Origin of the sequence: Alicyclobacillus sp. SO9 (genome assembly GCF_016406125.1) — a bacterium.
In the GTDB taxonomy this organism is placed as follows: Bacteria; Bacillota; Bacilli; order Alicyclobacillales; family Alicyclobacillaceae; genus SO9.
Genome location: NZ_CP066339.1, coordinates 4,728,828 through 4,844,170 on the forward strand (window position 1 = coordinate 4,728,828; position 115,343 = coordinate 4,844,170).

Consider the following 115,343-nt stretch of genomic DNA (forward strand, 5'->3'; position numbering starts at 1 on the left):
GGATTCACCGCGGCATGCTGATCCGCGATTACTAGCAATTCCGGCTTCATGCAGGCGGGTTGCAGCCTGCAATCCGAACTACGAACGGTTTTCTGGGTTTTGCTCCACCTCGCGGTCTCGCTTCCCTTTGTTCCGCCCATTGTAGCACGTGTGTTGCCCAGGACATAAAGGGCATGATGATTTGACGTCATCCCCACCTTCCTCCGACTTGCGTCGGCTGTCACCTGTGAGTCCCCATCTTTACATGCTGGTAACACAGATTAAGGGTTGCGCTCGTTGCGGGACTTAACCCAACATCTCACGACACGAGCTGACGACAACCATGCACCACCTGTCTCCCCTGCCCCGAAGGGAAGGTGTATCTCTACACCGGTCAGGGGGATGTCAAGCCCTGGTAAGGTTCTTCGCGTTGCTTCGAATTAAACCACATGCTCCACTGCTTGTGCGGGCCCCCGTCAATTCCTTTGAGTTTCAGTCTTGCGACCGTACTCCCCAGGCGGAGTGCTTATTGGGTTTCCTTCGGCACTGAGGGCGGTAACCCCCAACACCTAGCACTCATCGTTTACGGCGTGGACTACCAGGGTATCTAATCCTGTTCGCTCCCCACGCTTTCGTGCCTCAGCGTCAGTCACTGTCCAGCAAGGCGCCTTCGCCACTGGTATTCCTCCACATCTCTACGCATTTCACCGCTACACGTGGAATTCCCCTTGCCTCTCCAGTACTCAAGCCTCACAGTTTCCAAGGCATTCTCAGGGTTGAGCCCTGAGTTTTCACCCCAGACTTACAAGGCCGCCTACGCACGCTTTACGCCCAGTGATTCCGGACAACGCTTGCCCCCTACGTATTACCGCGGCTGCTGGCACGTAGTTAGCCGGGGCTTCCTCTTCCGGTACCGTCTCGACAGGAGCATTCCCTCTCCTGTCCGCTCTTCCCGATTGACTGAGCTTTACAACCCGAAGGCCTTCTTCGCTCACGCGGCGTTGCTCCGTCAGGCTTTCGCCCATTGCGGAAGATTCCCTACTGCTGCCTCCCGTAGGAGTCTGGGCCGTGTCTCAGTCCCAGTGTGGCCGGTCACCCTCTCAGGTCGGCTACGCATCGTTGCCTTGGTAGGCCGTTACCCCACCAACTAGCTAATGCGCCGCGGGCTCCTCTGTCAGTACTGCCGTAGCAGCTTTCAAAGCAGGAAGATGCCTTCCCGCTGTCTATCCGGCATTAGCACCCGTTTCCGGATGTTATTCCAGTCTGACAGGCAGATTGCCCACGTGTTACTCACCCGTCCGCCGCTAACCTCTGGGAGCAAGCTCCCAGAGGTCCGCTCGACTTGCATGTATTAGGCACGCCGCCAGCGTTCGTCCTGAGCCAGGATCAAACTCTCAAATTTGGTCTTACATATATCCTGTACTGCTCTTCTCTCAAAGAACAGACGAAGCTCATTTCTTACACAAGCGTCTCTTTCGTGTGTTTAGTTTTCAAGGAACCCTTTGCTTCAAATCCCGATGAACCATTCTGCTGTCAATCCACTGGGTTGGCGGTCTGCATTTCTCCGCTCATCCACTTGTCAATCTCGGCTGAATCATCCCGCCTGAAGTCTTTCATGATGTCTGAAAAATGCTGTTATGGCGCGGGTTTTAAAGGCTTTGTTGTCCGGCCCGCTCTCGCGGCGACATCGACTAATATACCACGCCCAGAAGTCTTCGTCAAATGTTTTTATACACTTTTTTCAGTTCCAAATTCTGAGCCTTATTCAGGTGTGCATCAGACGTCTGGCAAGAAAGGTAAAATGGGTTGTCTCTAGTTACCTGATGGTCGGAAGGTCAGTGCTTATTGCAGGGCCGTCACCGGCTTGGCCGAGCCGGGCGGCTCCATCTCCATCTCCATCTCCATCTCCATCTCCATCTCCATCTCCATCTCCATCTCCATCTCCATCTCCATCTCCATCTCCATCTCCATCTCCATCTCCCTGTCTTTTCACGAGCAATTTGATTGAGAATTAACTAGTGCTCTGATAGTGTTAGGTGGTATCGTTTTCACTTCCTATCAAGCAGCAGACTCGCAATTTTCGCCTTTGTGTTCACCTAACTACATAATTGGAACAAAACGAGTCTCTTGTTCGAAGGCAGACCTCAAGCGTGGAGTCTAAATGTGTTAGGCACGGACTGCGAGCTTGAACCAGAGAGCTTGAACCAGAGAGCTTGAACCAGAGAGCTTGAACCAGAGAGCATGACCGGGCAACGTGACCTGTTTGAGCGCCACGATTGAACTGGAACAGGTGAACTACGACCGATGAGACGCAGCGGCGGGAGCGCACGCGAGCGAGGCGCACGCCCAAAAGGCGAGACTTGGGATCACGAACTTGCACATCGCACGACGCATGACCCAATCGACCGTCAAAGAGCGATGGTCCGCCACAGTCTGAGTGCAGCATGATTTGTCGACAAAGAAGGGAGACAGGACAATGGGATTAAACCAAACATGGAATATGGATTTGATTTTTGCAGGCGGAAGTCATTCTGAGTCGTATGAAAAGTTCCTCAAGGAATTGGAGTCCAATCTGGGAGGTTTTCAAGCGGAGATTGAAAAACTGGGGTCCGACGCAACGGCCCTCCCGCAATGGAACAGTGTGCTTCAGCAATTCAATAGTATAGACGCACGCTTTGGAGAGGCGTTTGCGTTTGTCGAATGTCTTACTGCGCAAGATGTCCGTGATACAAAGGCAAGTGCCCTTGAAGACCGAATGATGCAATCACGAGCGGTCTATGAAAATGCATTAAATAGCCTGGACGCAAAGTTGCTCGAGTTAAAAGGCGACGTCTGGGATGAATTGCTACAGCAGCCGGCGGTTAGTCCCATTCAAGAGGCAATCGTAGAACGGCGAACATTAGCTGCTGAGAAACTGGATGTCGGACGCGAGAGCCTTATTTCCGACTTGAGTGTAGACGGGTACCACGCCTGGGGCAGCATGTACAGTACATTGGTTGGCAAACTGAAAATTCCGGTGACAAAGGACGGAGAGACTGTTCAAATGTCTGCTGGACAGGCAGCCAATCAACTAACCGATAAAAACCGTGACTTCCGCGAAGAGGTTTTTGCCAACTGGGAGGAAGCTTGGGGCAATCAAGAAGACTTGTTTGCAAGGACTTTGAATCATTTGGCGGGATCACGTTTAGCCGTCTACAAACAACGCAACTGGCCCTCGGTCTTGCAGGAACCGCTCGAAGTGAACCGGATGTCTGAGCAGACCTTGAACACCATGTGGAAGGTAATTTCAGAAAACAAGGCACCTTTTGCAGAATTTCTGAAACGCAAGGCGCAACTGTACGGCGTTGAGAAGCCCACCTGGAGCGATGTGGAAGCTCCGGTCGGAGATATTGACAAAAGCTTCACCTACGATGAAGCTCGAGACTTCATTGTAGAGCACTTCAGCAAATTTAACCCGGACTTGGCAGAATTTGCAAACGTCGCCTTTGAAAATCGCTGGATTGAGGCGGAAGACCGAGACTTCAAGCGCCCTGGAGGCTTCTGCACCAGCTTTCCGCTGTCCGAACAATCAAGAATTTTCCTTACTTTTTCAGGAACGCTGTCTAATGTTGCCACCATTGCTCATGAGTTGGGACACGCCTACCACCAATATGTGATGAAGGGTATGCCGCAATTAGTGACGCATTATGCAATGAACGTGGCAGAAACAGCATCTACATTTGCGGAAATGATTGTGGCGGATGCAGCTTTGAAGGCAGCAGATAGTGATGAGGAGCGGATCCACCTGCTGGCAGACAAGTTAGAGCGAAGTGTTGCCTTCTACATGAACATTCACAGCCGTTTCTTATTTGAGACCCGTTTCTATGAAGCAAGAAAGCAGGGTTTTGTGGATGCTGCAGCGCTGAACAAGCTGATGGTGGATGCACAAAAAGAAGCTTTTGCAGATGTACTGGGTGAATACCACCCTCATTTTTGGGCGGCAAAACTGCATTTTCACATCACTGACGTACCGTTCTATAATTTCCCTTATACGTTCGGTTACATGTTCAGTACGGGTATCTACGCGCGGGCGCTTGCAGAAGGCCCCTCGTTTGCAGACAAATATGTAGCCCTGTTGCGGGATACTGGTCGGATGCAGGTCGAAGACTTGGCTCAGAAACACCTTGGCGTCGATTTGACAAAACCCGACTTCTGGAAGCAAGCCATCGATTTGGGCATTCAGGACGTCAATGAGTTTCTGCGTCTCACAGACCCCTCATCTCACTGAACTGCCGCCAAACAATTCTCAATTGAGCAGGCTGGCCGACTGGAAAATTCAACATCCGGCCAGCTTAATCAAACTTCAGGTCCGGCCAGCTAGATTTAACTTCAGGTCCAGCCAGAAGGAGCCCTCACGAGTCCAATCAACACTGGCTGGACTTTGACATTGATTCACGCTTGTGACACTCCAAGTGAACAAATCCGCAGCTATAGCGGATCGGAAGGGGAAGTCTCCAAGTCGTAAAGGAGGCCGCGTAGGTGTAGGAGGCGGCGAATTACGGGATCGGAAGACAGGTCATTAATTTGCGACTGAACACAGATACCCCAAATAGATTCTGTCTCCAAGAGTGTCTGGCGGCGTGCAGACGCTGACTCTGCCTGGACACTAGCCCTTGGTCTCTTATGACTACTACAGGCCTGTGCATATTGTGCAGTGGACTCTGCCAACTCATCGAACACCGCAGCCAGTTGTTCCCCTTCTTGCAACAACCCATTGCTCCATTGTCTATCTCTCAAATGTTCATCGCGAAGGGCAGCCGCGACAGATCGTACACTGGTTGCCAGCGCAGCATACAACGCCAGTCTGTGCCGTACCCGCGGACTGTAGCCCCAAATGACCGGTCGCGTCAGCGGTTTTGCAACAAGTGCAAGTTGCCGCAAATGATTGTCAAGCGCGAGGGACTGGGCATCAAGATTCACGCCTGAGTCTCCATTCGAGTCTCCATTCGAGTCTCCATTCGAGTCTCCATTCGAGTCTCCATTCGAGTCTTTGGTTAATACAGTGCTGGCACGCAGTTTAGCGGCTGCGGCTTGGAGAAACACACTGAGATCACGCAAAAAGTTGTTTCGGGCGGCTCTGACGGTATCCCGAGTAGACAGAGGCACGACGGCAACAGCCACAATGAACCCCATTAGTGCGCCAATTGCTGTCTCCTCCAGTCTGAGAACGAGAAGACCGGTGGAGAACTCATGAAGAATTGTATAGAGCTGACCGATGACGATGGTGATAAAGAATATCATGTAGGCATAGGACACGCGAATCAGGTAGAGCCCAAGAAAAATCGAAGTGACAACCACAACCAGGACTAACAGAGTGTGACCAGCTGTTACCTCTGCAATCGCGATGGAGGCAAACAGACCTACGAGGGTACCGATAACCCTGTTGAGCCCCTTAATAAAACTTTCGGTGCGAGTTGCGGTCCCTGTAAACATAATGAAAGCCGCTATGACTGCCCAATAGTACCTGACAGGTGACAGCTCTCGCCCTGCCAGAATGGCGAGTCCCCCTGCAATGGCAACCTGAACCGCCTGCCGTAAAGTCAAATCCAGGCGTGCCAGCGGATTCCAACGTCTCCCGACAGCGGGAACGTTTTGGGCTAGTGCGGGCGATCCGGGCAGATTCCCCATAAACAGCCCGACCACTGGCTTAAACTCGTCGACACGGACTACCACCCCGTTGTTTTCCTGATTCGCATCTGAGCTTTCATATACTTTCTCCAACCCAATTTCAGCAAGTTCCAACGCCGCTTGGGCAAATCCCTCTGCTGAATACTGCTCCTGCAATTCAACCTCACCGTTCACAATAACTTGCTCTAATTGTCGGGCTGTCTTGACTGCTGCCTCATCGTTTCGATTTGCCAAGTGTCCCGCCGTTGTTGCTGCCAATCGCTTTACTTCCAAACTGCCGTCTACCAATGCTTCCGCAGAAACCGCCAACCTATCCAATACCTGTTGCGCATCCAACACTCGCCGGCGCAATGCGGGAGCCGAATAGTCAACCGGGAGTGCTCCAGGCTCAGCCGACCATCCTTCTATCATCAATGCGGCCTCAGAAAGTTGAACTTGACGGGCACGGAGTCGCTTCAGAAGCTTTTGTCGCTGGTGCATTTTGTCCTGGTCTGGAACATGAAGCAAGAGGTTCTCTGATGCTTTGGCTACTGCACGCGCCCTGGAATCAAACGCCTTTCGAGTTCTGAGCAAAGCTCGCGATGGGTTTGCCCGGAGTACTGTTGCAGATAACAGCAGAATCCAGATAGTTGCTACAATCAGAGTAATAAACAGACCCGGCAAGGCCGACAAGCTGGCCTTCATAAACGAAGCAAAGAAGTAGCCCATCCAACCCATAAATCCGTAGAAAAAGAAGGGAACGCCAAATCGACGAACTGCAACAGCTGCAAACATGACAATCACAAAGATTATCAACATCAGGTCTGTATTATGGTTGACAAGCGTTCCAGCAGACAAACCGATGCCAATAGCAACCGGAAAAAACGCGGAAATACGAACCTTGCCCCAGGTGCTGTCGTTACCGGCTAGCGCCATCATCCCCATCATGGCCAATACGGCTCCAAACAGCATTGAAACGACTGTCCCCTTGGGTCCAGCGTGGACGAGTTTGGCAAACCCGTATTCCACACCGAGGGTACTGGCGACACCGATGGCCGCTGAGGCCGCCGTGTGGAGGCGAGTCAAGCCGGGATCGGATGCGAACACCCTTTCCCACATCTCTCTGAACAGTCGGAGCGGGGATGAATTGTAAGGTTTCGTCATCGTTGCTTGAGATCGGCCAACGAAGCCATCCGTTCATGGACAGTTGAAGCATCTGCTTTCCGTGAAATAACAAGGGGTTTGGTTACAATTGAATCGTCTATCACCAGAAGGGCTGCCTTTTGTAAATTCATGCTAATTCCGCCTTTCTATCATTTGTACAAGCGTCTGCACTTTTGCTCACACCTGCCAACGGGCAAGTTGAGAATCTATCCATCTGATTATCGTATCAGATTCTCTAGTTAGACAAAAAAGTGAACGCGCATCCCTTAGACTCGATACTCCGTTTAGTCAGCCATCAGAAAGTGGATTAGCCATAGAAAATATATCCTTTTTCAGCATACTTAACACATCAAAATACACTTGCCTCCCCCGTTGGGGGAGACTTTAGCCTTTAGGTGAAGGTGATGCAAATACTGTGGGACATTATGGTTCGCTTAAATCCTGAGAAAATGGACGGCCCATCCCAGGCTCAGCACTTAATGATTGAAGGCTTGCGCTGGCGTCTTCGTCAACCTAAATAGAAGATCGTTACAATTTGTAAGAAAACCGCCGTTCATTGCGTCTGTATTTATGAGAGGGGGAAACCGGATGTCCGTCGATGTATCCAGCCTCGAATCCTGGTATCGCAATTACGCTGACGACGTGTACACGTTCTTGGCGTACTTCCTCACCAATCACGATGTCGACGACCTCGTCCAGGAAACATTTGCCCGAGGCCTCCGAGGCATTCGGACCTATGACGGAGCCGCTTCCCCCAAAACTTGGCTGATGCGAATTGCCCATAACGTAGCCATCGATCACGTTCGTCGACACCACCCCGCCCTCCTCTCCGACGACCTCATTGAATCCATGGCAGGAACTGAACCCGACGTGTCAGAGACAGTCATTGGGAGAGATGAGGCTGAGCAGATGCTGACGTATCTAGCGTCCATCAAACGGGCGTACCGCCAAGTGGTTGTGCTGCGCACAATTCTTGACTACTCGATTCGAGATACAGCTGCTGTGCTTGGATGGTCTGAGAGCAAGGTGAGTGTCACCTACCACAGAGCACTGAAAGCCCTGCGCCATCGACTCCAGCGAACGGAGGTAAGATACGGCGATGAAGAAGATGAAGAAAAGGTTTACTGAACGCGATGCGGAAGCACATCTGCGCAGAATTCCGAGACTCCGGCTGGATAGGAAGCGCAAGAACGAAATTATGCAGCGCACACTGTATCAGGTGCACAACGATTCCTTCTCGAACCAGAGCAACGGTTCACACCAACACCAACACCAACGCCAGGACCAGGACCGCCCCCAAAACCAGCCCAGCAAAAAGAGGCCATGGGGGCCCATTTCAGCTACGGTCGCCGCATTCTTGTTGCTTGGTGCAGGCCTTCTGTATGCCAATGCCAAGTTAGGCGGTGGTTCGACTGCACACCGTCATGTCCAAACAAGTACCCCCAGTGAAAACAAACCAAACGACTGGATGACCAACGTACAAAAACGGCGTCTCGTTGCCCAAGCAGTAGCCAACATGTACCATGGGAAGCCACCCAAGTCAGCCTCCGGCGACCTCGGGATGCAAAGTGTTCCCATCGTCTCTATGTCTCCCGCCAAAGACGGCTCGGGGCAGAATGCGTACCAAGTCAAGCTAAAGGGAACCTTTACGCACAATCAGCTTGCGGCTCCATACCTATCATTCATGACGACCGCAGGCGGGAGCAAAGTCTGGGACATCAAAGCGATGGCAAGTTCTTCACAGCCGCAGTGGACACTGACGAAAACGCTGCAGTCCAAGTTCAGGCAGTTCGTGTACTCCGGGGGAAACAAAAACTGGACGGGTCTGTACAGACAGGCAAGCGTCAATCTCTCGTTGGAGAATTCAGCTACAGAAGAGACACAACTTGGGTCCAGCCATCGGAGTAAGGGGATGATTTGGTACACCGGCTCTGGCCCCGTTCCAAAGGTCAGTGCTTACAGCGTGAAAGGAGACTCGGGTTCAATAAGTGCACGGGGCAAAGGTGAAGGGTCCATACTTCAGCCCACGCCGGAGATCTCATTATCACTATCAGGGCTCGGCATGGACCTTCCTTCCAACAGTGTTCACGTTTCTATCACAGCAAATGGTCACAAGGAGACATTCCTGCTCCGCGATGTGACACAGAAAGACGCCAAACCTATTCCAATGATGAAGGTCGTCAGCATCAAGCCGCAAAAAGGGGGCCTCCTGATTCGTGTACAGCGTAAGACACACCCTGTCAAGGTCGCCATTGACTCTAAGGAGACCCAGGATGGAAACGGATCGAACGGCCCAGAGGCCTCGTTCATTATCCGCGATGCGAAGGCGGCTAACAGCTCTGTCCTCAATTTCGCAACATTCAACCGCCAAAGCGGCCAATTCATCCGTTCTATTTCAGTGAAACCCCAGGGCCGCAATCTTCTGGTTCAACTAAAATTGAAAAGCCCTGTGAACACGCTGAACACTGGTGCAACAGGACAGTACCTGGGAGTTGCACTGCAAAACCAGCCCGCCTCAATTGCTACAGTCTTTCACGGTAACCCTCCCTCCGTCGGCAAGTTGCCTGGGTGGTTTGTCACGGATATGCTCTTCGCGGGCTACTATGAGGGCACGCCGATGAAACCTGTCACCTACAGCCAGATGTTGCCGCGAAAATCCGAGGGCAAGTTCTTATTATCCTCACCGTTGGATCCGAAAGCCAATCCAGGTGAATCCGTCACATATACTTCCTATTATGGGGCAGTTCCTCTTTTTGGCACCATCAAGAAATTCACAGCCAAGGGAGCCTCTGTACCCGCTTCGAAAGTTCACACCGGATATGTAAAAGAGGTCAAAAACGGGAAAACAGTGAAGGTGAAAGCAACGCTGTTTGACATGACACCCAACTGGGGATTCGGGTTTGCCAACAAACAGGTCATCGTCTACAGCCAACACAGGGGTTTTTACACCTACACGGTGTATCCCGTGCCAACGATGTTTGCCCACTAGTTTGGCCACTAATGGGGATGGATTCGAAATCTTCAATTTGATAGTCTGTAACTCCTTGAATTTCCGGCTCGGATTTACTATTATTATGTGCACAGTTCGTGTCGTAACTACTTCGCACCCTCCCTCGACACAAGTACATTCTGCTATCTTTATGTGTTTAATAGCCAACTGCATAGAGCGTGATAGAAGTAATGATCAGTACTTTTGGGGTGGAGGCATGATATTTGGACAGAGTCTTACGCGGCATCAGTATTAACCGAGATTTCAAGGTGGAAAACGGCGCTCACATATTGTATCTGTTTCAGCAGCAAACATCCTACCTGGAAAATTTGGTGTCATATGTTACAGACGGGCTCGCATTGGGACATATTGTTGTCGTCGTGGATAGTACTAAAGCCTACAATCAATTGGTGAAACGTCTGTCGATTCAGTTTTCAGAAGAAAACCTACAGTACGTCTTCTTCGAAAACAATGAACAGTTTTACAATACTCACGAGGACTTTCACGCAGAGTCCATTGTCAAACACTTCGGTCAGTTTATGGCTTCTTTACCGGAATCAAGCCATGCTGTTCTAACGTGGGCTCACGTTATTTGGAGAAAGCAACCAGACATTTTGACGAAAATAGATGAGTTCGAGCAAATTGCGGATAAGAGTGTGAAGGGTCAGCGTTTGGTGTCTGTCTGCGCATATGACGGAGGAGAAATGGACGCTAATTTACTCGTAAAGCTGCAACGGAGTCACGATTATTTCATGACGGATAAAGAGTTGATTCGCTCGCCGCTTTACGCCTCAAGTAGAGCTAAATTCCCCTCACTGTCCGTACAGTCTAAGATTGAATCCGAACTAGACCTGTATAAATCGAAACTCGACTTTGCACATGTGGTCTCCCACGAAGTCCGCAATCCTTTAACTATCATAGATGGGTACGCAAAAATGATTCGAACAGACGAGCACAACCTCAGTCCGGACAGCATCAACAAACTTGATGCCATAGGATACTACGTTGACGTTATTGACCAGGAACTGACTAACATTATTGAAACAGAACGAGTCCTGTCTGAAGAACTGTATATGAAGCTGGAGCCGATTGAGCCATTGGGAACGGTTCATCACGTTATTGAGCTTATGAAGGTGAAAAGCATTGTCCAAAATATAGATTTCCACTGGACCGTAGATGCCCATGAACAACATCTGATGCTGGCTAACCCCATGGGGCTTCGTCTAATATTGTCGAATGTAATCAGCAATGCAATTAAATACACGGAAACAGGAGGACGTGTGGAGTTTGACACAAGCATTAACAACAATCAAATTCGATTTACCGTTCGTGACAATGGGGTAGGCATGTCTGTCCAGCAATTAAATCGCTTGTATCAAAAGTACGCAAAGCTCAATGACAGTGAAAGCGGCCAGGGAATAGGACTTTACGTGGTAAAGAATCTGACCAATCGCTTTAACGGACAAATTATTTTCACGAGTGAAGTGGGTCTTGGTACGACTGTAACGATTGATTTCCCTCTCCTGCACCGCAAGGACTCCTCGTAAAATGCACTTTGTACCCACTGCTTACCTGCAGCAATTGAAATCCAAATAACTCTGCCGCTCTGCGGCCATGAGTAGCAAGTCAGACTAAAGTCTGATGGGCATTCAGGACTTGGGCTGAGGCCTTTTCATGGAACTCCCTCCATAATGAGAATCATCTGAAGACTCTTGGGGGTGACTGCCTTGCGCTCTGTCCAATGGTCAGCACTGTTTCTTGGCCGTTTTGGGTCAATGTTGGGTAATTGGATTCTAAATGCCAGTGGATCAGTTATTATCTACGAATGGACCCATAATGTGGTATACATTGCCCTTTACAACATCTGCAATCAACTGCCAAGTCTGATCATTGGGTCTTGGATTGGATTTTGGGTACAAAAGATAAAACCGCAATTTTTGATGGTTGGAGCGGATATCCTTAGAGCAGTCTTACTTATCCTACCTATTGTTTTCAAAACGGGGTGGGTATTTTTACTGTGTGTCTTTCTTATTACCGCGGTGGGGTATCTGTTTCTCACTGGACAATCTGAACTGTTCTCAAGCATTGCCGGCGACAGACGGGATGAGCTCTGGTCAGGGTTTTCCCTCTTACATAGTATTTCTGTTATCGTCGGCCCAATTATTGCACTGCTCGCCCTAAAATCACCCTCGACCGCGCTGCCATTGTGGCTCGATGCAGTGTCATTTCTCGTTTCTGCTGCGGCAGTCTTGTCGGTGTGGAACATTCCATATTCGTCTCCAAAAAGTCCTTCTCACCCCGCGCTCAAATCTAACGTGTTCAAGGAAATGACGATTAGCATACAGCAACTGAAGGACTATCCAGACAAGTGGAATGTTGTTATCCTGAGCCTGTTCATTGGTATATTTCTAGGGGTCCTGCCTGTGATTACAATCCCCTTCATGACTCAGCAGCAAATCCGTGTTTCATCTTATCCACTACTTGCGGCTATGCAAGGCGCTGCGGGAATTATCGCATCTTTTGCTTCCTTCAGCAGACTCCGTCATAACGACGCTCTCCTGTACTCTTTCGCAGCCCTTATCGCAGTTCTCGGGAGTGGATTCTTCTTGGCAAAATCACTCTTGCTGCTAATGACCTTCTATTTCTTCTTGTATCTGTCCATCTCGTTTATTGATGTAGTTCTGGAACAACGCCTGAATCAAGCAGAGCGACATCGAGGAGCAATTGTCACCACCGTTGCGGCTCTTGACAATGCTGTCAGTCTCACCTTAATGTTGTTGACTGCCATTTTACTTCACGTTTGGGGTGATGCTGACGTCCTGCACGTTGCATTGCCCGTTTTGGGCGGTATTACACTCATAGCGATTCTCATTATGTGGCGTCGAGCATCCTTTTCATCGCATTCTGATTCTTCCGCTCACCCTTTCTCACACCGCTGACAGTGGGAGCCCTCGCAACCGGAAATCTCACGCACAGCAACCGTCCTGTCAGTCGCGGGCTCTACGCTTACTTCCTGCCAGCTCACTGACAATCATGCCAAGTAAAATAAGCACGACACCGAACCAGCGCAGCGGCGTCACGTGTTCCCCGAGCAACAAGTAGGCTGCTACTACTGCAACAGGGAGTTCCATACTGCCTAAGACCCCTGCCATGCGTCCGCCGATTTTGGGAATTGCCACGAGCATCAACAGCAAGGGAAACACTTGGCTTGACAAAGCCACCAGCAGTCCCCAGAACCACAAGCCGTGCCACAAGGTCCCTGACCACAAATACGTGGGCCGAAACGGAATAGCTATGAATAGCATGGCGGCAAAAACCGTTACTCCGGATCGAAAAATAGGCGATCCCGTTTCTTCCACATAGCTTGATGCATACAACACCGTTGCGTACCCTAATCCTCCCAGCAATCCCATCACAATGGCCCACACTGGCATTTGGTTTGAACGCAGACCGTAGACGCCAACCGCCAAGACTGTGCCAACCAGAATAGCAGCCAGTCCAATCCACTTTTCCCAAGTAGGCAGCTTCCGAGTCACAATGATGTCAATCAGCAGGACCATCCACGTGAATTGAAACAGGAGCACAATGCCAAGCGAAGCCGGCAAGACTGTCAGTGCCTGATAGTACCCATAGCTTGTCAGTGCACTCCCAAACCCGACGAAGGCTAGGAGCAGCCACTGCTTTGCAGACATTCGTACTGGAGGCTTCTTACCAAGGGCAAGCCGAACCAGCCAGATGACTAGAAGGACGACCAGTGCAATACTGTACTGTGCATTAGTGACATCCTGTACATCAAATCCTGCTCTATACGAAAACTTCATAATAGGTGATGTCAATCCGAAGCAAGTGGCGGCCAAAAGCATAAAGAATGCGTAAAGAACAGTTCGCTGCACGAGTATTTCTCCTTAAGAAAATAGATTTATGAAAGCACGATTTTAGGAACTTCCTAACGTTTCCTGTCGAGATAACAAGTATTCAAGTTTCGACCTTTTCTGTGAAAAAGTCAAAATAAAAAAGAGCCGAGCAGGTCTCGACCCTTGTCAGACTTGAATTTCACACGTTGCAACAACCAGTCTTTGCTTGGAACTTAGATCTGTACCCGTTCCATTGCAACGCTACTTCTCTCCAATGTCAGACCGCATCTGCATACCCTCAAAGGATATACAATCAACTGCATCATACGCAATTCTTCTGGCTGTGTCCAGATTTTCACCGCGTGCACAGACGGTCAGAACCCGTCCTCCTGCTGTCATAAGCGTGGTGCCGTCCAGTTTGGTGCCTGCATGGAAACACACCGTGTGTTGCGGAAGTTCTTTACTAAAATGAATCTCTTGGCCTGTCTTCGCAGATTTCGGATAGCCAGGAGTGGCCATTACAACGCAGACAGCCGACTCATCATGCCACTCCAACACGGTGTCGCTGAGACTGTCGTGTGCCGCGGCCCAAAGAATGTCCAGTACATCGGATTGCAGCAGGGGGAGGACCACTTCGGCTTCGGGATCGCCGAAACGGACATTGAATTCTATTACCTGAGGTCCGGACTCGGTCAACATTAGACCTACATACAGGACGCCGCGAAAGGGGATTTCATGCTCCTGCAGCCAGTTCATCACAGGCTGAACAATAGTCTCGCTCACCTGCTGCTGCAAACCGGTTGTATCGACGCCTGGGATGGGAGCAAAAGCACCCATTCCACCTGTGTTGGGGCCTGTGTCTCCCTCTCCCAACCGCTTGTGATCCTGCGCTGGCAGCATCGGCACAAAGGTATTCTTGTCCACGAAATACATCAGCGACGCTTCGCTTCCAGTCAATGCTGCTTCCACCACGACCCGGGCCCCGGCCTCTCCAAACTGATGGTGCGTCATGATATTGTCGATGGCACCCTCGGCCTCAGCCTCTGTCTGCGCCACCACTACACCTTTACCAGCGGCCAATCCGTCCGCTTTGATAACGATGGGAGCTCCTTGTGCCCGAACATAGTCCTTCGCATCCTCGGCACGTTCGAACACCTTGTATGCTGCCGTGGGAACACCTGCTTCCGCCATGACTTGCTTAGCGAACGCCTTGGAGGTTTCCAACTGTGCTCCATTCTGACTTGGGCCAAAGACAGGAATTCCGGCTGCAAGCAGTTCATCTGCCAGACCTTGTGCCAGAGGTGCCTCCGGACCCACAACAACCAAGTGGACAGCCTGAGACTTCGCAAAGCCAATCAGCCCCGAAATGTCGTTGGCTTGGATGTCGACGCACTCTGCGACATCACGGATGCCAGGGTTGCCTGGTGCCGCAAACAACACTGGCTTATGACGGCTCTGCGCGAGTTTCCATGCGAGTGCATGTTCCCGTGCACCGCCGCCCACCACCAACACCTTTGGGTTCTGCGGCAAATCTGCTTTACTGGTACTGGTCATTCTCTTGCCTCCAGTCATGTGTTTAGAGCTTCTCCTAAGAGCCGGACTGCTTCTTGCTTTCAGCCGGCCCTGGCTAGGGTCTGACGTCTCGACGCCAAAGTCTAAAGTCTAGTGCAAAAAGTGCCTTGTACCCGTCAGCACCATGGCAATGTTGTGTTTGTTTGCCGCGTCAATGCTGTCCTGGTCGCGTTTCGATCCGCCCGGTTGCACAATGGCTGTGATTCCTGCCGCTGCTGCCGTCTCGACTGTATCCGGCATGGGGAAAAATGCGTCGGAGGCCATGACGCTGCCTTTCGCCTTCGATCCCGCTTGTTCAATGGCAATTTTCGCCGCCCCGACACGGTTCATCTGTCCCGCGCCAACACCGACGGTCATACTGCTGTTCGCAAGCAAAATCGCGTTGGATTTCACAAACCGGACTAACCTCCAAGCAAACCGCAGTGCCTTCAGTTCTGCTTCAGACGGCGCACGGTCTGTAGCGGTTGTCCACTCTGAAGGCTGCAGACTGTCCACGGATTGTACCAACAGACCACCTGAAACACGCCGAAGCACAGTGTCGCCAGACTGCCAGGCGGGTGTTGCCATATCTACCGTCAAGAGGCGCAGATTCTTTTTCGTTTGGAACAATTGTCGTGCTTCATCTGTATAGGAAGGAGCGATGATAATCTCCAGGAACATACCTGTCAGGCGCTCTGCCAACGCCTTCGTCACAGGGCGGTTGAGGGCGATGATGCCGCCGAAGATAGAGACACTGTCGGCTTCAAAAGCGCGTTCAAACGCCTGCTCGATATCTTCACCAAGACCGACTCCGCAAGGATTCATGTGCTTTACGGCAACTGCGGCCGGTTGCGCCATATCATCCAGGGAGCGGAGAATATTCAAAGCTGCGTCAGCGTCTTGGATGTTGTTGTAAGAAAGTTCTTTTCCCTGCAGTTGTACTGCGCCTGCAATCGTAGACGGCTTTGCTGCCGGTTCTGCATAAAAGTGCGCCTGCTGGTGCGGGTTTTCACCGTAACGAAGGGCCTGCTTATGGACAAAGGAGACCGTGTAAAGGCTCGGCCAGGCAGGTGTCACAATCTCAGAAGAATTGACCTGAGAGGCTCCGTCAATCGCGGCATCTGCCGTGGCGCTGACTGCCGCGTTGTTATCTGACACTGCTTTGTCAGCCTTGTCAGCCGCCTGTGTCAAATAGCTGGAAATAAGCCCGTCATATTGAGAGGTTTCTGCGAACACCTTTGCTGCTAAGCGCATGCGCTCAGATGCAGAAACAGCCTCTCCTGATGCAAGGCGCGACGCAATCCATTCGTAATCCGCTGGATCCAGCACAGGCAGACAAAAACGGTGGTTTTTGGCTGCTGACCGGAGCATGGAAGGACCGCCGATATCAATCATTTCAATGGCTTCTGCAAAAGTGGTTTGCGGATTTTCTATCGTCTTGGCGAAGGGATAGAGGTTGACGACAACGAGATCGATGCTGTCGATGCCGTGCTCTTCCATACTTTCTACGTGTTGCTCATTGTCACGCAGTCCTAAGAGTCCGCCGTGAATCTTTGGGTGCAATGTCTTGACGCGGCCGTCCATCATTTCCGGGAATCCGGTATAATCCTCTACTTGCGTTACGTCAATTCCGTTTTCCTGAAGGTGACGGGCGGTCCCTCCGGTAGACAAGATGCCGTATCCTGCTGCCGCCAGTTGCTTGCAAAATTCTGCCACACCCTGCTTGTCGAACACACTGACTAAAGCCCATTTACGCAACTCTGATTCCTCCAGTTCTCCAATTGTCTTCCCGCCTTACAACGCACATCTGTCGTGTTGATACTCACATCTCCATCATCAAATCGCCGCCAAATCTGCGGCAAACCCATGCCAAACCTAGGCCTGTGCGACCACTTGTCCCAACACGTCTCCGTAAAACTGATGCTCCACTTCATGAATGCGCGTATACAATTCGTCGAGACTGTCAATTCCGGCAACAGCCACAGGCTGCTGCGCAATGACTTGCCCCGTGTCAATCCCCTCATCCACATAATGGACCGTCACACCCGTTACGCTGGCTCCATCATCCCAGGCATCCTGTACCGCCTGCTTGCCTGGATACGCAGGGAGAAGAGACGGGTGGATATTGATAATCCGCTTCGGATATGCGTTCAATAAAACGGCACCAATCAGCTTCATATATCCGGCCAAAGCAATATAGTCAACATTTTGCTCTTTAAGAAAGGACAAAATGTTGTTTTCATAGTCTTCCTTCGAAGCAAACTCCTTCGGACTGTGTGCAAACAAAGGAATCCCTGCTTCCCCTGCAAACTGCGCACCCAGACAGTCGGGCTTATTGGAAACGACCGCAGTCACTGCAACAGGCCAGGTGCTGTCATCGTACTGCCGCTTGTACAAAGCGCGCAGATTGCTTCCTGTCCCTGATACAAACACGGCTAGGTTCGCCTTTTTTGCAACGTGATTCACTACTTTAGCCTCCCAGCCGGAGAATTGTCATCTTCGTCCAAAATCTCATTCCGAGAAGGTTACACCGTCTCCTGCTGTAACTCTGCCAATGATCTGTGCCTGTTCACCTTGTTGAGCCAGAATCTCCGCAGCTTTTGCTGCAACCTCTTGTCGGACAATCACAATGTAGCCGATACCTTGATTCCAGACACGGGCTGCTTCAGTGAAACCCATTCCCGCTTTATCCTGGAGCCATGAAAACACAGCAGGAACCTGCCAGCTTTTGCGGGAAAGGTCTACGCCAAGTCCTTCAGGCAACACGCGCGGGATGTTTTCAATGAGTCCCCCGCCTGTGATATGAGCCATACCCTGGACTTCAACATCTTGAAGCAGCTTCAGGACTGGCTGAACATAAATTCTTGTGGGCCGCAGCAACACCTCTCCGAGTTTCACCACCGCGTTCCCAGTGTCGGCATTCCCGCTGCCTGCGTTCGTATCGGCAGGGCCCTCGTGAGATTCGGCCTGTTCGTCCATTTGCAGCGGGGCTGCTGCTTTGACCCGCACGTCATCAGCGAAGGGCGCCGGGTCCTCAAAACCAAGGCCTGCTTCCTCTACAACTTTTCGAACCAATGAGTACCCGTTAGAGTGAACACCGTTGCTGGCAAGGCCGATGACCGCGTCACCCGCTTGGATGCTGCTGCCGTCAACAACACGACTCTTGTTGGCAACCCCTACTGTGAAGCCCGCTAAATCATACTCTCCCGGTGCGTACATGCCTGGCATTTCTGCCGTTTCACCGCCCACAAGTGCACACCCAGCCTGCTCACAGCCTGTCGCGACACCCGCGACCACCGCTTCAGCCACATTGACGTCCAGACTGCCTGTGGACAAATAGTCCAGGAATAACAGTGGTTCTGCGCCAGATGTCAGAACGTCGTTGACGCACATCGCCACGCAGTCGATGCCAATGGTGTTGTGAACCTGCATAGCAAAAGCAATTTTCAGCTTTGTCCCAACACCGTCCGTACCTGTGAACAACACAGGCTCTGGATACCGTGTCAGGTCCAATTGGAAGCCCCCGGCAAAGCCCCCGAGAGCGCCAAGGACACCTTCTTTCATGGTGGAGGCGGCTAGTTTCGCATACCGCTTTGCAGCTTCATTGCCTGCTTCGATATCGACGCCGGCCTCTTTATACATATCCTGTTTGGGGCTGTTTTGCTTGCGGAACTCCTGTGTCACTGTGTTACCCCCTGCTTGCGCGATTCATTCTGCAGTTTGTCTGTTTCATAAACCTCTGTCGGGTAGTCTCCGGTGAAGCAAGCGTTGCAGAATGGGTAGCGCGTGTTCGGTTCAAATCCGAAGGCTGTCATCAATTCGCTGACACTGAGGAATGACAGTGTATCCGCGCCAATCTCATCCCGCATTTCCTCAAGACTGTGCGTGGCTGCAATCAGCTGTTTCTTGGCCGAGGTATCAATGCCGTAGTGACAAGGGTTCTTATACGGCGGGCTGGAGATACGCACATGCACTTCTGTGGCGCCGGCATCCCGTAACAGCGAAACGATGCGGCGGCTCGTGGTCCCCCGAACAATCGAGTCATCAATGAGAATCACGCGCTTTCCTTCCACCACACTGCGTACCGCATTCAGCTTCATGCGTACGCCTGCGTCCCGCATTTCCGGCGACGGTTGGATGAAGGTTCTGGCAATGTATTTGTTTTTCACAAGTCCCATTTCAAATGGAATGTGGCTCTCTTCCGCATAGCCTGCTGCCGCAGAAATGCTGGAGTCCGGTACACCAATCACAATGTCCGCCTCGACACCGTGCTCCCGTGCCAGAATTCGACCCAGGTCCTTGCGCACACTGTGGACGTTCCAGCCGTCAATATCGCTGTCCGGACGAGCAAAGTAGATGTGTTCAAAGGTACACATGGCTCGCTGTGTCCTGGTTGTGCCCGGATAGGAAGTAAGCCCGTCTTTGTCAATGACCACCGTCTCGCCCGGCTCCACATCGCGCACGAACTCTGCGTTGATGGTTTCGAATGCGCAGGACTCAGAAGCGACCACATAAGCATCCCCCAGTTTGCCAATGGCCAGGGGGCGGAGTCCGAACGGATCGCGAAGAGCAATCAACTGGGTGTCAGACAAGAAGACAAACGCAAATCCACCCTTAATCATGCGAACGGCCTCGTGAATCGATTCCAGCAGTGAGCCGCGGCCAGCTCTGGCAATCAAATGGGCTACGACTTCTGTATCACTGGTGGATTGAAACAGACTCCCCTGTCGTTCCAAGAGGACACGCAAGGAGTGTGCATTTACCAAGTTGCCGTTATGGCCGATAGCCAGATTTCCGTCGATGTTGCCAAAGGTCAACGGCTGCGCATTTTGCAACGTGTTCGATCCCGCCGTCGAATACCGTACATGCCCAATGGCCGCATCACCTTTCAGTTGCTCGACTTCATTCCCGGAAAATACGTCTGTCAGGAGTCCCAAACCGCGGTGATTGTACATGGAGCCGTCGTCTACGCTGACAATTCCGGCTGCTTCCTGCCCCCGGTGCTGCAACGACAGCAAAGCAAAGTAGCTCAGCTTGGCTGCATCCTCGTGACCGAAAATGCCGAACACACCGCACTCTTCGTGAAGGTTGTCGTCCATCATGTCCATGTCGTCAGCGGCGCTCTGTCTCACACCTGTCTCTGTCTGCATCCGTTTATTCATCGGCCGAAGCCTCCCTTAACCTGCATCGTGCACCTGTGCTGCAGGATTATCCATGATGGTTTGTAAGGCCGTTGTATACGTCTGTTCCAAGTCTGCCATTGCAACCGTGACGGACAAACTGCCCGTATCACGCAGTTCAAATGCCGTACCGCCTGTCGTACCTAATGCATAGGCCGATACACCCTGTTCCTTGGCGAAGTCCAGCAAGCGTTCACGGTCATATTCAGATACCTCAACCAGAATCCGGCTCTGGGCTTCAGAGAACAAGTAGCCAAGTCCTTCTGTATCTGATTTCACGGCAACAGGCAGCGTCGCCTGGACACCCATGCCCGTTCCCATCGCCATCTCCGCCAAAGCCACAGCTAATCCGCCTTCACTCACATCGTGAGCGCTGCGAATCCAGTTTTTTCGAATCGCCTCGTGCACGGTTTTCTGTACCGCTGCTTCGTCCTCCAGGTTCAACAGTGGTGCATCCCCGGCAGCTTCACCTGCTTGCAGTTCCCAGAACAGGCTGCCGTCAAGGTTGTTGTCCAGTTCCCCCAGTAATACCACGCTCGATCCCGTTTGCACAAACTGGCTGGGCGTCACATACCGCAGGTCTTCTACCACACCGATTGCGCCAATCACGGGGGTTGGGAAGATATCCTCACCTGAGCTTTGGTTGTACAGGCTCACATTCCCGCTGACCACTGGCGTATCCAACTGCTTGCAAGCTTCACTCATCCCCGCAGTGGCTTCTGCAAACTGGTACATAATCTCTGGGTTTTCCGGATTGCCGAAGTTCAGGCAGTTTGTCACTGCCAATGGTTTGCCGCCGCTGCAGACAATGTTTCGGGCAGCTTCAGCTACTGCAATGGCACCGCCTCTGCGCGGGTTCAGGTAGGTGTAGCGTCCGTTGCCGTCATTGCTCATGGCGACCCCGCGCTCTGTTCCCGGCACCAGCACCACAGCTGCATCACTGCCAGGCCCCACATACGTTGAAGCCCGGACGGTTGTATCGTACTGCCGGTGAATCCAGGTCTTGTCTGCAATGGAGGGGTGGGCTAACAACTTGAGCAGCTCCGTGTCTAACCCTTCCGCTGTGCTCGGTGCTGGGACATTTCTACCCGGCAGTGTCTCTGGTGCCTTCACAGGCCGATGATAGACTGGCGCTTCGTCCACCAAAGCACGCACAGGCACATCTGCCACAACCTCGCCGTGCCAGAACAATCGAAGCTGACCGTCGTCTGTCACCTTTCCAATTTCAGCAACCTGAAGTCCCCATTTTTCCAGAATGTCAAAGGCTGTCTGCTCTTGTCCCCGTTCCATAACCACCAGCATCCGTTCCTGGGACTCGGACAGCATCATCTCGTAGGGCGTCATGCCGGTTTCGCGGACAGGCACTTTGTCCAGATACATTTCCAGTCCCCCGCCGGCGCGGCTGGCCATTTCTGCAGACGAAGAGGTCAGTCCGGCTGCACCCATATCCTGAATGCCCACGACCGATCCGGTTTCCATCAGCTCCAGACAAGCCTCCAAGAGGAGCTTGCCGAGAAACGGATCGCCCACTTGAACAGCAGAGCGTTCCTTCTCGTTGGGGTCCTCTGCCGACGCGAAGGTGGCGCCGTGGATGCCGTCGCGTCCCGTCCGTGATCCGACTACGAAAACAGGGTTGCCCACACCAGAAGCAATACCTTTCACAATTTTGTCTGCCGGCAGGACCCCGACGCACATGGCGTTGACCAGCGGGTTGTAGGTGTAGGTCGGGTTAAACACAGCTTCTCCTGCAACCGTTGGTACACCAACACAGTTCCCGTAACCGCCGATGCCCTGCACAACGTGGGAAAACAGGTATTTGGTCTTATCTGTATCCAAATTGCCGAAGCGAAGGCTGTTGGTAAATGCGATGGGGCGAGCGCCCATGGTGAATACATCCCGTAAAATACCGCCTACACCGGTTGCAGCCCCTTGATACGGCTCAACGGCAGACGGATGGTTGTGGCTTTCCATTTTAAAGGCAATCCCCACACCGTCTCCGATATCCACAACACCCGCATTTTCCCCGGGACCTTGCAGCACCTGCGGGCCTTCCGTCGGGAAGTTTTTCAGGTAGGGACGCGAGCTCTTGTAGCTGCAGTGCTCAGACCAGAGGACGCCGAACAAACCGGCTTCCAGATAGTTTGGCAGTCTGCCCAGTTTCTCCACTGCCTGCTTGTATTCGTCGTCAGTCAGCCCCAGTTCGCGGTAGATCTGCTGGTCTTGAATTTGTTCTTTGGTCGGTTCAGCCAACGAAGAGGCCCTCCTCTACATAACGGTGCATGGATTGAAACATCTTGACGCCGTCCTTGGAGTTCATCCACTGCTCTACAGCGCGCTCCGGGTGAGGCATAAGCCCCAGCACGTTGCCGCGCTCGTTGAGAACACCGGCGATGTCTAACACCGATCCGTTCGGGTTCTCCAGATACTGAAACGCAATCCGATTTTCCGCCTGCAGTGTCGACAACTGCGCCTCGTCGGCGTAGTATCTTCCTTCGCCATGTGCAATTGGAATGTTTATCTGTTCGTTCTGCTCATACAGGTTGGTGAATGGCGAAGTTGTATTCGTTACCTTTAAAGGTGTCAGCTCACACCGGAACTGCAGGTTTTCATTTCGCAGCAATGCACCTGGCAAAAGTCCTGCTTCCGTCAGTACCTGAAACCCATTGCAGATGCCAAGGACCAATTTGCCTTGTTCCGCTGCACCCACAACAGCCTTCAACACAGGAGAGAATCTGGCGATGGCGCCGCCGCGCAGGTAGTCCCCATAGGAAAAGCCGCCGGGGAGAACCACTGCATCGTACTCATCCAGGCTTTCTTCCTGATGCCAAACCTTGTGCACTTCATCGCCTACGGCCTTTTGAATTCCCAGCACTGCGTCTTCATCACAGTTCGATCCCGGAAATACAACAACAGCCCACTTCATCAGCCCTGCTCCTTTTCGTTCGCATCCGATTGTCCCGTTTCACCGGATTGTTCGGTCGGACGCAGCGTAAAATCGTAGGTCTCAATGACTAGGTTGCACAGCACCTTCTCACAGATGTCTTTCACTTTACTGTGTGCAACATCTTCATTTTCAGCCTGAACCTGCAGGTTCATGGACTTGCCAATGCGAACATTCTCGACTCCAGTGTGTCCCAGCCCCTGCAAGGCTTGTTCAACCGCATTGCCCTGTGGATCAAATACACTCGGCTTTAACCAGACATGGACTTCTGCATCAAAACGCTCCATTAATTCTGCACCTCGCTGACTCTTTTCATCATTTCCTGATAAGCGCCTTCTACATTGCCCAGGTCTCTGCGAAAACGGTCTTTATCCAGTTTTTCTTTCGTCTCTATATCCCAAAAGCGGCATGTGTCAGGGGAGATTTCATCAGCGAGCAGCAGTTCACCAGACTCTGTCACGCCGAATTCCAACTTAAAATCCACCAGCAAAATACCCCGGTCTGCCATAAATCTGGCCAGCAGTTCATTGACCTGTAAAGCCATCTCTCTTATCTCATCACGGATTTTTGCGGGCGCCAATTCCAACACTTCAATTTGGGCGTCGGTGACAAGGGGATCACCGAGATCGTCGCGCTTGTAATAAAACTCCACAATCGGGTGACTGAGTTCCCGTCCCTCTTCCAACCCGAGACGCTTTGCCATGGACCCAGCCGTCACATTGCGGACAACCACTTCCAACGGTACGATTTCCACCGCCTTGACCACCGTTTCCCGCTCAGACAACTCCTCAACAAAATGGGTTGGGATACCGTTTTTCGCCAGCATCTGAAAGAGCAGGTTGCTCATCTGGTTGTTGATGGCTCCCTTGCCGACAATGGTCCCTTTCTTCTCGCCGTTGAACGCAGTTGCATCGTCTTTATAGGAAACAATTCGGTATTCCGGATTATCCGTTTCGTAAACCTTCTTAGCCTTACCCTCGTACAACATTCTGCCCTTTTCCACAATGCCATCCCCATTCATGTAGAGTGTAGTGCAGTGAATCATGGGTCAACCGGATCGAGAACGCTTATAGGAGACCGAGTCGTTCGAAAATGGTGTCTACGTGTTTCAAGTGCCAAGCGGGATCGAAGCATGCATCCAGTTCCTCCGGCGACAGCTTTTCCTTCACTAAATCTGCGTCTTTGACAATGTCATAGAACGATCTGCCTTCTTCCCACGCCTGCATCGCCCTTGGCTGCACCGTGTCATAGGCTTCCTCTCGTGCAACACCCTTGTCAATCAAAGCTGTCAGGACATGCTGCGAGAAGGTCAAACCGTGAGTTCGCTCCATATTGCGCAACATGTTTTCCGGATAGACGTTCAAATCCGTCAGAATACGGTTCATCCGATTTAAAAGATAATCTATCAAAATCGTGGCATCAGGAATCACCACGCGTTCCACTGATGAATGGCTGATGTCTCGTTCGTGCCATAAAGGTACATCTTCCAATGCTGGCACAACATAACCGCGCAACACCCGGGAGAGACCGCTGATTTGCTCGCAAGAGACAGGGTTTCGTTTGTGCGGCATGGCTGAACTGCCTTTTTGCCCAGCGTAAAACGGCTCCTCCAGTTCACGAATTTCAGATTTTTGAAGTCCGCGAATCTCCGTTGCAATTTTATCCAAGCTTGTCCCAATCAGACTCAAGGTAAAAATGAATTCTGCGTGTCTGTCACGCTGCAAAGTCTGCGTACTGATAGGCGCAGGTTTCAGTCCCAGCCTGTCACAGACAAACCGTTCCACGGACGGATCCACATTCGCATAAGTGCCCACAGCGCCGGAAATCTTACCGTAGCGCATCCTCTCGGAAGCTGTGTCAAATCGCTCAAGGTTACGTTGCATCTCTGCATACCACAAAGCGGCTTTCAAACCGAAAGTAGTCGGTTCGGCATGAACCCCGTGCGTACGGCCCATCATAATGGTGTTTTTATGTTTCTTTGCAAGATTGGCAATAGTGCTAAGGAGTTGTTGCAAGTCCTTGCGGATAATTTGTACGGCTTGTTGGAGTTGTGCAGAAAGTGCCGTGTCGACTACGTCTGTTGAGGTTAAGCCGTAGTGCACCCATTTGCGCTCATCACCTAAGCTCTCAGAAACGGCCCGTGTGAATGCAACAACGTCGTGCCGGGTCTCTTTCTCAATTTCAAGAACCCTGTTTACATCAAAAGAAGCATTGGCACGAATGGCTGCTGCATCCTTTTCGGGAATAACGCCTAAATCGCTCCATGCTTCACAAGAAAGGATCTCCACCTGAAGCCACCAGTGGTATCTTTGCTCCAGTGTCCAGAGGTTTGCCATTTCGGGCCTTGAATAGCGATCAATCACGTAAGGTCCTCCTTGCCTGGACAGCCTTGTCTTTGTTGGTTATCCCAGGCGGTTGTGTTTTTTGATGCTCTTGCCTGCCTTGTGTGCTTCTAAACATTTACTAACATTCACTGGCGCTCACTAACATTTACCGATATCGACTATTCATGACTGGTATTTGACTAAAAAGGCTTGCTTCAAGTGTGCGCAAATTCTGTCGCGAGCACAAGGGAAGCAAGCACTTTTACAAGCCGCAAGCGCCGAGTCTAAAGCTTGTTGCTCAGACACATGTCCGGGACAGCCTTTCTTAACAGACTTCACAGACTTCGACACTCAGGCATATTCAAGCCTCCCTCGTAGTCCAGACCTTCCGGCGTCCGGGTAGAAACTCTCGGGCCAATCCCCGAGGATATACGAGAGAACGGGTGAATCTTATTTAACTTTTCATCGTGCAGTTAACCATTCGTCAGACATTAACTGTCCGTCGTCTTGAGGCGCTCGTTTCATAATGCTTCCCGAAGTCCCCCGCAACGCTACAGCATTCGACAAATGTTGTGGTCAAGGTCAGTGTCAGTGTAACCTGCCCGTTAACCCATGTCAATAAAATACGAACGTTAATATATACCGCGCTATATAACGTTCGTATTTTGATGGACTACCTTTGTATGCGGCTGGGTCAGGACATACAGTTCAATTCAACTGTAAGAAGAATCAATTAGAGGCTTGGCCCACTGCACTTCCAGTTAAAATTCATAGATTTTGTAAGATCTTTGGGTTTGGAAACGTCTACTATTTGGGAACCATCATGGAAGGATGTGCAAAATTCATGAGTGTTACATATACGTTAACTTGTGTACAAAACAACAAACAGGGGGCAAGACTGGAAAGAGTTGAATCCCAAACCGGTATCGAAATAAGAGAACCGCACTGTGGCAACGGAGCGGGCCACGAATTGTCTCGTTTAGGTATCTGCTACCTTATTGCACAGCATATCGACCAACCAAAGCAAGTCTGACCACAAGTGCCTTGAGCCGCTTTTCTGCTCCTGGTTATAGAGCACGATTCACGGTTCTTCGAGTCGCATGCATCAATTCCTCGACTTCCCAAGTGCTGCCGCCATCATGAGATATCTCACCAACCCAGGTAAACGACTTGGCCTGAACCTTTGTGAAACTCCAACGTAATTGCGGCTCGTCTTCATCACTGAGCAGCACAATATCCCCTGCAACAGGCTTGCCGATGAATCGGCGTACTCGACCGTTCACGGGTTCAACCCAGGTGGACCGCCAAGCATCAATTGTCGAATCGTAAAATCGGAGGGTCGATCCGTGAAAAGCAAGTGGTGGTATTCCTTCACCGGGCACCCCGCGACCAGGTACAATCCAAATATCTTGAACAGCACGCCCACCCAATACCCAACCGAAGTGCAATTCGCCCTCCATCTCTGCAACGGTACCATTTGCGTCCGTTCTACTGCATTGCAGGTCCCACGACCCAACAAATTGTCCGAACAGCATTAATTCACGACTTTGTCGGCCTATCGCTCCGTCGACATGGAGCGCTTCAATCAGCCCCGCATTGCCGGGTACCATTGCTTTGCCATACGACTTGACGTTTCCGTTCCCAAATTCCATGCTCCTACCTCCAATAAGCATATGGTCATGGTCATATGCTCTCTATTTTTGACGCATTCTGCTTCGCATCTGCAGGCTTCTGGCCATCACACACTTCCGAGGGTGTAGTAGAATTATAAAATCCGAATCATGCCAACAGCATGTCAAGTTTAACTGGGGGACATTTGATGAACCGATTTGAACGCATGTTTGGTATCCTTCTGCAACTATATGGTGGACATGTAGTCACTGCAGTTGAATTAGGTAAACGGTTTGAAGTCTCTACCAGGACAGCGTATCGTGACTTAGAGATGCTCAACGAGTTGGGGGTACCGATCTACGCCGAACGCGGTCGTTTCGGTGGATTTCGTCTTTTAGACGGGTACTATATCCCACCATTGATGTTTACAAGAGGGGAAGCAATCTCTCTGTTACTGGGATTAGCTTTTGTACAAAGTATCTCAGTGAAGCCATACTCAGACGACATGGAATCAGCACGGCTAAAATTGCTCTCGTCGATTCCGAATCATTTGCGGAAAATCCTAGAACATGCGGACAGAGTGATTGGATTTGAGTCCCCGTCAAAGGATGCCTTTCACGTCGAAAACATTTTAACTCCAGCGGATGATCCGTTGAACAATGTGAACGGGGATACCGAGGCAAAGGCGATTGAAGTCTGGATGCAAGCCATCTTCAAATCTGCAGCGGTTCGTTTGACTTATCGCTCACCGTATCGAAATCAGGTAGAAGAAGTTTACATTAATCCGCTTGGGATGTTTTACGATCGGGATCATTGGTATTTCGTGGGCCAGAATCGCGTCGAAAGCGCGGGCCCCAAATTATGGAGGTCAGACCGTGTTCAGCAAATCGAACAACTCCATTTGCCAACAAATTCACAGGTTCAATTCGACGTAAGGTCGTTTCTCAACCGCAACTGGCTGCAATCTGCCATGAGCGAGTGGCGTGAACAAGCCCCCGTCAAAATCCGCATGACACCTGCACAAGCGACGAGATTATCGCAGGATTGGTACTACATCCATGCAACTTATGAGCAAATCGGCAGCCACACTGTCATGATGACTTATGGAGAGGACAACGTTACCACTGTACTCGAATTGCTTCGATGGCTGGGCCCAGGAGCAGAACTGATAGAGCCACAGGAGTGGCGTAAGATTGTCTATGAAGAGCTGAAAAGTATGATGAAGACATACGACACTTAACAGAACAAGCAATGTGCTGCTTACCGGATGATAAGGTAAATCGTGATGGTTTGGAAGTTAGAACACATTAATTCTCAGTTTCTCCGACTGTTTGGCTTCATACAGTGCCATATCCGCACGCTTTAAAAGAGTTTCCTTATCCGTTCCATGGTTTGGATAGCATGCTACGCCAATAGAGGCGGACACAGGAAATCTCCACCCTTCAATTTCAGCAGGCTTGTTCACTTCTTGTAACAATGTTCGTAAATGAGCCAACGCAGACTCCCCGTCCATTCTGGGAAGAATCATACTAAACTCATCGCCTCCGATACGAGCTACGGTATCTGAATCACGAAGGGATTTTACGATTCGCTTGGAAATCATCAATAAGAGCTTATCCCCCACGTCGTGGCCAAAGGTATCGTTGATGTATTTGAAATTATCGAGATCGACCATGGCTAATGAGAGGGGTTCCGAAGATTCGACTGCATGTTGGAGGTCCTGTGAAAGTTGAGTATGGAAAAAACGACGATTAGGGATTTCAGTGAGGTAGTCGTAAAAGGTCAGAAAGTGATTCTCTTTTTCCAGTTGCTCTCGCTCGATAGCCAACCCGCCGACCCGTATGTATTGTTCAATCATTTTTTGTTCAACTTCAGATAAGGTTACTGCTTGTTCAAAACCAACGGCTGCAATTCCAAGAAGACGATTTTGTCGATTAAACAGAGGACGCGTGCTGGTGTTGTGGAGCCCGCACTCGTAAAATGCTGCCTCTATCTTCGTTCGCAAGGTTTTCAAGGTAACAGACAGACTCTCAGCGTCACCGCTCTCACTCAGTTTTGAGAATTCATCACGCAGGAATTGCGGAACATTTATGTGTGCCAGCAACGACATTGCCACGACATTCAGCTTGATGTCCGCCGTCCAAATACAAGCAACACATTGCGGAAATCTCATGGTGAGACCTTGGAAGACTGAAGCAAATATGCTTTTGGCAGGTTCTCCGGTAACCAGTCCTTCAACGACTTTCATTTGAACGGATAGGATTTCTGGTTTTATGACAGGCATATTATCATCCCTGATCGCGGTTATTTTTACACATAAATGTGCTATTAGGATGATTGTACACGTATAAGTGGATTTTTAAAAATCTAGTATCGTTTACACTATATTCCTAAGTAATCGACGAGAAGCTTACGTTTTATATGTGAAGGAAATTGGATACTGAAGCGTGCAAGAATGGTGTACCCTATCGGAGTTCGATTCGTTACTGTCTTGCGCTGTCATGTTGTCTGATGAAATCTCCGATGTCATGTGTGGTGTTCTCACTTGCCCAATGTACATAATGACCGGATTCAACGGGACGCGAGACAATTGCATGATTCAGTTTGCTGAGACGATTGGCTTTCTTACGGATTTTCTGTTGTGTCTTTTGACTTTCTTCCGGATAGGTGCCGTACAGGAGCATACAAGGCACAGCGATGGCCTGGAGGAGTTGCGGAGGGTTCATGCGGTATAACGCGATGAACAGTCCTAATCCGGCAGCAGACACAGTGGGTTCGTATTCGAGGGCTTTGAGCAGGTAGCTATCGTCCTGCAGTTGATACCAGCCTTTGCGCTTTACTTCCTCTATCCTTTCTTGGGTGACTGAACCGTTGTCAGGAGAGTTAGATTGGAGATTCGGGTCTCCCGATACAGAGTTGTCGCCACTAACGAGGCTGCTGAGGACTTTCGGACCAAAAATGCGTTCCAGCCAGGAAATGAGAGGGGCTATGTAGCCAACAGAACCCAACATGCGGACAGGAAAGCGAGGAACTCGGCGATGTCCAATGTCCAGGAGTGTGAGTGATTTAAGTCGATGGGGATATTTGGCAGCGAACATCATGGCGATTGCGCCGCCGAGGGAATGACCAATCAGGTGACAGTCGGCGATGCTTCGGTCGTCCAGGTATTCCTTGAGCCACTCTGCCATTTGCTTGGTTGTTATTCGACCGGAGATACCATGACTTCGACCCATGCCGGGTAAATCCAGCAGTCGGACTTGATGCCCGGATTTCAATTCGTCCGCGATATTCATCCCAGCACTGCCGCTCCACCCGCTGCCTGGCAGAAACACAACTGCGGTTCCCTCACCCACTACCTCGTCATACCAATCCATATTTTCTGTCCCACTCCCGCTTCTGTTGTTTTGCAATGATATGCTCACCTTTTCAAACTGCATGCCACAATATGTATATTCTATCAATAATCGGCGCACTTGCGGAAGATGTACCCATCAAATTTGCCGCAGGTATCTTGGTAGGACACGTATTCAACCAGTTCGAGACACTGTGTTCGATTTAGAAATTCTCCTTCTTCATGGCAGAATGCTGCAGGAAAGTTCGGGGAGCTTATGCGATGAGCTGTGTTGAAAGATGTCATGCACAGAACGCCATGAGGGCGCAGCAACTCAGAGACGGCAGCGAAGGTTTGAACAGAGGGCTTAAAGTGGACAAAAATCGCATTATCATACCGGCCTAATTGTGAAAACTGGCTTGCGTTGTCCACGTTGAGAACCTTTGTGTGGATTGTGACACCGGCTTCAGAGGCAAACCCCTTCAACCGATTTAGTCCTTCTATTGAAAAATCTACTCCCGTCACATTATATCCCTGTTGAGCGAGATAAATTGCGTTTCTACCGTCACCACAGGCCACATCCATGACCGATCCCGCTCGAAACAAGGCCAATTTCTCCACCAGATACGTTTCCGGTTGAAACAGTCGGTTGGGTCTCTCCAGATATCGTGCGTTCCAACGAGATGTAGAGTCTGTGTCTGACATGAACTTGCCCCTCCCTTCATTCAAATTTGACCCAAGCCCAGTAGAACCTCCAGTAAAACCTCCAGTAGAACCTCCGTCCTAATGCGTCCCAATCCGCAGGGCCGAGGTTATCGGCTTCAGACGGTTCACATACCTTACTAAAGGGAGGTGAGTGATGTGACTGGTCTGCACTTCGGGTTCGGCTTGTTGGGTTTTACGCTGTTTGCTTGGTTTGTTTCTTACCATTCGTCTTCTTCGTCAAGAGAGAAGCGTGATAGACACAAACTCCGAAAAAACGCCTCAGGAATTGTTGCCAATTCGCTGATTCAAGGACCTTACCTAAGTCATTCCGACTATTATCATCACGGGGGCGAAGAAATCGGCCATGAGGATGGCGGCACAGACGATTTGTGCGAATAAAAGGCATTACGTGGCAGACAGCGGCAGAACGCCATAACGATAGTAGATGCTTAACTTCTTCAGTTGAGAGCTCATATCTGCAAGGAACGGGTGTTCCCCAAGTTCCCAATAGACTAGGAAGTAAAGACTCCGTAAGAAATGCTGGACATTGGTCAGTTGTATGAGAGACTCGTGGGATGACGTATTCTCTATGTCAAACTTACTGAGCCACTCGCGAAGAGTATGGTAGCTGAAGTTCTCGGATTGAATCATTCGGAATACTGGAAATGCCAGTCTGTCGTCTTCGTTGTGTGCAAGCGATGCAGAGCGGATGACAAGATGTGCAATCGCATCCAGTATCGCCTTTCTATCTTCTTCCGAAAGTGCCGGATGATGCGAGCAGGAGTCCAATGCATCGGCTGTATGCGCTACCGAATGCGCCCAACCCTTCCCTTCTACAAACCCTCTGCCATCTTGTTCTCGGTTGGCATAATCTAACACTACACTCGTTATTTGATGGATTCGATCTGAAGAAAACATCTGCTGCTCTGTATCCACCTCAACTCCTGCTGCCACAACTAAAATAGCAAACGATCGCGTAAAAACACTATCAGTATTCACCTCCCCAATCCCCGAAAATAGATAATCATCGCTCATGGCCAGGTCTAACAATTCGTCTACTTCAATTGAAGACAACAAACCCTCCATAATGATTTTTTCCAATATGGAAAAGGATAGTTCATCCCTCAAGACAGCATCTGTGGACTTCAGATTTGGCATCAACGAGAATGCCAATTGAGCAGCGCTAATTCCGTTATGGGGAAAGTTGAAATCGCTATCCATCGTATTTTTCAAGAAACTCTTATCCTGCACCAGTGTCGGCAGATTCACAGTTTTTCCTCTTTTCATTCATGTCATCTTTTCATTCATGCCATGTGTTCATTTTCATTCATGTTAGTAAATTATTAGGCTGGGGTCTCCAAAGGATAAAATTACGCTCATCTTGCGTTAATCCTCTGGATTTATGACGGCGAAATGTAAATGGTCTTCCCACTTGCCATTAATAAGGACGTTTTTCTTGGATAGTCCTTCTCTTTTGAAGCCGGCTTTTTCGAGTACCCTGATGGAACCCAAATTGTGAGGCATTACTCCTGCTTCAATTCGATGTAGCTGAAGAGTATTGAACGCATAACTCACAACAAGGCGGACAGCTTCAGTCGTATATCCGCGGCCATTTTGAGCACTGTCCAAACTATAACCCAGCCAACCTGATTGCAGCGGCCCCCGCACCACCTCTGTCAGCGACACAAACCCAATCAAGTCATCTGATTCACGTAGAAATACACCCCAAAAGTACCCTTGGTCTTTCTCCTTACTGTCCACAGCAACTTTGATGGACTGGAGTTGCGTCTCCAAAGTATAATAGCTGTCATCGCGGGTTGTAACGAACGGCTCGAAAAAAGACCTGTTTCGGACGTTCAATGCCAATTTTGCCGCAGCATCATGTACTTCTAAAAACCTCAAATAAATTTTATCACCAACCAGTTTCATGTAACGACCTCCAACGAAACAAACCTCTTTTAGCTGTTTCATTAAATGATACAAGTCCTACTGCATTTATAGTATAGTTCTGATACATGATTGGAGGAATGGCCGAAGGACGGAGACGTTCTTACAGCATTTCCCTAAATGATTTTCTGTTGAAAGGCTTTACAGTATTGAAAGGCTGGCAATATAAAAAGGGGACTTTGCAGTAACCCGGGGAGGCAAGTTGGCATGACCGGCAAGGCGAACATCGCATCATTCGTGGCAGCTTTAGTGTGTTTTATCTTAGCATGTTTAGCGGGGTTTGGGCATCTCACTCCTATGTTCATCAAGACCATAGGGGTCAACCCTTGGTTTGTCGTCTTATTTGGGTCCTTGGTTTCATTAGCATTTGGAGTTATAGGACTTAGCGGAGGAGTAAATTTCATTTCTCGCCTGCGAGGTGTATTGACAGTTGTCATCACTTCGGGCCTGTCACTATTTAGCACCGGTGTCATTGTCATAGGCGCCTTTGCTTATCTGGGAACCTATGTTTACAGTGTCAAAGCAAACTGGGGTGTATCTTTACCAAAACCGGATAGTGAAACGACAATTATGAGTACAAGAGGCGGCATTCAGGGCGATGGTAATGCCATTACGAAATTAAAGTACAGAAGTCAATCGGATATCAACCAGATTAAATCTCTATCTCCATCCTGGATGAACGCTAAAACATTTGCGATAGAAGAAAAGTCATATCCTAATCAGATTCAAAATGTAATAACGCATGTATACACTACAGCCAAGTATTTTTATCTATCCAAACCTTCACTTTCGAACTACATTGTGTTTGAACTGAAAGGCCATACACTGACAGTGTATGAGTCTTACCTTTAAGTTCCATGTTAGAATCGGATGCCAGTCTGTCCCACGTCTCATTCCATCGTTTTGGGACCATGTGGAGTAAGCAAGTGCATTTGTTCATCGCGATCCAAAAACGCACCCACAGCAGTACACACTTCAGGAAAGTTGGCGAATCCGTCGGCAGTGGATGTATGGGACAAGTACACAAGGTAGCCCGACAGACACGGGGGTGCAGGCACTCCCTACGGGCGCAATCGTACGTGGTGACGTTGGTTAGTGATCCTTTTGCTCCTTATCACCATGCCTGCCACATGATAGTGATCCTTTTGCTCCTTATCAAAAACGGGCCCTCTGAAATAGGGATCCCTTTGCTCCCTATCATCCACCCTCCATTCTGCCTCTCCCCACATTAGGGTCCATTTATGACACTAATGCTTCGGGCCAGGTGCCATTAGGGATCTTTGCGATCACAATGGCATCGTCCCTCCGACAATAGGGATCTTTCGAGGCACTAACCGCCTGACAGCCACCGCCTTGCAGCCATCACGGACGCCCAGCGACGGTAGCCTCAGCCTACCCCCGGCCCCGGCAGGCAGCAAAGCTCGGCAGAACAACGCGATCGAGCGAAAAATCAGCGGAAAACTACCTATTAATCAACTAAACTTCAAATTCCAACCTATTAATGTGGCAAATGTGACGGTCTCTGCGACAGACACACCCATGCAGGCACTCCCTACGGGCGCAATCGTACGTGGTGACGTTGGTTAGTGATCCTTTTGCTCCTTATCACCATGCATGCCACATGATAGTGATCGATTCGATCACTATCACCAACCGGGCGTCTCAAATAGGGATCCCTTTGCTCCCTATCATCCACCCTCCATTCTGCCTCTCCCCACATTAGGGTCCATTTATGACACTAATGCTTCGGGCCAGGTGCCATTAGGGATCTTTGCGATCACAATGGCATCACCCCTCCGACAATAGGGATCTTTCGAGGCACTAACCGCCGGACAGCAACCTGGCACGAACCGCCAGTCCCCCCGCGGCAGGCTTGCATAATCTATTTCCGCTCTCTTTCGAGCTCATACAACTTCATTTGTAGGCTGTCGACCCTCAAGTCCATGTCCCTTTGGACTTTTTTCATGGCGATTCCCACTAGTATTGTTACCAGTCCAACGACCACCAGGACCGCGCTGACGGCTGTCCTCAACCCCAAATTAGAAGACGGGTATGCGTGCGAGACCAAAAAGTCCACACATCCAATCGCAAGTACCACAGTGCCAGCAGTGTTCACAATATTCAGCCATACCCGCGAAGATGCAAATCCCACAGTGTTCGCTCCTTTACTGTTGTGTCGTGACCTGCGAAACCGGACAATGCTCAAGACAAGTGAGAGTATACTGCTTGCAAACATTAAAGTGATGCCCAGGACGAGGAACTGGAAACCCCCTCCGTAAAATGCAAAAACGATACATATTATACCAAGTTCGATTGCTGTCAGTGCCAGAAGGCGCAATTTGACATAATTCCCTTCCTGGCCTTCCTGGCCTTCCTGGCCTTCCTGGCCTTCCTGGCCTTCCTGGCCTTCCTGGCCTTCCTGGCCTTCCTGGCCTTCCTGGCCTTCCTGGCCCTTCCGGTCCTGTTGCTTATTGACGTAAAACATACCTAGGACAGCAGCTATGCCAACAACCGCTAGCGGCACTGAAAGAATCACTCTAAGCATTCGTCGCCCTCTCAATTGTAGAATGGTGAATCGAAACTCCTCTAGATGTTACAAGCACACGGCCTTGCGCAAGGTCACTAACGCAAACAAACCGACCGCGCACTGCCCGAACGGCGCCGTGTGCGTGAGAATCCCCAAACTCATACCAAACTCATACCAAACTTACTACAACTGGATATTGATTACATCATAGCATAGCGGTCATTCTCACTATATAGAAACGAAATGGAAGTCTGGAAGCGAAACGCGAGCGGGTAGTCATTCAGGATATTTTGGGTAAATGCGGAAAGTGCGGGAACTGAGGTGGCACAAGGCAAGAGCAAATGGAAAATCGCCCTGACGGGCTCATCATGTCAAACGAGTGACAAGGAATGACCAATCAGGGCGATGCCAATATGAGAATGCATAATAACGCACAATAATGAATGAGGATCTGTCACAATGCATTCTTAATTCATTATGGATGACCGTTTTGATGCTCAGGACCAGAATCTAGGAGTATCGAAGCTGTACCATGCCTGCACTAAAGAAGATAATTGCGAATCCGCCTAACACAGCCAGGGGTACTGCCAATGTACTAACTGAGACGGCACCAACACTGACTGCCTTGAATGCATCCATCGCCCAACTTTGTGGGACGAACAGAGCAACCTTCTGCATCCAGTTGGGTTCTAAGTCAAGCGGCCAATAGGCTCCTCCCAACATACTTGTGGCAATGGCGATAAAACTGCCGATAGTCATATGCTGCTCTATGGTTTTGACGACTCCAGCTATGCACAGAGCAATTCCGACAATAGCCAGTACGTAGAACGACATGATTGCGACGGTCCAGCCTGTCATGGGAATGCCGTGACCAAACATGACAAGTCCGGCCACATCCATGATGAGAAACTGGATCCAACCCACGATGAAGAAGCCAATGCCGTATCCCGCTAGTATCTGAGTTCTGGACACAGGACTGGCCTTAAACCTGGACCACGTTCCCGTCACTTTCTCTCGAAACACGGTACTGGTCGTTCCAAAGACCGTAAAAATAATGAACATAGTGGCAAAGCCGATAGTCACCTTTTGGGCGTTACCAAGTGTATGTTGCACGACCTTCCCATGAGAAAGGTCTACGCTGTGAGTTTGAACGAGGTTCTGAATTTGATTGGCACCTTGCATTCCGGTTGTGAATGCCAAAGCCAGTTGGTGCGTATTGGACACACCTTTTGCCTTTGCAGTTTGGACAGCCGCACCGCCGGCGAGTACCCAATTTCTTAAATTGGTTTCGAGCGTAGACATGACTGTCATTGTTGAGGAGTCCCCTGCGTTGGGGGACTTTTCCCACCCAAGAGGAACCTTTTTTCCACTCACAGCAGCTTTCTCCATACCCTTTGGCAAGGTAATGATGAGACTTGCACGCATGTTGCGCAGATCCGACTTGGCAGTGGCAGCAGAGACGGTATGTGCCTCGATATTCGGCGTAGCCTTAATGTGCTTCAACACGGCTTGAGACACTTGAGAACTATCTGCATTGACAACATCGATGGGTGTCTTGTTGCTGCTCAGTGTGGGTATCACGCCAAAGACAAGTGTAAATACGACAGGAAGCACAACCATAAATCCTAAATTGGCACGATTGCGAATCAGCGCTAACAGAAATCGACGTACAATAGCCAACACAATTTTCATTTCACTTCTCCCTCCTACGCCAGCCGTCTGCCATAGCGGATACTTGCTGCGAGACCCATTACGAGGCCTACCGCAAGCATATAGAGCACAGGTAACAGCAAACCTCGTGTAGAAATGCCCAAGACGCTGTTCACCATGGCCGCCACTGCAGTGCCATTGGGTAAAATATGTGCGATGGTCTGCATGAACTTTGGAAACCCGTAAATCGGGAAGATACTCCCGCCAAGTACTGCAGCAATTTGAGACCCAATGTTACCAAGTCCTGACGTAACTTGCTGGTTGTTGATAAGACTGCCCACAGCAATCGTTACTCCTGACAAACTGAAGGCATAGGAAACCAGCAATATGGCCATCTGGGCAGGCGGGCCAAAGTGAATGTTTAGCAGGTATCTGGCTCCAACCAGCAATACTGTCCCTTGCACGAGCAAAACAACAAAATTGGATACCCAGTGACCGGCAGCAAGGGCGTAGCGAGATGCAGGTGAGGCAATCATCCTTTTGTACAAGTCGCTTTCCTTCTCTTCTACCATGGACGAACCTCTGTTAAAAGCGTTGGTGAGCAGGAACATCACCATCATTCCGATGGCGTAATAGGCGCCAGATCCAATTGGATGCAACCCTGAGTCCTGTGTCTGAATTTGAAGTTGCTGCGGCTCTAAAGCTTTACCAGCTTTGGCACTCTGCTGTTTTAAGTAAGTCATGCTTGCCATTTGTTGTCCGTAAGCGCTAATCATGCCGTTGATGACAGCCTTGTCTGTATCCTTGTTCAAAGGTGCCTCTATTTGCATTTTCACTGACTTGCCTGAAGTGATTGTCGTACTATAGTTTTTCGGAATAGAAAGGTCCAAGGATGCTTCGCCGCTTTTTACAAGCTTCCTTGCGTCTGTAATGTTGGTCACCTTCCGTACAGTCAGCTGTTTTGTTTGTGAATCAAGGAAGTTGACCAGACTCTGACCGTACTGTCCCGTGTCCTGATTGACCACGGCAATGGTGAACTTCGGGATGGACGCGGCCGAACCAAACACAGAGCTCAATGCGTTACTTAAAATGGCGGTCAGGAGTAAAGGCATGGCAATCAGCATCAACAACGCTTTTCTATCCCGCAAGAGCTTCCACAAGTTTGCTCTCGCCATCGTAAACGCAATCCGCAGTACCATTTTATCCCTCCTCTTCGTCACGCAGTTGCCGGCCAGTCAAGTGCAAAAATGCCGCTTCCAGGTTGGGTTCTTCAATGCTGATACCTGCCGGCTGAACACCTAGCTTGCTGAGAGCCATCACAGCTTTGGCTACAGCATTCGCTGCTTCTGCTGCCTGAAATACCAAATTTCCGTCCGTAACCGTTACATGCTGCAACGAAAGATCCTGTCGAAGCATCTCTGCCGCAGAGTTTGCATCACCGCTCACTTCGATACGGATGGTAGCCAGCGTTCCTGATACTTGTTTGACGTCGTCCAAGTTTCCGTAGGCAATCATTTTGCCTTGATCCATAATCGCCAGACGTTTACAAAGAAACTGCACTTCCTCCATATAATGGCTCGTGTAAATGACCGTGGTTCCCTCGCTGTTGAGCTGCTTTACTGTCTCAAGAATGTGATTTCGTGACTGCGGGTCAATACCGACCGTCGGCTCATCCATAATTAACACTTGAGGCCGGTGTACCATCCCCACGGCGATGTTCAGTCTGCGCTGCATGCCTCCAGAATACTTCTTAATTTGCTGTTTTCGGTGCTCTGTCAGGCCCGCGACTTGTAAGCACCAATCGATGTTGTCTTTCAATTTCGATCCCGTCAGCCCATACACAGTCCCCCAAAACTGCAGGTTTTCGTCTGCAGTCATGTGGTCATACAGGGCTATCGTCTGTGGCACAAGGCCAATCCGTTCCTTTACGTAGCGTTCGTCTCGTTTCAGTGAATGTCCATCCAGCACAACTTCTCCCGAATCCGGGCTGAGCAAAGCTGCAATCATCGATATAGTCGTTGATTTTCCCGCACCGTTCGGACCAAGCAGACCGAAGGCGTCCCCCGGATGAACCTGAAAACTGACATTGTTCACAGCCGTTTTATCCCCAAACCGCTTGGTCAAGTTCTGTACCTCTAGCATCAATTTACCTCCTCCGCTGCATTGCACCTTGATTGTATCTTGCCCACAGAGACTCCGCCTGTGCCATAGGATAGAAAAAAGAGCGGAAGTTTCCGCTCTTTGGCTGTACCCTTTTTTGGCATCCTGTCACTGCTTAATCCCGTTTCACGGCTAATTCTGCTGCTCTCTGTCGTGTAATTGTCCGCTTTAAGGACAGTATGTACAGTCTTTACGGCATCACCGAAATTGACCCATGACTTTAGTCATAGGTGCTGCGCAACCAGCTTCCTCTGTCCCTCGTCCTTGAGAAGCTTGCCAGTAGTGTAACGTCTCACAAGTTGCCGTAGCCGTTGCGGACCGCGTAGAGCGCCGCTTGAGTCCGGTCGCGCAATGCGAGCTTGGCAATGAGATTGCTGACATGGTTCTTGACGGTTCCTTCCGTCACAAACAGCTGACGCGCAATCTCCCTGTTGGACAACCCTTGTGCAAGGCAATGCAAGACATCCATTTCTCTATCTGTAAGTCCTGCCTTCGACGGAGAAAGCGTCGAGGCGGCTGCTTCGCTGGATATATCCGCGTGTTCCGCGTGTTCCGCGTGATCCGCACTAGCCCGGGGCTTCGGACGCTCCGGGTGTTGAAGAAGACGCTCGCTTTCATGAAGAGCTGGCTGGTTCATGTCAGATTGGGAGCTTGAAGAAACACTGGACTGCATTGCCGCCAAAAACGTGTTTGCAATGCCAGGCGGAAGAACTGCCCCTCCGCGGTGAGCCACGCGTATTGCATCCGCAATCTCCTCAGCAGGCATGTCCTTTAACAAATATCCGACGGCACCTGCGGACAATGCACCGACGACGTCATCTCGTGTATCGTACGTCGTCAACATCAAAATGCGTGTATCCGGCGATATTTCATGAATTTCCTTGATGGCCTCTATGCCGCCTTTTACCGGCATCCGAATATCCAGCAACATGACGTCAATGGATAAGTCTTTCGCAGATTGAACAGCTCGGTCTCCGTTCTCAGCAGTTGCAATGACTTCAATATCAGACTCTAACCCTAATAAGGTTTTTAATCCGTCTCGCATCAAGCGTTGGTCATCCACGATACAGACCTGAATCAATCCTTCGACGCCTCCCACATAGGCAGATTCAATTGCAGCAAGAACCCTTTGCCGGGCTCTGATGTCACTTTAATATCCCCACCATAGCGCTGAAATCTTGTTCGCATTGAAGAAAGACCAAAACCGAGGGAGGGTTCTGCTGCGCCCCGTCCATTGTCCCGAATATCAAGCTGCAACTTCAAACCTGCGCGTTTCAGCGTGATTTCGACGACTGTAGCCCGCCCGTGACGCTGGGCGTTGGTCAGTCCTTCCTGGACCACTCTGTAGAGCATGCCCATGAATTCCGGGGGGAGTGTTTCGACTTCGGGATCGGCTGTAAATTGAATGTCAGTCCCGGTCAATGAGGCGTAATATAAGCTAAGCCGTCGCAGTGCAGCAATCCCTTCCTTGCCCGTAGTCTTCCCGCCAACGGCTCGAACGGATTTGCGCACCTCATCCAATGCTTCACGTGCCAACGCTTCAGACACTCTCATGTTCTCTGAAGCGGATTCAATATCGTCCCCCTCCATCATACGCCTCGCACCTTGAAGTTGAACCAGCAGAGCAGTCAATCGATGAGCTACCGTATCATGAATCTCGCCAGCAATGCGGTTGCGCTCCTCAACGGCTGCCAAGTCATAGACCCGAGCCGCATATCGGTTCACTTCATCGTTCACGCGCCCCAACTGCTCTGACTGATACTGCATCTGCGCTGCGGCCTCTCGAAACCGCGTTCGTTCCTGCCACTGCCGTCGAACCAGCCAAGCAAGCACGCTGGCAAAAGTAATGACAACGAAGTACAAGCCAAACAACAGATAAAATGCAGGCGTCATCACGTCAGCAGCTGACAGAGCGCGAATCGCCTGTCCAGAAAAAAATATGTTAGATACAGAAGTTGTCGAGTTCCCATTCATCAGGGCTAACTGAATGCTGGTGATATAGATGGTGACAGTCAGCAAAACAGACCATACTTCACGCCTTGCATCCCCATCCCGACCCAGCCAAGCATAAGTCAGCATAGTGGGCAACAGCAACAAACTGACCGGTCCTCTCGGTGAGAATAAAAGCATGAAAACTGCGAGTAGGAAACTCGCACCCAGTTCGAGATGCAGCAGTCGAAACTGCATTTTCTTCCAGCGAGCATCATCTGTTTGAGTCGACAGCAAGATACTGTTTGCGATGTACATTGCTGCAGCCACTGCCATAACAGCCCGAAACCACACCTTGTCGCTGGATACAGCGTACAGGCCCACAATGGCCAGTTGCCAAATCGGTCTGCCAAGATGCAGCAGTGTTTCTGACCATTTGGGCTGGTCTGCAAAATCTCCTTCAGTGTAGGGCTCTCTGCTTGACAGCACGCGCGGTCTCCCTTCATCACCTCGCATCGGCAGAGTCGTTAATTCGCTCTACCTGCGGCAGACCGCAGAGGTGAAGTGGCAAGCTTATTTTATATACCTGCCCATAGTCTACTATATTTCTCAGTACCCATCAGTGCATCGGATTCAGAAAAAATGCGGCATGCTACTTATGAAAAGTAACATGCCGCTTCGGTGGGTGCCTAGAGTTTAGAGTTGCAGAAACTGACACGGCACATTAAGGGGGTGGCCGTATCCGCATCAGGCACTGTCCTGTCTCCAACTACGCTCGTTCACACCACGGACGCCAGCCATAGTTCCTGCTGGCATTAGCGCCGGTATCACTGCTGGTAGTACATAAGATAGCGCCACGCAGCAAGCACAACAATAATCCACATCAGCCAGTGAATCTTGGTGTGTTCACGACGGAAGAGCCAAAGAATGCCGTTAATAACCACAAACGCAGCAAACCCCACCGCGATGCCGTTGGAGATGCTGTAGGTGAGCGGCATCAGTACAATCGTTAGGAAGGCTGGAATCGCCAGGCCCATGTTGTCCCAATCAATGTTTCTCACCGCACCCATCATCAGTACACCAACCATAATCAAAGCTGGTGCAGTGGCCATATCAGGTACAATTAACGCAATAGGAGCAAGGAACAGTGAGGCCAAAAACAGAATCCCGGTGGTCACTGCAGTCAAGCCTGTGCGACCGCCTGCGGCAATACCCGATCCGCTTTCGACAAAAGCCGTAATCGTACTTGTCCCAAGTAACGCACCGAAACTGACCCCAGTGGCATCCACAAGCATAGCTCGTCCAAGCCGCTTTTCGCCGTCCTCACCTTCAAGCAGTCCAGCCTTGTTTGCAGTCCCGACCAGCGTTCCAAAGGTATCGAACAGTTCAACAAACGTAAATGTAAACAAGGAACTGATAATCCCGTAATGGAGGACACCTTGCAGACTTAGTTTTCCTACGGCTAAGTTCGAAAAATCAGGTAAAAAGTGCGGATGTTGCAATCCAGACAAGTCCGTCACGCCCATTGGAATTCCAATGACAGTTGTCAGTAAAATGCCAATAAGGATGGCGCCCGGCACGCGCAAAGCCATCATGATGGCAATAATGAAAACACCGATGAGCGTTAATTGTGTTGCATGGTTTTGCAGTGAACCGAGAACAGGAAGCCAATCAGTGTTGCTTATCATATTGTGCGGCGGCGCCGGGGTGTAAGAAGTGCTTTGTCCACCAACGAACTGCATCTTCATAACATCGCCGATTTTCAAACCAATTATAGTGATAAATAAACCGATTCCCACGGTAATAGCCAGCTTTAGAGAATCGGGAACGGCTCTGACCAGCAGTTGACGAATCTTGGTGACGGTAAGAATGATGAATACAATACCGGAAATAAAAACTGCACCAAGAGCCGTTTGCCAGGACATCTGTCCGCCGTGAGTAGCTGCAATAACAGCAAAGTAGGCATTGAGTCCCATTCCAGGTGCCAGTGCAATTGGATAGTTAACGAATAATCCCATTAAAAGTGTTATAATACCCGCACCAATGCTGGTCGCGAAAAAAACCGCACTTTCGTTCATGCCTGTTGCACTCAAAACCTGCGGATTTACAAATAAAATATAGGCCATTGTGACGAATGTCGTGATGCCAGCCATGATTTCACGACCGATTGTGGTGTCGTGCTTTCTCAGTTTAAAAAAGCCTTCCAATTCATCTCCTCCTCGAAAATTTCACTGCCCCAAGTCAACTTACATTAACGATGTTCCAGTGGTAAGTGCGACAGGTTCAAATTCTGTCCCAGCCTGCTGCATTTAATCCAGCCTCTCCTCCACGTATGCGTTTCACGTTTCATCGGAGAGTAGCCAGACAGACACCTACTCCCATTCAATGGTTCCCGGCGGTTTGGATGTAATGTCGTAGACCACTCGATTGATGCCCGCAATCTCATTCACAATCCGTGTCGAGATTCTTTCCAGTACATCGTAAGGAATTCTAGCCCAGTCGGCCGTCATGCCTTCCTGAGATGAAACTGCCCGAATCGCCAATGTTTCGGCGTATGTGCGCTCATCACCCATAACCCCTACGCTGTGTACTCCTGTAATGACGGTGAAATACTGCCAAATGTCTCGTTCTAAGCCCGCATTTGCAATCTCTTCTCGCAAGATGGCGTCAGATTCTCGGACCAGTTCAAGTTTCGCAGGTGTAATGGCCCCCAACACACGAATCGCCAAACCAGGTCCAGGAAAAGGTTGACGCCAGACCAGTGATGATGGAAGTCCCAGTTCCTCACCGAGAGCCCGGACCTCGTCCTTGAACAGTTCCTTTAGGGGTTCAAGAATTTCAAAACCTACATCTTCAGGTAAGCCTCCCACATTGTGATGGGATTTAATCGTAGCTGCTGTATCCGTTCCACTTTCAATGATGTCCGTGTACAGGGTACCTTGAACCAGATGGTCAAAAGGACCAAGACGTTCCGATTCTGCTTCGAAGGCGCGGATAAATTCTTCTCCGATTATCTTGCGTTTTCGTTCCGGGTCTGATACACCCTCCAATTTTCCAAGAAAGCGAGCCTGAGCATCGATACGTACGACATCAATGCCCAACTGACTCCCGAGAGTGTTCATGACCTGGGAGGATTCGCCTTTGCGGAGTAAACCGTGATCGACAAACATGGCCGTCAGTTGCGGGCCAATGGCTCGATGTACCAAAGCAGCGGCAACTGAGGAGTCGACTCCGCCGGAAAGTGCACATAGTACTTTGGCTTGTCCAACCTTGTTTTGAATTTCAACAACCGATTCCTCGATAAAGGACTTCATACTCCAATCGCCTTTAGCGCCGCAAATACTAAACAGAAAGTTCTTTAACAACTCAGTCCCATACTCACTGTGCTTGACCTCGGGATGGTATTGCACCGCATACAACTGGCGGCTGGGTGCGCTCATGGCAGCAATCGTACCTTGGGCTGTAACAGCGTCTCGAGTGAACCCGTCAGGCACTGCTGTGACAACGTCACTGTGACTCATCCAAACCCCTTGATGTTGAGGTTGATTCGCAAACAAAGCATTGTCTGGATTCTCTACATTTAACGAGGCGCGGCCGTACTCACGTACTTTGTCTCGCTCAACGCTTGCATCATACTTCTTCGCCAGCAATTGCATGCCGTAGCAAATGCCCAAAATCGGTACACCCAGTTTAAATACATCTTCATCTACAGTGGGGGCACCGTCTGCGAACACACTCTTTGGACCGCCGCTAAAAACAATCCCCTTGAGATTTCTCTCTTTCAATTCGTTGGCTGAAACAGTGTGAGGCAACAACTCCGAGAACACACCTTGCTCACGGATGCGGCGTGCGATGAGTTGGTTATACTGTCCCCCAAAATCAAGTACAATCACGGTTTCATGTTGCGTTGGCTGCACCGTCATGCTCCTCTCCTTCAAAACGTTCGTTTGTAATGAAAAACCTTTGGATATACGCACTAGGATAACCGGAAACCAGACATCAATGAGAACTCAATAAGTGCATTATGAAGGTCTCCGCAAACACGTAAAAACGCAAAAATACCCGCCTCTGATTCGGAGGCAGGCAAACTCGTATACCTTACCTCGTAGCTAAGCGATTTGCGGTCGCTCTGTAGAAACTGTCAGGCCATATTCCTGACACTATACGAGATAGAATAGAAATGAGCAAGACGACGTCTGCAGATAGTTTTTAGACCTGTTCCTGCTCATTTCATTCACACATGTGATTCAATTCATCTGTAATTCGACATCATTCTACTTGCAACCTGATGTAGAGTCAATGAGCGCCTTGGACAAGCCAACAACCTAATGTTTTCTGTGTCGTTTGTCCTTCTTGCCAAACAGCAGTCCCCTAAACCACTGCAGCCAGGTTCGGCGTGCTTGGCGAACTTCCTGGGACGTCGGAGTCTCAGGACTGTACCATGTCTTTTCGACAGTACCGACAAATCGATAAAAATCGGAAGCTGCTATTCCGGCGCGTGCTGCCTCGGGCTCAAGGTCTCGAATGGTAATCGAGGTATCTCCCAAAAAGCCCTTGCGGCGCAGGTAGCGAATGAAACGAAGAACGACTCTGTTTAAGTCGTGGGTCGTGTCATTCTTCCACATCCACATGTAGGTTCGAACTAGTATTTGTTTGCGCAACACCACCCCTGCCACGATACCCGCTGCAAGCGCAGCCAACACTACTCTCCAAAACCAGGAGAAAATGGTGTGCCAAGGAATCTGCAATGCGCCGGCACTGGTGCCGGTTGTACCAGACTGCTTTGTTTTCGGCGGGGTTTGAGGCTTCTTGGGATTTGATGTCGACGCTGAACTACTCGGACTACTATTGGCCGATTGCGTATTTTGAAGGTATGGAAATGAAAATCCAGGCGTCGGATCGAACGGAACCCAGCCAATTTTGGGGAAGTACACCTCTACCCAAGAATGTGCGTCGGATTCTTTCACCAAATACTTACTGGTAGCAGAACTACTGGAAGTTGCGGCTGCATTGCTTGTACTATGTCCGGTCCCCCCCTGGCTCGTTGACTGTGTTGTATTGGTCTCCAGTGTACCTCTTGCAAACCCAGTCACCCAGCGCGTCGGTATACCCAACGTCCGAAGCATCACTGCCATAGACGAAGAAAAATTGTTGCAGTAACCAATCCTGCTCTGGAACAGAAACTGGCTCACGTAGTCCTGGTGAGGGCCCGGAGTTGGAACATCTTTGACCTGATAGACGAAATTGTCTTTTAGATACGAGTTTATGGTGGAGACAATATCGTATTCAGAGTTGGACGAAGCAGCTACTTGCCGTGCTAGCTGCTTGACCTTCGCCGGAAGCTCTCCAGGCAACTGAAGGTCTTGCGAAAGACCCTTCGAATCAAACAATTTCTTGCGGGCCGAAATCGACTTCGGAAGGGAGGAGAGTCCTTGCAGGACTGTCTGCGGGTCTTGAAGAGCTTTGCTGGTTACAGTGTAGGTATTCCCTTTCCTGTCCCAGTTGCCCGTCAGGTCACCGTTCATTAGATTCATTGACAGGCGCCCGCCCTGCCCTTGGTTCATGGAGAGTCTGGAGACACTGTAGAACCCAAACACATCATATCCAGACAACTTGTTTGTCAGAATGTGTATCTTCTGAGTGACTGTTTTCGTAGGCGCTCCCGGCTGCAGCCCTGTAGCTGGTTTCTCCACAGATTGCACATTTCCATTTGGTACAGATGTTTCCCGCTGAAGTCCTTCTTTCCAACCCTTCCCTGTGTAGTCACTGTAGACTTTTCCGCGAAGATAAACAGGTACTTTACTGCTTACTTCCATTACGGGGGTGAAGTTCATCACAAACGATCCGCCAAGGTGAGCATTTTGCTGCTGATAGCCAATCACTTGCTGTGCCTTTCCCTCACCTTTCCCAGGGCCGGCACCGGGACCAGGTACATTACCAAAGTTCTTGAATGGATCGGCCCAGACAGCAGGTGCCTTGGGCAACAAGAAGGCCACACCGGAGGCGGCCGACAGAACGACTAATAATGGTGCGATGTAGCGCATCGCAGGCCAGCGAAACTGTTCAAAGTGAAGGCGCAGACCCGAGTACCTGGATAAGCCAAGAACGGCAAATGCAATCAGGCAGATGACGACAATGGCCGTGTTCGGATGAACCCTCGTGTTGCTGTCAATTACGGTAAGTACAAGGATACCCAGCAGATTGTAAAAGAGCCACAGACGCGGTCTTTTGCTTGCATACGACAACAGCCAGTAAATCGCGCACAAGGACCACAGAAATAGATGAGTCTGAAACGGCTCTGTCAGTTGCCCGGAAAACAGGAGATGCTTTGCTTCCAGCAATTCCTGGTGGATTACAGGTCCAAGCCTGTGAACCATCGAAAACTGTCTATCGTAGAAATAGAGAACATAGGCTTGAGAAGCTGCCAGGCCAGCCACAACTCGGACCCAGACAAACGGGATCCATTGTGCAATTAGGAGCGCAGCCAAAAAGGGAACAAAGGTCGATGTAGCATTGACCAGTCCCAGCTGATGCATCGGTTTGAAAAACATCCAGAGCCAAATCATGGATAGGGTTGCAAAGAGCCCGCGAAGCAGATACGGAGTGTCTTCAAGCGCGTACTGCAAAACGTGTACCTCCCCTTCCCAGCTGGGACAATTGTTCTCCGGAAGATATCAGGTGTACTTTCGCACCAGCTGTCTGCAACATAGACAGCACATGTTTGTCCGCATTTTCAACACTCCCCTGAGGCAAGGGAACAAACCATTCAACGCTGACTTTACGGGAGATTGTCTCCACAGCAATCGCAGACTGTTTATCCAACGACGGAGACACGACCACCAGAGTTGTACCGCGAGGAAGGTCTTGTGCGGCACGCACGAGGCTTTCACTAAATGGAATTTCGCCGTCTGCAGCGGCAATTGCGAGAGCTTCCATACAGTGAAGAAACAGCGCTTCGCTAGTTCCCACCGGATACTGTTGCAGGCTTTTCCCGTGTAGTGTAAGTCCGAACCGCCGATGTGTTTCAAATGAAAACTTGATGAGAGAAGCAGCTACGACCATCTCAAGTTCGAGAACATCGTCATTGTGTTCCTTGTGACTGATGCTGGACAAATCCGGCATAAACACCAGTTCACTGCTGACGTGCAGTTCAAATTCCTTTGAGAGCAGGGTTCCGCTCCGTGCACTAGCCATCCAGTGAATTCGACTTAATTTGTCTCCTGGAACATAATCCCGTACGCCCATCACGTTTGTGGACTCTTCAGAAATGTGGCTTGTGGGCTGACGTGAACCCGTATCGTCCGGACGGCTTCCTGCCCAACCGCGGACAGGAACTACTTTTGGATAGACGATGACTTCTGACGAACCGGAAAAGTGCTTTTTTCGCTGTTGCAGACCAAATACGTCACCGGATTCCAATTCCGTAGAACCAATTCGGTATGCGCCTCGTTTCAGCGCATGTATGCGATAATTCAGTTCCAATTCCCTTGTCCACAAAGGCTGAATGACCCGCTGACTGTCCTCTGCGTGAAACACCCATTGCCGCGGCAAATCCTCTGTCACGCGCAACCACAGTGTGGGCCACCATCCTTCTCGAAAAACCCGCACTCGGACGGTCACACTCTGCCCTGCGGACAACCTAGTTGCAGAAATCCTCCGCCGTACCGTTATACCGCGCAGATTGAAGAACCATGTCCCCGCCTCGTACAGCAGCACAATGCAATAGAAATAAAGCAAAAACCACGGTATAAAGGCACCTTCAACCCGTGCGAAGATGAATAATCCAACAAGCAGCAGGCCAGCGCCTGCCGTCCACAATGAGACACGCCAAGTCATCTGCGTCCGGCTCCCTGCACCATCGGCACCGCAACACTGGCCACAAGTTCAGAAACAAGCTGGCTAACATCCAGTCCTGATAAACGGGCGTCTGCCGACAATAAGACGCGGTGTTGGAGCACATATGGTGCCAAATAGCGAATATCGTCTGGAATGACATAGGAGCGACCAGAAACAAACGCGAGTGCTTGACTCGCCTTAAACAGTGCCAGACTCGCGCGGGGACTTGCACCTAAGTAAACGCTCTGATGAGTTCTGGTGGCCTGAACAATGTTAACCAGGTAACCGCGGACTGCATCATCCACATGAACCTGTGCCGCACGCTTGCGCCAGTCCAAAATCTGTTCCGGACTCGATACGGCCCCCAATGACTCAATTGGATGACCGGATTCCTGTCTCTCGAGAATACCAAGTTCTTCCGCTACAGAGGGATACCCCATCGTAAACTTCAGCAAGAACCTGTCTAGTTGAGCCTCTGGGAGAGGAAATGTTCCCTCAAATTCAATTGGATTTTCCGTTGCCAAAACAAAGAAAGGTGTAGGCAACCTGTAAGTTTCGCCATCGGCTGAAACATTTCTCTCTTCCAAAGCTTCGAGAAGCGCGGATTGGGTTTTAGGAGACGTTCTGTTAATTTCATCTGCCAGCACAACTTGGCCGAAAATTGGGCCCGGACGAAACCTGAATTCCTGCGATTTTTGATTGTACACAGAAACCCCTGTCACGTCTGAAGGAAGCAAGTCCGGCGTAAATTGGATGCGTCCGAACTCGCATCCCAAGGACCTGGCGGTCGCTCGAACGAGCATCGTCTTCCCCACACCTGGAACATCCTCAATCAGGCAGTGTCCGCCTGCCAGCAGTGCGACCAACACAAGCCGAACCACATCTTCCTTACCAACAATCACCTTAGATATATTCTGTACTACAGGAATAATCTCGGAATTCCATGCATTAAGTTCCGTTTGCTGACTCACTCCCAATTGTCCTCCATTCCCCACATTCAAATTAAACCCAGATTTAAAAATTCTACTCTACTTCGAACCCACGCTGTGTGCGCAGCCGGAATTGCATGAAACTGCATCAAAGTAAGATAAATGCCAAGGGACCACCCGCATCGCGAGGTCCCTGTAGTCAGAATCCGGTTTTGTTTGCAAGTCACTTTATGATATCTACTATAACACGAAAGCGGGCAAAGTCCTTACCGGTTTCTCTACTGAATTCTACTTGGAATTCCAATACTTTCCATCTGTTTAAAAGATTATGGATGGACGAACTGCAGGGGATTTGTAGACTGACTGCTTGTCACACCGCCCCGGCCAACTTGGAAATGCAGATGCGGTCCGGTCGACAGACCTTGAATTCCCGCTCCAATAGTGGCTAATGGTTCTCCTGTGTGAACAATTTCGCCAGCGTGAACATCAAGCCCAACAATATGCCCGTAGATCTCCATCAAATTGCCGGCGGATTCAACGACAATCCAATGACCATAACCAGAAGCCGGTCCAGCGTACAGAACTTGTCCAGATGTGGCGGCAACAACTTGTTCTCCGCCAGATGCGCCGGGAATGTCTACGCCAGGGTGGAAGTCTTTGTGCCCCCACAGCATCCTCCAGCCGTATGGTGAGCTAATACGATGTACGGTCGGGACTGGCCATGTCCAGCCTGTGGCACTGCCGTGATAGGCGCGGGCAGCAGCCTTTAAGTGGGCAATTTTGGAGGCAAGTGATGACAAAGCTTCGCTCTCTTGCTTCAGATCTGCTTGTGCCGCAAGTTTTGCACTGTTAACCTGTTTTAACAGATATGCCTGCTGCTGCTGCTTTTGCTTCTGTTCGGAACGCTTGGTCAGAAGTGCCGCATAGACGCGTTTCTGAATCGTCTGTTGCGTTTCCAACTCTTTGTTTTTGTTAGACAGGTCTTTCTTTGTCTTTTGAATCTGTTTGACTATTTTCTTGTCTTCTGCTGCAATGCTTGTCAAAAGTTCGAACCTGCTGAGCATTTCTGAAAAACTGGTGGATGAAAAAAGAACCGCCAAATACGATGCGTGTCCGTCTTCATACATGATTTTCAGACGTGATTGCAAAATGCCATACTGTGTCTGAAGTTTGGTTTGTGTCGTAGTAATTTCATCTTTTAATTGCGCAATTTGTTTCGTACGTTTATCAATGTCTGCTTGATTCTGGCTGATTTGCTGTTGTAAGTTGGATAACTGGACTTGTAGCGTCTGAATTTGACTCTGCAACGAAGCTGCGCGAGATGTCAAAACCTGAATCTTCTTCTTTGTCTGTTGTTTTTGGTTCTTCAGTGTCTGCGATTTGTGTTCGGCTTGCGTCAACGAGTTTGCATAGGCAACGGATGACAAAAGCATGCCCGCGGTAAGAGAGACAGAGGACAACATAACTAAAGCACCTTTAAGCGCCACGGACGAGATTCACCTCTTTAGTGTTTTGATACAGTCGTAGTGAGGCCGTTTGGCGGGCTGTGTTGGGGAAAACACAGCCTCATCTCGTACACGTTTCGACGAATTCGGTCATTTTCCTCCCATAACTCACCGAAAACCTTGACCTTCGAGAATTTTCCCAAGAATTCTTCGCAAAATTGTCTTCGTCGTCTGTGCTTTTAACGCGCTTAGACTTATTTGGTCTTCCAGAACAACCAAAGCTTAGCTACACAAAAGGGAATCGCCCCGCAGTTCATTTCTGAACATGCGGGGCGGTTCCCTCAAAACCAAAACCATTTATGTCAACGTCCAACGGGACGTAGGTAGTGCGGGATAGATCCCATGCTGACGGCTGACTTACATCATGCCGCCCATGCCGCCCATGCCGTCCATACCTGCTCCGGCAGCGCCGCCCTTATCCGGCTCTGGTTTGTCAGCAATGACAGCTTCCGTGGTCAGGAACATGGCTGCCACACTGGCTGCATTTTGCAGAGCTGAGCGAGTGACTTTCGCAGGGTCAACTACACCGGCACCAATCATGTCTACCCATTCACCTGTTGCTGCATTGTAGCCAACGCCGACTGCTTCTTTCTTCAATCGTTCCACAATGATTGAACCTTCGACACCAGAGTTATTGGCAATCTGGCGTACAGGTGCTTCGAGAGCCTTCCGAACCAGATTCAAACCAGTCTCTTCATCGCCTGTGACATCAACGCTGTCAAGTGCCTTCAGCGCGTTGATGAGTGAAGTACCGCCGCCAGCGACAATACCCTCTTCAACTGCAGCGCGCGTTGCGTTCAATGCGTCCTCGATGCGGAGTTTCTTTTCTTTCAATTCGGTCTCTGTAGCTGCGCCGACTTTGATGACTGCAACACCGCCAGCCATTTTCGCCAAGCGTTCCTGCAGTTTCTCTCTATCGAAGTCCGATGTGGTCTCTTCAATCTGATGTTTGATTTGACCCACTCGAGCTTCAATCTCAGCTTGGTCACCTGAGCCGTCAACAATAATGGTGTTTTCTTTGTCGATGCGGACCTGGTGTGCACGGCCGAGTTGCTCCATGGTCGTATTCTTCAGTTCGAGACCCAGTTCTTCACTGATAACCTCTCCACCTGTTAATACTGCAATGTCCTGCAGCATGGCTTTGCGGCGGTCGCCGAATCCGGGAGCCTTAACGGCGACTGCAGTGAAGGTACCGCGCAGCTTGTTGACAACCAAGGTTGCAAGTGCTTCGCCTTCGACGTCCTCGGCAACAATAACGAGCGGTTTCCCTGCTTGAACAACGCGTTCCAGAACAGGCAGCACTTCCTGGATGTTACCAATCTTCTTGTCCGTGATGAGGATATAGGGGTCTTCCAGGAGGGCTTCCATCTTGTCGTTGTCAGTAACCATATAAGGTGAGATATAACCCCGGTCAAACTGCATACCTTCAACAACATCGAGTTCGGTGTTGAATCCTTTAGACTCTTCAACAGTGATGACGCCGTCTTTGCCGACTTTCTCCATTGCGTCAGCAATCAGGTTGCCAATCTCGTCATCACCTGCGGAAATTCCTGCAACTTGAGCGATGTTTGAGCGTCCCTCAACCGTTTTTGCAATCTTAGCAATTTCACCGACTGCAGCGCTCACTGCTTTCTCAATTCCCTTGCGCAGAACCATTGGGTTCGCACCAGCAGCAACGTTCTTCAGGCCCTCGGTAATCATAGCTTGTGCCAATACGGTAGCGGTTGTCGTTCCGTCACCAGCTACATCGTTGGTTTTGGTTGCAACTTCCTTCACCAGTTGAGCACCCATGTTTTCGAAAGCATCTTCCAGTTCAATTTCTTTCGCAATGGTTACACCGTCATTGGTGATAAGAGGTGAACCAAATTTTTTCTCCAACACCACATTGCGACCCTTGGGGCCGAGGGTGACCTTCACGGCGTCTGCCAGAGCATCTACACCGCGCAGCATTGCACGACGTGCGTCTTCACGGAACTTCATTTCTTTTGCCATGAACTTTTACCTCCCTTAAATATGTAGGCGTAAGTACGCCTGAAAAAAGTTGCAGCCCTGGATGGCTGATTGTACTTGGTTGTTATTCCACGATTGCGAGGATATCACTTTCACGAAGAACCAGGACATCTTCGTCATCTACGGTAACTTCAGTTCCTGCGTATTTGGAGAAGATGACCTTATCGCCCACTTTTACATCGAGCGCAACTCGCTTTCCATCTTCATAGCGGCCTTCGCCTGCCGCAATCACTTCGCCTTCTTGCGGCTTTTCTTTGGCGCTGTCAGGCAGCACAATGCCGCTGGCAGTTTTTTCTTCCTTTTGCACAAGGCGTATTACAACCCTGTCGGCCAATGGTTTCAGCATGTCAAAACCCTCCTCAATAGTCGTAAATTCCATGTCCTTCTGGGACCTTGTTAGCACTCGACCTACGCGAGTGCTAACACCAATACATATGATAATCACTGTAGACTCGGTTTGCAAGAACCTGCAGCAAATTTTTTATAGTGCATGTCCAAACCGTGCCGGGTCAATACCGTGAACGTAAAGTGTCCAAAGCCAAAAACAAAATGACTACTGCTTGAACAATGAGTACTGCGCGCCTATTCGTCATGCTCAGAAGACGATGTTTCTTCCCGCTCCTTTGCTTCCTCTTTTTCCCGCTGCCGACGCTTCCTTCGACTTACCACAGCAGACAGTAAAATACTGATTTCGTAAAGCAAAATCATTGGGGTAACAACACTCAAATGAGACACGAGTTCCGGCGGACTGATAAAGACGCCTAGGATAATAATAACCATGTAGGCATATCGACGCATTTTCCGCATCAATCGCGGCCGAATGACATCAATCATGGTTAAGAAAATTACCACAATGGGCAGTTCAAATATGAACCCAAAGGGCAAGCAGATGTTAACCAAAAAGCCGAAGTAGTGATCAGCGCGAAGCTGCACGTTAAAGTGCATCTGACTCAGATGGACGAGGAAGTAGAAAATGGTCGGGAAAATGAAATACCACGCGAACAGCACGCCAAGGACAAACATCATCATCATGGCCGGAAGCAGCCTTCGAACATAGCGCCGTTCGGCCAAAGTCAACCCCGGGGAGACAAACTTCCACAAGTGATAGAGAACTACCGGCAAAGAGAGACCTACGGTTACAAAGCCGGCCACCATAAAATATACGGTAATCACTTCACCCGGAGATACGACCATCAGTTTCAGGTGTTCATGCCGTACAGGACTCACTAAGTAAGAGTAAATTTTATTCACAAAAATAAGACTTGCGGCGAACATCACCACGAACGTGATCACCACGTAAATGAGACGCTTGCGCAAGTCTGTCAGATGACCCACTAAACTCATTTTATCAAGCATGAAGACCTCCGGCACAAAAGGGCTGTCCCACATTGCTGCAACAGGGCAACCTGTCAGAATTCAACTGTGAAGATATTTACGACGTTTTTTCCTCTTTTGTCTTCTTCAACTCAATGGGCTTCACGCTAGATTGATGCGCTTGTTGAGCTGATGCCTCCGTCGATGCTTGACTGGCTTCCGTAGATGTCTGATTCACATCTGCAGCTTCTTTCACGTCGTCCACAAGGCCCTGCGTAGCACCTTTAAACTCTCGCAGAGACTTCCCAAAAGCTTTTCCAATCTCGGGCAATTTACTAGGACCAAAAACGAGTAATAACGCAACCAGTATGAGGACTAAACCAGACCAGCCCAAGTTTTGAAACATATTATTCACCCCCGTCAGGTGTTAGAAAACGTCGACACAGCAAATTTGTATCTCCTTCATGATACACCCGCCATGTGTCATGGGCAAGATGCATCACACTTTCGGACATAACAACTGCTTCCAGTAAAGGAGGCTTGTCGTGCTTCAGCCAGTTCACTTGGTCTGCTGTTCTAATCACTGCAATTTTTGGCAATAAACTGTGTTTAAAGCCTTCAACGATAACGGCATCCAGCGGACGACTGCCCGCAGCTGAAGCCTGCTGGAGCGCAGCCAACAGCTTGTTGATGTCCTCTGTCTCACCGCTGTTTGCGTTGTATAAGAGGGATTGTCCGCCGCCTGCAAGCAGTGTATATGCGGCTCCAGCTTCTGCGAACAACTGTGTGTCACTGCCGTGTTTCTGCCACGCAGCAGTCTCCTCTCGAACAGCATGACCATCATGTTTGACAACGCCGACGGAGAGTCCTTGAGCCGTCCACAAGCTAAGCATCTGTCTCACCAGACGTGTCTTGCCGGAATTCTTTAATCCAATGACCGAAACAACGGCAGGCCTAGACATTAAGCCAGCCTCCTGCACCCATCCGGGCAATATCCGCCTTTGTAAGCTTGATACCTGCCAAAACACGCGGAAGCAACAAATCCAGGGTCGTTTTCTTGTCATGCATGACAGCACCCGGCAGACCAAAAATAACGGTTTCTCCCTTATACGCCAGCATCGTCATTGAGCCTGGCAGCACAGGAGCACCGTAGCTCACAACTTCATCGGCAGCTTTCGTGATGGCGCCGGGAGAGCGATCATCGGGATCGACGGACATCCCGCCTGTGACACAGACGATGGTTGCGCCATTTTTAACGGCCTGCTCAATGTCGGACACAATCACATCAAATTCGTCGCCTGGGAAAGTTTGCTCACTTATCTCGAGACCAAACTTGGTGAATTTGTTGGTCAGCGCCGGACCGAAGCTGTCCTTAATACGGCCGGTGGCAATTTCACTTCCTGTACTCACGACGGCAATCTTCTGAGGCAGATACGGGATGACGTCGATAGCACCTGCCGCCGTGCGGCCGTTTGGATGTTTGAGCGGTTGCTTGGCGGTTGCTACGACTTGATTGATCTTCTCCCGCTCAATCACGAGGGGAATGGGCCTAAGACCTGCCACTGAGGTACCAGCATCCACGTGAGAATACAACGGGCGAACGGCGATGGAAATATCCTTGACCTGATTCATCTCAAACAGCTTTTCTTCGTCAAACCAAACCATCCCGGCTTGACGACTCTTTAAAATCACTTTGCCTTCATGAACATCTGTCTGAACCACACCGCTGCCTGCAATGGCATCTGCCATCTGAACTGCACCGTCATTCTCATGGAGTTCTGTCTCGTCCAAATCCAAAACGTAAATGTGGCGTTTGCCCATGTCCAAGAGCAGCGGGATGTCTTCTTCCTGAACGATGTGACCCAGCTTAAAAGCGGCGCCTTTAAATTCACCTGGAACAATCCGAGTCATATCATGTGCGAGCCGCATTCCCACAGCATCTTCTACACGCACTTCTCGTTTCACCGAAATCCCTCCTGGTTGCCTTTTAGTCGTTTGTGACATTCCTGTGCCTAAGCATCATTAAGCCAATGTTGATAGTCGTCAGGTGTATGAACGGGTCTCGTCCACCAGTCAGGCCAGCCGTTTGCATCAGAGTCCACCAAGTCTAACTGTAAGTGCTGAAGTGCACGCATCAATCGTTGTTCCCCGCCGCTCACCAGTTCCTGCAACCGCTGCCCCGCTGCTGATTGATAAAGACCGAGAAGAGGTTGTGCAATGCCCTTGCGCCTAATCAAAACACCGTCCGGAACGGTTGAATCTGTGTCCGCCAGTGCCTCCAACTCATGAAACCTAGCCAGACACGCTTTTAATACATCAACGCTCAGTCCAGGCAAATCGCCCGCGGCAACAACCACAAGTTTTGTTTCACTACCATTTGGCCAGGCAGCCGCCATTGCCTGAAGAGGACCGCGAAATTGGTGTAAATCAGGCACCATTGAGACTTCCACAGACCGAGGGGCAGGACGCAACACGTCCAACCACATATCACGGTCTCGGTCCACATCAAAATCAGGCGGCACCAACACAGAGACATGCCCTGCAACTTCCCGCACCACGTTCATCACGTGCTGTAAAATCGACGCGGATGCACCCCTGCTCACAGGCAGAGCAAGTTTGTCTTTTCCCATCCGCCTGCTGGCACCCCCTGCCAGCACCAGTCCTTCTACGTACACGACCGGACTCCTTTCTCTGTGGCCAAATACGACACTCTCTCGTCGAGCGGGCCGCAGGGAAGCCGAGCGGTAAGTTGACGGTCGTAAGCAATCCCAATTCGAGTATACGCCCGTCCACTATGAGACAGAAATTTATCGTAAAATCCGCCTCCATAGCCCAGTCTAAGACCGTCAAGAGTATAAGCAAGTCCCGGAATCAACATGACATCGATGCTTTGTTCGTCCACATAACGGGACTCATGACCAGGCGGTTCAGGGACGCCAAAACTGCTTGGCGTGAGTTCCTCTAGAGAATTGACATTGTAAAATGACATGTTCCGCTGTGAGTAGCATTTTGGATAAGCGGTTACAATGCCCCTTGCCCGCAAAGACTGCGCTAGCGGCTGAAGGTCAACCTCGTCACCCATAGCGGCATAAAGTGCTACCGTTCGAATTGGAGTCGTCTTCGTGTTGTGCTCAAAGAGCCACGTCTCTACGTGATGGCAAATTTGCAATCCGAGTTGACCCTGATACTGTTTGCTCAACTCTGACCTGGCAGCTAAAAACTGCTTGCGAAGTACCCTTTTCTGCTGAGCCAAGCTTGCAGTCGAATTGTCCTTCGCCCGTCCATTTGCACTTTGACCCAGATTATCTTCTGAAACGCTTGGCTTCTTCTTGCCAGTCACCAGACACTCAGCCTTTCGTTTCGAGTTTATTGTTTTGTTTTACCGTTTATTGTAGCGCAAATATTCCCCAGTTGCTGTAATAGATGTCGCTTTGGTGCATTAAGTCCTCATCCCGGTTAAGATAAAAGTATAGAAAAACTTGCATAAGCGAGCTGTAAATGACCTGAGTTCAGAAATACAAATGCACTCAGAACGACAGAGAACACTCTGGAGGACATACGATGATTCTTTTGCAAGCGAGCCACATTGAAAAACAATATGACGGGCATGTCGTTCTGACCGATGGAAATATAGTCGTACAAGACAAGGAACGTATTGCACTTCTCGGTCAAAACGGTACAGGCAAATCGACGATGCTTCGCATCATTGTTGGAGAAGAACAGCCTGACAAAGGCACTGTGAGTGTTCAGCGCAGTACCGGTATCGGCTACGTTGCACAGTTTGTGGAAGCCGATAACGATTTATCTGTCTACGAATTTACTGCACAGACGTTTGAAACCATTATAAAAATGGAGAAGCAATTGAACGACTTGGAACTACAAATGGCTAATCCGGACGTTTACAGCAATACACAGCGATTTGAGCAGATTGCTGCTTCCTACGACAAACTGCGACAGCAGTTCACTGACGCTGACGGATACGCCGTCGAAGCCAAAGTCCGCAGAGTACTCAAAGGTCTTGGGTTCGCCTCTGAAATATGGAACTCTGGCGTCAAGTCATTAAGCGGGGGTCAGAAGACACGCCTTTCACTGGCAAAGCTTTTGGCCCAAGAACCGGATTTACTGATTTTGGACGAGCCCACCAATTACCTTGATACAAAGACGCTGGTCTGGCTGGAAAGTTATCTGAAGACATACGAGGGAGCCATTTTGCTGGTTTCACACGACAGGTATTTTCTAGATGCCATTGCGACGGGGGTTTACGAGTTGCGGGATGGCAAGACGCAGCGCTTCAACGGAAACTATACAGACTACGTAGAGCAAAAAGCAGAGATTGTGGAACTAGAGACGAAGCACTTCGAAGCTCAGCAACAAAAGATTGCGAAAATGGAGGAGTTTGTTCAGAAGAACCTGGTTAGAGCATCTACGACCAAACGCGCACAGAGCCGAAGAAAGATGCTGGAAAAAATGGAACGACTGGAAAAGCCTGATGCGTCCGTGGACAAGCTTGCTCTGCACTTTGCATCTCATCGCACATCGGGACGAGACGTTCTGTCTGTAGAGAATCTGTCAGCCGGGTATAACGGAATAGCGCTAGGCAATCCCGTCAATTTGCTTGTGCGCCGCGGTGACCGATTGGCAATCGTAGGGCCAAATGGTATCGGTAAAACGACACTGCTGAAAACATTGGTTGGCAGACAAGTGCCTGTTTCCGGACATGTGCGATGGGGAACCAAAGTAGACCTGGGGTATTACGAGCAGGAGCAGGAAACATTGGATGCGTCGAAGACTGTATTGGAGCAGATTTACGATGAGTTTCCGCAACTTAACTTGACCACAGTGCGAACAGCTTTGGGCCGATTTCTGTTTCGCGGTGAAGACGTCGAAAAACCGGTTTCCGCGTTGAGCGGTGGAGAACGCAGTCGTGTCGCATTGTGCCGCCTTATGCTTTCACAACCTAATGTTCTGGTGATGGATGAACCTACCAACCACTTGGACTTGTTGGCAAAAGAAGTCTTGGAAGACGCACTCAGTGAATACGATGGCACACTCATTTTTGTCTCACACGACAGGTACTTCATGGATGCATTGGCAACGCATGTTTTGCACATCGACGAAGACGGAATAAAACTCTATCTCGGCAACTACACGGAATATATTCACAAACGCCAAGACGAAGAGCAGTGGGACAGTGACACGAACGACAAGGGGACAAGTCGCACAGAGTCAACGCAGTCTTTTGCAGAATCGGATTCGACGGCGAAGAGCCAACGCGGTGTTCTGCACGTTGACAACACCAGTGTCCGCTCGGCAGACCTGCGCAAGGCAAGAGAGACAGTAGAAATACTGGAGAGAAAAATTTCGGAAGTGGAGCAATCCCTGGCAGATGTCTCAGGCCAGCTCGTTACTGCCTCCATGTCAGCGGACGTAGACAGTCTTCAACAATTCCAGCAACAGCTGTCTTCACTGGAGCAGCAGCATGAAGAGTTGCTGACAGCCTGGGAACAAGGTGCAGAGGAGTTGGAGCGATTGACAGAGTTGGACAGGCAGAATCGGAGACAGAAGTGATGCTCCTTATCAAAACAGAAAGTGCTCTGCTGCGCCACACTTGCTTAAGTGCGCAGTAGAGCACTCCAATATAACCCATAATCCCAAAATGTTGAATGTACTTAGCTTCAAACTACATTTTCGGAATTACTTAAACCAGCCGTCGACCAGGCTCTTGTTGTTGTTAATCCAGTCCTGAACGCCTTTTGTTTTACCATTCTTGTTGATCGACTCTTCCAATTTGCCCAATTGCATGGGTGTCAACTTGAAGTTCTTCAGATACTTGGTCATTGTGGGGTGCCCTTTGACCCACTGTTTATTTGCTTCTGTTTGAATCCAGCCGGGCTGGCCAAACTTGCCCTTTGGATCCTTCAAGTACTTCAGTTTCCATTTAGCAAATGCCCAGTGTGGACTCCACAACGTCACTACGACGTCCTTATGTGCATTTTCTGCTTTCTTCAGCGAGGAAATCATTGCGGCAGAACTGCCGTCAACAATATTCAGCTTCAGATTGTAAGCCTTCTTAACGGGGCCCTTCAGGGTCTGCATTTCGCCAGCACCCGGTCCGATACCGATAATCTGATTGTTGAACTTGCTTGCGTTCTTGTTCAAGTCAGAAATGGACGTAATGCCCTTATTGTACACATATTGCGGTACCACCAAGCCAATTTTGGTCTTGCCTTGATACCACTTGCCCAAGCTGGTCAAACTTTTACCGTATTTATCCATATAAGCTTTGTGCGTGTGTGGCAACCAGGTATCAAAGAAGACGTCGAGACCGCCCTGCTTGGACAGCCCCACAAACAGCGGTCCAGCATTCAACTCTTTCACTGTGACGTTGTATCCCTTTTTCGTCAACAAGTTTTTCCACAAAAAGGTGGTAGCGACGTCTTCCGACCAGTTTACATAACCAATGGTAATGTTCTTATTAACCGACTTACTACTGCCCGTCGTTGTGTTTCCTGCTCCAGTCGTAGCACCGCCCGAGTTGCTGGTCGCTGTGTTATTGGCTGTACCGCACCCTGCCAAGGCTACTCCTGCAAAGGCAATCGCGGAAACAAATGCACCGGTTTTCTGCCATTTTTTCATCAAAATTTTCCCCTCCTCAGAAATATCTTTCAGGAAACTATCTATCTACACGGCGTACAGTCCATGTGTCTCATGCTCCAGCCCATGGTAAATCAGCCCTGTCTCTCACCACAGGTGAGCTGAGCTGTGTAGGTGCTGTGAGCCAAGACTCGACTGTTACGCGCGTTTCCTGCGTGCATTACCAAAATTCTGGGAGATTCTATCCAAAATAATGGCGATGATAACAATACTTAAGCCTGCTTCAAATCCCTGTCCGACGTTAATGGTTTCCAGCGCGTTTAATACGTCCGCACCTAAGCCGCCGGCACCAATCATGGCAGCGATAACAACCATGGACAGAGACAGCATGACGGTCTGGTTAATACCTGCTTTAATTGAAGGTAAAGCCAAGGGAACTTGTACTTTCCACAACAGTTGGTTATCAGCTGTGCCAAAAGCTCGTGCGGCTTCAACCAAATCTGCAGGCACTTGTAAGATGCCGAGGCGCGTCAAGCGAATCGCAGGGGGCATTGCGAATATTACTGTCGCAAAAATCGCTGGAACCTTCCCAATGTTGAAGAAAATCAGTACAGGAACCAAATACACGAAGGAAGGCATCGTCTGCATCAGGTCTAAAATCGGTGCCAGCACAGCGTACACCTTGTCACTTCTTGCACTCCAAATACCAAGAGGCAAGCCAATAATAACAGAGATTAATGCGGACATGATGACCAGAACAATCGTGATAATCATATGGTTCCATAACTGCAGGTCGTAAATGAGTAACAAGCCAATGGCAGTCCAAATCGCCATTTTCCATTTTCCAGCGTAATACGCCAGTGCACACACAATCACAATCAGAAGCCACCACGGAACCCATTCAAGCCCTGCAACCATTCCATTCATGGCGACACGGAGGACATGAGCGATGAAACCTGTAACAGGTTCCAAAAAACTGGACAGCCACGTCACGAAGGCATTAACCCAATGGGCTAGCGGTATCTTCGGCAACACTGTCTGCATCGGCTTCACCTCCCTCATTTGCCATCGCCTCAAGGATTGCGCTCTTGAATATGAGTCCCTTGAGGTTGTTCTCTTCGTCCACCACGGCAACAGGGAAGCGAGACTGTACGACAGACGGTACCAAGTCATCCAAGGTTGTATCCAATGGAACGCTGGCCGCTTCGTGCAGCTCACACTGCCCGACGCTAGGAACCTTATTCTTGACAGCCTGCACTAAATCGTCTGCTAGAATGACGCCAGAAAGGGTTCCACCCTTATCCACTACAAAAGCACTGGATAATCCAGCATCGCGCAATGTCCGAAGTGCAACACTCGGGCCGTCCTTGAGACGAACCAGCGGTGAAGGTCGCTTCATTACATCTTGGGCAGTAAACACTTTCGTTACATCAACGCCCTGGACAAATCTTTTTACGTAGTCGTTCGCGGGCTGTGTAATGATTTCTTCCGGAGTACCAATCTGGACCACTGCTCCATCTTTCATTAAAGCAATGCGATCGCCAAGTTTTAGCGCCTCATTCAGGTCATGTGTAATAAAGACGATGGTCTTCTTCAGTTTCTGCTGTAAGTTTAAGAGCTCATTCTGCATATCGTCGCGAATCAGTGGATCGAGAGCACTAAAGGCTTCGTCCATCAGCAGAATGTCAGGGTCGTTTGCGAGCGCTCTGGCAAGCCCCACGCGCTGCTGCATACCGCCGCTCAAATTGCCTGGGTACTGGTCTCCCCAGCCTTCCAAGCCAACTACTGCTAATTGTTCCTCAGCAACCTTCAGTCGCTCAGGGCGCGGAACATTCTGGATTTCTAAACCGTAAGCCACATTGTCAACAACGGTTCGGTGAGGAAACAACGCAAAGTTTTGAAAAACCATGGCGGTTTTTTGCTGCCTAAACTTTAGCAGTTGATTTTTGTCCAGGGAGATGATGTCTTGCCCTTCAATCACGAGCGACCCCTTGGTGGGTTCAATCAAGCGATTCAAGCACCGCAGCAAGGTCGACTTTCCGCTTCCCGAAAGGCCCATGATGACAAATAATTCGCCTTCATAGACATCCAGTGACACCCGGTTCACGCCAACGTTAGCGCCCGTTTTTTCGCGGATTTCTTCCTTACCCAGTCCTTGGTCAAGAAGCTGCAAGACACGTTGCCTCTGCCCGCCAAAGACTTTCGTAATATCACGCAGTTCTATCAACGGCTTCCCCATATACAGCCTCCTTTCACAAGTTAAAATCGATCCAGTTATCTAGTGTATCATATCTGGACTGTTGACCAAAATCGCGCACACTTTCCATGTGTCCTTTATACCCCCCAGATTGCCGCGTTTGTGACGTTTTTGCGTCATTTTCGACCTTGCTAGACGAAGATTAGAATTAATATTCGCTGTATCTGGTTCGTCTATTCATCTAAGCGCGGACAATGAGGTGACCGGACGCCACAGACATGGCAAATACGCCCTCATCCACGAAACAGAGGACGCAAAGCGAGAGTATACCTGATTTACAACACTGCTTCAACCCTTTGCCATTTATCCAACGGCAATACTGCATAAGCGTTCAAGGATAAATCATGGACTAAACCGCGCTTGTAGGAATAGTACCCGGCGGCCGCAATCATGGCAGCGTTGTCCGAGCAGTGAGAGAGGTCTGGAAAGACAACACTAAACCCATGCTCTTGCCCCGCCTGATAAAGTGCTGTCCGCAAACCAGTGTTGGCAGCGACACCGCCGGCAACAATCACCGTTTGGAGCCCCGTTGTCTGAACGGCCCTCACCGTCTTATGCACCAGGACATCTATCACAGCAGCCTGAAATGAGGCGCTCACGTCTTCTACCGCCGCCTCGCCGCCTTTTTGTCGGACTTTGTTTACTTCGTTGTACACAGCGGTTTTCAAGCCGCTGAAGCTAAACTGAAATGAATCCTCATCCAGCAGGGACCTCGGAAAGTGATAAGCACCGGGATTCCCGTCAACCGCAAGCTTGTCTACCATGGGACCGCCTGGATACGGAAAGCCCAACAGCCTTGCTACCTTGTCATAAGCCTCTCCAGCGGCGTCGTCGATAGTCCCTCCCATTTTCGTAAACACAAAGTTTTCGTCGACTTTCAGGAGTTCCGTGTGACCGCCTGACACAACCAAAGCCAGTACCGGCAGCGCCTGCTCTGTTTCCAAAAACGCCGCTGCAACGTGTCCCGCAATATGGTGAACACCAATTAAAGGCAAGCCCGTTGCCAACGACAGCCCCTTTGCTGCGGAAAGGCCCACCAAGAGAGAACCCAGCAAGCCCGGACCACAGGTGACCGCAATGCCGTCCATCTCCTGAAGGGATACCCCGCCCTGTCGCAGCGTTTGCTCAATCACATATGTGATGGACTGCACGTGTTTTCTCGACGCTACTTCCGGCACCACGCCGCCAAACTGAGCGTGGACGTCGATTTGGGAGGCAACCGTTTCAGAAATGATTTTCCTGCCGTCTTCAACGACTGCTGCTGCTGTTTCATCGCAGCTTGTTTCAATACCCAAGAGTTTCATGTTGTCACCTATCTGTTCATATTCGGTCAGTCATATCCGGCACATTTGCCCACATAATCAGGGCATCTTCTCCGTTATCCGTATAGTATCCCTTGCGAACACCCACACCTTGAAATCCGTATTTGCGGTAGAGGTTTTGAGCCACGCTGTTGGACACCCGCACTTCCAAGGTAATTCGTTGAATGTACCTGCTCACTGCCAGTACAAAAAGCTGTTTCAAGAGCCCCTCGCCCACACGTTTGCCTTGCATGTCAGGATGTACCGCAATGTTGGTTACATGCGCCTCATCGACGATGAGCCAGACACCCGCATACCCGATGATTCTATTCGAACTCACGGCAACCACATAGTGAGCAAATTGATTGTCAACGAGTTCTGTCAGAAACGCCTGCCTTGACCACGGTGTAGCAAAGGCCTGTCTCTCCACATCCAATACGCCGTCAATGTCCTTTAGGGCCATCGGACGATATTCCACTTGACCAGCAGGGACACTATCCTTACTTATCGCCATGGACTTTGGCCTCCTTTAACTTGACTTCAGCTTCAACCGGAAGCGCATACCCGGGTTCAACAAGGTGAATGTCGTCCCCTGTTATCGGACGGGATTGTCCATCTGCCCACAGTTGTACAAGCCCCTGAGGCAACAGACCAGCAATTTGGGCCAAGCTCAAGCTGGAATCGGTGCGCAAGTCATTCAGATGCTCTTCCAGTCCGTATTGGGGCCGAAAGTCGTGCACAACTACCGTACGACCTACCCCTCTAGTGTCATCAAGTCGGCCACATTCCTCGGACCACTCTGCAAGCGACTGAACTCTGTCTTCCGTAAGCCGCACCCACGTCTTCCCCTGCTTTTCAAAGACAGCACCGAAGGCTCGTTGTCTCCGTGCATAAAGAAGACTGATAACGCGTTGTGTGACATCTGTTGGAGCGGGCAATGCAGCGGCAGCCATAGCAAACAACGTAGAAATGGGGTACAAGGGAATCTGCAGCGCGAATGCCATTGCTTTGGCTGTACTCACCCCTAGGCGTACTCCCGTATACGATCCCGGTCCTACACCAACAACAATACCTCTCAACTCACCCGGTTCCTGATTAGCGGCCTTCAACATGCCGGACATCATCGGCTGCAGCAGCACTGAATGCCGACGCGGCACCCTTGAGGTACTGGTTAACAGAACTGAAGGCTCACCTTGCGGCAAATCAATGGTTTGTAAGGTCTCAGTGAGACCAACAGCTAAAACCTCAGTCGCTGTATCCAGAACTAAAAGAGCCATTTCTTCACCCACTCATCCAGCAATTCCCAGCTTCTGTGTCCAGTAGCTTTACACTGGAAACTTCGTTCATCTAACCGCGGGAGCGGTGCTTGCTGAATACGGATAGTAAGCGCGTCTTCAACGATGGCTTCGAGACCCTGGGGCCACTCAATCATCAACGCACAATCGCCCTCCAGGTAGTCCTCAAGACCGATATCTGCCAACGCATCCTGGAGTTCGGCCGACGGCCTCTGGGCGCCGGGTTCCCCCGCTTCGACACTTGCCTCGCCAAGCCGATACAAATCCATGTGAACCAGGCGAACTCTGCCTTCGTATTCTGCAGACAGTGTGTATGTAGGACTCGTAACCTCTTCAGCTACACCGGCACCGGCTGCAACACCCTTACTGAAGGTAGTCTTTCCCGCCCCCAGATTCCCTGATAGTAATAGAATATGTCCGGGTTGCAGCAAAGAACCAAGCTTTTCACCCAATGTAAACGTCTCTACAGCCGATCGCGTTGTAACCGACATTTCCTCCAGCATAATCTAACCTCATTTGGAAAAGTGATTGAATCCCTTTGCTTCAATAACATTCAATGTCCCATTTTCATCTTCTGCAACGACACCATCACCAGCTTCTACCCGGCCAATGGCAGTCAGTTTTACCCCCACACTTTCACAGCGGGCGAGTGCAACGGCAAAGCTGCGTGAAGACGCTGTTCCAATCAGTTGGTAATCTTCTCCTCCATACCATGCGTAGTCCAGCGGATTCTTGCGGACTGCCCTGGAGAAATCCCTCACAGCAGGTGAAATTGGAATTCGTGCAGAGTCGATTCGCAATCTAACTCCGCTCATAGCTGCAATCTCATTTGCCTCGCTGGCCAGTCCATCACTGATATCGTTACAAGCAGACGCACCTGCATCCAGCAGAATTTGACCAGCAGTGACTTGCGGAAGCGGGCGTTGATGAGCCTGCCTTAGCTCTAGTTGACTGTCCACTGGTACCACTGCGGTACCTACGAGTAGTTCCAAGCCAGCGGCGGACGTCCCTACCTGACCGGTGACAAATACGACATCTCCTGGTTGTGCACCGCTGCGCAGGAGGGCTCTGTCTTTGGGCACCGCACCTAAAACAGTACTCGTCAATACCAGTGGACCGGATGTTCTGGTTAAATCACCGCCTGCAAGGCTGCAGGAAAACTCTTTGCAAAGCCCTGCTACACCGTCGTATACCATTTCCAAATGCTCAAAATCCAGTTCCTCCGGGACCGCCAAAGCAAGGACCGCAGCTATCGGTCTACCGCCCATTGCAGCTACGTCACTCACTGAAGCAGCCATGCACTTATATCCTATATCGTACCATGACATGGTAGTCGGCAAAAAATGAACCCCTTCGACCATCGTGTCTGTAGTGACCACATGGTCTTCATCCGGCTCCGTCCCGACAACAGCCGCGTCATCTCCGATGGCAACCTTGACATGTTTGTTGACCGTTCCTTCGACTCGTTTCCTCAACCGCTCTATTCGTTCAAATTCCTGCATCACAGTGCCTTTCCCCCAGTCCATCGCAATGGGTCTCAAACTCTTGCGGCATCAAGCCGTAGACCACTGGTTCTCGTGCCGGTTGCGCGAGTACGCGAACTCCCCGCCGACGATAGTATGCAATACCTGTGCGTCGCGAATGTCATTCACATCGGCAGGATGAACAATGTCCCTGTCTAACACTGTAAAATCAGCCAGTTTCCCAGGGGCAATCGTACCCTTAACTTGTTCTTTCCCCGTTGCAAATACAGCGCCATGAGAAAACAGGTGAATTGCCTCCTCCGGACTGTAGGCTTGTTCCATGGCGTAGCCGCCATCTGACGCATAAGCATCTCTGCGCGTCACCGCCGCATGGATTCCAAAAAGCGGTTGCAAGGGTTCTATTGGTGAGTCGGAACCGCCGCACAAATGCAGTCCTGCATCTTGCATTGTTCTCCACGCACACACCGATTTAGCTCGCGCTGAACCAACCCTCTCCACTACCCAGGGAAAATCGCTGCATACAAATCGAGGCTGTATATCGAGAGCGAGCTGGCTTCCCAGAGAGCGCATGCGCTGAACTAAATCCGGCCTAATCATTTGCGCGTGAACAATTCTATCACGCCGCTTTATCCTCGGTGCCCGCTCAATGGCAGTAAGTGCCATGTCGAGAGCCGCATCGCCAATCGCGTGAATTGCTGCTGGAACACCTCTCTCGTGGGCGTACCGAACCCGTCGATAGAGCTCTTCGTCATCATACATGGCAGTACCGTACCAGTCCGGAGAATCCGTATACGGCTCTTGAAGCAGTGCAGTTCTGCCTCCGAACGCGCCGTCCGCAAACAACTTCGCAGCACCAAGCTCAAGCCAATCATCTTCCTGCGGCAAATCAGGACCGGCTGAAATTGCTTCATCGAGCAAACTCCAATCCACCAACTCGTGAATGCCCAGTCGCAGACCCTCAGTGTCCATCAAACTGCGATAGGCATGCCAAGTATCGGAGAAATTTCCGAACGATCTCGTATCATCACTATGCACACTGGTCAGACCCGATGCTAACGCCTGGTTCATTGCGATACGCAGGGCGTCTTTCCATTGGGCAGGACTCCAACTTGGGACGGCATTTTGAATCGGGATGGATGCGTTCTCATACACAACTCCATTAAACCGGCCCGACTCGTCCCGACCGTACCTGCCGTCATTCGGATCAGCAGGATACAATGAGAGTCCTGCCCGTGACAGCGCTTGTGTGTTGGCCATATAGGCATGGTGACAAATCCGTTTGAGCAGAAGCGGGCGTCCGCCCGCGGCTTCATCCAACTGCTCCAATGTTGGCAGCCCTCGGTCAACAAACCGATTTTCGTCCCAGCCCCCGCCGATTACCCAGGCTGCAGAGGGCAGGGTAGCTGCATGTGTGCGAATGAGGTTCAGCAACTCCGCTTTGGACCGAACTGAAGACAGGTTTAATTGCATGAATTGCTTGCCAGTTTCCGCAAGGTGTGCGTGGCTGTCGACTAAGCCCGGAATCACAGTGGCACCGTCGAGATTGACCGTCTCAGCCTGCGTGCCGTACTGCAGCATCAACTCGTCCTTGGATCCAACTGCTGCAATGCGATTCCCGTCAATGAGCGCTGCCTCAAACTTCTCTTTTCCGGAGGCGAAAGTATATCCGTTGACGTTTATCATCAGCCACACTGTCAAGACCTCCATTCCTTATCTTCATCAGTTGTACGTATCATATCAGTTTCCACAGATTTCAGAAATGGGTTCATGAGGACTGAAGTTTTTCCGTAAATATAAACAAGCATGAAGTCTAAACAAGCCTGGTGACGCAAAATTCCCTTGATAAGAGCATGTAAATGGAAGATGGATAAGAGCATGCAAACGGAAGAAACGGAAGATGAGGAGAGGACGATTTGAAATGCTCGATTGGTTTGGACACTTGGCTGAAAGTGTGTTGGCAATTGGATACCCAGGGATATTAATTGCTCTTGTGGTGGAAGGTCTCGGCTTACCCTTTCCCGGAGACGCCGTTATGGCGTTTTACGGAATCGCCGCAGCCAAAGGAAATTTCCCGTTCCTTGGCGTTCTCATTGTAAGCATCATTGGGTACATGATTGGGGCCATTGCAGCCTTCTACCTGAGCAGACAATTTGGCTCACGCCTGTTGGACAGAATTGCCCAGATGCCGCTCTTGAACCAGCGCAGTATGCGCAGAACAACAGACCTAATGGACAGGTATGGCCCCCTGTTGCTCATACCTGGAAGGTTCTTGCCAGGCGTTCGCTCTGTCAGTTCCTACGTTGCTGGAGCCCTGAACATGGATCTTCAACCTTTTCTCGTCTACACTGGAGTCGGTGTCTCACTGTGGTGTGCAGCATGGGTGGCAGTAGGCTACTGGTTTGGTGAAAATCTCGACACTGTCTTACACTTTGCACAGCACTCCCTTGCCTATCTGACCGGTGCAGGATTGCTGGCAGTGTTCGTCGTCTGGCTGTGGAAGCGGCAGAGGTCTCAGGCACAATAGGCGTTTCAGGAAGTCAGGGTAGGAAGGTCAATCCAGAGCTGAGATTGCAAATAAATGGTGTAAAATAAAAAGCAGGGGATTCCATGAATCGCGTAACAAAAATCGAAGTATGCACAAACAACCTGTTTCTGGGGACCAAACACGTATGTAACCAAGTAGCAGACAACTACCCGGACATAGAGGTTACCGAGTGGGAGTGTTTAGGGTATTGCCACCTGTGTTATCGCCAGCCAGCGGTACTCATAAACGATACGGAATATGTGCAAACAGACAAGCCTGAAGAGTTATGGAAACTCGTTCAAGAGCAGATTGAAAAGCGTAACACCAAGCTGTAGGAAGCCGCTCAGCCGAGCGGCTTCCTCATTTTCATGTCAGAACAGCCTCAATCAACCTAAGGCCTGATTGAACTTGACCTGCTCTCGGTGCTCCTCGAGACCCCCATGATTTGGGCTGTCGATGAGTGGTGCAACTGTTTACACCTTATGCAATAGACGTCGTATCCGTCTGAACCAGCTGTGCGCCGATTTTTTGTGCAATCTTGCCCTGTGAAAAGGCAAAGATGTTTTTCTGTACAATTAAATCGAGCGCAGCACTGACTGCAGCGGCATCTACCGGCTGCTTGGGAGCCGGTATGGAAAGATGAACCTTCTTGTTTTCATCTGTCATGAACTGCAACTGGAGTACACTTTTTGTCGCCACTGACTTTCACCTCCTCACACTTCCACATTGGTTTTCACCTCTGGGAATTGAAATTTCCATGGATTACGTGACTCCGCTCCTGCAAGGACCGCAAGGACCTTACTCATTGAAACATCCCACAGACCAAACTTAAGCGGTAGTGGACGATGTTGCGGCCAAGGCGGTTTCATCGACCCGGGTAACTTGAACCAACGGATCGTTGAAGAGCCCTGCCAAAGCTTGTCCAACAGCCAACACATCATCGTCTGATGCAGACGGCAGCACATGGGTGTAGTTGTGATTCCCGATTTTCGGCGTACCATCACTTTGCGTTCCCACCTGTAACTGCAGCTGCAAGTGACGAGAAAGCGGTGTAACCTGTGCCATGCTAACCCCTCCTTCCTGCGTCCTCATAACCAGTCTTACAGCGCAATGAACTGTGAATTCGCGAAGACCGGTGTCGTTTGACGCATGAAGGGAAATGCCGACTCGTTCGGGTTTAGGGGACAATGTTCGTAAGGGAAAGGGGGCTAATGTGGGCTGGGTGGCAATGCGGGTGGGCAGCGCGGGTGGGCAGCGCGGGTGGGCAGCGCGGGTGGGCGGAAGATAGTGATCGTATCTCGCACTATTTGGCGAACGTGATCGCAATAAGGATCCCATCTCGCACTATTTGGCGAACATGACCGCAATAAGGATCCCATCTCGCACTATTGCCATACGGTCGGCGCAGGCGTTGGCAAATAGCGATCTTTCGCGACATAAACAACTAAGATGCGAGTCCTTTAGGGATCCCAATCGTCACTATTTCTTTAGTCCTTGCTGAATAATGCTCTTTCGGATCCCTATGAGACGCGCCTCACATCTACTCTAGACCGATTGCCCTCCAGCCGCAGCGGCTGCATGAACGAATGCTTCAAACAAGCCGAAGGCTTCCTTGTGCTCTTTCCATAAGTTTTCCGGATGCCACTGCACGCCTACTACGAAAGGGTATTCTGGGTGTTCAACGGCTTCGATGAGGCCCTCATCATCCCACGCGACCGCTCTCAACTCGGGTGCTACCTTATCCACTGCCTGGTGGTGAAACGAGTTGCAGCGCCAGTTGCGAATGCCACCCATGGCCGCAGAGACCCGACTTCCCTCTTGAATCCGAAGTTTGTGGCTCAAATAGTTCCTTGCGCCGCGTTGTTGATGAAGGATTTTGCCGGGCCAATGCAGTCGCAGGTCCTGCCACAGACTTCCGCCAAATGCGACATTTAGCAATTGAATACCCCTGCAGATCCCGAATATCGGCTTGCCGTGGGTCACCATATCATTGACTAATTGCAGTTCCAATTCGTCACGCTCTACAATCACAGTCCCAAGGCCTGCCTTGGGACTCTGCTTATACAAGGCCGGATCCGGGTCTTCTCCTCCGCCGAGAATCACGCCGTCAAGTTTGCTTCCCAATGCGGCAAGAGTGCGGCGTTCTGCCGTATAAGGAATCACAACTGGAATACCACCTGCTGCCTCAACTGCACGTGCATAATCGTCTACGGAGGAAACACCCAGCAGGTTCGGTGCCGATACTTTACTTGGAATCTGGAATCTCGATGCCGTAATTCCAATTAACGGAGCCATCCTCTTACACCTCCCAACAGCGCGTTGCAAAAGGAAAGCTCTGCAGACTTCAGACTTACTCGGGTTGCCAGCTTGCGAGGTATTTAAGCTGCCTCTCACTCAACTCGTCAGTCTGAATGCCCCACGCCTCCAAGCGCATCCGCGCTACCTGAAGATCAATCTCCTTAGGCAAAGTATGCAGACCCGGGCTGTAGTGTCCGCTCACGATGTCCCGCAGGCCAAGGGCCTGCAGTGCAAAAGTCATGTCCATTACCTCAACGGGATGTCCGTCTCCTGAAGCCAGGTTCACCAACCTGCCTTCAGCCAACAAGTACACTTTTCTGCCATCGTGAAGTTGAAATTCTTCTACATTTTTTCGTACAGTTCGGACTCCGGTGCTGGCGTCCTTTAAGTCTGGTTTGGAGATTTCGACATCAAAGTGCCCGGCATTAGCCATCACCGCACCGTCTTTCATTACTTCAAAATCACTCTTTGTAATACAGTCGCGGTTACCTGTAACCGTAACGAAAAAATCGCCTTCTTTGGCAGCTTCATTCATGGGCATGACGCGAAAGCCGTCCATGACAGCTTCCAGTGCTTTAATGGGATCGACTTCGGTCACAACGACGTTCGCTCCCAATCCTTTGGCACGCATAGCAACGCCCTTGCCGCACCAACCATAACCTGCAACCACAGCGGTTTTCCCTGCTACAACCAAATTGGTAGTTCTCATAATTCCGTCCCAGACAGACTGCCCAGTGCCATAACGATTGTCAAACAGGTATTTGCAGTAAGCGTCGTTCACTGCCATCATCGGGAATTTCAGGGTTCCTTCCTTATCCATGGCACGAAGGCGAAGAATACCAGTAGTCGTCTCTTCACAACCGCCGAGAATCTCTTTGAGTTGGTCCGGCCGTTGACTGTGAATAGTGGAGACCAAATCTCCACCGTCATCAATGATGGCATCAGGATGGAAATCCAATAGTTGGTTCAGATGTTGATGATACTCCTCGTCTGTCGCTCCATGCCAAGCAAAAGCTTTCACACCCCGACTGACCAACCCGGCAACCACATCGTCCTGAGTAGACAAGGGATTACTGGCAGCAACAGCTACCTCTGCGCCTCCAGCCTGAATAGTCAGTGCCAAGTATGCAGTTTTCGCTTCCAAGTGGAGACAAATAGCGACCTTCTTCCCCGCGAAGGGCTGGTCCTTTTGAAACTGTTCTCGCACTTGGTTCAGCAAAGGCATATGGGCTGCAACCCAGTCTATCTTGCGATTTCCTTCCTCAGCCAACCCGATATCTCTAATCATAGACTCCTCTACAACGCTGCTCATCAGCCGTAACCTCCCCATACTCGTTGCTTTGTCCGTATGTACTCATAGCCGTAGTCATAGCCATACAAAAAAAGGTTCCACAAGACCTTGCACACCGTCTTCAGCAGTTATACCGTCACTGTTTGAAGTGTATGCCCTGCGGAACGCCGAACAAGTAACCTACGCAACTCCTCAGAAATCAACCATCCCAAGACTGATTTGTAAACCCTCATTCACCAGTCTCATCATAGTTTCATCTAAGTGAGTAATCTTGTCAGTAAGTCTCTGCTTATCTATTGTACGAAGTTGTTCCAACAAGATGACCGAATCCCGGTCCAATCCATATTTGTCGGCCGGGATTTCCACATGAGTCGGTAGTTTTGCTTTTTGGATCTGTGCCGTAATAGCAGCCACAATTACGGTGGGGCTAAATCGATTGCCAATATCATTCTGGATCACCAAAACCGGCCGGAATCCTCCTTGCTCCGATCCGACCACTGGCGACAAATCGGCAAAAAAAATGTCCCCTCGTTTGACATTCAAACGGCTACACCCCGCTCACTAGACGTTCGACTGTACCTCCCGCTTCTTCCTCCAGTGGAAAGGCCTCCGAGGCAATTCGTAAGTTCAGTCTTGCCATCTCCACGTAACCTTGCTGCATCAAAGCCCGAATATCCTGCTTCCGTTGTTCTGACAAGTACATTTGCATGGCTTCTCGAAAAACCTCGCTCCGATTGGTGTTTTCCCGCAACGCTACTCCATCAACTTGCTCCAGTAAATTTTGCGGAACGTAGACTACAATGCGCTTGTTAGCAGACACGCGCGGCACCTCCACTGCAAATACGTGACAGTCATACAGACCTATTATAACGATGGTAAAAAGTCGGTGTCAAAGCCAGCAAACATCAAGAACCGGATATTTCATCCAATTCCGTATAGAGGTGCAACACGCGGCTCGACAACGCACACGTCAACTCGTAAGAAATGGTACCTGCGCTCTGCGCCAGCTTGTGTACAGACACACAAGGCTCAGCATTGTTAGCGATACGGTGCTTTTGAAATGAATGCAGCAGAAATTTCTGTTGCTCTTCTTCTGTAAGACCGTCAATTTGGGCAAATTCCCACTCATCGGGAGCACTCTTACCATATATAGTAACACAATCTCCCGGTTTCACGTTGTCAATGTCCGTGGTGTCTATCATCAACTGATCCATACATACATTACCCACAACCGGCGCTTTTTTTGCATGAACCAATACATAACCTTGGTTTGAGAGATGCCTGCTGTACCCATCAGCGTAGCCAATAGGAACTGTGGCAATCCGAGTTGGACGCTTTGCCTTAAACGTTCCTCCGTAGCCAACCGTTTCACCTGCCGGAATCTCTGCAACGCGGGAAACGAAAGTATACAGATGCAAAGCTTGTTGCAAGTCTATCGGACATTCAAAATCATCGCTTGGCGGATACCCGTAGGCACTAATGCCGAGACGCACCATATCGTAGTGCCACTCTGGCACGCGCAAAGTTGCCGCGCTGTTCGCTGCATGCACAAGTTCAGGCTGGATTCCGTGTCTTCGAAAATTGTCCAAATGCGCTTCAAACCGTTCAACTTGATGCTGTGCATGATGAAGGTCGCGTGCATCAGCACAGGCAAAATGCGTAAACACGCCTGTGAGGTGAATATCAGAGCGATTTGAAAGCCATTGTGCGGCTGCTAGAGATTCCTCTTCTGACACAAAACCCAGCCTTGACATCCCGCTGTCAATTTTTAGATGAACCCGCAAAGGGCGTGAAAACGGGGGAACATCATAGCCGGACCAGTTATCTGTGACGGTAACATCAATTTCATTTTCAGCCGCCACTCGTGCGGCCACATGTGAAACACTTCCCAAAACCAAAATTCGTATGGGTGAAGATGCGCTGTTGAACAGGGGGTGGTTGCGAAGTTCTAGCGCCTCTTCCAGTGTGGCAACGCCAAGATAGTCTGCTCCCCCGGCCAGGGCGGCTTTGGCAGCCTGTATCATGCCGTGACCATAACCGTCTGCCTTAACCGCAACCAGCATCTTCACCGAGTGATGAAGGCGACTGACGACAGCCCTGACATTTTCTCTAATGGCATTTTCATCAATAATGGCAAACGTACCTCTATACATTGCTCCCGTCCCTTCAAGCACACTTTCTATTGTAATAGACGTAGTGACAAATCACCATGACGTGTCTCTAGGAAAATCTAGGGTTGTCGAACAGAAAAAGCAAAAACCATCCGCAGCTATGCGGATGGTCCACGTTTATCGGCATTATATATGTAGACCTGACGCAGGAGTATAAGAAACAAGATTTGCACAGCCAAGATGATTGCGGTCACCATCCACGATAGAACACTTAGTCCGGCTCCGATAAGACCCATACTGCCAGCTAATATGGGGCCAATCCTCAGTGTGTTTTTTCTGCTCATCCAGCCGTTTGCTTGACCGTCAAGACACCAGTGCGTTGTCATTTTTTCAGGCAAAAAAGACTCGTATCGTCTGGACAACCATACCTGCAACAATACGAAAAGAACCAACGACAATACTGATGCAATGAGAGAGCCCACAGCAATTCTAAAGCTTGTTAAACGGGTAGAAGCCGTGCTTGAGAGACTCGGTACCATCGCCCCTACGTGATTTGCCAGTGTCTTGACATTGGGAGATGAGATGAGGGCAAGTTTCCCGTCTTGGGACAGAGCCAACCAGGGATGAGTTCCTTCATGAAAGACGATAGCCGATTTCCCATTGTTTAGCCTGAACAGCCCTGTTTGAAATTGACCAATGCTGGTTCCGTTAAGGCGCATTGCCAATCCGTAGGAACCGGAAGGCGACACCCACGCTCCCGTAGTTTTCGACAAAGGCAACTCAACCGTTTGGGGCCGGGTCTTCACAATGAGGGTCGTTCCCGAAAGACGCCAGCCCGTATGTAGTGATGCAAATAGAATCCAGAAGGAAATGCCGACAGGTATGAGACCAACAAAAATCAGGATTGGTCCGGCGTTAAACCGGTTCGACTGGCTTCGACTGCGACGCCACATCACGATACCAAGGACTATGGGGAGGAGACTTACGAGAAGCATAATCCAAACACCTGCATTGAGCTTCAGAGCTTGAAAGAAGGAAAGTTCATAGGACATGGCGCTCCCTCTCTTCACAATATCTAGGACGATACAGCCTCGAACAGAGGTGTCAATTTAAACGTACTGGATTCCCAGGTAAAGTCAAGGTTGCCAGGGTGCTTGAGCGCTATTTGTTACATTTCAGACGTAAAAAAGCTGCTCTGCTCAGGAGCAGAACAGCCGCGTCAACCAATGATTCATAGTGCAGTTCTATTAGAAGTGTTATTTCCCAACTGTCCCAAGTGTTGTGATCGCAATATGCTTCATCTGGTCCATCGACAGCTTGTCGCTTGTCAGCGCAAATTCAACACCATTGTGAATCCACATGAGCTGATGCGCCTGTTCCGTCCCGTTATAAATCGCCGGAACCCCAAACATGTCGACCAATTCCCCTCCGGCAATACCGGCAACACCTGGTGTTGGCCGAAACTCTGACAATGTAAAAGCGTGTTGCCCTGTATAACGCAGCAGGTAATCGTCTGTGCTCACTTCCTGCATGTCGGAAAGCTTGTCACCCAGTCCTGTTATGGTCGGCTCAAGGTATCCGAACGGTTGCGACATGCTTGCCAGAGTGGTCTTTGCACCGCTGCCCTCGGCAATTTTCTGCGGGTTAAAATCTGCCGTCTGGAACTTTGCAGGGCTTTCAAATTTCTTGAAATCAATTGTTACAACCGCTTGGTTCTCGGCATCATAGAGCACCACTTTTTTGGGATTCAGTGTTTTTGCATCTAGCTGAACGTGCTCTTTGGTAACTACGTCGTTAGCAGGTGACACGGGCATGTCGAACTGATAAAGTCCGTTTTTCTTCTTAACAGTCACCTTGTCGCCACTGGACAACTGTTGAAGAATCTGGGTATACAGATAGATGTGTCCCTGATTCTGTGCCCAGTTTCCGTTAAACCGAAATACCTTTTGGAGTGACGGACTCACAATGAACATACCATTCTTGTTTTTGACAATGACTTGGTTGATTTTGTCCGGTGATTCTCCTAATGAGATGCGATATACATCCGGACTCTCATACCAAGTTTCAATGTAGTAGGTTTGCGAACTGTGATCCATCTGAACGGTCATGGTTGCTGTCGTCTTATAATTTTGTTTGGTCATGGCCTGTACATGGGACTGTAATTTGGGTTTCATGCTCTGGCTTGAAGGGGCACCGCAACCCGATACGAGACCAATAACAATGCCTGTTGCAACCAACCATCCGCCAATTTTTCGCATCATCCACCTCGCCTTTCTTCGACAAACATGTCAATCTTGCTGCCGTACCTGATTGAGACTGTCGAAATGAAGGCATATTGCGCGGGAAATACTTTCGACAACATCTGACGCCATAACGCTGGTAGATGAAAACTGAGACCCCGCCAGTTCACCGGCACATCCGTGCAGCCAAGCCCCGACGGCTGCAGCCTCACGAGGATGCAACCCCTGCGCCAAAAGACCTCCAATTACGCCTGCCAAAACATCCCCTGTCCCAGCCGTGGCCAAAGCCTCGTTTCCTGAAGAGTTAACCAACAGCGGGGCGTCCGGAGACGCAATTAGAGTGTGATAGCCCTTCAGCACCACGACTGCACCCGTTTTTTCAGCCAGTGTAACAGCAGCCTGTGCGCGGTGACTTTGAACCTCTTGCGTTGTCCAGCCAAGCAGTCTGGCGCATTCTTTGGGATGAGGTGTTAAGACGCAGTTGCGTCCAATTAATTCACCGTGCACTGCTGGGACCAGCCCGTCCGCGTCAATGACAGCGGGCTTATCCCAATTCTTTAGAACCCTCATCCACTGCGCTGCTTTCTGACCCAGCCCTGGTCCGACCACAATGCTCTGACAGTCTGAAAAAGCATCCGTATCAGGACCCCTGCGCAGAACGAATTCAAGTGGTGCCTGCATAGGTTCTTCAGAGGATGCCATCACAATCAAGCCTGATCCGCTTCTCGCTGCTCCTAAGCCTGCAAGAATCGGTGCTCCTTTCATTTCCCCGACAGCAATCCCTGTTTTCCCGAACGTTCCCTTGTGGGAATCTCGTTTTCGCAGCGGCCACCGTCCCCCAACTGCTTGTCGAACCCAGTGCAAGTCAACGTATTCTGCCAGCCCTGACGCAGTTGGAATATCGATGCCAATGTCGACCACATGAACTGTTCCGGAAAAATAGCAGCCAGGTGCAACTGCCGTCCCAAGTTTCTGCGCAGCAATACACACGGTCTCATCCGCCTCCACCGCAAGGCCCGGGACCTCACCCGTACTGGCGTTTACACCTGTGGGTACATCCACAGCCACTACTTTTCCGGCTCTCTCGTTCAGACTCTGCACCATGTCCTGCAACAAGCCCTCTAGGGGACGAGTTGTTCCTGTCCCAAGGAGCGCATCTACGTACATATCCGCTTCCGGAATCTGCGCCGCAGATGTTACCTCTGCAAAGGTTACGCCGGCCGCATGCGCCATCTCATACGCTGTCCGTGCATCACCGGACAGGTCGTTGGTACTCGCTGCTGAAATAACCTGGACAGATACACCAAGCCTGTGAAGCAAACGAGCGGCTATCCAGCCGTCTCCGCCGTTATTCCCCTTCCCGCACAGGACACAGACATGGGTTGGATCAGATTTTCGTACAGTGTCAGCCACTGCCTTTCCCGCATGCTCCATTAAGACAATTCCGGGTACGCATCCTGAAGTAATTGTTTGTTCGTCGAACTGTCGCATTTCCTTACTAGTTACGAGAATCACTCGTGTACCCTCCCCGAGGATTGGTATACTTATATTCCGCTCGTCCCATCAATATGTGCGTGTCCAGGGGAATGCTCGTCAATCTTTGTCCCAAATCCTTGTCAGGTCGTGGTTTCGCAAATTCGACAATTTATTGAGAGAACCTGATGGACAGCCCTACATCGTGTTGTACTTTTAGAACTTTTCCCAAATCGCAAAAGCGACAGCAGAAGTATCGCTGTGTGAAATCGACACATGCCAGGAATCACCGCTGTATTCCACACTGTCTGCGTCCAACCACTCAATCTCCAGCCCATTTTGGCCCAGCATAATGCTAATTTGTTGTGGATGCAGCGAGCCAAGGCCCAGTCCGAGCGCTTTTCCCATTGCCTCTTTGGCAGCAAAACGGCCGGCCAGAAACTCTGCTCGTCTGCGTTTGCTCAATGTTTCCCAGTAACCCAATTCAGGCCCCGACAGCAGACGTTTGGGGAATCTCGTCGGCAATCTGGTCAACGCATCCTGAATTCGTTGAATTTCGACAATATCTGTTCCAATTCCGGCAATCATTCCTGCACCTTCTTCCATCCCATTTGATACAATAGCGGCGGTATTGTCGACATCCTTTAAGACAGACCTGTCAACTGAGGAGGCATCATTTTGATAAAACAGTTTTGGCAGACAATGACTGCACTGGCTGTGCTCGTCACCGCCGTATCCGGTCTATCTCTTATGTATCTCGGATTGAGTAATATGTCATTAACACCGGCTACCAGTTACTCGGAATGGACCAACCTGCCGGTCACATTCCCTTCAATCTGGAATATCCTGCGTCCTGCCGCCAGTGCAGGATGGTTGGTAACCATTGTTGTCCTCGTCCTTCAAATACTTTTAACGGGTGGTTTTTACGGGACACTTATTCGCACAAACACTGGACAAGCGGCGTCAGTCAACACGTTCATGTCAGACGCCCTCCGTTCCTTCGGACGATTGCTCACTTGGAACATCCTCTGGGCCGCCATTTTTCTGTTAATTGCTGCAGTTGCACGAAGCCTGCCACAAGCTGCGCTGCTCTTAACGATTCTGGCCATCATTGTTCGATTCGTCTTTTTGTTCGCGGAAACAGCGCTTGTTGGCGAAGGCCGTGTGCCCATGGCCAATGCTCTTCGAACGGCAGCTGTAACACTGTTAGGACGAATGATGCAAATGATCCCGTTTGGCGTAATCGTCATCGTGTTGTCCGGCCTTGCCGAGAAACTGTTTGCATCGTTTCCACTTCTGAGAATCCCAACAGTTCTTGCGTACGCACTCGCCATGACATGGATTCTACACATGATTGTAGCGCGTTATATTTATTACTCAAACTACCAGTCAAGTCCAATCTCCAGAGATTGACTTAAAAGCAACTACTGAGGTAGTGCAACTCATACTGACACAAGAGATTGGCGCAGTGAGCAACGGCACCCGTCTCTTGCTTTCTCATCCCCCGGTTACAGAGTAAGCATCGCGTACTCAGGGCGCATACCAGCTAACGGGTTGAACGGTCATGTGCCCGTCAAACTGCGAAATACGGCGGACCTCTTGTAGAGCCTCATTTACAACACTGCGGTTTCCAACAGCAGTCACTATCAATGGCACTTCATTCCGTTTCCAAAACCAACCAGTCTTTTTGGAACTGCGCGCCATACCAAAGCCTTCTACCGCACGTGTCACAGAGACCCAGACCGCCCCCTTGCTACGCATGGCTTCTACAATGCGCTGATACACGGGGAGTCCATCACTCTGTCTCGATTCCATGACATAAACCTCCACTTTCAACCCCTCGCTAAAGTCTGGATAAAGCTCTGAGTAAGTCCACGGTACACCATCAACGGATTCTTGGGCAGAGAAAACGTCTTTCAACTCATCGCCTTTATGCACAATCATTACCCCTCTCCCTCTCAACAAACCTGTTGTATTCCTGATAAACGACCACATGTCGGAAAAATCACCGGAAAAGAGGAGCGAAAGAGCCAATTCATTTGAACCTATTTCGCTGTCCTTATGGCGTAGAAAATCTCCTCGGTAACATCCAAACGAGTGCATACAAGTCACCCCAGTCAGCGAGTACTGGTGCATCAGTTCCACAAGGTTGGCATAAAGCAACCTGCCTCCGACAGCCTCGGCTCCATTACGCAAGCCGCAAATTGCGTTTACCTTAAATGCGTCCGCTGACACTGGCATATTCGTCAGCCTCCTGGTTGCGTTTAGTGCAACCTATGCCGTGATATGGCACAATAGTGCATGTATCCAACTTAGCTGGGAAAGGTCGGGAGGATATATCCATGTTGTGGGGAAAAATACTGATTTGTGTCATTGTGGCAACAATCATTACGATAGGCATTCAACTTCGTCCAGGCGCACAAAGACCCCTGTCCCTTTGGAAGCAGAGTGCCATATTTGTTATGGGGTTGATAGTTGGAGTTGTGATGTTGAGTACACGGTCATTGTATCTGGCGGGACACTAGTAAGTACGTTACAGTCAAGTAAGTAACTTACAGTCATTCATATCTGCGGTTGTAATCTAAACTGTTTGAACCGAGATTTTGAATCATTCGGCGCTGAGTTGTGTTCTTCTCACTATCCGGCTTAACCCATTTGCTGCAATGCGGACAAACCCAGCAAGTATTATGAAAATCTTCAGTCCCAAAAGCCATGGTTTTACAATGGGGACAGATTGCAAAATGCACCATAAATCCCCCCTAAAAGGAACCCGTTTTCTTCACTTACTTAATTTAACTACTTTTGGAAGTCAGGTGCATCGGTCTTAAGACCGATCTTTTGGTTTTTTTCCTCCTCCGCGGATGTCATGTAAGCATAATAACGTTTGTGACAATCTGTAGTACACTGGAACTAGTAAATGTGTCTCAGTTACGATAAAGGGAGGAATTTCATGATTGAGTCCCGCCAAGGGTCAATTCCAATTGACCGTTACATGCATATCCGCTCAGCCTATGGACCGTCTTTCTCTCACGACGGTAAACGCATTTATTTTCTCTCCAACATCACAGGCATTCCACAAGTCTGGAAACTCGATCGCAATGCGCCGTGGCCTGAACAAATCAGCTTTTTTCCAGACCGAGTGATGGCCATGGAACCGTCCCCAAAAAGCGACAGCGCCATCGTCATGGCTGACGTCGGCGGGAGTGAACGAGCGCAACTGTTTCTGCTCGAAAATAACGGCCTGAGCACGAAAGACTTGAGTGAAGACCCTGAACACATCTATGAATTCGGTGCTTGGGATGAATCCGGATTACAGTTTTCCTACTCCACAAATAAACGCAACGGTAAAGACTTTGACGTGTACATATGCAACATTAAAACAGGTCAGCATGTCGCTGTTCACGAAAGCAACTATACAAATCATGCCGGAGCTTTCTCAACGGACGGTAAAAAACTGGTCTTTAGTAGACACAGGTCCAACATGGACAACGACCTGTTCCTTCTTGATATCGAAACTGGAAATAGCAAGTGTCTAACGCCTCATGAGAGTACTTCAGTTTACCACTCTGCTCATTTCAGCCGTGACGGCGGCAGTTTGTACTTGTTGACGAACCACGAGTCTGAATTCACAAGAGTTGCCAAGTTGAATTTAGAGACACTCAAGTGGACCTTCCTGACAGAGGATAAGTGGGATGCAGAGCTGCTTTGTCTCTCCAAGGATGGACAGTTTCTGGCATTTGCCTTTAACGTGGAGGGATCTTCGCAACTTGCGCTGTTGCCGACCCAATCGGCAAAACCTGCGTTGGAGACAAACCTGCCTAAATTGCCCGCTGGCGTCATTGCCGAAATGACATGGAGTCCCGCTGAGAATATCATCGCCATGACTATTAGCAGTCCGTTGTTTGCAACAGAAGTCTGGGTGGTCAATGTGACTCAGGGGCAGGTGTTCCGGATGACACATGCATCTGTCTCAGGAGTTCCAAAAGAAACATTTGTTGAACCCGAACTCATTCACTATGCGACCTTCGACGATAAATCCATACCTGCTTTTTTGTACCGACCAAAAGATGCCAACGGTCCGCTTCCCAGTGTCATCTACGTCCATGGCGGGCCGGAATCACAGAGCAGAAACAGCTTTAACCCTGTCATCCAATACTTTGTCAACCAAGGATTTGCTGTCCTGGTTCCTAACGTCCGCGGCAGTTCAGGATATGGCAGAACCTATGTGCATCTGGATGATGTTCGTCTACGCATGGACTCCGTGGCAGATCTGGCCGCGGCAGCCAAATGGTTGTCAGATTCCAAAACAGCCCCTGAACATAAAATCGCGGTGATGGGCGGAAGCTACGGCGGTTTTATGGTCCTTGCTGCACTGACGCATTATCCAAAACTGTGGGCCGCTGGAGTAGATATTGTGGGAATCTCCAATCTGCGCACTTTCATTGAGAACACCAGCCCGTACCGAAGACACCTGCGCGAGTCTGAATACGGAACAATTGAAGATGACGGTGAGTTTTTCGACAAGATATCCCCAATTCACCACATTGATAAAGTCTCTGCGCCACTGATTGTCTTACACGGCGCAAATGACCCGCGCGTACCCATTGCGGAAGCCGAACAAATGGTAGCAGAATTGAGGAAACGCGGTTTGCCAGTGAAATACTTGCGTTATGAAGACGAAGGGCACGGCTTGGTAAAACTGCAGAATCGCATACACGGCTACGGAGAAATTGCCCGGTTTTTGAATGAAAGACTGTAATGGAGTAGAGTAAGAATTGGTTACGCCTTAACTGATTCGGTTTTGAAGATTGGGAGGAACTGCACTTGATAGAAATACGAAGTCGCCATGAAATCAACATAATGCGGGAAGCTGGACTGGTTATCGCAGAATGCCACCAGTCGCTTAAGGACTTCATAAAACCTGGTATTACCACAATGCAGATTGACGAGTTTGTCGAAGACTTTATTCGAAAGCACAAAATGGAGCCTGCTCAAAAGGGCTATAAGGGGTATCCTTATGCCTCCTGCACCTCCGTGAACGACGTGATTTGTCATGGATTTCCGGGATCGCAGAGGTTGAAAGACGGAGACATTATTACGGTTGACATGGTTACATTGCACAAGGGGCTTCATGCTGACTCTGCATGGAGCTACGCCGTTGGTGAAATCAGCGACACGGCAAGGAAACTGATGGACGTCACAGAGACGGCTTTGTATAAGGGCATTGAAGTCTCCGTGGCGGGAAATCGAATTTCTGACATTGGGCATGCCATTCAAACCTATGTTGAAGGAGAAGGATTTTCTGTAGTTCGAGATTTCATCGGACACGGCGTTGGGCGGAAAATGCATGAAAGCCCTGAAGTCCCCCATTTTGGTCCTCCCCATAAGGGACCCAAAATTAAAAAGGGAATGACCTTTACTATTGAACCCATGGTTAATACAGGGACTTATAACGTGAGTGTCGACGATGACGGATGGACAGCAAGAACTGCTGATGGAGGGCTTAGCATCCAATACGAACACACGCTTGTAGTAACGGACAACGGCCCGGAAATACTAACGAAGCTGTAGATGATAAACCTCAACTCAACAAAGGGGCAACTCAGCGGAATCCCCCTGAGTTGCCCCTTGCTGATTCTAAAAGCGGATGTCAGCTTACTTAAATATGAACACCGAAAATGAGTGTTCCAAGCTCACCAAGGCCATACGATACCGCACCAACCATAATTCCAACCAAAGTCATTTCCAAACCGCTGACCAACCAGCCGCGAACGGTGATGATACTCTTCAGAGCACCAACAACGAAGTGAGCGACAATACTGACCGCGGCCGCTGTGACCATAGCCACCCAGCCATGCAGGAAAAAGAACGGGAGAAGCGGAACGATGGCGCCGACAAATGTCGATGCACTCCCAAACAGGGCTGAGCTCCAGGGATTGGATTTGCTGGCTTCGTGAATACCCAATTCCTCTTGAGCCATTGTGTTAAGAAAGTTCTCCTGGTCTTTGGAGACTTGGGTAGCAATCCGATTTGATTCCTCGGGCGACAGACCCTTCAGTTCATACAGCAGTTTCAACTCTTCTACTTCATGCTCTGGGTCTTCCTGTATTTCTCGCCGCTCATGACTGAGCTCGCTCTCGAGAATCTCATTCTCTGACTTTGCTGCCAACCACGCACCAGCACCCATAGAAAGCGTGCTGGCCAAGGCCCCAAAGAAACCAGATATGAGAATGGTTTGGTCGTTGTGGGCAAAACCGGCAACACCGGCTATGATTCCAAAAATAGCCCCAAGACCATCGTTTACGCCGTAGATTGCGTCTCCAACCCAGCCGCCGCTTTCTCGCTTATGCCACCGCTCTTTTCCCCACAAGCTGTTCAGCCGACGCTTTACCTGTTTAGTCTCAGGTTGCAGCATATCATCTAGCGACCCGTGTTTCTTTTCATCCTCGTTGATTTCATCAATGATACGGACAACTGCTTCGTCATCCATCACATTGCGCAGTGATTGGTACCAATTCATGTTGTTTGTCTCAACAGCTTCAATTCTCTCGAAAACTTGACCTTGAGACAGGTCTTTGATGTTAACTTCAGGAGGCTCTAGGGAGGTCAGATCCACACCCAACTCACTCAGTTTATCCTCCCACATCTTCACATGTTTGTTCTCCAAATCCGCTAACTGTTGGAAGATGTTACTCCGCCTATCATCGCTCTCCGAGTCTGCAGACAGCTGATACAAACGGGCAGCTTCCATTTCTTTTCGCCAATTTTCAATTAAAGTCTTTTTTAGGTACTCCGGATTGTTGCTATTCACGTGTGTCTCCCCTCCTTGGACTCTCTGTGACAGGATTGTTACACATACTGTTAATCATGCCCTGTCGTGTTACGATAGACAAAATAGTGACAGGGGGCTGGTCCGGGTGCCTTCTCCGCAAAGTAAGAGAATATACGAACCCCCGGATGTCTTTGACGGAAAGCGCGTCTTGGTTGACAGATTGTGGCCGCGAGGACTTCGGAAGGATAGCGCTCAAATTGATGTGTGGTTGAAAGAAGTTGCGCCGAGTCCAGATTTAAGAAAGTGGTTCGGACATGAACCAGAGCGTTTTGATATGTTCCAAAATTTATACATAGAGGAACTGAACAGCGGCACTAAACAACAGTCAGCCGTTGCCCAGCTGATAAATTGGTGTCTTGCTGAACAGGTTACGTTACTCTATGCAGCAAAGGATGAGACTCACAATCACGCAAAGATTCTACGTGATTTTGTCGACGCCAGACTCAAGTAATGGAAGTACACCTCTCCCGTCTGGCTGTTTCGAATGCAAACGCGTCTCACCTGCAAATTATCTTATCAACCTGAGTAATCGTAGTCGGCCATGAACTCTTCAAACAGCCGCACTACCTCGTCGTGCTCTGGAAACCGCGCCATTTCTTTCTTTGAAAATACTGGAGTCCCCTCGACAGAAACTTCAAATGCGCCATCTGATGACGGAATTAAAGCTACCTCTGACAATTCAGGATGGTGTTTTGACAAAACCTCCACCGCTGTTCTGGAGGCAATAGGAATATATCCGCAACTGGTGCAGTATTCAATCGTCATGCGAAATTTTTTTAATTCCACCCAAAATCCTCCCTGTCAAAGGTCCTCCCTGACCTAATGTACATAATAACAAACTATGCGTTCTTCACAATAATAGAATCCAGTAAATCTGCGACATCCTCACACCTGTCCGTTACACCCTCAAGAATCTCATAAATTTCCTTGAGTTTAATCACTGTGAGCGGGTCATGCTCGTCCCGAAACAGTTCTCTTAAGGATTCAAATAAAAGCTGGTCTCCAACTTTTTCGAGTTGATTCAATTGTGCCGTATGCGCTCTCAATTCAACTAAATTTTGTGTCTGTAAATTTGCTATGGACTGAGTGATTTCATTGACACTGTTATTGATGTTTTCAGCGAACTCATACATGACTGGTGTCGCATCTTTGACATTATAGACGTCAAACCTCACTGTCACGGCTTCCAGCCCGTCCACAATATCGTCTAGGCGGACAGCTAACGTCAGATAATCCTCCCTGTCCAGAGGTGTAATATACGTCGCATCCAACAGAGACATGAGATTTCTCGTTAATTCATCCCCAGTGCGCTCCAAGTTTCTCATTTTGGCAGTAAGGGCCTCTGGATCTGATAAATGATTCAGTCCATCTGTAAAAGCTGCTGCCGCTGATTCAATATTCTCTGAGATTTGTACGAGGTACTCAAATAATCGATGGCTTCTTTTCGGCAAAGTGGACCCCCCTGCGTAGACAGCACCTACGCGCAAACTTTTCTGTTTTTTATGCAGAATCTTGTCTATAGACAAGCATATCATTAGCTCTTTGAGGATACCATTTTGTCGTTTCCTGTCATATAGAAAAATACAGAAACATTAATGACACTTTTATCCTGCGACATCCGCTTGAGTCATTTGTAAAGGCTGCAAGTGCACAGAGGGCAAAGCAGAATTATTTTAAAGTCTCGCACAGCCCATTAAAGCCTGTCCCGGGGCAGATTCAGGAGAACGGTCCACCCCTTTTAGCGCATATTCCATAGAATACTTTATGACCCGCAGAAAGGAGGTCATCGACGTGAGGAAACATGTGAAACAGCAAAACAACAGACGAGGGAACAGGGGACAATCAAACACACAAGGCAAAGCCCGGACAATTAAACCAACCAACAGGGCTAAACCAGCCTTGCGTAATGGAAAGGATATAGATGCCGAAGAGAGTTTTCTTCCGTTACTCATGATGCTGGGCGGTCTGTGGGGAGCGAACCGACAACGGAAGGGCAACGGTGGCGGTGCCGGTACTCGAGGTGGATTTGGTGGATTCGGCATGCCTGGAGGCTTCGGTGGTATGGGTAGCGGCAACGCAGGAAGCAATGCAAACAATGGCCAGTCTGCGGGACCGGGTTTCCCGTTCAGCGGCGGATTCCCATTCGGAGGGGGCTCCCCATTCGGAGGCTTTGGCGGCTCAGACAACGCTGGAAATCCTGGAAATGGTGCTGACGGTGGCACAGGCCAGGGTTCCGGAGGCTTTGGTGGATTTCCAGGGATGGGAAACATTCCAGGGATGGGAAACATGCAGGATATCGCGAAAAACTGGCCAGGATGGGGAGGCGGCATGCCCGGAGGCAAAAATGGAGGTATGGGCGGATTCCCATTCGGAGGCGGATTCCCCTTTGGCAATCAGGGTCAAGGAGGCCAACAGTCGAGCGGAGGAAACTGGCCATTCTGGTTTTAAGACCACTAACATGGAAATGTACTAAGTGAAAGGCACCGATTGAAAGGTACTGCATGTACGCGTAAAGCTGAACTGTGAAGAGGAAGAGCACAGGTCATTCCGGATTTCCCTCCATATCAACCGTACACTCACAAAAAGGGCGCCGACCAGCCATCGGCGTCCTTTTATAAGTTGTATCTTACTCCCCATGTCTGAACAACCCCTGGTTTGTGGAAAAACTCTCTAGCTCTGAGCAGCAGCAAGCTTAATTCACCGGAGTGGTTGTACATGTGGTTGTATAACCTGGTACCAAAAGGAAGAACAGCACAAAGATAATAAGAAACACAACAGCCCACCGGGTATAACCGCCAAAGGCACCGTACATCAGTACCAACCTCCCTATTGTTCTTCTTACACAACCAACAAATGCAAGTAGACAGTGAAACGTTTGGACATTTGTCCCCGTCTCCGTGGAGCACTTCTCACCCGCCATCAAGAAGCCAGGCGAAATCTCTGCTAAAATAACCATGTAAAGATTCTAGGTGCGAATCCGCAGTGCGAGAGGTGACATGATGAAAATAATGGTTGTTGGACCAGGTCGAGTAGGAACCGCACTGGCTGTGGCCATGCAACAGGCCGGGCATGACATTGTGGGAGCACTGAGTCGGCGTACAACTGGATTGCAGGCCGATTTGTTCAAACAGCTCACAAGCGCGCCAGTATACCAGTTTCCCAGTACCGACGTGAAACCTACCACCGACCTTCAACTCATCGCACCTCCTCGCATGGGTGTTCCTGATGTCTTTCTTCTAACCGTTCCAGACAAAGCTGTGACTCAAACAGCACAGACCCTGGCTGGGGCAGGTTACTTTGATAACGTTGAGGTCATCATAGCTCACTGTGCGGGTTCAATGTCCGCAAAAGCCTTGTCCCCCGCAAATCAACCTGGTGTAAGGCGCCTTTGTTGGCACCCCTTGCAATCCATAGCGGACCCCCGAATGTCGCCCGCATGCTTTGAAGGCGTTACCTTTACGCTTGATGGTGACAAAGAGGCTGTAGCAGCAGCGAAAAAATGGGTCACAGGTCTGAAGGGGCTTCCTGTTGAGATAGCGGGTGAGGACAGAACCAGATACCACGCCGCAGCCGTATTGGCCGCAAATGCCATGACAGCTTTGGCAGCGACGGCGGCGTCTGTGTCTGGACTCGAGCACGGCATGACAGCTCTTCTTCCACTGATGCGCGGTGCAGTAGGCAATATTGAACGTTTCGGATTACCAGATGCACTCACCGGACCTGTGGAGCGAGGAGATGTGGAAACCGTAGAGGCACACCTAAAATCTTTGCAAGACAACCCCACCGCTTTCGACGTATACCGGGTATTGGGTAAAGCAACACTTGACATTGCCCGACAGAAAGGCTCACTCACGGAACAGCAACTATCGGCCTTTTTGACTTTGTTTTCGCCCGGAAAGTGAAACAGGTGGCACGTCAACTACTTGGGGGGTATGTTTGAAATGGAGAAATCTATCACCGTTACAACACTTCGGAAAATGAAACAGGACAAGCAGAAAATTGCAATGATGACTGCCTACGACTTTCCAACAGCACAGTTGTTGGAAGAGGCCGGTGTCCCTGTGCTTTTAGTGGGCGATTCACTGGGAATGGTCGTTCAGGGACACAGCACTACGCTTCCCGTTACACTTGAGGATATGATTTATCACACGCGCATGGTCAGCCGAGGTGTGCGGCGGTCGCTCATCGTTGCAGACCTGCCTTTTATGTCCTACCAAATAACAAAGGAACAGGCAATGGAAAGTGCCAGCAAGTTAATGAAGGAAGCCGGGGCACATGCGGTAAAACTGGAAGGCGGCAAAGAGCAAGCCGAAACCGTACGTGCACTTGTACATGCCGGAATACCGGTCATGGCACATCTGGGTCTTACCCCCCAATCCGTTCATGCAATGGGGGGATTTTCGGTACAGGGAAGGAATCTGCAACAGGCAAAAACGATTTTCGAAGATGCAAAAGCCCTTGAGGCAGCTGGAGCATTTGCACTGGTTCTGGAAATGGTCCCCGCCGAGTTGGCACAAACTCTAACAGAGAGACTTTCCATTCCAACCATCGGCATCGGTGCAGGGCCGGGCTGTGATGGTCAGGTTCTTGTTTTTCACGATATGACAGGGTATACATCCGGCTATATTCCGAAACATAATAAACGCTTTGCTAATATCGCGGACACAATTCGCTCCGCGGCTGCACAGTACGTTCAGGAAGTGACAGAAGGACAGTTTCCTGGAGAAGAACAGACACCCAGGCTAAAGCCCGATGAATTAGCCCGGTGGAATGAATACTTGCAGACAGATAAGGATGACAGTCCGACATGAAAACTTCAACGGATAAGCAAAGACTTGACACAACGGAAACCAGCGAAGCAGGCCTTCTCACGACAATTACAAGTATTGCTGGAGTACGAGAGTTTGTTCGTTCTGCCAGACGAGATGGGAAGATGATTGCACTTGTGCCGACCATGGGCTATCTGCACGAAGGGCATGCGGCGCTGGTAGACGCGGCTAGACGCGATAACGATATCGTCATTGCAAGCCTGTTCGTTAATCCATTGCAGTTTGGTCCCAACGAGGACTACGATGCGTATCCGCGAGACGAAGTGCGGGACAAAAAACTCCTGACGGAACACGGTTGCAACTTGTTGTTTGCACCGTCAGTCAAGGAGATGTATCCCGAACCAATGGCGACAACTGTTGAGTTGCCTGAATTGGCTCGGGTGCTCTGCGGAAAGTCCCGGCCAACACACTTTGCCGGAGTAACCACAGTAGTAAGCAAACTGTTTCACATCGTCCAACCGGACAATGCCTATTTTGGCCAAAAAGACGGGCAACAAGCTGCAATCATTCGAAAGATGGTGCGAGACTTAAATATACCAGTGAGTGTTATCTCCGTGCCGACTGTCAGAGAGGCCGATGGTTTAGCAAAGAGTTCCCGCAACGCTTACCTGACAGACGAACAGCGTATGCATGCACCGGTGTTATACCGCGCACTCACGGCAGCCCGCCAGCTTTTAGAGCAGGGCGAGCGAGATACCCGGAGACTCAAAGACACAATGCAGCACATCATTGCTAAAGAACCAGAGGTCAACCTTGATTATGCTGAGGTTGTAAGGCTTTCCAATCTTCAGTCGATAGGACATGCAGAAGGTGAAATAATGCTGGCCGTTGCTGCGTATGTCGGGAAGGCACGCCTGATTGACAACTTCCAGCTAAATGTTGGAAGCAATGATGTCACAAATCTGTACAAGTAGAAGATAAAGTAAAACAGGTGTTTTCCCGTTACTGAACCGGAAAACACCTGTTTTTAGACTGCTGTCAATACCCCAATTCCAGATTAACCTTGGTAGGCATTGGGTCCCCATTGCACCATGCATTGTAATTGTCGACAAAAACCTGCAGCGCTCTATCATAGTAGTTTTGAGAAACGCCTGCTGTGTGCGGAGAAATAATCACCTCATTCATGCCCCAGAGCGGATGCTGAGCCGGGAGCGGTTCCTGTGCAAAAACATCCAGTCCGGCTCCGGCAATTTCATGGGTTCTGAGGGCTTGAATCAATGCTTCTTCATCCACAACTTTCCCCCTGGCGTAGTTCAAGAAGACTGCGGAGGATTTCATTTCCCGAAATTGATTCCTGCCAAACAGGTGATACGTCTCATCTGTTAGAGGTGTCAGCAATAATACATAATCGCTCTTTGGCAGCATACCATCCAATTCTTCATGGCCAACAACTTCATCAAAATCGGGCATGTCCAACTGGTTCCGTTTAACGCCGATAACCTTCATTCCAAAGGCCTTGGCACGCTGCGCTACAGCTTTACCAATACTGCCAGCTCCGACAATACACAAGGTCTTTCCATGCAACTCCTGCAACAGTGGATAGTCTCGGGTCCATTCTTCATCCATCTGACTGCGCACGTTGTTATGTAGGTTCCGGCTAAACATGAGCATCATTCCCATGATTTGTTCTGACATGGGAATCCCATGGATACCGCTGCAATTGGTCAAAGTCACGCCCTGTTGACGAAACTGTGCAAGCGGAAGTGCATCCACACCTGCACTCAGCGAGTGATACCACTTTAGCTCGCTGTACTGTTGTACATGCTGAGCCGTAAACTTACGGGACGCGGGTCCTATCACAATGGGAACAGTCCCATACTTACGAGCCGCTTCATCAAGGTTTTCTTCATACGCCACAGGTTCCGGCAATTGTTGGTTTAACCAGTCAATGTGTCTGTCTGCTTCAGGAATTTTGCCTGCGATTAGAATCATTTGTGCAGCCTCCGCATCCTTGTTTTTACATTAGAGCCCTTCAAAACGACAGAATGGAGTCCTCATTCTTCCAGCGTGTCCGTGTATATCCGTATTCATGTTATCACAATTGACGCCTTCTTCTGCGTATTATCGACAGAAGGAAGCAGATGAGCAGAAAAGTAACTGCCAACAAAGATTTTTCTAAATTACCACTGCGAAATGTAGAAAGGATTGCTATACTGTGGGTATTGTGCGGCTGGACCTTCATTACTAGCCGTCTTTGTTGTGTTTGTATTCGCATAACCTATGCTGATGAACCCGTTTGGTTTTATCACAGGCTGAGCAAAGTAGGTGACAGGGTCGTGGAGAAGACTGACAAGGTAATTGAAAAGCCAACTTCATTAACGGAAATTCATGCACATGTGCTGTTTGATATAGACGATGGGCCCAGTTCACTAGAGCAGAGCCTAAATCTGTTATCTGTAATGAAAGCCCAAGGTGTGCAGCGTGTATTTTGTACGTCACACTACAAGAGTCCTCACTTTTCTGTGGAGAAAAAAACTATTGAGCAGCGCTTTGAAGCGTTGTCTGAAACCATTGATGAACTCCCGGGGAGCTACCCTATCTTAAAGCCCGCTGCCGAAGTGCGGCTCAGTCCAGAGTTGATTGACGATATACGCAGTGACGATGTCCCTACATTAGGAGAAACACCCTATGTACTCATTGAGTTTCCAGGAACGAACATACCAGAAGAAAGTCTGAATATGGTCCACGAGTTGAAAGTTCGGGGCTATAAACCTATTATGGCTCATCCTGAGCGAAATCTCGAAATCCAGCATGATCCACAGTTAGTTGACACGTTGGTCAGTATGGACATCAGCTTGCAATTAACAGCCGGTTGTTTGACGAAAAAGCAGGGGAAGCTGCACCCAGCCGATGCATTAGCCTGGGAAATCCTGAAACGGGGACGAGCGGCCGTGATTGCTTCCGATTCTCACGACACCAAATCTCGTCCGCCGACTTTAGCAGCAGCTTACGAGAATATTGCATCAGAACTTGGCAGCGAGACCGCCAACATGTTAAAAATGAATGCAAATTCAATTTGGCAGGGACAGCCAGTCGAATGCATACCAGCAATTGTTCCAAAGCGGTCGTTTCCAATACCGTTTCTCCGGAACAGGCGGGAAAAGCCATCGCGTCGATGAGACGGCACGGCACTGGGCAGCTTTAAGCTAAGCTGCCCAATGTCTCAGACAGACCAGTTTGGGCTCTATCCTGCACCACCAGCCTAGTGCTGAGCTCAAGTGTCATCCGCTGTCATCATCCGCCTTGTCAAGGACCGTTCTGCAAACTTGTCTCTTCATCAGTCCTTCGGTCACGGACAATTGATTTGTTGACTTTTTCCCCAGCAATGCCCGAATTGGCAACTTGGGTTCCAAGAATCAGAAACAGCATCGCGTACATGAAGTAAGAGAGCACAAGAGGCGCATATTCAAAGACGTTTTCCGTCAGGTTGTGAAAGAGAATAGCAAGTATCCCTGTGAGCCCGCCTGCCAACAGTACCCGCTGCCGCCTCGCTACCGTACTGCGTACCTTTTGGTAGAGAGACCGAACTAAGGCAAAATGCATTGTAATAAACAGCACCAATCCGACAATGCCTGTCTCCCCCAGGATCTTTACATAGAAGTCATCCGAATATACACTGTGCCCGTATTTAGCTGCTACTGCTCCCCCATATTGGCCTAAGCCAGCGCCGAACAAGGGGTCTTTACTCAGCTTATGAATCCCAGTCATCCATCGAGCAAAACGTCCATACTTAATGGTCTTGTGCCAATAGATAGGAGACGTCAAATCGAGAATACGGTGATGAATCGCAGGCACGAAGAATGCAACAATGGCAAAGGCAATCACGAATAACAAGAGCCGCCTGTCGACAATAATGGATAGAATCAGCGTGGACAGCACCAATGCCATCCAGGCCCCACGGGTAAAGGTAAAGAGAAGTGCTGCAAAACAAATAACAACACCCGCAAAGTAGAAGACCTTTCTGCTTTTCAATTTTTCCGACAAAGCTAGCCCCGCCAGTATGGGAATGTTAAGCGCCATATAAGCTCCAAGCTCATTTGGGCTTTTGATTACGGAAAACACTCTCGTACGTACATGTTCATGAGTGTCTGCCCAATGAGGTGGAATCGGAACTTTTGTAATGTATTGATAAATGGCGTGAGCGCCAATTGCCACAGCGACAACAACTCCGAAATGGAGTAAGGGTCTCACGTCCTTCGGACCAATTAGAAACGGCAGTGGAAAGGTAAACAGCAGATAATAGACGTCAAATTGATAGCCTTCTAAAGCCTGAATTGGATGTGTTCTTAGCCCGGCTGCGACCAAAAATAGCCCGTAGATAATAAAAAGCAGCGCAAAAACGTGCCAGGAAAACCGCGGCGGACGTTTTCCACGTATGTACCTTGAGAAAGCTGAAATAACAAGAATGGCAAAAATGACTTTGTCCCAAGCATGACCTGCAACAGGAACAAACCTACGCAAAGAATAGTCTATTACCGGGAAAGCCATGAGAGCATACACAGACCACCGGACTAGTCGGCTGTCGTCCAAGCTGGGTTGATATGTATCTGCTTCTAGATGTGCTCGTCTCAGACTCTTCATCTTTATCAGCTCCATTCGTACTGCCTTTCCCCGAATTCTCTCTATATGCTTCACGCATTATACCACAAGCCCCAACACGATTTTCCACATGTGATACCTCTAGCGGAGGATTCCGTGTGGTCTGTCGAGAATACTAACGAATAGTAAATAAACGAAGCAGCCATCGCCGCAGCCATCACCTCCTGGGACACTGACTTCTGAGATTCTATTCATATGCAAAGGCAGGAGTTAAAGAGATATGAATACTTTAAGAACCAGACTGGTAAGGGCCGATTTTCCTATTATCACAGTGGTTTTGATGTTGTCCGTGTTTAGTTGCATTGCAATATACGCCGTTGAATTGGCAAACGGCGGCTCTCACAGCGGATGGATAAAGCAAATGATGTTGGAGTCGGTAGGTTTTGTAATAATGTTGGCAACGATGTTTTTTGATTTCCGGATAATGAGAAAAGTTGGTTGGTATATCTATGGTCTTACCATTGTACTTCTAGCCGCTGTCTTTGTCATAGGAAAAACGATTAATGGAGCTCACTCATGGATAGGATTGGGTTCCATTACATTTCAACCTTCCGAGCTAGCAAAACTGGCAATGGTTGTAGTCATCGCAAATTATATGGCGAGAGTAGAGGAATCAGATTCCCCGAGCTATGGCATGAATCATTTTCTCCCTCTTGTTTCCATCATGTTGATGCCATTCGTATTGACCTATTTGGAACCTGCTTTAGGCCAAGCGATTGTGATATTCGCGACATTCGCTACGATGTTTGTCATGTTTATAAAAAACAGTTATTTCGTCCTTATATTTGTTTTCTTTGTCCTTTTCATCGGTGCTACCGTACTCATTGCTGTAGATTATTCTAACCAAGCGGTTCATTTTATCAATCAGGTACTCGTTGGACACCATATTTTAAAATCGTACCAGGTTGATCGTATCATCACTTGGTTGAATCCGTCTGCACAACTGCAAGGTTCTGGATTTAACGTCCACATGGCACGAATAGCGATTGGCTCTGGAGAAACATTCGGACGCGGGATCATGGCTTCGAGTGGTGTGTTTGTCCCCAATCAAACCTCAGATTATGTTTTCAGCATCATCGGCCAGGATTTTGGGTTTGTCGGAAGTGCCATTTTGATATTCCTGTTTCTCATTTTGGTCTACAGACTCATTCGTATAGGCAGACAAACCTCTGACGTCTTTGCAATGTACTACACAGTCGGAATTACGGGTATTATTGGAGTTCAGGTATTCGAGAACGTCGGTATGGATTTGTACATGAGCCCTTCGACCGGAATTACTCTGCCATTTGTAAGTGCCGGCGGTACTTCTTTGTGGGTTTTTTATTTTGCGATTGGCTTGGTTCTCAGTGCAGGAATACGGAGCAAGGAAAAAATAACCTATTAGCATGAATCCCATATTGGTATTCCGTCCGAACCAATTTGTGTTGCGTCCTCTCCTATTCTAATTATCATGGGTATTCTGCTATGCTACCTAGTGTCAGGTTTTTGCTGAGGTTATTAAAATCTTGAACAAGAAAAGGGGCATGTTATGAGAGGCTTTTATGTTGGACGTGACCGGATGCTTACCTTCCCTCAGTGGGGAGGACGATTGTATGCACACGCTCACGATCAAGGACTCATTATGTCACAGCTTATGCAGGACGGAGTATTTGAAGTTGGACTTACAAACTTTTTGATTAAAAACCTGAAGCCTGGGAATACGTTCATTGACGCTGGAGCCAATATTGGTTATTTCACAGTACTGTCCGGTATACTAGTGGGAGAAAAGGGAAAAGTCATTGCGTTTGAACCAAGTGAAGAGAACTTACATGTTTTAAAAGATAATGTCGGCATGAATATGCTAAATCCTCGCACCGAGATACATAATAAGGCTATCTATTCTGAGAATACCACCCTAAAATTTTATGTTTCAGAAAAGTGGGCTGGAACCAATTCCATCAACCAGCACGATGAAGAATACTTCAAGTATTTCGCAAATGATACCATCACTGAAGTCGAAGTGCAATCAACTACTCTGGACGAAACCGTCAAAAGGATTGGAAAGGTAGATTTCATTAAAATAGACATTGAGGGAGCAGAATATCATGCGTTTTTAGGCATGATGGAATCCTTGATTGAGAGAAGAGTCAGCTCGATTATTTTCGAACTAAATCAGCGCATGCTCGGAGACTATTGGGATGAGTTGAAGGTTTTACTCAACGCCTTACAAGAGAAATACGGCTACACGTTCCATACGGTGGATGACGATGGCTTACTGAATCAGATTTCCCTTCCACAACTCTTTTCAAATGCGTTTATTGACGCTGTGATTATGACAGCGTAGTTAGCGTACCAAACCACAAGTCTTTGATGGGAATCCAGACCTGAGTCCACCTTGCTGCAACCCCGAGGGTACCCGTCTCCGGGGTTGCCTGAGAACAAATAAGCCGCGGCGGCTAGACTTCGCCGTCGCGGCTTATCGATATGACCTTAGTCGCTCGCGACCTTTGGTTTCGTTATCGCATGGGTTCTACCAACCGAGTCCAGCAGCAACAGCAACAACGGCACCTACGACAATACAGTAGTACGCAAACGGACGAAATGCGCGAATTTCGTGCGTGTTAAAGTAGCGCATCAGGAACCATGTGCTAAGAAATGCTACAAAACCTGCAAGCAGACCTCCAACGAGCCCGAAGTGAATCATTGCAGTGTTGTGGCTGTGCACCATTTTCGGTACCTCAACAACACCCGCGCCCAAGATGATTGGGGTTGCCAGCAGAAAGCTAAACCGTGCTGACGCCTCATAACTGAGTCCTGTCAGCATACCCGCACTCATAGTCACTCCGGACCGAGAGAAGCCGGGAATTAAAGCCAAAACTTGTACACACCCAATCAAAAAAGATTGAAAGTAAGTAACATCGGTGGTGTCCTTGCTGCGAGCGTGTTTTACCAGCCGGTCGACCAGAATCAGCACAAGCCCGTTTACAACGAGGAATATACCAGCGGACGCAGGGTCTGAGAACAACCTCCGAAAGAAATGTTCAAACAGTTTCCCAATAATGGCCGCGGGAATCGTTGCAACAACAATCAGGCCCAGCAAACGCCTTTGCTGTCTTCGACCCGACGTGAACAAAGACAACAGTAGATCCACCCAATCACGCCAAAAGAAAATCAACAGAGCAGCCGCCGTTCCCAAGTGCAACATGACAATAAACGGCAGAAAATCGTTGTTGCCCGAAATCTGAGGCCAATGCAACACAAACGGCAATATGACTCCGTGAGCTACGCTACTAACCGGAAAAAGCTCCGTAATTCCCTGAACAAGAGCAAAAATCACAACTTGCATCCACGTCATTATTTCTTGGCTCCTTTTGCGGTAGAACTGGTGGTGAGATAGAGTTTTGATAGTAACCTTTACTTGTTCAACATGCAGTGGTGTTTCCCTGCCAAAAAGGACCGCATCCGACAAAGTTTTTATGAGTTAAATCCTAACAAAACAAAATTCCCCGCTGACAGTAAACCATTCGTGGGGAATTATATCAAGAAACGATAAGCATTTGATGTTTCAGTTCTTCTGTACGACTACAGTGATGTGCTGGTGCCCCGCAGGAAGCTTAATAATGAGCGTCTTATCATCTTCATTATACGCTGTTCCTTGAGTTCCCTGTCTCAGTTGTTCCAACGACAATCGTTCCAACACCCGTTGTTCCACCGCTCCCTGCTTATCGTTCGCGACCCAAGTTACTGTTGCCGTGGCTGCACACCCGGTTACGACAATAGGATACCCATTATTCCCCGAAAGTGCTTGGTGCTGTACCTCGATTTTTATAACGGCTTCCTGTGCAGAGTCCTGAACGGTTATGGCAGTCTGGTTGTAAACACCGTCCTGATACGCAAAAGTCGTTCCGTCGTCTTCGTACAGTTCAAAAACCGTCGTCCTGTTCACATCATCTTGAACTGTATCATCCATGCGAGCATCTGATTCAGCCTGTAATGCAGACTCAGACTTGTTGTCCAGATACACGTGGAGGAGCGTATTTTGGTCTAAGCCCGAAGGCTCCGCGAAAGCTGCCGGTAATGCCCCATCAAATGTCCCATTAGCATCATCCATCGGGATGACGGCGCCGCTGCGGATATACAGTGGCATGGTATCGAGTGGTGCTTCAGCCAAAACATGCTGCCCGCCTTCATATCTCTTACCCGTCCAGTAGTTCACCCAAATCCCTTTCGGCAGATAAACGCTGCGGTGTCTTGTGTCAGGGCGATAAACAGGTGCCACAAGGACATCCTTGCCCACCAGAAACTCATCAGACAGATTGTAAGTGTTGACATCATCGGGATACTCCAAAACCAAAGGACGCATAACCGGCACGCCTGTTTCTGAGGCCTCTTTGAACAGGCTGTAGAGATACGGCATGAATTGATAGCGCAACTGAATATACCTTCGGACAATCCCTTCTATTTCTTCCCCAAAGGACCATGGCTCTTGGCGCACAGTGTCCAAAGCACTGTGATTTCTAAAGAATGGGAAGAAAGCCCCCATCTGTGTCCAGCGTGCCAGCAGTTCTCCTGACGCGTGGTGTGCGAAGCCCCCTACATCGGGTCCGCTGAAGGTGACTCCGGACAAGCCTAGGTTTAAGACCATGGGCATCGCCATCGCCATATGCTCCCAGAAGCTGCGGTTATCTCCGGTCCAGACAGCTGCGTACCTTTGAATGCCTGCATATCCCGATCTCGTTAGTACAAACGGCCGCTCTCCCCCGAGACCGTCTTTAAGTCCCTTGTAAGTCGCCCGTGACATGAGGGTGCCGTAGACATTGTGCAGTTCCTCGTGTGTCTTCGGGTTACCGTTGTTGTGGTGCATAATGTGCCCCGGCATCGTTTTTGACTCATTGAAGACCGCTGGTTCGTTCATGTCGTTCCAGATACCACGGACACCAAGGTCAGTGTAGAACTGCTGGTTCTCACTCCACCACTGTGCAGTTCTGTCATCCGTAAAGTCAGGAAACGCACTTGCACCCGGCCAGACGTCATCAATGTAGATGTCGCCTTCCAGTGTTCTGCAGAAGTGGTTCCCTTCTACGCCGCTGCGGTAAATTGAGTATCTGGCGTCCTGTTTTACACCGGGATCGACAATCGGAACCACTCTGACCCCCATCTCCATGAGTTCATCCATCATCGCTTTGGGATTGGGAAATCGCTGCCCGTTGAATGTAAACACGCGGTAATCCCGCATGTAATGGATGTCCAGGTAAACAGCTGACAACGGAATCCGCTTCGTCCGGAAAGTCCGAGCCAATTCCAACACTTCATCCTGACTCATATAGCTGTAGCGGGATTGATGGTAGCCCAAGGCCCATTTCGGCGGGACGGGCATCCTGCCGGTAAGTGCGGTGTAGCGACGAATGACATCCTTCAAGAGAGGGCCCGTAATGACATAAACATCCACTCCGCCTGTCTTGGTCCTGACTTCAAATGCATCCTCAAACTGACGCATGTCAAAAGTTGAGTGCCCTGTGTTATCGAGAAACAGGCCGTAGGCCTGGTTTTGGTCAAACGGGATGAGAAAGGGTATTGAAACATACAGCGCCTCGATTTCCGGAACATGAGGGGCATAGACGTCCGAGTTCCACATGGTGTAGGACTCCCCTCGTTTGTCAAGAAAACTGGTCTTTTCCCCCAGTCCGTAGTAATGGGTTTGCGGGTGTGCTGCTGCGGATAAGCCCGCATTGCCTTCTGTTGTTTGATAAAACTGAAGGCCCTCCACGGCGCGCTGGCCTGTATGGGTCACAACTTCACACGTACTGTCTTGTAAGTGTACGACTGCCGTCACATCCGCCCACTTAACAGTCAGCCGATTCAAATCCGCATCTTCATCAACCTCAAAATGTCTGCTTTCAAATTCCTCAATTACGGCAACTGAAGTCGACAACTCAGGGTGCGTTCCGGTAAACAGTGTAAACCGAACCAGTTCCTTGACAGGAGACGAAACCGCGATGTTTCCGTGCTCACAGTAGAGCAGCACACCTTGTTTATCTGCCTGATAGCCCAGCACACGCCCTAATGTCGCTGTTGAACCTTCCATTGTTTGAGTCCCTGTCTCAACTGCCTTATCGGGACGAATTGATTCACTTGTTTCCATGCCTGCACCTCATCCACTCTGCAATTTATCCTGATGGTGTTTGTCTGAAAGGGGCGCAGCAGGTCTCGGAGCACCCTTTTCCTCAGCTTTCAGTTCCAATCTTTGATGTTATCTATGGTTCCCATATCATGCAAGCTCCCGGACTAAGCTTATCAGCTTCTTCTCCGGGGATGGCACCTGCGGAACGTCTAACGGATGAACTGTCGAACAAAACCTTCCCGTGGCAACTGACATGACAACTTGCATCACCGGTGTTAAAGGCCACGTGAACCGCTGTTCCGTCGTGACCTCTGCGCAGATATTCCACGTAAGTATCTGTCGCTGCGACAATTTGCAACTCAGTCGTTTGCAGCGCGGGGTGATTCCGCCTTATTTGAATCAGTTTCTGCACCGCGCCGCGAAGTTGGAGGTTCTGTTTCGTGCTGTCCCAAACCATGCCGGCTCGACAGCCTGGGTCTGTTTCTCCTTCCATCCCTATCTCATCACCATAATAAACCATGGGAATACCTGGGTAGGTGAATTGGTAAGTGAATGCCCGAAGGACTGCGTCCTTGTCGCTTTTGGCATGTGTCAGTACCCGCTCTGTATCATGACTGCCAAGCAGGTTGAGTCCGGCCGACGCAGCTTGTACCGGGTACAAATGCAACAGTTGCACAAGCTTCTGTGCAAATTCAGTTCCTGTCAAAGTCTTATCTACCAGGAACCCTAAGCCATAATCACGGAATAAGTAGTTCATGACGCCGTCAAACTCATCGCCTCGCAGCCACGGTAGACTATTATGCCAGACTTCGCCGAGAATCAGTGCATCAGGCTTAGCGGCTTTCACGGTGGTGCGGAACTTGCGCCAGAAAACGTGATCAATTTCGTTCGCCACATCCAAACGCCAGCCGTCAATATCGAATTCCCGAATCCAGTAGGCAGCCACATCCAGCAGGTACGACTCAACCTCAGGATGAGCTACATTTAATTTAGGCATTCCTGCCAACTGATTGGAGAACGTTTCATAGTTGACGTTCTCCGTGTCAAGACGCTCTCCATGAATAAAGAACCAGTCCCAGTACGGGGATGCTGCACCGTTTTTCACCACATCCTGAAACGGTGCAAAACCCGCGCCGCTGTGGTTAAACACAGCATCCAGCACAACCCGGATTCCGCGTGCATGCGCGTCCTCAACCAAGGCACGAAAATCGTCTTTTGTACCAAACTGAGGGTCAATTTCATAGTAGTCGGACGTATCATACTTGTGGTTGGACTGCGCTTTGAAAATAGGTGTAAAGTAAATCATGTTGACACCTAGGTCGGCCAGGTAATTCAGTTTTTCACGCACACCCGGAATATCTCCGCCAAGCATGTTGCTCTGGGTGGGATCAGCGTCCCAGTCGTCTGCGCCGTCCGGGGTCAAAGCGTCGTCGCCATTGGCAAATCGCTCCGGGAAGATCTGATAGCACACGGCATTCGCTGTCCATTCGGGGACATCAAAAACATCCCGTTGGCACAGATACGGCAGTTGAAACACACCTGCACGTTCAGAGTTGTCACTGAGCCCTGACTCGCCCAACCAAAGACTTTCCATATCTTCATCTGCGGAGTCACTCTGAGGGTCCATACGAACTTCTGCGCTGTGTTTCAGTTCAAACGTGTATTTCAATCGGCTGGTCGGAATCTCCACGTCGGCTTCGAACACATCAAATGTACCGTCTTCACCGACATACTTCATACTCTGGCATGATTGCAGTTTCATTTGGTAACGGTCTCCAGAATGGAGCTCAACATGATGAACAGCTCCCCGTCCAACCAATAGGACGATACGAGCTGTCGTTTGATTTAAAGCATATGCGAAAGGCTCATAGGGTTGATGGAGTACCCTTAGATCCATGTGAATTCCTCCTTGATTCAAGCAAACTGGCCCTGCAGTGTTAAGGCAGCGGTGACGACGTATTGAGATAGGAAGCACCGCACGAGTTGCGAACAACCAATTCCGTTCGGATGGTTTTGTGTTGAGGCTCCAAATCAGAGTTCTTGATGTGCTCCAACAGCATATTTGCGGCGGCCGAACCCAACTCGTGCATGTGAACTCTCACACTGGTCAAAGACGGATTAGCGATTTCAGCCATGCGAATGTCGTTAAATCCGACAATCGCCAACTCTGACGGCAAGTGGTAGCCCAACTCGGCAGATGCACGCATTGCGCCAAAAGCCAGTACGTCGTCCGAAGCCAGGACCGCTGTAGGACGATCAGACGAAGCCAAAAGCCGCATCATACCCAGATAGCCGCCCTGCTCGAGAAAAAAGCTGGAAACCTCCAATTGCGCATCAGGTTCTAGCTGATAGTCGCGTAATGCGTTCCGGTAACCTGTGACTCTGTCCAACGTGACCACCAAATCAGAGGCACCCCCGAGGAAGCCAATGCGTTTATGCCCAAGCCGGATTAAATGCTCCGTTGCTTTGTAGGCCGCTGATACGTTGTCATTGTTCACGGTAGAAACGGAAATTCCGTCGGGCGCTCTGCCAAGCAACACCGCCGGAAACTTCTGCTGCTCAACCAACTTCAGCACAGGGTCATCTTGTTTGCTGCTGAGCAGAAAGATGCCGTCAACGCGGCGGCCGCGAATAACCCTGTCGATTGTATCTGTATCTGGCCCTGAGGTGAAAAGCACAATGTCATAGCCATTCTCATTCGCAACTTCACTGACACCGCTCATCATTTGTGCAAAGAATGGATTCTCAAAAAACTCATTGCCTCCGTACGGCATCAGAACGCCAATGGCGGAGGTTGTATTTGTCACCAAGCCCCGAGCAAGGGTGTTGGGATGGTAGTCTAGATGTTCCAATACCTCGCGGACCCGCCGCTTTGTCGCTGCTGATATACGCGGTGAGTCAGCCAGCACCCTCGATACAGTTGACGCAGACACATTGGCCATACGCGCAACGTCTTTGATTGTAGTCATTCCATACCCCTCCCCGGGACCGTACGCCTTCTTTTCTATACTCGTTACCTCTCTCGTCTCACAATTAATAATTATACTATAGCTCTAATTATCCTTTGACCGATCCCGCTACCAGTCCGGATGCTACATAGCGTTGCAGCAACCCAAAGATTACCGTCAGCGGAACTGCTGACAGAAGTGCCGCTGCCGCGAACTCTCCCCAACTTTTAGCAAATTTTTGACTGATCATCCCATACATCCCCACACCGAGTGTATAGTTGTGGGGCGATTGAAGTACAGTTCCAGCAATCATGTATTCACTAAAGCTTCCCATGAGGGTAAACAGAAAGATTACTGTCATCATAGGTTTGGCTAAAGGCAACATAATTCGCACAAATCTCTGCCACGTATTTGCTCCGTCAATAATTGCCGCTTCGTCTAATTCCTTCGGAATCGAGTCGAAATAGCCTTTGAGCAACCAGATGTTAAATGCACTGCTGCCAAGGAGTACAAAAATGTACGCTGCTAAGTTGTCAATGAGGTTTAACTTCGCCAACCCTGCGTAAATCGCGGCAATAGCCAGGAAGTTTGGAAACATCTGCAGGATCAAAAGTGTCATCAGACCGTACTTTCGTCCCCAGAACCGAAGTTTTGAAAATGCAAACGCAGCTGATGCCGTAAACACCAACTGGCCAATTCCAGTAGCCAGTCCAACGAAGAGACTGTTTCGTACCCAAATCAGAAACCCACTGTCGGCAAACAGTTTCTTGTAATTTTCGAACGATGGATTCGAGGGAAACAGGGAAACAGAGAAGTATGCGTTGGACGGGTTAAACGATGCTTCCACTACAAACCACATCGGTATTAACATGACAAGAATCACAACCCAGATAATCAAGCGGGAAGACCACAGGAGAGTACGCTCACCAGGAGCCATAATATGTTGATCCTCTGCCTTTTTCCTCTTTGGCATTGCTGTTGCAATTGGATTGCCCACGGCTCAATCAACCTCCTCAAAGGCCTTGGTGTACCTCATTTGAAGAAAACTCAGTATTGCAACGATAACAAACAAGATGATAGATATGGCTGACGCTAAGTCGTATCTGCTGAAATTCAACGTCATTTTATATGCAGCTGAAGCTAGGATGTCCGTGTGACCGACGAACTGGTTATTCGATCTTGCAGGGCCGCCATTGGTTAGGAGATATACCGCGTTGAAGTTGTTAAAATTGAAAGCAAATGCCGGAATAATTAATGGAAGCGTGATCTTCCAGATTTCAGGTACGGTAACGAATCGAAACTGTCTCCACCAGTTTGCTCCGTCAATAGCACTGGCTTCGTACAACTCGTGTGGGACAGCTTGTAGCGCACCAAGAGAAACCGTCATCATATACGGAAAGCCAGCCCACACATTGACACCGAAAATCGCAACTTTGGCCCAAAATGGATTCTGAAGCCAAGGTACCCTTGGTATACCAAAAGCATGCAACAATCCGTTGATTTGACCGTATGCGTCATTTAACAGTCCCTGCCATGCAAGCATGCTGATAAGCGCGGGCACTGCCCAAGGGATAATCAAAAGAGCTCGGTAAACTGCTGCTTCTTTCATGTTTCTGTTGTTAAGAAGCAAAGCTAGAAAAAGCCCGACAAAGTAGTTCAAAATAGTGACGCCTGCCGCGTACTCAATCGTCCAAAGCAGTGTCGGAAGAAACAGAGTCGACAACGGGTTGTCGGGATTCAGGAGCTCCTTAAAGTTTTTAAGGCCCACAAAACTGTAGTGCTGGAAGTGCATTGCATCATAGTTGGTGAACCCGATATAGATAGTGTAAAGAATAGGCAGCAAGCTTAGGATAGAAATCCCTATAAGTGCCGGCGACAAGTACGCGTATGAGATCCATTGGATCTTGCGACGCTTTTTAGGCAACTTCTTTGGCCCGCCGTTCGCAACTGCCTGCATATTTGCACCTCCTCTTTCGATAAAAGAAGGGCCGGGTCATCAATCCAACCGGCCCTCGCTGATTTGGAAATTATGAGCCCTGTACCTGAATACCCTTTTTAATGTTTTTCACGAAGTCATTTGCACCAGTCTGTGGTGATACCTTGCCGTTAACAATGTTCTTGATAACACTCATCGCACTCCAGGCTGCTTGCATTTGCGGAATGTTCGGCATTGGAACAGCAACTTTTGTCTGGTCAGCAAATGCCTTAAACATCGGTGACTGCTGTACTACTGATGAGTTTTGTAATGATTTTAGAGCTGGAATTTGTTGAGCATCGTTAAACAATTTCTGCTGTGCAGCCTTATTTGTCAAAGCTTTTGCCAAACTCCAATCTGCAGCCTGGTGCTTGCTCTTTGCATTGACAATTGTAGTCTTGACACCCATAAACGGAGTTGCTGGTTTGCCGTTGGGAAGTGTCGGCCAAGGTGCAATCCCGAAGTTCACACCTGCTTTTTTCACATCAGGAATATCCCAAGGGCCGCTGACATACATACCGATTTTACCTGCGATAAACTTAGACTTTGCAACAGCACCCGTGACACTTGGGTTCATCCAGTGATACTTGGAGTCCATTTGACGCATCAAGGTGAATGCCTGCACTGCACCAGCATTATTCAAACCTATATCCTTGGGATCCAGCGTTCCGTTATTGCTCTTAAAGACGTAACCGCCAAATCCGCCAATTAGTGCATAGTCATCGTATAAATTCGCTTGGTCGTACATAAAGCCGTGGGCGTTCGCGTCTTTCACAAATTCAGTCCAGTTCTTTGGAGGTGTCTTTATCATTTTCTTGTTGTAGAAAATTGCTGTTGTTTCAACCTCCATTGGGATGGAGTATATTTTGCCGTTAACCGTAACGGCATGAACTACAGATGCATTGTATTTACTCGGGTCAAAATCAGCCTTTGGTACTGGAGATAGAAGACCTTCCTGTGCAAACAGTCCATTATTGTCATGCGGCATACCATATAAAACGTCCGGACCCTTACCTGTTCTCGCAGCCGTCGCATAAAACTTAAAGCCGTTCGGATTCTTGTGCTGGTCAACAATCTTTACAGTATCGCCATGTTTCTTTGCCCAAGCATTAGCAAGCGCTGTAACGTCTTTTAGGTTCGGACCGCCTTCCCATACCCACAGTGTAATCGTTTGTCCTTTTGGAACAGACGCTGCTTTGGTTGAATTCCCGCTGCTGGAAGTGCCGTTTGCGGTACCGCACCCAGAGACCACTCCCGCCAGAGCTAATGCTGCAAAAGTTCCTGTTGCTGCTGATTTCCACCTTTTTTTCATCACATCTTCCCCTTTCTGATGGTACCATTGAAATGCTGTTTGCAGCTTGCTTATCAGGTCCCTCAAAAGCCTCGGAAGTGCTTTGCAAGTTGTGCAAACGTTTGTCTTAGATTATATAGTTTTTCTATTTAATAATGCAAGCGCTTGCGCGTGAACTTTTTTAAAAAATCCTGTCACAATGATATGCAGAATGTGCCAAAACAACTTGCACAAGAAAGCGCCTCCAACTGGAGGCGCAACAGATAACAGGAAGAACAAGTCGGACCCGAATTCCCTCAATTACATCTTGTAAAAGCATACACAAGCCATTAACCAAACAGCTTTGCAAGTCCGTAAACCACCACAAATGACAGAATAAATGAGCCCACTATCATGCCTGTCCAGAACAGCCAACCGCGAGAGGCGGCATCGGATGCCGGCGCTGCTGCGGGCCGTTTCGGGGGACTGACGCGCTGACTAGGACGTGTGTGTTCTTGCGGGATAGTCCGCGCTGATTCGTTTCTCGGGTTATGTGTGTTTCTTGGACTCCTCGTGTTCCGCGGGTTTCGCTCGTACAACTCGTTTGGTTCATTTTGCATATATGCCGGCCCTGAAGCCATGTGTTCTGGTTCGATTCCGACTTCTGTGGCCGAAGTCTCAACGCCAAGCATTTGGGCAAGTTCGTAACTATCCTTGCACCATGCCAGTCCTAGCGGCGTAAACAGTTCTGCGCCGCGCCGATTATAGCCAGCGTGTTCACCACGATAAAGAGCTATGAATCTCCCGTTTTCCCGGGCTATTTCAAGTGCTTCGTGCAACATTGGTGTTTCTTCACCAGGATGGGCTCCGCTCACAGCTTCCAGCGTCAAAGGACCATATTCCGAATCTGGCTGTTGCTCTGAGTTTTTCCGTGCAATTGCAGGCGAATCTTCAAAACGAACATAGACTCTGTATTCCACTATGTCTCACCATCCCTAAATATGTACCTTGTCTAACTATAAAACAACTTGCCAAGAAGGTATAGTCAAATACACTTCGTTTCCGTTGCTCGGCGTCGTGACATGCAAAAGCATAACACTGGACATGCTAACCAAGAGTCTGAATCGGAGGTTACCACCATGTCTACACGCACAAGAGTCCTGCTTCGTTCCCTCTTTGGGTTGGCGCTTGCAACAAGTTGCACTTCAATACCCCCGAGTCCCCATGCTTATGCGCTTGCACGGCTTGTGACGCCGTCCGACAACACATTGAGAGACCACCTGTTTCCCGTAAAAAGCCGGCAGTATTATGAGTCCCGAGGTGAAGCCGTGTGGAATGTGCCAACGAAAGAACGCGCCGTAGCCATTACTTTTGACGACGGTCCAAATCCAAAGTTTACTCCGCGTGTTTTAAAACTGTTGCACAAGTACCGTGCACACGCAACATTTTTCGTAATTGGAGCCAACGTGGACCAACACCCTGAACTTGTACAACAGGAAGTTGACGAAGGTCATGAAGTAGCAAATCACACATACAATCACAAAAACATCCGTACGCAAAGCCAAGATGAGTTAGAAGACGAAATTGAACGAACTCAGCAGAGCATTGAACGAGCTGCCGGAAAGCGGAGCATATTATTTCGGCCGCCGACAGGCTACTACAGTTCGACCGTAATTCAGGCAGCCAAGGAGCAAGGTTGTCTTGTCGTCATTTGGTCATGGGATCAGGACACACGCGACTGGGAACGCGAAACCACTGCTGACTCAATTGTACAATCCGTCCTCTCCCACTTGCATAACGGGGATATTATTTTGTTTCACGACCGGGCAGGCGATAGAAGCGAAACACTGCGGGCATTGCACAGAATCCTTCCAGAACTGCAGGAAAGAGGATACGAATGCCTCACTGTGTCGGAATTATTGAGACTGAAAAATCCAACTCAGACCAGTCCGGACGCATGAGCATAACACAGCACTTACATATAGAGTACGAAAATAAGCATCCTTGAGCCTTGCAGTGGTACAACGGCATAGTATATAATCCCTATCAACTTAGTAAACTATAACTCCTTGTGCACATAGTGAAACTAGAAATTCAGGAGGAGGCGAAGTATGGAAGAACAGCTCAAAAAAGTACTGCGGACACCGGAAGTCTTGTTTATCGGTATGAACGGAGTCATCGGCGGAGGGATTTTTCTGCTTCCTGGAAAAGTGGCCAAAATCGCAGGCCCGCAGGCTGTCTGGGCCTATCTTGCCGCTGGTATCATTGTGACACTGATTGGCTTGGCTTTCGCTGAAGCAAGCAGCATGTTTCAACGTACCGGCGGAGCACTGGTCTATGCAGAAGAAGCCATGGGAAAAACCGTTGGTTTCACAGTGGGCTGGATGGCCTGGCTCACCTATCTTGTGGGTTGGGCAGCTCTTTCCAACGGGTTTGTCAAGTATTTAAGTACACTGTTTCCAGGAGTAGCACCGTACAGAGCACTCATCATTTTTGTCGTTGTAGGATTTCTCTGTCTTTTGAACACGTACGGTGTCAAGAACGGATCGTCTATCATTACATTCTTCTCGATTGCCAAGTTAATTCCGTTAGCTGTACTTATCTTCGTAGGTGTCCTGTTCGCGGGCGATCCCGCTTTACACTTGGTCCCGGCAGGAACGGGCAGCTTTGGCAAAGCAGTGCTGGTCCTTATTTTTGCCTACGGGGGCTTTGAAATGGCCACCATTCCGTCAGGTGAAATGGTGAATCCGCGCAAGACAGTGGCCATAGCGGTGCTGGGCACACTCACAGGCGTTACGTTCTTTTACATGCTCATCCAATATGCGGCACAGCGCCTGGACCCGAATATCGCATCGGCCGGAGCACCTTTGGCCACAGCAGGCGGCGCCATGTTTGCCGGAGGTTTGACATTCATGACCCTGGGAGCCGTCATCTCCATTTTCGGAACAAAAAGCGGTGTTGCCCTTGCGGCCCCCCGCTCTATCTATGCGTTGTCTTGGAATGGAGCTTTACCCTCTATTCTCGCAAAAGTACACCCGCGGCTGAAGACGCCCTATGTGTCTATCTGGCTTACAGGAATTTTGGTCATGATACTTGCCATAACGGGATCGTTCACGCATCTCATTCTATTAAATGTGGCTGCAAGACTCTATGAGTATTTAATGGTATGTATCGCAGTCATTGTGCTCCGCTATCGCAAGAGCGACGTGGACCGTCCCTTCACACTGCCCTTTGGCATCTTCATTCCAACCGTTGCAGCTGTCCTTTGCATCTGGCTGATTGCGCAGGAGTCAGGCAAGCAGTTGGTTGCAGCCGTTATAGCGTTCGTGATTGGGGTAATTTTATACGGATTGACGCAAATCACTACAAAATGAAAACTTAGCTGCAGGGATACTGCGTTTCTGACCTGTGTCGTCCTGTTACTGGCTTTGTGATTGGAGAGGACCCCGGCAGCCTGCGGCAAGGCCGGGGTCCAAAGATGCCCAATGCAACTGTAATTCCTTGCGATGGTCCTTCGATGGACTCCGATGGACTTCAGCGGTCCTTCGATGACGACGCTATTATCTACACAAATTCACCTCCGCGACGCAGACACAGGTTCCTGCACGCCAATTTGATGCATCAGGTCTGCGAATACTTCCGGAGTAAGAGACTGCTTCCCGTCCGAAACGGCTTCCTCCGGATGAGGATGAATTTCGATAATCAATCCGTCTGCTCCGGCAGCTATGGCTGCTTTTGACATCGGCGTAACGTGGCGAGCAATGCCTATGCCGTGACTGGGATCGACAATGATTGGCAAATGACTCAGTTCCTTGACTACAGGTACAGCGTTTAAGTCGAGAGTATTGCGGGTGTAAGTCTCGAATGTGCGAATGCCTCTTTCACACAAGATGACATTGTCATTGCCGCCGGACAGGATGTACTCCGCTGACATCAACCACTCCTCTATGGTGGCAGACATCCCGCGTTTGAGTAATACAGGCTTCCTAAGCTTACCCAGTTCCTTAAGCAAATGAAAATTCTGCATGTTGCGAGCGCCGATTTGGAGAATGTCGACGTATTCGGCTACCATCGGGAGATTAACGGGATCCATGACCTCCGAAATGATTTTCAATCCAGTTTCTTCTCGCGCCTCCGCCAACAGCTTTAATCCTTCTTCACCAAGGCCCTGGAAGGAATACGGTGAACTGCGCGGTTTGAATGCGCCGCCTCTAAGAACATGTGCTCCCGCTGCTTTTACTGCGTGCGCGGACTCGAGAATTTGTTCGCGGCTCTCCACAGAACACGGCCCTGCCATGACCACGGGTTTGCCGTTACCAATCTCTACGTCTCCCACAGATACCACCGATGATTCTGGATGAAAATCTCTGCTGGCCCGCTTGAAGGGGTGCTTAACCCTGGCTGTTCGAATCACACCGGGCCAAGCTTCAACCTGTGTTTCATTCAAGCGCTCTGTCTGCCCAATCACACCGATAACCACATTATCCTCGCCCTCCACGACATGGCCCTTCAAATCAAGTGACTCAATCTTTTTAACCACAGCATCCACTTGTTCCCGACTGGCGGTTGGCTTCATGACAATAATCACTGATTCTCTCCTCCTCTAATTTTCTGTAGTTGACAAGCGCGAAATACAAAAATCTCGTCCTAAACAGGGACGAGATGCTCGCGGTACCACCCTGATAAAAGACGGGGCCACAGTCAGATTGAGGTCCTCCAAGCAATCAAAAAAACCCATCCCAATCAGGGACGAGTTCTGCTCGCGGTACCACCCTAAGACAAAGGCAAACGCCTTTCACCTTCATTGGAATAACGAAAACGTTGGTTGACGCTTCCGGCACAGACTACTACCCGCCTAAACTGCGGGATTCACCTAGCAGCTCCGGAGTGAACTTCCGCTGCTTCGTCAGTCCGGTTTTCACCACCCACCGGCTCTCTGCACTGTCAGAAGATGCGTACTCTCTCCATCAAAGCTGTTCATTATTTCACAACATTTGAGTAAATTTTCTCTACATTCTGCATCTTTTTTGCCCGACTGTCAACAACGAATGTGCCTAAATATTTTGTGAATACGATTTCATTTTATAGACACTCCAACTGATGTCAGAAAAAAGACTTGGATGTTGACAGACATCCCAAGATAGTTATATAGTGTAATGGTTTCGTAACTAAATCATTAGAGTGTATAAATATCTGTCCGAAGAGTGATTCCTAAAGAAGGTGATAGTTTGGCGCAGTCAGACAGTCTGCCGGACCGATTCGACACTGCTCTCTTCACGACAATGCAACACATTGGGCCGCAGTTGGTTCAGGAGATGGATTTGGAACTCACACCTGGTCAAGTGTTCATGCTGCACTTTATCCGGGAACAGCCGAACTGCAGCGCCTCAGCCTTGTCGGACAAAATGGAGGTCAATCCAAGCGCGGTGACAGTCATGCTCGATAGACTGGAGCATCACGGGTTTGTCCTGCGGCAAAGAAGCAAAAAAGACCGACGAATGATAGTCATTCAACTTACGGAGACTGGGAGAAAGGCACTTTCGCACGTGATGGACATACGCCGCATTATCCTGGCCTATTGCTTTAACAAACTGAATCCCAAGGAGCCGGAGTTACTGGTAGAGTTACTCGAACATGTGGCCAAAATTTCTTCCGGTTTAAACTTGAAAGAATTTATCGCCTCTTGCAGCCCACCGGATATGGAAAAGCGGAAAGAAAAGGCGAACCCGAGTCATTCGGAATCGTAAAGATAGAAAAATGGAGTGGTAATTGTGAATAAAACAGGCGTACAGACAACAAACCAAATTACAGGACAACGAAAATGGTGGGCATTGGCCACTGTCCTATTGACCATGTTTTTTTCGTCCATGGACCAAACAGTAGTGTCAACCGCAATGCCGACCATCATTGGCGACCTGCATGGATTTGACTTATATGCTTGGGTATTTAGCGCATACATGATGGCTTCTTCTGTGACAGTCCCAATTTACGGAAAGCTGTCTGATGTGTTTGGCAGAAAACCTTTTTATATCTTTGGACTCGTGATGTTTGGCATCGGGTCTGCCATTTCAGGTCAGGCCGATTCAATGACTGCGCTGATTTGGGCTCGAGGGTTCCAAGGTATCGGTGCAGGAGCCATGATGAGCATGCCTCGCGCGACCATTGGAGACATATTTGATCCAAAGGAACGCGGTAAATGGATGGGTGTCATGGGAGCTGTGTTTGGTCTCTCCAGTATTTTGGGACCAACTATCGGCGGCTGGATTACGGATTCGATATCTTGGCGCTGGGTCTTCTACATTAACCTGCCGTTTGCCGTCTTGGCTATCATCGGTGTCATGATTGCCTTACCCAAAGTTCGTGCAGAACACCGTGTCAAAGTGGACTGGCTTGGTTCGTTCCTGCTCGTAGTTGGACTGGTCCCGCTTCTCCTCGGTTTCACATGGGCCGGCAACAAATACGCATGGGGTTCCCCAATCGAACTGACACTGTTTATCGGCGGATTAGTTGTGCTGGCTGTATTCATGTTCTGGGAACGAAAAGCGGCCGATCCGTTGCTTACACCGGTATTGTTTAAAAACCGGATTTTCAGCACATCTTTGGTACTGGGCGTGCTGGTTGCCATGACGATGTTTGGCAGCATCATGTTTCTGCCAGTGTATGTACAGGGTGTACTTGGACTCAATGCTCAAGGCAGCGGCTGGGTCATGGCGCCCATGATGCTAAGTTTCATTGCGGGAAGTATTGTGGCCGGGCAACTGATGTCCAGAACCGGGCGTTACAAGGTACTTGCATGGATCAGCGGGGCAGTCATTGTGGCTGGTGCATTTCTGCTAACGA

The 115,343-nt window shown here is 49.6% G+C and carries 103 protein-coding genes, 1 rRNA gene, 2 riboswitches and 1 other annotated feature (2 of these 107 cut by a window edge); of the genes, 27 read left to right on the forward strand and 77 right to left on the reverse strand.

Features of this window, described 5'->3' with window-relative positions; genetic code table 11:
• Both GI364_RS22095 and GI364_RS25185 read right to left on the reverse strand, forming a co-directional pair.
• Window positions 1-1,381, reverse strand: a 16S ribosomal RNA gene (locus GI364_RS22095); it reaches 166 nt to the left of the window's first position.
• Between the two features lie 440 nt (window positions 1,382-1,821).
• The gene (locus tag GI364_RS25185) at window positions 1,822-1,950 is read right to left on the reverse strand and encodes a hypothetical protein (RefSeq protein WP_255524511.1); all 129 of its coding nucleotides are present in this window, start codon (window positions 1,948-1,950) and stop codon (window positions 1,822-1,824) included.
• Window positions 1,951-2,455: 505 nt separating this feature from the next.
• Between GI364_RS25185 and GI364_RS22100 the strand changes: the two genes are divergently transcribed.
• Window positions 2,456-4,246, forward strand: a complete 1,791-nt coding sequence (locus tag GI364_RS22100; protein ID WP_198851328.1) for a M3 family oligoendopeptidase — start codon at window positions 2,456-2,458, stop codon at window positions 4,244-4,246.
• A gap of 200 nt (window positions 4,247-4,446) precedes the next feature.
• On the opposite strand, the gene GI364_RS22105 is transcribed toward GI364_RS22100, so the two are convergent.
• Window positions 4,447-6,732 carry an FUSC family protein gene (locus GI364_RS22105; RefSeq protein ID WP_198851329.1) on the reverse strand — a complete coding sequence of 762 codons (2,286 nt, stop codon included), beginning with the start codon at window positions 6,730-6,732 and terminating at the stop codon, window positions 4,447-4,449.
• 53 nt (window positions 6,733-6,785) lie between these two features.
• Window positions 6,786-6,920: a hypothetical protein gene (locus GI364_RS25190; RefSeq protein ID WP_255524512.1), complete on the reverse strand. Its 135-nt coding sequence runs from the start codon at window positions 6,918-6,920 to the stop codon at window positions 6,786-6,788.
• Between the two features lie 457 nt (window positions 6,921-7,377).
• On the opposite strand from GI364_RS25190, the gene GI364_RS22110 reads away from it, so the two are divergent.
• From GI364_RS22110 to GI364_RS22125, 4 genes are all read left to right on the forward strand, one after another.
• Window positions 7,378-7,917 carry an RNA polymerase sigma factor gene (locus GI364_RS22110; protein WP_198851330.1) on the forward strand — a complete coding sequence of 180 codons (540 nt, stop codon included), beginning with the start codon at window positions 7,378-7,380 and terminating at the stop codon, window positions 7,915-7,917.
• Window positions 7,889-9,778 (forward strand): hypothetical protein, encoded by a 1,890-nt coding sequence (locus GI364_RS22115; protein WP_198851331.1) that lies wholly within the window; start codon window positions 7,889-7,891, stop codon window positions 9,776-9,778. The genes GI364_RS22110 and GI364_RS22115 overlap by 29 nt, the downstream gene beginning before the upstream one ends.
• Before the next feature lie 224 nt (window positions 9,779-10,002).
• A complete protein-coding gene (locus GI364_RS22120; RefSeq protein WP_198851332.1) occupies window positions 10,003-11,325 on the forward strand; it encodes an ATP-binding protein in 1,323 nt (440 codons plus the stop codon).
• 180 nt (window positions 11,326-11,505) lie between these two features.
• Window positions 11,506-12,717, forward strand: coding sequence for an MFS transporter (locus GI364_RS22125; RefSeq protein WP_198851333.1), 1,212 nt, complete (start codon window positions 11,506-11,508; stop codon window positions 12,715-12,717).
• A 48-nt stretch (window positions 12,718-12,765) separates the two neighbouring features.
• On the opposite strand, the gene GI364_RS22130 is transcribed toward GI364_RS22125, so the two are convergent.
• The 12 genes from GI364_RS22130 to GI364_RS22185 form a co-directional block, all read right to left on the reverse strand.
• A complete protein-coding gene (locus tag GI364_RS22130; RefSeq protein WP_198851334.1) occupies window positions 12,766-13,671 on the reverse strand; it encodes an EamA family transporter in 906 nt (301 codons plus the stop codon).
• A gap of 222 nt (window positions 13,672-13,893) precedes the next feature.
• A complete protein-coding gene (gene purD, locus GI364_RS22135) occupies window positions 13,894-15,186 on the reverse strand; it encodes a phosphoribosylamine--glycine ligase (RefSeq protein WP_198851335.1) in 1,293 nt (430 codons plus the stop codon).
• A gap of 108 nt (window positions 15,187-15,294) precedes the next feature.
• The gene (gene purH, locus GI364_RS22140; protein ID WP_198851336.1) at window positions 15,295-16,941 is read right to left on the reverse strand and encodes a bifunctional phosphoribosylaminoimidazolecarboxamide formyltransferase/IMP cyclohydrolase; all 1,647 of its coding nucleotides are present in this window, start codon (window positions 16,939-16,941) and stop codon (window positions 15,295-15,297) included.
• Window positions 16,942-17,058: 117 nt separating this feature from the next.
• Complete coding sequence (gene purN, locus GI364_RS22145; protein WP_198851337.1) at window positions 17,059-17,649, reverse strand: phosphoribosylglycinamide formyltransferase; 591 nt, start codon at window positions 17,647-17,649, stop codon at window positions 17,059-17,061.
• Window positions 17,650-17,694: 45 nt separating this feature from the next.
• On the reverse strand, window positions 17,695-18,825 hold the full coding sequence (gene purM / locus GI364_RS22150) for a phosphoribosylformylglycinamidine cyclo-ligase (protein ID WP_198854161.1): 1,131 nt from the start codon (window positions 18,823-18,825) through the stop codon (window positions 17,695-17,697).
• Between the two features lie 38 nt (window positions 18,826-18,863).
• The gene (gene purF, locus GI364_RS22155; RefSeq protein WP_198854162.1) at window positions 18,864-20,291 is read right to left on the reverse strand and encodes an amidophosphoribosyltransferase; all 1,428 of its coding nucleotides are present in this window, start codon (window positions 20,289-20,291) and stop codon (window positions 18,864-18,866) included.
• A gap of 69 nt (window positions 20,292-20,360) precedes the next feature.
• Complete coding sequence (purL, locus tag GI364_RS22160) at window positions 20,361-22,613, reverse strand: phosphoribosylformylglycinamidine synthase subunit PurL (protein WP_198851338.1); 2,253 nt, start codon at window positions 22,611-22,613, stop codon at window positions 20,361-20,363.
• Entirely contained in the window at window positions 22,606-23,286 is a 681-nt protein-coding gene (purQ, locus tag GI364_RS22165) for a phosphoribosylformylglycinamidine synthase subunit PurQ (RefSeq protein WP_198851339.1), read from the reverse strand. The genes purL and purQ overlap by 8 nt, the downstream gene beginning before the upstream one ends.
• Window positions 23,286-23,591, reverse strand: a complete 306-nt coding sequence (gene purS / locus GI364_RS22170; protein WP_198851340.1) for a phosphoribosylformylglycinamidine synthase subunit PurS — start codon at window positions 23,589-23,591, stop codon at window positions 23,286-23,288. The genes purQ and purS overlap by 1 nt, the downstream gene beginning before the upstream one ends.
• Window positions 23,591-24,307, reverse strand: a complete 717-nt coding sequence (purC, locus tag GI364_RS22175; RefSeq protein WP_198851341.1) for a phosphoribosylaminoimidazolesuccinocarboxamide synthase — start codon at window positions 24,305-24,307, stop codon at window positions 23,591-23,593. The genes purS and purC overlap by 1 nt, the downstream gene beginning before the upstream one ends.
• Window positions 24,308-24,371: 64 nt before the next feature.
• The gene (purB, locus tag GI364_RS22180; protein ID WP_198851342.1) at window positions 24,372-25,667 is read right to left on the reverse strand and encodes an adenylosuccinate lyase; all 1,296 of its coding nucleotides are present in this window, start codon (window positions 25,665-25,667) and stop codon (window positions 24,372-24,374) included.
• Window positions 25,668-25,983: 316 nt separating this feature from the next.
• Window positions 25,984-26,083: riboswitch (purine riboswitch) on the reverse strand.
• Between the two features lie 612 nt (window positions 26,084-26,695).
• Complete coding sequence (locus GI364_RS22185) at window positions 26,696-27,280, reverse strand: hypothetical protein (protein WP_198851343.1); 585 nt, start codon at window positions 27,278-27,280, stop codon at window positions 26,696-26,698.
• A 167-nt stretch (window positions 27,281-27,447) separates the two neighbouring features.
• Here GI364_RS22185 and GI364_RS22190 point away from each other — a divergent pair, with 167 nt between their 5' ends.
• Entirely contained in the window at window positions 27,448-28,479 is a 1,032-nt protein-coding gene (locus GI364_RS22190; protein WP_198851344.1) for a helix-turn-helix transcriptional regulator, read from the forward strand.
• A gap of 57 nt (window positions 28,480-28,536) precedes the next feature.
• On the opposite strand, the gene GI364_RS22195 is transcribed toward GI364_RS22190, so the two are convergent.
• From GI364_RS22195 to GI364_RS22205, 3 genes are all read right to left on the reverse strand, one after another.
• Window positions 28,537-29,523: a GGDEF domain-containing protein gene (locus tag GI364_RS22195; RefSeq protein ID WP_198851345.1), complete on the reverse strand. Its 987-nt coding sequence runs from the start codon at window positions 29,521-29,523 to the stop codon at window positions 28,537-28,539.
• A 199-nt stretch (window positions 29,524-29,722) separates the two neighbouring features.
• Window positions 29,723-30,649, reverse strand: coding sequence for an alpha/beta hydrolase (locus GI364_RS22200; RefSeq protein ID WP_198851346.1), 927 nt, complete (start codon window positions 30,647-30,649; stop codon window positions 29,723-29,725).
• A gap of 47 nt (window positions 30,650-30,696) precedes the next feature.
• Window positions 30,697-31,275 (reverse strand): class I SAM-dependent methyltransferase, encoded by a 579-nt coding sequence (locus tag GI364_RS22205; RefSeq protein WP_198851347.1) that lies wholly within the window; start codon window positions 31,273-31,275, stop codon window positions 30,697-30,699.
• A gap of 156 nt (window positions 31,276-31,431) precedes the next feature.
• On the opposite strand from GI364_RS22205, the gene GI364_RS22210 reads away from it, so the two are divergent.
• Entirely contained in the window at window positions 31,432-31,674 is a 243-nt protein-coding gene (locus GI364_RS22210; protein ID WP_198851348.1) for a hypothetical protein, read from the forward strand.
• A 6-nt stretch (window positions 31,675-31,680) separates the two neighbouring features.
• Here the strand turns inward: GI364_RS22210 and GI364_RS22215 are convergent, their stop codons facing one another.
• Entirely contained in the window at window positions 31,681-32,544 is an 864-nt protein-coding gene (locus GI364_RS22215; protein ID WP_198851349.1) for a DUF2785 domain-containing protein, read from the reverse strand.
• Window positions 32,545-32,661: 117 nt separating this feature from the next.
• Entirely contained in the window at window positions 32,662-33,204 is a 543-nt protein-coding gene (locus GI364_RS22220) for a GNAT family N-acetyltransferase (RefSeq protein WP_198851350.1), read from the reverse strand.
• Between the two features lie 225 nt (window positions 33,205-33,429).
• On the opposite strand from GI364_RS22220, the gene GI364_RS22225 reads away from it, so the two are divergent.
• Complete coding sequence (locus tag GI364_RS22225; protein ID WP_198851351.1) at window positions 33,430-34,074, forward strand: hypothetical protein; 645 nt, start codon at window positions 33,430-33,432, stop codon at window positions 34,072-34,074.
• Window positions 34,075-34,112: 38 nt separating this feature from the next.
• Here GI364_RS22225 and GI364_RS25540 read toward each other — a convergent pair whose 3' ends face one another.
• From GI364_RS25540 to GI364_RS22330, 21 genes are all read right to left on the reverse strand, one after another.
• Entirely contained in the window at window positions 34,113-34,280 is a 168-nt protein-coding gene (locus GI364_RS25540) for a nucleotidyltransferase family protein (RefSeq protein ID WP_370541809.1), read from the reverse strand.
• Between the two features lie 824 nt (window positions 34,281-35,104).
• Window positions 35,105-35,767: a hypothetical protein gene (locus GI364_RS24985; protein ID WP_233095913.1), complete on the reverse strand. Its 663-nt coding sequence runs from the start codon at window positions 35,765-35,767 to the stop codon at window positions 35,105-35,107.
• A 492-nt stretch (window positions 35,768-36,259) separates the two neighbouring features.
• Window positions 36,260-37,441: an ABC transporter permease gene (locus tag GI364_RS22240; protein ID WP_198851353.1), complete on the reverse strand. Its 1,182-nt coding sequence runs from the start codon at window positions 37,439-37,441 to the stop codon at window positions 36,260-36,262.
• Window positions 37,442-37,455: 14 nt separating this feature from the next.
• A complete protein-coding gene (locus tag GI364_RS22245; RefSeq protein ID WP_198851354.1) occupies window positions 37,456-38,598 on the reverse strand; it encodes an ABC transporter permease in 1,143 nt (380 codons plus the stop codon).
• 1 nt (window position 38,599) lies between these two features.
• Window positions 38,600-39,541 carry an ABC transporter ATP-binding protein gene (locus GI364_RS22250; protein WP_198851355.1) on the reverse strand — a complete coding sequence of 314 codons (942 nt, stop codon included), beginning with the start codon at window positions 39,539-39,541 and terminating at the stop codon, window positions 38,600-38,602.
• A gap of 310 nt (window positions 39,542-39,851) precedes the next feature.
• Window positions 39,852-40,640 (reverse strand): response regulator, encoded by a 789-nt coding sequence (locus GI364_RS22255; RefSeq protein ID WP_198851356.1) that lies wholly within the window; start codon window positions 40,638-40,640, stop codon window positions 39,852-39,854.
• Window positions 40,637-41,977 (reverse strand): sensor histidine kinase, encoded by a 1,341-nt coding sequence (locus GI364_RS22260; RefSeq protein ID WP_198851357.1) that lies wholly within the window; start codon window positions 41,975-41,977, stop codon window positions 40,637-40,639. Before GI364_RS22260 ends, GI364_RS22255 begins: the two co-directional genes overlap by 4 nt.
• 338 nt (window positions 41,978-42,315) lie before the next feature.
• Window positions 42,316-43,695, reverse strand: coding sequence for an NCS2 family permease (locus GI364_RS22265; protein ID WP_198851358.1), 1,380 nt, complete (start codon window positions 43,693-43,695; stop codon window positions 42,316-42,318).
• Window positions 43,696-43,860: 165 nt separating this feature from the next.
• Entirely contained in the window at window positions 43,861-45,411 is a 1,551-nt protein-coding gene (gene guaA / locus GI364_RS22270; RefSeq protein WP_198851359.1) for a glutamine-hydrolyzing GMP synthase, read from the reverse strand.
• Between the two features lie 163 nt (window positions 45,412-45,574).
• Window positions 45,575-45,676, reverse strand: a riboswitch (purine riboswitch).
• 137 nt (window positions 45,677-45,813) lie between these two features.
• Complete coding sequence (locus tag GI364_RS22275) at window positions 45,814-48,114, reverse strand: transglutaminase TgpA family protein (protein WP_198851360.1); 2,301 nt, start codon at window positions 48,112-48,114, stop codon at window positions 45,814-45,816.
• Window positions 48,098-49,324 (reverse strand): DUF58 domain-containing protein, encoded by a 1,227-nt coding sequence (locus GI364_RS22280; RefSeq protein WP_198851361.1) that lies wholly within the window; start codon window positions 49,322-49,324, stop codon window positions 48,098-48,100. The genes GI364_RS22275 and GI364_RS22280 overlap by 17 nt, the downstream gene beginning before the upstream one ends.
• On the reverse strand, window positions 49,321-50,295 hold the full coding sequence (locus tag GI364_RS22285; protein ID WP_198851362.1) for an AAA family ATPase: 975 nt from the start codon (window positions 50,293-50,295) through the stop codon (window positions 49,321-49,323). The genes GI364_RS22280 and GI364_RS22285 overlap by 4 nt, the downstream gene beginning before the upstream one ends.
• 284 nt (window positions 50,296-50,579) lie before the next feature.
• Window positions 50,580-51,740, reverse strand: coding sequence for a murein hydrolase activator EnvC family protein (locus tag GI364_RS22290; RefSeq protein ID WP_198851363.1), 1,161 nt, complete (start codon window positions 51,738-51,740; stop codon window positions 50,580-50,582).
• 375 nt (window positions 51,741-52,115) lie between these two features.
• On the reverse strand, window positions 52,116-53,750 hold the full coding sequence (gene groL, locus GI364_RS22295; RefSeq protein ID WP_198851364.1) for a chaperonin GroEL: 1,635 nt from the start codon (window positions 53,748-53,750) through the stop codon (window positions 52,116-52,118).
• Window positions 53,751-53,832: 82 nt separating this feature from the next.
• Complete coding sequence (groES, locus tag GI364_RS22300) at window positions 53,833-54,114, reverse strand: co-chaperone GroES (RefSeq protein ID WP_198851365.1); 282 nt, start codon at window positions 54,112-54,114, stop codon at window positions 53,833-53,835.
• A 236-nt stretch (window positions 54,115-54,350) separates the two neighbouring features.
• Entirely contained in the window at window positions 54,351-55,124 is a 774-nt protein-coding gene (gene tatC / locus GI364_RS22305; RefSeq protein WP_198851366.1) for a twin-arginine translocase subunit TatC, read from the reverse strand.
• A 76-nt stretch (window positions 55,125-55,200) separates the two neighbouring features.
• The gene (gene tatA, locus GI364_RS22310) at window positions 55,201-55,488 is read right to left on the reverse strand and encodes a twin-arginine translocase TatA/TatE family subunit (protein ID WP_198851367.1); all 288 of its coding nucleotides are present in this window, start codon (window positions 55,486-55,488) and stop codon (window positions 55,201-55,203) included.
• Window position 55,489: 1 nt separating this feature from the next.
• A complete protein-coding gene (gene mobB / locus GI364_RS22315) occupies window positions 55,490-56,044 on the reverse strand; it encodes a molybdopterin-guanine dinucleotide biosynthesis protein B (protein ID WP_198851368.1) in 555 nt (184 codons plus the stop codon).
• Window positions 56,037-57,047 carry a molybdopterin-binding protein gene (locus GI364_RS22320; RefSeq protein WP_233095914.1) on the reverse strand — a complete coding sequence of 337 codons (1,011 nt, stop codon included), beginning with the start codon at window positions 57,045-57,047 and terminating at the stop codon, window positions 56,037-56,039. Before GI364_RS22320 ends, mobB begins: the two co-directional genes overlap by 8 nt.
• Window positions 57,048-57,094: 47 nt before the next feature.
• A complete protein-coding gene (locus tag GI364_RS22325) occupies window positions 57,095-57,757 on the reverse strand; it encodes a molybdenum cofactor guanylyltransferase (protein WP_198851370.1) in 663 nt (220 codons plus the stop codon).
• The gene (locus GI364_RS22330; RefSeq protein WP_198851371.1) at window positions 57,748-58,422 is read right to left on the reverse strand and encodes a 5-formyltetrahydrofolate cyclo-ligase; all 675 of its coding nucleotides are present in this window, start codon (window positions 58,420-58,422) and stop codon (window positions 57,748-57,750) included. The genes GI364_RS22325 and GI364_RS22330 overlap by 10 nt, the downstream gene beginning before the upstream one ends.
• Before the next feature lie 221 nt (window positions 58,423-58,643).
• On the opposite strand from GI364_RS22330, the gene GI364_RS22335 reads away from it, so the two are divergent.
• Window positions 58,644-60,650, forward strand: coding sequence for an ABC-F family ATP-binding cassette domain-containing protein (locus GI364_RS22335; protein WP_198851372.1), 2,007 nt, complete (start codon window positions 58,644-58,646; stop codon window positions 60,648-60,650).
• 126 nt (window positions 60,651-60,776) lie between these two features.
• Here GI364_RS22335 and GI364_RS22340 read toward each other — a convergent pair whose 3' ends face one another.
• The 9 genes from GI364_RS22340 to GI364_RS22380 all read right to left on the reverse strand — a co-directional run bounded on the left by GI364_RS22340 (window position 60,777) and on the right by GI364_RS22380 (window position 69,696).
• Complete coding sequence (locus tag GI364_RS22340; RefSeq protein WP_233095915.1) at window positions 60,777-61,718, reverse strand: glycine betaine ABC transporter substrate-binding protein; 942 nt, start codon at window positions 61,716-61,718, stop codon at window positions 60,777-60,779.
• A 156-nt stretch (window positions 61,719-61,874) separates the two neighbouring features.
• On the reverse strand, window positions 61,875-62,720 hold the full coding sequence (locus GI364_RS22345) for an ABC transporter permease (RefSeq protein ID WP_198851374.1): 846 nt from the start codon (window positions 62,718-62,720) through the stop codon (window positions 61,875-61,877).
• The gene (locus tag GI364_RS22350; RefSeq protein WP_198851375.1) at window positions 62,677-63,915 is read right to left on the reverse strand and encodes a quaternary amine ABC transporter ATP-binding protein; all 1,239 of its coding nucleotides are present in this window, start codon (window positions 63,913-63,915) and stop codon (window positions 62,677-62,679) included. Before GI364_RS22350 ends, GI364_RS22345 begins: the two co-directional genes overlap by 44 nt.
• Before the next feature lie 293 nt (window positions 63,916-64,208).
• Window positions 64,209-65,237 (reverse strand): tRNA (adenosine(37)-N6)-threonylcarbamoyltransferase complex transferase subunit TsaD, encoded by a 1,029-nt coding sequence (gene tsaD, locus GI364_RS22355; protein ID WP_198851376.1) that lies wholly within the window; start codon window positions 65,235-65,237, stop codon window positions 64,209-64,211.
• 16 nt (window positions 65,238-65,253) lie between these two features.
• Window positions 65,254-65,748 (reverse strand): ribosomal protein S18-alanine N-acetyltransferase, encoded by a 495-nt coding sequence (gene rimI, locus GI364_RS22360; RefSeq protein WP_198851377.1) that lies wholly within the window; start codon window positions 65,746-65,748, stop codon window positions 65,254-65,256.
• Window positions 65,735-66,511, reverse strand: a complete 777-nt coding sequence (gene tsaB / locus GI364_RS22365) for a tRNA (adenosine(37)-N6)-threonylcarbamoyltransferase complex dimerization subunit type 1 TsaB (RefSeq protein ID WP_198851378.1) — start codon at window positions 66,509-66,511, stop codon at window positions 65,735-65,737. Before tsaB ends, rimI begins: the two co-directional genes overlap by 14 nt.
• Window positions 66,499-67,032, reverse strand: coding sequence for a tRNA (adenosine(37)-N6)-threonylcarbamoyltransferase complex ATPase subunit type 1 TsaE (gene tsaE, locus GI364_RS22370; RefSeq protein ID WP_198851379.1), 534 nt, complete (start codon window positions 67,030-67,032; stop codon window positions 66,499-66,501). The genes tsaB and tsaE overlap by 13 nt, the downstream gene beginning before the upstream one ends.
• Before the next feature lie 9 nt (window positions 67,033-67,041).
• Entirely contained in the window at window positions 67,042-68,031 is a 990-nt protein-coding gene (thiL, locus tag GI364_RS22375) for a thiamine-phosphate kinase (RefSeq protein WP_233096209.1), read from the reverse strand.
• Between the two features lie 51 nt (window positions 68,032-68,082).
• The gene (locus GI364_RS22380) at window positions 68,083-69,696 is read right to left on the reverse strand and encodes an amidohydrolase (RefSeq protein ID WP_233096210.1); all 1,614 of its coding nucleotides are present in this window, start codon (window positions 69,694-69,696) and stop codon (window positions 68,083-68,085) included.
• A gap of 214 nt (window positions 69,697-69,910) precedes the next feature.
• Between GI364_RS22380 and GI364_RS22385 the strand changes: the two genes are divergently transcribed.
• Window positions 69,911-70,537, forward strand: coding sequence for a DedA family protein (locus tag GI364_RS22385; RefSeq protein WP_198851382.1), 627 nt, complete (start codon window positions 69,911-69,913; stop codon window positions 70,535-70,537).
• An 83-nt stretch (window positions 70,538-70,620) separates the two neighbouring features.
• Window positions 70,621-70,872 carry a DUF1450 domain-containing protein gene (locus tag GI364_RS22390; protein ID WP_198851383.1) on the forward strand — a complete coding sequence of 84 codons (252 nt, stop codon included), beginning with the start codon at window positions 70,621-70,623 and terminating at the stop codon, window positions 70,870-70,872.
• 145 nt (window positions 70,873-71,017) lie between these two features.
• On the opposite strand, the gene GI364_RS22395 is transcribed toward GI364_RS22390, so the two are convergent.
• The 11 genes from GI364_RS22395 to acpS all read right to left on the reverse strand — a co-directional run bounded on the left by GI364_RS22395 (window position 71,018) and on the right by acpS (window position 80,538).
• The gene (locus tag GI364_RS22395) at window positions 71,018-71,236 is read right to left on the reverse strand and encodes a DUF2922 domain-containing protein (protein WP_198851384.1); all 219 of its coding nucleotides are present in this window, start codon (window positions 71,234-71,236) and stop codon (window positions 71,018-71,020) included.
• A 129-nt stretch (window positions 71,237-71,365) separates the two neighbouring features.
• Window positions 71,366-71,602: a DUF1659 domain-containing protein gene (locus GI364_RS22400; RefSeq protein ID WP_198851385.1), complete on the reverse strand. Its 237-nt coding sequence runs from the start codon at window positions 71,600-71,602 to the stop codon at window positions 71,366-71,368.
• Window positions 71,603-72,082: 480 nt separating this feature from the next.
• Window positions 72,083-72,832: a gamma-glutamyl-gamma-aminobutyrate hydrolase family protein gene (locus GI364_RS22405; protein WP_198851386.1), complete on the reverse strand. Its 750-nt coding sequence runs from the start codon at window positions 72,830-72,832 to the stop codon at window positions 72,083-72,085.
• A gap of 55 nt (window positions 72,833-72,887) precedes the next feature.
• On the reverse strand, window positions 72,888-74,150 hold the full coding sequence (locus GI364_RS22410; RefSeq protein WP_198854163.1) for an adenosylhomocysteinase: 1,263 nt from the start codon (window positions 74,148-74,150) through the stop codon (window positions 72,888-72,890).
• Between the two features lie 168 nt (window positions 74,151-74,318).
• Window positions 74,319-74,669, reverse strand: a complete 351-nt coding sequence (locus tag GI364_RS22415) for a type II toxin-antitoxin system PemK/MazF family toxin (protein ID WP_198851387.1) — start codon at window positions 74,667-74,669, stop codon at window positions 74,319-74,321.
• Between the two features lie 4 nt (window positions 74,670-74,673).
• Window positions 74,674-74,946 (reverse strand): CopG family ribbon-helix-helix protein, encoded by a 273-nt coding sequence (locus GI364_RS22420; RefSeq protein ID WP_198851388.1) that lies wholly within the window; start codon window positions 74,944-74,946, stop codon window positions 74,674-74,676.
• 85 nt (window positions 74,947-75,031) lie between these two features.
• Window positions 75,032-76,279 carry an alanine racemase gene (alr, locus tag GI364_RS22425; RefSeq protein ID WP_198851389.1) on the reverse strand — a complete coding sequence of 416 codons (1,248 nt, stop codon included), beginning with the start codon at window positions 76,277-76,279 and terminating at the stop codon, window positions 75,032-75,034.
• Between the two features lie 116 nt (window positions 76,280-76,395).
• Window positions 76,396-77,289, reverse strand: a complete 894-nt coding sequence (locus tag GI364_RS22430; protein ID WP_198851390.1) for a DUF1648 domain-containing protein — start codon at window positions 77,287-77,289, stop codon at window positions 76,396-76,398.
• A 204-nt stretch (window positions 77,290-77,493) separates the two neighbouring features.
• Complete coding sequence (locus tag GI364_RS22435; RefSeq protein WP_198851391.1) at window positions 77,494-78,498, reverse strand: LolA family protein; 1,005 nt, start codon at window positions 78,496-78,498, stop codon at window positions 77,494-77,496.
• Between the two features lie 27 nt (window positions 78,499-78,525).
• Window positions 78,526-79,992 carry an NAD(P)H-hydrate dehydratase gene (locus GI364_RS22440; protein ID WP_198851392.1) on the reverse strand — a complete coding sequence of 489 codons (1,467 nt, stop codon included), beginning with the start codon at window positions 79,990-79,992 and terminating at the stop codon, window positions 78,526-78,528.
• A 174-nt stretch (window positions 79,993-80,166) separates the two neighbouring features.
• A complete protein-coding gene (acpS, locus tag GI364_RS22445) occupies window positions 80,167-80,538 on the reverse strand; it encodes a holo-ACP synthase (RefSeq protein ID WP_198851393.1) in 372 nt (123 codons plus the stop codon).
• A 90-nt stretch (window positions 80,539-80,628) separates the two neighbouring features.
• On the opposite strand from acpS, the gene GI364_RS22450 reads away from it, so the two are divergent.
• Complete coding sequence (locus tag GI364_RS22450; protein ID WP_198851394.1) at window positions 80,629-81,363, forward strand: hypothetical protein; 735 nt, start codon at window positions 80,629-80,631, stop codon at window positions 81,361-81,363.
• A gap of 117 nt (window positions 81,364-81,480) precedes the next feature.
• On the opposite strand, the gene GI364_RS22455 is transcribed toward GI364_RS22450, so the two are convergent.
• A complete protein-coding gene (locus GI364_RS22455; RefSeq protein ID WP_198851395.1) occupies window positions 81,481-82,191 on the reverse strand; it encodes a DUF190 domain-containing protein in 711 nt (236 codons plus the stop codon).
• A 101-nt stretch (window positions 82,192-82,292) separates the two neighbouring features.
• Here GI364_RS22455 and GI364_RS22460 point away from each other — a divergent pair, with 101 nt between their 5' ends.
• From GI364_RS22460 to map, 3 genes are all read left to right on the forward strand, one after another.
• Window positions 82,293-82,475 (forward strand): hypothetical protein, encoded by a 183-nt coding sequence (locus tag GI364_RS22460; protein ID WP_198851396.1) that lies wholly within the window; start codon window positions 82,293-82,295, stop codon window positions 82,473-82,475.
• Between the two features lie 425 nt (window positions 82,476-82,900).
• Window positions 82,901-84,709 (forward strand): S9 family peptidase, encoded by a 1,809-nt coding sequence (locus GI364_RS22465; protein ID WP_198851397.1) that lies wholly within the window; start codon window positions 82,901-82,903, stop codon window positions 84,707-84,709.
• A gap of 65 nt (window positions 84,710-84,774) precedes the next feature.
• A complete protein-coding gene (gene map / locus GI364_RS22470) occupies window positions 84,775-85,521 on the forward strand; it encodes a type I methionyl aminopeptidase (RefSeq protein ID WP_198851398.1) in 747 nt (248 codons plus the stop codon).
• Between the two features lie 88 nt (window positions 85,522-85,609).
• Here map and GI364_RS22475 read toward each other — a convergent pair whose 3' ends face one another.
• On the reverse strand, window positions 85,610-86,761 hold the full coding sequence (locus GI364_RS22475; protein ID WP_198851399.1) for a VIT1/CCC1 transporter family protein: 1,152 nt from the start codon (window positions 86,759-86,761) through the stop codon (window positions 85,610-85,612).
• 106 nt (window positions 86,762-86,867) lie between these two features.
• Between GI364_RS22475 and GI364_RS22480 the strand changes: the two genes are divergently transcribed.
• Window positions 86,868-87,233, forward strand: a complete 366-nt coding sequence (locus tag GI364_RS22480; protein ID WP_255524517.1) for a DUF488 domain-containing protein — start codon at window positions 86,868-86,870, stop codon at window positions 87,231-87,233.
• Between the two features lie 65 nt (window positions 87,234-87,298).
• On the opposite strand, the gene GI364_RS22485 is transcribed toward GI364_RS22480, so the two are convergent.
• Complete coding sequence (locus GI364_RS22485; protein WP_198851400.1) at window positions 87,299-87,568, reverse strand: Rdx family protein; 270 nt, start codon at window positions 87,566-87,568, stop codon at window positions 87,299-87,301.
• A gap of 53 nt (window positions 87,569-87,621) precedes the next feature.
• Entirely contained in the window at window positions 87,622-88,233 is a 612-nt protein-coding gene (locus tag GI364_RS22490; RefSeq protein WP_198851401.1) for a DUF47 domain-containing protein, read from the reverse strand.
• A 340-nt stretch (window positions 88,234-88,573) separates the two neighbouring features.
• Between GI364_RS22490 and GI364_RS22495 the strand changes: the two genes are divergently transcribed.
• The 4 genes from GI364_RS22495 (at window position 88,574) to panC (ending at window position 92,525) form a co-directional block, all read left to right on the forward strand.
• Entirely contained in the window at window positions 88,574-89,230 is a 657-nt protein-coding gene (locus GI364_RS22495; protein WP_198851402.1) for a hypothetical protein, read from the forward strand.
• A gap of 548 nt (window positions 89,231-89,778) precedes the next feature.
• Window positions 89,779-90,684: a Rossmann-like and DUF2520 domain-containing protein gene (locus GI364_RS22500; protein WP_198851403.1), complete on the forward strand. Its 906-nt coding sequence runs from the start codon at window positions 89,779-89,781 to the stop codon at window positions 90,682-90,684.
• 39 nt (window positions 90,685-90,723) lie between these two features.
• On the forward strand, window positions 90,724-91,593 hold the full coding sequence (panB, locus tag GI364_RS22505; RefSeq protein ID WP_198851404.1) for a 3-methyl-2-oxobutanoate hydroxymethyltransferase: 870 nt from the start codon (window positions 90,724-90,726) through the stop codon (window positions 91,591-91,593).
• On the forward strand, window positions 91,590-92,525 hold the full coding sequence (gene panC / locus GI364_RS22510) for a pantoate--beta-alanine ligase (protein ID WP_198851405.1): 936 nt from the start codon (window positions 91,590-91,592) through the stop codon (window positions 92,523-92,525). Before panB ends, panC begins: the two co-directional genes overlap by 4 nt.
• A 64-nt stretch (window positions 92,526-92,589) precedes the next feature.
• Here the strand turns inward: panC and GI364_RS22515 are convergent, their stop codons facing one another.
• Complete coding sequence (locus GI364_RS22515) at window positions 92,590-93,543, reverse strand: D-2-hydroxyacid dehydrogenase (RefSeq protein ID WP_198851406.1); 954 nt, start codon at window positions 93,541-93,543, stop codon at window positions 92,590-92,592.
• 149 nt (window positions 93,544-93,692) lie between these two features.
• Here GI364_RS22515 and GI364_RS22520 point away from each other — a divergent pair, with 149 nt between their 5' ends.
• A complete protein-coding gene (locus GI364_RS22520) occupies window positions 93,693-94,730 on the forward strand; it encodes a tyrosine-protein phosphatase (RefSeq protein WP_198851407.1) in 1,038 nt (345 codons plus the stop codon).
• A gap of 127 nt (window positions 94,731-94,857) precedes the next feature.
• On the opposite strand, the gene GI364_RS22525 is transcribed toward GI364_RS22520, so the two are convergent.
• The gene (locus GI364_RS22525) at window positions 94,858-96,192 is read right to left on the reverse strand and encodes an O-antigen ligase family protein (protein ID WP_198851408.1); all 1,335 of its coding nucleotides are present in this window, start codon (window positions 96,190-96,192) and stop codon (window positions 94,858-94,860) included.
• 238 nt (window positions 96,193-96,430) lie between these two features.
• On the opposite strand from GI364_RS22525, the gene GI364_RS22530 reads away from it, so the two are divergent.
• Window positions 96,431-97,594 carry an FtsW/RodA/SpoVE family cell cycle protein gene (locus GI364_RS22530; RefSeq protein ID WP_198851409.1) on the forward strand — a complete coding sequence of 388 codons (1,164 nt, stop codon included), beginning with the start codon at window positions 96,431-96,433 and terminating at the stop codon, window positions 97,592-97,594.
• Window positions 97,595-97,738: 144 nt separating this feature from the next.
• Window positions 97,739-98,533, forward strand: coding sequence for an FkbM family methyltransferase (locus GI364_RS22535; protein WP_198851410.1), 795 nt, complete (start codon window positions 97,739-97,741; stop codon window positions 98,531-98,533).
• A gap of 186 nt (window positions 98,534-98,719) precedes the next feature.
• Here GI364_RS22535 and GI364_RS22540 read toward each other — a convergent pair whose 3' ends face one another.
• The 8 genes from GI364_RS22540 to GI364_RS22575 form a co-directional block, all read right to left on the reverse strand.
• Entirely contained in the window at window positions 98,720-99,544 is an 825-nt protein-coding gene (locus GI364_RS22540; protein ID WP_198851411.1) for an undecaprenyl-diphosphate phosphatase, read from the reverse strand.
• 210 nt (window positions 99,545-99,754) lie between these two features.
• Complete coding sequence (locus GI364_RS22545; protein WP_198851412.1) at window positions 99,755-102,331, reverse strand: glycoside hydrolase family 31 protein; 2,577 nt, start codon at window positions 102,329-102,331, stop codon at window positions 99,755-99,757.
• A gap of 112 nt (window positions 102,332-102,443) precedes the next feature.
• Window positions 102,444-104,207, reverse strand: coding sequence for a glycoside hydrolase family 13 protein (locus tag GI364_RS22550; protein WP_198851413.1), 1,764 nt, complete (start codon window positions 104,205-104,207; stop codon window positions 102,444-102,446).
• Between the two features lie 40 nt (window positions 104,208-104,247).
• The gene (locus GI364_RS22555) at window positions 104,248-105,279 is read right to left on the reverse strand and encodes a LacI family DNA-binding transcriptional regulator (RefSeq protein WP_198851414.1); all 1,032 of its coding nucleotides are present in this window, start codon (window positions 105,277-105,279) and stop codon (window positions 104,248-104,250) included.
• An 88-nt stretch (window positions 105,280-105,367) separates the two neighbouring features.
• Entirely contained in the window at window positions 105,368-106,255 is an 888-nt protein-coding gene (locus GI364_RS22560) for a sugar ABC transporter permease (RefSeq protein WP_233095916.1), read from the reverse strand.
• A 3-nt stretch (window positions 106,256-106,258) separates the two neighbouring features.
• Window positions 106,259-107,215 carry a carbohydrate ABC transporter permease gene (locus GI364_RS22565; RefSeq protein WP_198851415.1) on the reverse strand — a complete coding sequence of 319 codons (957 nt, stop codon included), beginning with the start codon at window positions 107,213-107,215 and terminating at the stop codon, window positions 106,259-106,261.
• A 70-nt stretch (window positions 107,216-107,285) separates the two neighbouring features.
• The gene (locus GI364_RS22570) at window positions 107,286-108,545 is read right to left on the reverse strand and encodes a sugar ABC transporter substrate-binding protein (protein ID WP_198851416.1); all 1,260 of its coding nucleotides are present in this window, start codon (window positions 108,543-108,545) and stop codon (window positions 107,286-107,288) included.
• Between the two features lie 308 nt (window positions 108,546-108,853).
• Window positions 108,854-109,483, reverse strand: coding sequence for a hypothetical protein (locus GI364_RS22575; protein WP_198851417.1), 630 nt, complete (start codon window positions 109,481-109,483; stop codon window positions 108,854-108,856).
• 159 nt (window positions 109,484-109,642) lie between these two features.
• Here GI364_RS22575 and GI364_RS22580 point away from each other — a divergent pair, with 159 nt between their 5' ends.
• Entirely contained in the window at window positions 109,643-110,464 is an 822-nt protein-coding gene (locus GI364_RS22580) for a polysaccharide deacetylase family protein (RefSeq protein WP_198851418.1), read from the forward strand.
• Window positions 110,465-110,614: 150 nt separating this feature from the next.
• A complete protein-coding gene (locus GI364_RS22585; RefSeq protein ID WP_198851419.1) occupies window positions 110,615-111,877 on the forward strand; it encodes an APC family permease in 1,263 nt (420 codons plus the stop codon).
• 200 nt (window positions 111,878-112,077) lie between these two features.
• On the opposite strand, the gene aroF is transcribed toward GI364_RS22585, so the two are convergent.
• On the reverse strand, window positions 112,078-113,091 hold the full coding sequence (gene aroF / locus GI364_RS22590; protein WP_198851420.1) for a 3-deoxy-7-phosphoheptulonate synthase: 1,014 nt from the start codon (window positions 113,089-113,091) through the stop codon (window positions 112,078-112,080).
• Window positions 113,092-113,245: 154 nt separating this feature from the next.
• Window positions 113,246-113,483, reverse strand: a binding site (T-box leader).
• A gap of 248 nt (window positions 113,484-113,731) precedes the next feature.
• Here aroF and GI364_RS22595 point away from each other — a divergent pair.
• Together GI364_RS22595 and GI364_RS22600 are read left to right on the forward strand one after the other, a co-directional pair.
• A complete protein-coding gene (locus GI364_RS22595; RefSeq protein WP_198851421.1) occupies window positions 113,732-114,250 on the forward strand; it encodes a MarR family winged helix-turn-helix transcriptional regulator in 519 nt (172 codons plus the stop codon).
• 24 nt (window positions 114,251-114,274) lie between these two features.
• Window positions 114,275-115,343, forward strand: the 5' portion of a protein-coding gene (locus tag GI364_RS22600) for an MDR family MFS transporter (RefSeq protein ID WP_233095917.1). 572 nt of this gene lie beyond the right edge of the window; only the first 1,069 of its 1,641 coding nucleotides appear in the window; the start codon lies at window positions 114,275-114,277; its stop codon lies off the right edge, out of view.

Excerpts from the sequence above, each read along its gene's own strand:
- GI364_RS25185 (WP_255524511.1), bottom strand. The coding sequence starts at position 1,950 with ATGGAGATGGAGATGGAGATGGAGATGGAGATGGAGATGGAGATGGAG.
- GI364_RS22100 (WP_198851328.1), top strand. The coding sequence starts at position 2,456 with ATGGGATTAAACCAAACATGGAATATGGATTTGATTTTTGCAGGCGGA.
- GI364_RS25190 (WP_255524512.1), bottom strand. The coding sequence starts at position 6,920 with ATGAATTTACAAAAGGCAGCCCTTCTGGTGATAGACGATTCAATTGTA.
- GI364_RS22110 (WP_198851330.1), top strand. The coding sequence starts at position 7,378 with ATGTCCGTCGATGTATCCAGCCTCGAATCCTGGTATCGCAATTACGCT.
- GI364_RS22115 (WP_198851331.1), top strand. The coding sequence starts at position 7,889 with ATGAAGAAGATGAAGAAAAGGTTTACTGAACGCGATGCGGAAGCACAT.
- purD (WP_198851335.1), bottom strand. The coding sequence starts at position 15,186 with ATGACCAGTACCAGTAAAGCAGATTTGCCGCAGAACCCAAAGGTGTTG.
- purM (WP_198854161.1), bottom strand. The coding sequence starts at position 18,825 with ATGTATAAAGAGGCCGGCGTCGATATCGAAGCAGGCAATGAAGCTGCA.
- purF (WP_198854162.1), bottom strand. The coding sequence starts at position 20,291 with ATGGACATGATGGACGACAACCTTCACGAAGAGTGCGGTGTGTTCGGC.
- purQ (WP_198851339.1), bottom strand. The coding sequence starts at position 23,286 with ATGAAGTGGGCTGTTGTTGTATTTCCGGGATCGAACTGTGATGAAGAC.
- purS (WP_198851340.1), bottom strand. The coding sequence starts at position 23,591 with ATGGAGCGTTTTGATGCAGAAGTCCATGTCTGGTTAAAGCCGAGTGTA.
- GI364_RS22185 (WP_198851343.1), bottom strand. The coding sequence starts at position 27,280 with ATGGAATTTGGGAACGGAAACGTCAAGTCGTATGGCAAAGCAATGGTA.
- GI364_RS22190 (WP_198851344.1), top strand. The coding sequence starts at position 27,448 with ATGAACCGATTTGAACGCATGTTTGGTATCCTTCTGCAACTATATGGT.
- GI364_RS22195 (WP_198851345.1), bottom strand. The coding sequence starts at position 29,523 with ATGCCTGTCATAAAACCAGAAATCCTATCCGTTCAAATGAAAGTCGTT.
- GI364_RS22205 (WP_198851347.1), bottom strand. The coding sequence starts at position 31,275 with ATGTCAGACACAGACTCTACATCTCGTTGGAACGCACGATATCTGGAG.
- GI364_RS22220 (WP_198851350.1), bottom strand. The coding sequence starts at position 33,204 with ATGAAACTGGTTGGTGATAAAATTTATTTGAGGTTTTTAGAAGTACAT.
- GI364_RS22225 (WP_198851351.1), top strand. The coding sequence starts at position 33,430 with ATGACCGGCAAGGCGAACATCGCATCATTCGTGGCAGCTTTAGTGTGT.
- GI364_RS24985 (WP_233095913.1), bottom strand. The coding sequence starts at position 35,767 with ATGCTTAGAGTGATTCTTTCAGTGCCGCTAGCGGTTGTTGGCATAGCT.
- GI364_RS22240 (WP_198851353.1), bottom strand. The coding sequence starts at position 37,441 with ATGAAAATTGTGTTGGCTATTGTACGTCGATTTCTGTTAGCGCTGATT.
- GI364_RS22245 (WP_198851354.1), bottom strand. The coding sequence starts at position 38,598 with ATGGTACTGCGGATTGCGTTTACGATGGCGAGAGCAAACTTGTGGAAG.
- GI364_RS22250 (WP_198851355.1), bottom strand. The coding sequence starts at position 39,541 with ATGCTAGAGGTACAGAACTTGACCAAGCGGTTTGGGGATAAAACGGCT.
- guaA (WP_198851359.1), bottom strand. The coding sequence starts at position 45,411 with ATGACGGTGCAGCCAACGCAACATGAAACCGTGATTGTACTTGATTTT.
- GI364_RS22280 (WP_198851361.1), bottom strand. The coding sequence starts at position 49,324 with ATGACTTGGCGTGTCTCATTGTGGACGGCAGGCGCTGGCCTGCTGCTT.
- groL (WP_198851364.1), bottom strand. The coding sequence starts at position 53,750 with ATGGCAAAAGAAATGAAGTTCCGTGAAGACGCACGTCGTGCAATGCTG.
- groES (WP_198851365.1), bottom strand. The coding sequence starts at position 54,114 with ATGCTGAAACCATTGGCCGACAGGGTTGTAATACGCCTTGTGCAAAAG.
- tatC (WP_198851366.1), bottom strand. The coding sequence starts at position 55,124 with ATGCTTGATAAAATGAGTTTAGTGGGTCATCTGACAGACTTGCGCAAG.
- tatA (WP_198851367.1), bottom strand. The coding sequence starts at position 55,488 with ATGTTTCAAAACTTGGGCTGGTCTGGTTTAGTCCTCATACTGGTTGCG.
- mobB (WP_198851368.1), bottom strand. The coding sequence starts at position 56,044 with ATGTCTAGGCCTGCCGTTGTTTCGGTCATTGGATTAAAGAATTCCGGC.
- GI364_RS22335 (WP_198851372.1), top strand. The coding sequence starts at position 58,644 with ATGATTCTTTTGCAAGCGAGCCACATTGAAAAACAATATGACGGGCAT.
- GI364_RS22340 (WP_233095915.1), bottom strand. The coding sequence starts at position 61,718 with ATGAAAAAATGGCAGAAAACCGGTGCATTTGTTTCCGCGATTGCCTTT.
- GI364_RS22345 (WP_198851374.1), bottom strand. The coding sequence starts at position 62,720 with ATGCAGACAGTGTTGCCGAAGATACCGCTAGCCCATTGGGTTAATGCC.
- GI364_RS22350 (WP_198851375.1), bottom strand. The coding sequence starts at position 63,915 with ATGGGGAAGCCGTTGATAGAACTGCGTGATATTACGAAAGTCTTTGGC.
- tsaD (WP_198851376.1), bottom strand. The coding sequence starts at position 65,237 with ATGAAACTCTTGGGTATTGAAACAAGCTGCGATGAAACAGCAGCAGCA.
- rimI (WP_198851377.1), bottom strand. The coding sequence starts at position 65,748 with ATGGCGATAAGTAAGGATAGTGTCCCTGCTGGTCAAGTGGAATATCGT.
- tsaB (WP_198851378.1), bottom strand. The coding sequence starts at position 66,511 with ATGGCTCTTTTAGTTCTGGATACAGCGACTGAGGTTTTAGCTGTTGGT.
- tsaE (WP_198851379.1), bottom strand. The coding sequence starts at position 67,032 with ATGCTGGAGGAAATGTCGGTTACAACGCGATCGGCTGTAGAGACGTTT.
- thiL (WP_233096209.1), bottom strand. The coding sequence starts at position 68,031 with ATGCAGGAATTTGAACGAATAGAGCGGTTGAGGAAACGAGTCGAAGGA.
- GI364_RS22380 (WP_233096210.1), bottom strand. The coding sequence starts at position 69,696 with ATGATAAACGTCAACGGATATACTTTCGCCTCCGGAAAAGAGAAGTTT.
- GI364_RS22385 (WP_198851382.1), top strand. The coding sequence starts at position 69,911 with ATGAGGAGAGGACGATTTGAAATGCTCGATTGGTTTGGACACTTGGCT.
- GI364_RS22390 (WP_198851383.1), top strand. The coding sequence starts at position 70,621 with ATGAATCGCGTAACAAAAATCGAAGTATGCACAAACAACCTGTTTCTG.
- GI364_RS22400 (WP_198851385.1), bottom strand. The coding sequence starts at position 71,602 with ATGGCACAGGTTACACCGCTTTCTCGTCACTTGCAGCTGCAGTTACAG.
- GI364_RS22405 (WP_198851386.1), bottom strand. The coding sequence starts at position 72,832 with ATGGCTCCGTTAATTGGAATTACGGCATCGAGATTCCAGATTCCAAGT.
- alr (WP_198851389.1), bottom strand. The coding sequence starts at position 76,279 with ATGTATAGAGGTACGTTTGCCATTATTGATGAAAATGCCATTAGAGAA.
- GI364_RS22430 (WP_198851390.1), bottom strand. The coding sequence starts at position 77,289 with ATGTCCTATGAACTTTCCTTCTTTCAAGCTCTGAAGCTCAATGCAGGT.
- GI364_RS22435 (WP_198851391.1), bottom strand. The coding sequence starts at position 78,498 with ATGATGCGAAAAATTGGCGGATGGTTGGTTGCAACAGGCATTGTTATT.
- acpS (WP_198851393.1), bottom strand. The coding sequence starts at position 80,538 with ATGATTGCCGGAATTGGAACAGATATTGTCGAAATTCAACGAATTCAG.
- GI364_RS22455 (WP_198851395.1), bottom strand. The coding sequence starts at position 82,191 with ATGCCAGTGTCAGCGGACGCATTTAAGGTAAACGCAATTTGCGGCTTG.
- GI364_RS22460 (WP_198851396.1), top strand. The coding sequence starts at position 82,293 with ATGTTGTGGGGAAAAATACTGATTTGTGTCATTGTGGCAACAATCATT.
- GI364_RS22465 (WP_198851397.1), top strand. The coding sequence starts at position 82,901 with ATGATTGAGTCCCGCCAAGGGTCAATTCCAATTGACCGTTACATGCAT.
- GI364_RS22500 (WP_198851403.1), top strand. The coding sequence starts at position 89,779 with ATGATGAAAATAATGGTTGTTGGACCAGGTCGAGTAGGAACCGCACTG.
- panB (WP_198851404.1), top strand. The coding sequence starts at position 90,724 with ATGGAGAAATCTATCACCGTTACAACACTTCGGAAAATGAAACAGGAC.
- panC (WP_198851405.1), top strand. The coding sequence starts at position 91,590 with ATGAAAACTTCAACGGATAAGCAAAGACTTGACACAACGGAAACCAGC.
- GI364_RS22515 (WP_198851406.1), bottom strand. The coding sequence starts at position 93,543 with ATGATTCTAATCGCAGGCAAAATTCCTGAAGCAGACAGACACATTGAC.
- GI364_RS22520 (WP_198851407.1), top strand. The coding sequence starts at position 93,693 with ATGAGCAGAAAAGTAACTGCCAACAAAGATTTTTCTAAATTACCACTG.
- GI364_RS22525 (WP_198851408.1), bottom strand. The coding sequence starts at position 96,192 with ATGAAGAGTCTGAGACGAGCACATCTAGAAGCAGATACATATCAACCC.
- GI364_RS22530 (WP_198851409.1), top strand. The coding sequence starts at position 96,431 with ATGAATACTTTAAGAACCAGACTGGTAAGGGCCGATTTTCCTATTATC.
- GI364_RS22535 (WP_198851410.1), top strand. The coding sequence starts at position 97,739 with ATGAGAGGCTTTTATGTTGGACGTGACCGGATGCTTACCTTCCCTCAG.
- GI364_RS22540 (WP_198851411.1), bottom strand. The coding sequence starts at position 99,544 with ATGACGTGGATGCAAGTTGTGATTTTTGCTCTTGTTCAGGGAATTACG.
- GI364_RS22545 (WP_198851412.1), bottom strand. The coding sequence starts at position 102,331 with ATGGAAACAAGTGAATCAATTCGTCCCGATAAGGCAGTTGAGACAGGG.
- GI364_RS22550 (WP_198851413.1), bottom strand. The coding sequence starts at position 104,207 with ATGGATCTAAGGGTACTCCATCAACCCTATGAGCCTTTCGCATATGCT.
- GI364_RS22555 (WP_198851414.1), bottom strand. The coding sequence starts at position 105,279 with ATGACTACAATCAAAGACGTTGCGCGTATGGCCAATGTGTCTGCGTCA.
- GI364_RS22565 (WP_198851415.1), bottom strand. The coding sequence starts at position 107,215 with ATGCAGGCAGTTGCGAACGGCGGGCCAAAGAAGTTGCCTAAAAAGCGT.
- GI364_RS22570 (WP_198851416.1), bottom strand. The coding sequence starts at position 108,545 with ATGAAAAAAAGGTGGAAATCAGCAGCAACAGGAACTTTTGCAGCATTA.
- GI364_RS22580 (WP_198851418.1), top strand. The coding sequence starts at position 109,643 with ATGTCTACACGCACAAGAGTCCTGCTTCGTTCCCTCTTTGGGTTGGCG.
- GI364_RS22585 (WP_198851419.1), top strand. The coding sequence starts at position 110,615 with ATGGAAGAACAGCTCAAAAAAGTACTGCGGACACCGGAAGTCTTGTTT.